106 protein-coding genes (2 of these 106 cut by a window edge) are annotated in these 110,789 nt (G+C 69.0%); 60 read left to right on the forward strand and 46 right to left on the reverse strand.

Going from position 1 to position 110,789, the window contains the following annotated elements; all coding sequences use genetic code 11:
- On the reverse strand, positions 1 to 1,079 hold the 5' portion of the coding sequence (locus AC07PZ_RS05340) for a S41 family peptidase (protein ID WP_495294003.1). 517 nt of this gene lie to the left of the window's left edge; the window shows 1,079 of its 1,596 coding nt (coding positions 1–1,079); it begins with the start codon at positions 1,077 to 1,079; its stop codon lies off the left edge, out of view.
- Between the two features lie 37 nt (positions 1,080 to 1,116).
- Positions 1,117 to 3,441, reverse strand: coding sequence for an ATP-binding protein (locus tag AC07PZ_RS05345; RefSeq protein ID WP_495294004.1), 2,325 nt, complete (start codon positions 3,439 to 3,441; stop codon positions 1,117 to 1,119).
- A gap of 129 nt (positions 3,442 to 3,570) precedes the next feature.
- Here AC07PZ_RS05345 and AC07PZ_RS05350 point away from each other — a divergent pair, with 129 nt between their 5' ends.
- The 3 genes from AC07PZ_RS05350 to AC07PZ_RS05360 all read left to right on the forward strand — a co-directional run bounded on the left by AC07PZ_RS05350 (position 3,571) and on the right by AC07PZ_RS05360 (position 7,059).
- Positions 3,571 to 4,770, forward strand: a complete 1,200-nt coding sequence (locus AC07PZ_RS05350; protein ID WP_495294005.1) for a threonine ammonia-lyase — start codon at positions 3,571 to 3,573, stop codon at positions 4,768 to 4,770.
- Positions 4,771 to 4,848: 78 nt separating this feature from the next.
- Positions 4,849 to 5,001: a hypothetical protein gene (locus AC07PZ_RS05355; RefSeq protein WP_495294006.1), complete on the forward strand. Its 153-nt coding sequence runs from the start codon at positions 4,849 to 4,851 to the stop codon at positions 4,999 to 5,001.
- 189 nt (positions 5,002 to 5,190) lie between these two features.
- Positions 5,191 to 7,059 carry a phosphoenolpyruvate carboxykinase (GTP) gene (locus AC07PZ_RS05360; RefSeq protein ID WP_495294007.1) on the forward strand — a complete coding sequence of 623 codons (1,869 nt, stop codon included), beginning with the start codon at positions 5,191 to 5,193 and terminating at the stop codon, positions 7,057 to 7,059.
- Between the two features lie 88 nt (positions 7,060 to 7,147).
- Here AC07PZ_RS05360 and AC07PZ_RS05365 read toward each other — a convergent pair whose 3' ends face one another.
- Positions 7,148 to 7,666, reverse strand: a complete 519-nt coding sequence (locus AC07PZ_RS05365; RefSeq protein ID WP_495294008.1) for a hypothetical protein — start codon at positions 7,664 to 7,666, stop codon at positions 7,148 to 7,150.
- A gap of 106 nt (positions 7,667 to 7,772) precedes the next feature.
- Here AC07PZ_RS05365 and AC07PZ_RS05370 point away from each other — a divergent pair, with 106 nt between their 5' ends.
- Positions 7,773 to 8,756, forward strand: coding sequence for a LysR family transcriptional regulator (locus AC07PZ_RS05370; RefSeq protein ID WP_495294009.1), 984 nt, complete (start codon positions 7,773 to 7,775; stop codon positions 8,754 to 8,756).
- 13 nt (positions 8,757 to 8,769) lie between these two features.
- On the opposite strand, the gene AC07PZ_RS05375 is transcribed toward AC07PZ_RS05370, so the two are convergent.
- Entirely contained in the window at positions 8,770 to 8,943 is a 174-nt protein-coding gene (locus AC07PZ_RS05375) for a hypothetical protein (protein ID WP_495294010.1), read from the reverse strand.
- Positions 8,944 to 9,118: 175 nt separating this feature from the next.
- On the opposite strand from AC07PZ_RS05375, the gene AC07PZ_RS05380 reads away from it, so the two are divergent.
- Positions 9,119 to 9,988, forward strand: coding sequence for a metallophosphoesterase (locus tag AC07PZ_RS05380; RefSeq protein WP_495294011.1), 870 nt, complete (start codon positions 9,119 to 9,121; stop codon positions 9,986 to 9,988).
- Between the two features lie 7 nt (positions 9,989 to 9,995).
- Here AC07PZ_RS05380 and AC07PZ_RS05385 read toward each other — a convergent pair whose 3' ends face one another.
- On the reverse strand, positions 9,996 to 10,961 hold the full coding sequence (locus AC07PZ_RS05385) for a LysR family transcriptional regulator (protein WP_495294012.1): 966 nt from the start codon (positions 10,959 to 10,961) through the stop codon (positions 9,996 to 9,998).
- 133 nt (positions 10,962 to 11,094) lie between these two features.
- Here AC07PZ_RS05385 and AC07PZ_RS05390 point away from each other — a divergent pair, with 133 nt between their 5' ends.
- Both AC07PZ_RS05390 and AC07PZ_RS05395 read left to right on the forward strand, forming a co-directional pair.
- A complete protein-coding gene (locus AC07PZ_RS05390) occupies positions 11,095 to 12,336 on the forward strand; it encodes a M20 aminoacylase family protein (RefSeq protein ID WP_495294013.1) in 1,242 nt (413 codons plus the stop codon).
- Positions 12,337 to 12,362: 26 nt separating this feature from the next.
- On the forward strand, positions 12,363 to 13,370 hold the full coding sequence (locus tag AC07PZ_RS05395; protein WP_495294014.1) for a Bug family tripartite tricarboxylate transporter substrate binding protein: 1,008 nt from the start codon (positions 12,363 to 12,365) through the stop codon (positions 13,368 to 13,370).
- Between the two features lie 50 nt (positions 13,371 to 13,420).
- Here AC07PZ_RS05395 and AC07PZ_RS05400 read toward each other — a convergent pair whose 3' ends face one another.
- A complete protein-coding gene (locus AC07PZ_RS05400; RefSeq protein WP_495294015.1) occupies positions 13,421 to 14,041 on the reverse strand; it encodes a TetR/AcrR family transcriptional regulator in 621 nt (206 codons plus the stop codon).
- 269 nt (positions 14,042 to 14,310) lie between these two features.
- Here AC07PZ_RS05400 and AC07PZ_RS05405 point away from each other — a divergent pair, with 269 nt between their 5' ends.
- Positions 14,311 to 15,213, forward strand: coding sequence for an SDR family oxidoreductase (locus AC07PZ_RS05405; protein WP_495294016.1), 903 nt, complete (start codon positions 14,311 to 14,313; stop codon positions 15,211 to 15,213).
- A gap of 36 nt (positions 15,214 to 15,249) precedes the next feature.
- Here AC07PZ_RS05405 and AC07PZ_RS05410 read toward each other — a convergent pair whose 3' ends face one another.
- Genes AC07PZ_RS05410 through AC07PZ_RS05425 form a run of 4 tightly spaced genes read right to left on the reverse strand, consistent with a single transcriptional unit; the run spans position 15,250 to position 20,666 of the window.
- On the reverse strand, positions 15,250 to 17,334 hold the full coding sequence (locus AC07PZ_RS05410) for a molybdopterin-containing oxidoreductase family protein (protein ID WP_495294017.1): 2,085 nt from the start codon (positions 17,332 to 17,334) through the stop codon (positions 15,250 to 15,252).
- Positions 17,331 to 18,566, reverse strand: a complete 1,236-nt coding sequence (locus tag AC07PZ_RS05415) for a Zn-dependent hydrolase (protein WP_495294018.1) — start codon at positions 18,564 to 18,566, stop codon at positions 17,331 to 17,333. The genes AC07PZ_RS05410 and AC07PZ_RS05415 overlap by 4 nt, the downstream gene beginning before the upstream one ends.
- A gap of 1 nt (position 18,567) precedes the next feature.
- Positions 18,568 to 19,614 (reverse strand): fatty acid desaturase, encoded by a 1,047-nt coding sequence (locus tag AC07PZ_RS05420; RefSeq protein ID WP_495294019.1) that lies wholly within the window; start codon positions 19,612 to 19,614, stop codon positions 18,568 to 18,570.
- Positions 19,611 to 20,666, reverse strand: coding sequence for an alpha/beta fold hydrolase (locus tag AC07PZ_RS05425; protein WP_495294020.1), 1,056 nt, complete (start codon positions 20,664 to 20,666; stop codon positions 19,611 to 19,613). Before AC07PZ_RS05425 ends, AC07PZ_RS05420 begins: the two co-directional genes overlap by 4 nt.
- Before the next feature lie 146 nt (positions 20,667 to 20,812).
- Here AC07PZ_RS05425 and AC07PZ_RS05430 point away from each other — a divergent pair, with 146 nt between their 5' ends.
- Both AC07PZ_RS05430 and AC07PZ_RS05435 read left to right on the forward strand, forming a co-directional pair.
- A complete protein-coding gene (locus tag AC07PZ_RS05430; RefSeq protein ID WP_495294021.1) occupies positions 20,813 to 21,490 on the forward strand; it encodes a TetR/AcrR family transcriptional regulator in 678 nt (225 codons plus the stop codon).
- A gap of 9 nt (positions 21,491 to 21,499) precedes the next feature.
- Positions 21,500 to 22,729 (forward strand): nucleoside recognition domain-containing protein, encoded by a 1,230-nt coding sequence (locus tag AC07PZ_RS05435; protein WP_495294022.1) that lies wholly within the window; start codon positions 21,500 to 21,502, stop codon positions 22,727 to 22,729.
- Positions 22,730 to 22,769: 40 nt separating this feature from the next.
- Here the strand turns inward: AC07PZ_RS05435 and AC07PZ_RS05440 are convergent, their stop codons facing one another.
- Positions 22,770 to 24,548, reverse strand: a complete 1,779-nt coding sequence (locus AC07PZ_RS05440; RefSeq protein ID WP_495294023.1) for a hypothetical protein — start codon at positions 24,546 to 24,548, stop codon at positions 22,770 to 22,772.
- 200 nt (positions 24,549 to 24,748) lie between these two features.
- Here AC07PZ_RS05440 and AC07PZ_RS05445 point away from each other — a divergent pair, with 200 nt between their 5' ends.
- On the forward strand, positions 24,749 to 25,258 hold the full coding sequence (locus tag AC07PZ_RS05445) for a flavin reductase family protein (protein WP_495294024.1): 510 nt from the start codon (positions 24,749 to 24,751) through the stop codon (positions 25,256 to 25,258).
- 63 nt (positions 25,259 to 25,321) lie between these two features.
- Here AC07PZ_RS05445 and AC07PZ_RS05450 read toward each other — a convergent pair whose 3' ends face one another.
- The 5 genes from AC07PZ_RS05450 to AC07PZ_RS05470 all read right to left on the reverse strand — a co-directional run bounded on the left by AC07PZ_RS05450 (position 25,322) and on the right by AC07PZ_RS05470 (position 30,080).
- Positions 25,322 to 26,239: an isopenicillin N synthase family dioxygenase gene (locus AC07PZ_RS05450; RefSeq protein ID WP_495294025.1), complete on the reverse strand. Its 918-nt coding sequence runs from the start codon at positions 26,237 to 26,239 to the stop codon at positions 25,322 to 25,324.
- A 53-nt stretch (positions 26,240 to 26,292) separates the two neighbouring features.
- Positions 26,293 to 27,150 carry an ABC transporter permease gene (locus AC07PZ_RS05455; RefSeq protein ID WP_495294026.1) on the reverse strand — a complete coding sequence of 286 codons (858 nt, stop codon included), beginning with the start codon at positions 27,148 to 27,150 and terminating at the stop codon, positions 26,293 to 26,295.
- Positions 27,151 to 27,161: 11 nt separating this feature from the next.
- The gene (locus AC07PZ_RS05460; protein WP_495294027.1) at positions 27,162 to 27,908 is read right to left on the reverse strand and encodes an ABC transporter ATP-binding protein; all 747 of its coding nucleotides are present in this window, start codon (positions 27,906 to 27,908) and stop codon (positions 27,162 to 27,164) included.
- A 22-nt stretch (positions 27,909 to 27,930) separates the two neighbouring features.
- Entirely contained in the window at positions 27,931 to 28,899 is a 969-nt protein-coding gene (locus tag AC07PZ_RS05465) for an ABC transporter substrate-binding protein (protein ID WP_495294028.1), read from the reverse strand.
- Between the two features lie 65 nt (positions 28,900 to 28,964).
- A complete protein-coding gene (locus tag AC07PZ_RS05470; RefSeq protein ID WP_495294029.1) occupies positions 28,965 to 30,080 on the reverse strand; it encodes an aryl-sulfate sulfotransferase in 1,116 nt (371 codons plus the stop codon).
- A gap of 120 nt (positions 30,081 to 30,200) precedes the next feature.
- Between AC07PZ_RS05470 and AC07PZ_RS05475 the strand changes: the two genes are divergently transcribed.
- From AC07PZ_RS05475 to AC07PZ_RS05500, 6 genes are all read left to right on the forward strand, one after another.
- Positions 30,201 to 31,154 (forward strand): LysR family transcriptional regulator, encoded by a 954-nt coding sequence (locus AC07PZ_RS05475; RefSeq protein ID WP_495294030.1) that lies wholly within the window; start codon positions 30,201 to 30,203, stop codon positions 31,152 to 31,154.
- 54 nt (positions 31,155 to 31,208) lie between these two features.
- A complete protein-coding gene (locus AC07PZ_RS05480; protein ID WP_495294031.1) occupies positions 31,209 to 32,537 on the forward strand; it encodes a sigma-70 family RNA polymerase sigma factor in 1,329 nt (442 codons plus the stop codon).
- Positions 32,538 to 32,655: 118 nt separating this feature from the next.
- On the forward strand, positions 32,656 to 35,040 hold the full coding sequence (gene fhuE / locus AC07PZ_RS05485) for a ferric-rhodotorulic acid/ferric-coprogen receptor FhuE (RefSeq protein ID WP_495294032.1): 2,385 nt from the start codon (positions 32,656 to 32,658) through the stop codon (positions 35,038 to 35,040).
- 83 nt (positions 35,041 to 35,123) lie between these two features.
- Positions 35,124 to 36,029 carry a DMT family transporter gene (locus tag AC07PZ_RS05490; RefSeq protein ID WP_495294033.1) on the forward strand — a complete coding sequence of 302 codons (906 nt, stop codon included), beginning with the start codon at positions 35,124 to 35,126 and terminating at the stop codon, positions 36,027 to 36,029.
- A gap of 120 nt (positions 36,030 to 36,149) precedes the next feature.
- A complete protein-coding gene (locus tag AC07PZ_RS05495; protein WP_495294034.1) occupies positions 36,150 to 37,253 on the forward strand; it encodes an ATP-binding protein in 1,104 nt (367 codons plus the stop codon).
- A 19-nt stretch (positions 37,254 to 37,272) separates the two neighbouring features.
- Positions 37,273 to 38,223, forward strand: coding sequence for a glutaminase (locus tag AC07PZ_RS05500; RefSeq protein ID WP_495294035.1), 951 nt, complete (start codon positions 37,273 to 37,275; stop codon positions 38,221 to 38,223).
- Between the two features lie 15 nt (positions 38,224 to 38,238).
- Here the strand turns inward: AC07PZ_RS05500 and AC07PZ_RS05505 are convergent, their stop codons facing one another.
- From AC07PZ_RS05505 to AC07PZ_RS05520, 4 genes are all read right to left on the reverse strand, one after another.
- Positions 38,239 to 39,585 (reverse strand): MFS transporter, encoded by a 1,347-nt coding sequence (locus AC07PZ_RS05505; RefSeq protein ID WP_495294036.1) that lies wholly within the window; start codon positions 39,583 to 39,585, stop codon positions 38,239 to 38,241.
- 36 nt (positions 39,586 to 39,621) lie between these two features.
- On the reverse strand, positions 39,622 to 40,695 hold the full coding sequence (locus AC07PZ_RS05510; RefSeq protein WP_495294037.1) for an MBL fold metallo-hydrolase: 1,074 nt from the start codon (positions 40,693 to 40,695) through the stop codon (positions 39,622 to 39,624).
- A gap of 52 nt (positions 40,696 to 40,747) precedes the next feature.
- The gene (locus tag AC07PZ_RS05515) at positions 40,748 to 41,539 is read right to left on the reverse strand and encodes an SDR family NAD(P)-dependent oxidoreductase (protein WP_495294547.1); all 792 of its coding nucleotides are present in this window, start codon (positions 41,537 to 41,539) and stop codon (positions 40,748 to 40,750) included.
- Between the two features lie 68 nt (positions 41,540 to 41,607).
- Positions 41,608 to 42,123 (reverse strand): ester cyclase, encoded by a 516-nt coding sequence (locus tag AC07PZ_RS05520; RefSeq protein ID WP_495294038.1) that lies wholly within the window; start codon positions 42,121 to 42,123, stop codon positions 41,608 to 41,610.
- A gap of 134 nt (positions 42,124 to 42,257) precedes the next feature.
- Between AC07PZ_RS05520 and AC07PZ_RS05525 the strand changes: the two genes are divergently transcribed.
- Positions 42,258 to 42,974 carry a Crp/Fnr family transcriptional regulator gene (locus AC07PZ_RS05525; protein WP_495294039.1) on the forward strand — a complete coding sequence of 239 codons (717 nt, stop codon included), beginning with the start codon at positions 42,258 to 42,260 and terminating at the stop codon, positions 42,972 to 42,974.
- An 18-nt stretch (positions 42,975 to 42,992) separates the two neighbouring features.
- Here AC07PZ_RS05525 and AC07PZ_RS05530 read toward each other — a convergent pair whose 3' ends face one another.
- The 3 genes from AC07PZ_RS05530 to AC07PZ_RS05540 are packed head-to-tail and all read right to left on the reverse strand — an operon-like array spanning position 42,993 to position 46,220.
- On the reverse strand, positions 42,993 to 43,562 hold the full coding sequence (locus tag AC07PZ_RS05530) for a DUF2867 domain-containing protein (RefSeq protein ID WP_495294040.1): 570 nt from the start codon (positions 43,560 to 43,562) through the stop codon (positions 42,993 to 42,995).
- A gap of 10 nt (positions 43,563 to 43,572) precedes the next feature.
- Entirely contained in the window at positions 43,573 to 45,849 is a 2,277-nt protein-coding gene (locus AC07PZ_RS05535; protein ID WP_495294041.1) for a putative bifunctional diguanylate cyclase/phosphodiesterase, read from the reverse strand.
- Positions 45,792 to 46,220, reverse strand: a complete 429-nt coding sequence (locus tag AC07PZ_RS05540) for a hypothetical protein (protein WP_495294042.1) — start codon at positions 46,218 to 46,220, stop codon at positions 45,792 to 45,794. The genes AC07PZ_RS05535 and AC07PZ_RS05540 overlap by 58 nt, the downstream gene beginning before the upstream one ends.
- A 182-nt stretch (positions 46,221 to 46,402) precedes the next feature.
- Between AC07PZ_RS05540 and AC07PZ_RS05545 the strand changes: the two genes are divergently transcribed.
- Complete coding sequence (locus AC07PZ_RS05545; RefSeq protein ID WP_495294043.1) at positions 46,403 to 47,857, forward strand: aminotransferase-like domain-containing protein; 1,455 nt, start codon at positions 46,403 to 46,405, stop codon at positions 47,855 to 47,857.
- A gap of 67 nt (positions 47,858 to 47,924) precedes the next feature.
- On the opposite strand, the gene AC07PZ_RS05550 is transcribed toward AC07PZ_RS05545, so the two are convergent.
- On the reverse strand, positions 47,925 to 48,677 hold the full coding sequence (locus AC07PZ_RS05550) for a sensor histidine kinase (RefSeq protein WP_495294044.1): 753 nt from the start codon (positions 48,675 to 48,677) through the stop codon (positions 47,925 to 47,927).
- Positions 48,678 to 48,938: 261 nt separating this feature from the next.
- Here AC07PZ_RS05550 and AC07PZ_RS05555 point away from each other — a divergent pair, with 261 nt between their 5' ends.
- The 8 genes from AC07PZ_RS05555 to AC07PZ_RS05590 all read left to right on the forward strand — a co-directional run bounded on the left by AC07PZ_RS05555 (position 48,939) and on the right by AC07PZ_RS05590 (position 57,363).
- A complete protein-coding gene (locus tag AC07PZ_RS05555) occupies positions 48,939 to 49,712 on the forward strand; it encodes an enoyl-CoA hydratase/isomerase family protein (protein ID WP_495294045.1) in 774 nt (257 codons plus the stop codon).
- Positions 49,713 to 49,760: 48 nt separating this feature from the next.
- Positions 49,761 to 50,396 carry a TetR/AcrR family transcriptional regulator gene (locus AC07PZ_RS05560; RefSeq protein ID WP_495294046.1) on the forward strand — a complete coding sequence of 212 codons (636 nt, stop codon included), beginning with the start codon at positions 49,761 to 49,763 and terminating at the stop codon, positions 50,394 to 50,396.
- 157 nt (positions 50,397 to 50,553) lie between these two features.
- Positions 50,554 to 51,519 carry a Bug family tripartite tricarboxylate transporter substrate binding protein gene (locus AC07PZ_RS05565; RefSeq protein ID WP_495294047.1) on the forward strand — a complete coding sequence of 322 codons (966 nt, stop codon included), beginning with the start codon at positions 50,554 to 50,556 and terminating at the stop codon, positions 51,517 to 51,519.
- A 10-nt stretch (positions 51,520 to 51,529) separates the two neighbouring features.
- The gene (locus AC07PZ_RS05570; protein WP_495294048.1) at positions 51,530 to 52,312 is read left to right on the forward strand and encodes an SDR family NAD(P)-dependent oxidoreductase; all 783 of its coding nucleotides are present in this window, start codon (positions 51,530 to 51,532) and stop codon (positions 52,310 to 52,312) included.
- Positions 52,313 to 52,358: 46 nt separating this feature from the next.
- Entirely contained in the window at positions 52,359 to 53,549 is a 1,191-nt protein-coding gene (locus AC07PZ_RS05575; RefSeq protein WP_495294049.1) for an acyl-CoA dehydrogenase family protein, read from the forward strand.
- Between the two features lie 4 nt (positions 53,550 to 53,553).
- On the forward strand, positions 53,554 to 54,654 hold the full coding sequence (locus tag AC07PZ_RS05580; protein WP_495294050.1) for an acyl-CoA dehydrogenase family protein: 1,101 nt from the start codon (positions 53,554 to 53,556) through the stop codon (positions 54,652 to 54,654).
- A 14-nt stretch (positions 54,655 to 54,668) separates the two neighbouring features.
- Entirely contained in the window at positions 54,669 to 56,795 is a 2,127-nt protein-coding gene (locus AC07PZ_RS05585) for an acetate--CoA ligase family protein (RefSeq protein WP_495294051.1), read from the forward strand.
- Positions 56,785 to 57,363, forward strand: a complete 579-nt coding sequence (locus tag AC07PZ_RS05590; RefSeq protein ID WP_495294052.1) for a nuclear transport factor 2 family protein — start codon at positions 56,785 to 56,787, stop codon at positions 57,361 to 57,363. The genes AC07PZ_RS05585 and AC07PZ_RS05590 overlap by 11 nt, the downstream gene beginning before the upstream one ends.
- A 170-nt stretch (positions 57,364 to 57,533) precedes the next feature.
- Here the strand turns inward: AC07PZ_RS05590 and AC07PZ_RS05595 are convergent, their stop codons facing one another.
- Complete coding sequence (locus tag AC07PZ_RS05595; protein WP_495294053.1) at positions 57,534 to 58,364, reverse strand: SDR family NAD(P)-dependent oxidoreductase; 831 nt, start codon at positions 58,362 to 58,364, stop codon at positions 57,534 to 57,536.
- A 174-nt stretch (positions 58,365 to 58,538) separates the two neighbouring features.
- Here AC07PZ_RS05595 and AC07PZ_RS05600 point away from each other — a divergent pair, with 174 nt between their 5' ends.
- Positions 58,539 to 59,303: an IclR family transcriptional regulator gene (locus AC07PZ_RS05600; protein WP_495294054.1), complete on the forward strand. Its 765-nt coding sequence runs from the start codon at positions 58,539 to 58,541 to the stop codon at positions 59,301 to 59,303.
- Positions 59,304 to 59,310: 7 nt separating this feature from the next.
- Here the strand turns inward: AC07PZ_RS05600 and AC07PZ_RS05605 are convergent, their stop codons facing one another.
- From AC07PZ_RS05605 to AC07PZ_RS05655, 11 genes are all read right to left on the reverse strand, one after another.
- Positions 59,311 to 60,099 carry an SDR family NAD(P)-dependent oxidoreductase gene (locus AC07PZ_RS05605; RefSeq protein ID WP_495294055.1) on the reverse strand — a complete coding sequence of 263 codons (789 nt, stop codon included), beginning with the start codon at positions 60,097 to 60,099 and terminating at the stop codon, positions 59,311 to 59,313.
- 11 nt (positions 60,100 to 60,110) lie between these two features.
- Entirely contained in the window at positions 60,111 to 61,070 is a 960-nt protein-coding gene (locus AC07PZ_RS05610; RefSeq protein WP_495294056.1) for a branched-chain amino acid ABC transporter permease, read from the reverse strand.
- Between the two features lie 9 nt (positions 61,071 to 61,079).
- Complete coding sequence (locus AC07PZ_RS05615; RefSeq protein ID WP_495294057.1) at positions 61,080 to 61,961, reverse strand: branched-chain amino acid ABC transporter permease; 882 nt, start codon at positions 61,959 to 61,961, stop codon at positions 61,080 to 61,082.
- A 33-nt stretch (positions 61,962 to 61,994) separates the two neighbouring features.
- Positions 61,995 to 62,708 (reverse strand): ABC transporter ATP-binding protein, encoded by a 714-nt coding sequence (locus AC07PZ_RS05620; protein WP_495294058.1) that lies wholly within the window; start codon positions 62,706 to 62,708, stop codon positions 61,995 to 61,997.
- The gene (locus AC07PZ_RS05625) at positions 62,701 to 63,453 is read right to left on the reverse strand and encodes an ABC transporter ATP-binding protein (RefSeq protein ID WP_495294059.1); all 753 of its coding nucleotides are present in this window, start codon (positions 63,451 to 63,453) and stop codon (positions 62,701 to 62,703) included. Before AC07PZ_RS05625 ends, AC07PZ_RS05620 begins: the two co-directional genes overlap by 8 nt.
- Positions 63,454 to 63,472: 19 nt before the next feature.
- A complete protein-coding gene (locus tag AC07PZ_RS05630; protein ID WP_495294060.1) occupies positions 63,473 to 64,225 on the reverse strand; it encodes an SDR family NAD(P)-dependent oxidoreductase in 753 nt (250 codons plus the stop codon).
- The gene (locus AC07PZ_RS05635; protein ID WP_495294061.1) at positions 64,222 to 65,133 is read right to left on the reverse strand and encodes an SMP-30/gluconolactonase/LRE family protein; all 912 of its coding nucleotides are present in this window, start codon (positions 65,131 to 65,133) and stop codon (positions 64,222 to 64,224) included. The genes AC07PZ_RS05630 and AC07PZ_RS05635 overlap by 4 nt, the downstream gene beginning before the upstream one ends.
- An 89-nt stretch (positions 65,134 to 65,222) precedes the next feature.
- Positions 65,223 to 66,440, reverse strand: a complete 1,218-nt coding sequence (locus tag AC07PZ_RS05640) for an oxidoreductase (protein WP_495294062.1) — start codon at positions 66,438 to 66,440, stop codon at positions 65,223 to 65,225.
- A 2-nt stretch (positions 66,441 to 66,442) separates the two neighbouring features.
- A complete protein-coding gene (locus AC07PZ_RS05645; RefSeq protein WP_495294063.1) occupies positions 66,443 to 67,666 on the reverse strand; it encodes an ABC transporter substrate-binding protein in 1,224 nt (407 codons plus the stop codon).
- 70 nt (positions 67,667 to 67,736) lie between these two features.
- A complete protein-coding gene (locus tag AC07PZ_RS05650; protein WP_495294064.1) occupies positions 67,737 to 69,389 on the reverse strand; it encodes a long-chain-fatty-acid--CoA ligase in 1,653 nt (550 codons plus the stop codon).
- A gap of 190 nt (positions 69,390 to 69,579) precedes the next feature.
- A complete protein-coding gene (locus AC07PZ_RS05655) occupies positions 69,580 to 70,470 on the reverse strand; it encodes a LysR family transcriptional regulator (RefSeq protein WP_495294065.1) in 891 nt (296 codons plus the stop codon).
- Positions 70,471 to 70,588: 118 nt separating this feature from the next.
- Here AC07PZ_RS05655 and AC07PZ_RS05660 point away from each other — a divergent pair, with 118 nt between their 5' ends.
- The 3 genes from AC07PZ_RS05660 to AC07PZ_RS05670 are packed head-to-tail and all read left to right on the forward strand — an operon-like array spanning position 70,589 to position 71,881.
- Entirely contained in the window at positions 70,589 to 70,867 is a 279-nt protein-coding gene (locus AC07PZ_RS05660; RefSeq protein ID WP_495294066.1) for a DUF1127 domain-containing protein, read from the forward strand.
- Positions 70,864 to 71,337, forward strand: a complete 474-nt coding sequence (locus AC07PZ_RS05665; RefSeq protein WP_495294067.1) for a CopD family protein — start codon at positions 70,864 to 70,866, stop codon at positions 71,335 to 71,337. The genes AC07PZ_RS05660 and AC07PZ_RS05665 overlap by 4 nt, the downstream gene beginning before the upstream one ends.
- A 55-nt stretch (positions 71,338 to 71,392) precedes the next feature.
- Positions 71,393 to 71,881 (forward strand): hypothetical protein, encoded by a 489-nt coding sequence (locus tag AC07PZ_RS05670; protein WP_495294068.1) that lies wholly within the window; start codon positions 71,393 to 71,395, stop codon positions 71,879 to 71,881.
- A gap of 42 nt (positions 71,882 to 71,923) precedes the next feature.
- Here the strand turns inward: AC07PZ_RS05670 and treF are convergent, their stop codons facing one another.
- The 3 genes from treF to AC07PZ_RS05685 form a co-directional block, all read right to left on the reverse strand.
- Positions 71,924 to 73,612, reverse strand: coding sequence for an alpha,alpha-trehalase TreF (treF, locus tag AC07PZ_RS05675; protein WP_495294069.1), 1,689 nt, complete (start codon positions 73,610 to 73,612; stop codon positions 71,924 to 71,926).
- Between the two features lie 8 nt (positions 73,613 to 73,620).
- Entirely contained in the window at positions 73,621 to 74,865 is a 1,245-nt protein-coding gene (locus tag AC07PZ_RS05680) for a CaiB/BaiF CoA transferase family protein (protein ID WP_495294070.1), read from the reverse strand.
- Between the two features lie 123 nt (positions 74,866 to 74,988).
- On the reverse strand, positions 74,989 to 76,188 hold the full coding sequence (locus tag AC07PZ_RS05685) for an acyl-CoA dehydrogenase (RefSeq protein WP_495294071.1): 1,200 nt from the start codon (positions 76,186 to 76,188) through the stop codon (positions 74,989 to 74,991).
- Positions 76,189 to 76,376: 188 nt separating this feature from the next.
- Between AC07PZ_RS05685 and AC07PZ_RS05690 the strand changes: the two genes are divergently transcribed.
- Complete coding sequence (locus AC07PZ_RS05690) at positions 76,377 to 77,282, forward strand: LysR family transcriptional regulator (RefSeq protein ID WP_495294072.1); 906 nt, start codon at positions 76,377 to 76,379, stop codon at positions 77,280 to 77,282.
- Here the strand turns inward: AC07PZ_RS05690 and AC07PZ_RS05695 are convergent.
- Together AC07PZ_RS05695 and AC07PZ_RS05700 are read right to left on the reverse strand one after the other, a co-directional pair.
- The gene (locus AC07PZ_RS05695; protein WP_495294073.1) at positions 77,261 to 77,482 is read right to left on the reverse strand and encodes a hypothetical protein; all 222 of its coding nucleotides are present in this window, start codon (positions 77,480 to 77,482) and stop codon (positions 77,261 to 77,263) included. The two genes, AC07PZ_RS05690 and AC07PZ_RS05695, sit on opposite strands and share 22 nt — an antisense overlap.
- A gap of 167 nt (positions 77,483 to 77,649) precedes the next feature.
- Positions 77,650 to 79,380, reverse strand: a complete 1,731-nt coding sequence (locus tag AC07PZ_RS05700) for a peptidoglycan D,D-transpeptidase FtsI family protein (RefSeq protein WP_495294074.1) — start codon at positions 79,378 to 79,380, stop codon at positions 77,650 to 77,652.
- Between the two features lie 151 nt (positions 79,381 to 79,531).
- Here AC07PZ_RS05700 and AC07PZ_RS05705 point away from each other — a divergent pair, with 151 nt between their 5' ends.
- Positions 79,532 to 79,933: a phage holin family protein gene (locus AC07PZ_RS05705; RefSeq protein WP_495294075.1), complete on the forward strand. Its 402-nt coding sequence runs from the start codon at positions 79,532 to 79,534 to the stop codon at positions 79,931 to 79,933.
- Between the two features lie 46 nt (positions 79,934 to 79,979).
- Positions 79,980 to 80,918 (forward strand): 2-hydroxyacid dehydrogenase, encoded by a 939-nt coding sequence (locus tag AC07PZ_RS05710; RefSeq protein WP_495294076.1) that lies wholly within the window; start codon positions 79,980 to 79,982, stop codon positions 80,916 to 80,918.
- 49 nt (positions 80,919 to 80,967) lie between these two features.
- Here AC07PZ_RS05710 and AC07PZ_RS05715 read toward each other — a convergent pair whose 3' ends face one another.
- Together AC07PZ_RS05715 and AC07PZ_RS05720 are read right to left on the reverse strand one after the other, a co-directional pair.
- Positions 80,968 to 83,019, reverse strand: coding sequence for a M13 family metallopeptidase (locus AC07PZ_RS05715; protein ID WP_495294077.1), 2,052 nt, complete (start codon positions 83,017 to 83,019; stop codon positions 80,968 to 80,970).
- A gap of 155 nt (positions 83,020 to 83,174) precedes the next feature.
- Complete coding sequence (locus AC07PZ_RS05720) at positions 83,175 to 83,630, reverse strand: Lrp/AsnC family transcriptional regulator (RefSeq protein ID WP_495294548.1); 456 nt, start codon at positions 83,628 to 83,630, stop codon at positions 83,175 to 83,177.
- A gap of 138 nt (positions 83,631 to 83,768) precedes the next feature.
- Between AC07PZ_RS05720 and metC the strand changes: the two genes are divergently transcribed.
- The 11 genes from metC to AC07PZ_RS05775 all read left to right on the forward strand — a co-directional run bounded on the left by metC (position 83,769) and on the right by AC07PZ_RS05775 (position 94,716).
- Positions 83,769 to 84,980, forward strand: a complete 1,212-nt coding sequence (metC, locus tag AC07PZ_RS05725) for a cystathionine beta-lyase (RefSeq protein ID WP_495294078.1) — start codon at positions 83,769 to 83,771, stop codon at positions 84,978 to 84,980.
- A gap of 157 nt (positions 84,981 to 85,137) precedes the next feature.
- Positions 85,138 to 86,733 (forward strand): ABC transporter substrate-binding protein, encoded by a 1,596-nt coding sequence (locus AC07PZ_RS05730; protein ID WP_495294079.1) that lies wholly within the window; start codon positions 85,138 to 85,140, stop codon positions 86,731 to 86,733.
- Positions 86,734 to 86,739: 6 nt separating this feature from the next.
- Positions 86,740 to 87,729: an ABC transporter permease gene (locus tag AC07PZ_RS05735; protein WP_495294080.1), complete on the forward strand. Its 990-nt coding sequence runs from the start codon at positions 86,740 to 86,742 to the stop codon at positions 87,727 to 87,729.
- Positions 87,729 to 88,625, forward strand: coding sequence for an ABC transporter permease (locus AC07PZ_RS05740; protein WP_495294081.1), 897 nt, complete (start codon positions 87,729 to 87,731; stop codon positions 88,623 to 88,625). The genes AC07PZ_RS05735 and AC07PZ_RS05740 overlap by 1 nt, the downstream gene beginning before the upstream one ends.
- A complete protein-coding gene (locus tag AC07PZ_RS05745) occupies positions 88,625 to 89,596 on the forward strand; it encodes an ABC transporter ATP-binding protein (protein ID WP_495294082.1) in 972 nt (323 codons plus the stop codon). The genes AC07PZ_RS05740 and AC07PZ_RS05745 overlap by 1 nt, the downstream gene beginning before the upstream one ends.
- Entirely contained in the window at positions 89,593 to 90,549 is a 957-nt protein-coding gene (locus tag AC07PZ_RS05750; protein WP_495294083.1) for an ABC transporter ATP-binding protein, read from the forward strand. Before AC07PZ_RS05745 ends, AC07PZ_RS05750 begins: the two co-directional genes overlap by 4 nt.
- Positions 90,546 to 91,355, forward strand: a complete 810-nt coding sequence (locus AC07PZ_RS05755; protein WP_495294084.1) for an SDR family NAD(P)-dependent oxidoreductase — start codon at positions 90,546 to 90,548, stop codon at positions 91,353 to 91,355. The genes AC07PZ_RS05750 and AC07PZ_RS05755 overlap by 4 nt, the downstream gene beginning before the upstream one ends.
- Positions 91,352 to 92,830: an NAD(P)-binding domain-containing protein gene (locus AC07PZ_RS05760; protein WP_495294085.1), complete on the forward strand. Its 1,479-nt coding sequence runs from the start codon at positions 91,352 to 91,354 to the stop codon at positions 92,828 to 92,830. The genes AC07PZ_RS05755 and AC07PZ_RS05760 overlap by 4 nt, the downstream gene beginning before the upstream one ends.
- Before the next feature lie 43 nt (positions 92,831 to 92,873).
- Positions 92,874 to 93,380 carry a CMD domain protein gene (locus AC07PZ_RS05765; protein ID WP_495294086.1) on the forward strand — a complete coding sequence of 169 codons (507 nt, stop codon included), beginning with the start codon at positions 92,874 to 92,876 and terminating at the stop codon, positions 93,378 to 93,380.
- Entirely contained in the window at positions 93,377 to 93,946 is a 570-nt protein-coding gene (locus AC07PZ_RS05770; RefSeq protein ID WP_495294087.1) for a peroxidase-related enzyme, read from the forward strand. Before AC07PZ_RS05765 ends, AC07PZ_RS05770 begins: the two co-directional genes overlap by 4 nt.
- Positions 93,947 to 93,981: 35 nt before the next feature.
- Positions 93,982 to 94,716 (forward strand): SDR family oxidoreductase, encoded by a 735-nt coding sequence (locus AC07PZ_RS05775; protein WP_495294088.1) that lies wholly within the window; start codon positions 93,982 to 93,984, stop codon positions 94,714 to 94,716.
- Here AC07PZ_RS05775 and AC07PZ_RS05780 read toward each other — a convergent pair.
- The 3 genes from AC07PZ_RS05780 to AC07PZ_RS05790 form a co-directional block, all read right to left on the reverse strand.
- The gene (locus tag AC07PZ_RS05780) at positions 94,690 to 95,187 is read right to left on the reverse strand and encodes a hemerythrin domain-containing protein (protein WP_495294089.1); all 498 of its coding nucleotides are present in this window, start codon (positions 95,185 to 95,187) and stop codon (positions 94,690 to 94,692) included. The two genes, AC07PZ_RS05775 and AC07PZ_RS05780, sit on opposite strands and share 27 nt — an antisense overlap.
- A gap of 44 nt (positions 95,188 to 95,231) precedes the next feature.
- On the reverse strand, positions 95,232 to 97,241 hold the full coding sequence (locus AC07PZ_RS05785; protein WP_495294090.1) for an acetoacetate--CoA ligase: 2,010 nt from the start codon (positions 97,239 to 97,241) through the stop codon (positions 95,232 to 95,234).
- A gap of 102 nt (positions 97,242 to 97,343) precedes the next feature.
- The gene (locus AC07PZ_RS05790) at positions 97,344 to 98,654 is read right to left on the reverse strand and encodes an AsmA family protein (RefSeq protein ID WP_495294091.1); all 1,311 of its coding nucleotides are present in this window, start codon (positions 98,652 to 98,654) and stop codon (positions 97,344 to 97,346) included.
- A gap of 114 nt (positions 98,655 to 98,768) precedes the next feature.
- On the opposite strand from AC07PZ_RS05790, the gene AC07PZ_RS05795 reads away from it, so the two are divergent.
- The 15 genes from AC07PZ_RS05795 to AC07PZ_RS05865 form a co-directional block, all read left to right on the forward strand.
- On the forward strand, positions 98,769 to 99,194 hold the full coding sequence (locus tag AC07PZ_RS05795; protein WP_495294092.1) for a hotdog fold thioesterase: 426 nt from the start codon (positions 98,769 to 98,771) through the stop codon (positions 99,192 to 99,194).
- A gap of 132 nt (positions 99,195 to 99,326) precedes the next feature.
- On the forward strand, positions 99,327 to 100,070 hold the full coding sequence (gene minC / locus AC07PZ_RS05800) for a septum site-determining protein MinC (RefSeq protein WP_495294093.1): 744 nt from the start codon (positions 99,327 to 99,329) through the stop codon (positions 100,068 to 100,070).
- Between the two features lie 71 nt (positions 100,071 to 100,141).
- Entirely contained in the window at positions 100,142 to 100,957 is an 816-nt protein-coding gene (gene minD, locus AC07PZ_RS05805) for a septum site-determining protein MinD (protein ID WP_495294094.1), read from the forward strand.
- Positions 100,958 to 100,959: 2 nt separating this feature from the next.
- Positions 100,960 to 101,235: a cell division topological specificity factor MinE gene (minE, locus tag AC07PZ_RS05810; RefSeq protein ID WP_495294095.1), complete on the forward strand. Its 276-nt coding sequence runs from the start codon at positions 100,960 to 100,962 to the stop codon at positions 101,233 to 101,235.
- Between the two features lie 294 nt (positions 101,236 to 101,529).
- Complete coding sequence (rutA, locus tag AC07PZ_RS05815) at positions 101,530 to 102,642, forward strand: pyrimidine utilization protein A (protein ID WP_495294096.1); 1,113 nt, start codon at positions 101,530 to 101,532, stop codon at positions 102,640 to 102,642.
- A gap of 50 nt (positions 102,643 to 102,692) precedes the next feature.
- Positions 102,693 to 103,493, forward strand: coding sequence for a pyrimidine utilization protein B (gene rutB / locus AC07PZ_RS05820; protein ID WP_495294097.1), 801 nt, complete (start codon positions 102,693 to 102,695; stop codon positions 103,491 to 103,493).
- Positions 103,494 to 103,548: 55 nt separating this feature from the next.
- Complete coding sequence (gene rutC, locus AC07PZ_RS05825) at positions 103,549 to 103,935, forward strand: pyrimidine utilization protein C (protein WP_495294098.1); 387 nt, start codon at positions 103,549 to 103,551, stop codon at positions 103,933 to 103,935.
- A 216-nt stretch (positions 103,936 to 104,151) separates the two neighbouring features.
- On the forward strand, positions 104,152 to 104,949 hold the full coding sequence (rutD, locus tag AC07PZ_RS05830; RefSeq protein ID WP_495294099.1) for a pyrimidine utilization protein D: 798 nt from the start codon (positions 104,152 to 104,154) through the stop codon (positions 104,947 to 104,949).
- A 19-nt stretch (positions 104,950 to 104,968) separates the two neighbouring features.
- Positions 104,969 to 105,559 carry a malonic semialdehyde reductase gene (locus tag AC07PZ_RS05835; RefSeq protein ID WP_495294100.1) on the forward strand — a complete coding sequence of 197 codons (591 nt, stop codon included), beginning with the start codon at positions 104,969 to 104,971 and terminating at the stop codon, positions 105,557 to 105,559.
- Positions 105,560 to 105,609: 50 nt separating this feature from the next.
- A complete protein-coding gene (gene rutF / locus AC07PZ_RS05840) occupies positions 105,610 to 106,149 on the forward strand; it encodes an NADH-dependent FMN reductase RutF (RefSeq protein ID WP_495294101.1) in 540 nt (179 codons plus the stop codon).
- 30 nt (positions 106,150 to 106,179) lie between these two features.
- Entirely contained in the window at positions 106,180 to 106,398 is a 219-nt protein-coding gene (locus AC07PZ_RS05845; RefSeq protein ID WP_495294549.1) for a SlyX family protein, read from the forward strand.
- Positions 106,399 to 106,581: 183 nt separating this feature from the next.
- Positions 106,582 to 107,160, forward strand: a complete 579-nt coding sequence (locus tag AC07PZ_RS05850; protein WP_495294102.1) for a biliverdin-producing heme oxygenase — start codon at positions 106,582 to 106,584, stop codon at positions 107,158 to 107,160.
- Positions 107,157 to 109,391 carry an ATP-binding protein gene (locus AC07PZ_RS05855; RefSeq protein WP_495294103.1) on the forward strand — a complete coding sequence of 745 codons (2,235 nt, stop codon included), beginning with the start codon at positions 107,157 to 107,159 and terminating at the stop codon, positions 109,389 to 109,391. The genes AC07PZ_RS05850 and AC07PZ_RS05855 overlap by 4 nt, the downstream gene beginning before the upstream one ends.
- A gap of 139 nt (positions 109,392 to 109,530) precedes the next feature.
- Positions 109,531 to 110,238 (forward strand): hypothetical protein, encoded by a 708-nt coding sequence (locus AC07PZ_RS05860; protein ID WP_495294104.1) that lies wholly within the window; start codon positions 109,531 to 109,533, stop codon positions 110,236 to 110,238.
- Positions 110,177 to 110,789 carry the 5' portion of a Fic family protein gene (locus AC07PZ_RS05865; protein ID WP_495294105.1) on the forward strand. It continues 146 nt past the right edge of the window, so the window shows 613 of its 759 coding nt (coding positions 1–613); its start codon is at positions 110,177 to 110,179; its stop codon lies off the right edge, out of view. The genes AC07PZ_RS05860 and AC07PZ_RS05865 overlap by 62 nt, the downstream gene beginning before the upstream one ends.

Raw genomic sequence — 110,789 nt, forward strand, 5'->3', positions numbered from 1 at the left:
GGCAGGTTGGCCTGCGCCGCCGTGAAGCCGAACGGGTTCTTGCTGTTCGACCGGATGCGCTCGAAAGTCTTGTTCTGCGTGGCGGCGGTGGGCGCGATCATGTAGGCCAGCTGGCTTGCGATGCCGAGCTTGCCGCCGCCGTTGTAGCGCATGTCCAGCACCAGGTCGGTGACGCCATCGGTCTTGAACTGGTTGATGGCGGCGATCAACTCGGCTTCGGCCTTGTCGACATGGTCGTTGAACTGCAGGTAGCCGACGCGTCCGCTTCCGGTGTCGATGCTGCGCACGTTCTGCACCGGCGTGCGCGATACGCTGGCCGACGTCAGCGACACGGTGCTCTCGCTGCCGTCGACGGCGCGCAGGCGGAAGGTGTGGGCCTGGCCGTTGCCGGTCGGTGCGAGCCCCGCGTTCAGCGTGTCGACCTGCGCCTGGGTATTGGAATTGACGACGTCCACGCCGTCGATTTCCAGCACCGTTGCGCCGCGTGAAATGCCGGCTGCGGCGGCCGGCGAACCCGGTTCCGTGTAGGCGACGCGCAGGTTGCGCGGCCGCGTGCGGGCGACGAAGGCGAACTCGATGCCATAGCCCGACTCGACGCTTTGCGAGATGGCCTGGTAGCGCGCGGTGTCGTAGGTGAAGTGAAACCGGTCCTTCGGCTGGCCGCTGGGCGTGGTGGCCGGCGTCTTCAGCACATTGAAGAAGGCCTGGGGCGTCGCGTAGCTGGCGGCCAGCAGCGTGGTCGGGACTTCGTCGAACCACAGGTAGGTTTCGTCGATCCAGGCGCGCACCCAGTTCTTCTCGTCGTCCAGCGTGCCCTGCCGATCGGTGGAAGTCGTGGTGGCCTGGCGCGGCGTGGCGCAGGCGCCGGCATAGCGGGCGGAACCGGTCGACGGCACCTGGTCCACCGGCGTGTCGATCGGTATGGCGGTGCCTGGATTGACCGTTTCAGCCGGCGCCGTGCCGCCCGAGGTCGACGTGGAACCGCCGCCTCCGCCACCACCGCAGCCCGCCAGGCAGATGGCCGCCGCTGCCGCCGCGGCCGTTGGCCAGGTCCCGAGCCCAAGTGTCCATGTCGTCATCCATCGCGCCTTGTGAGAGAAGACCGGAAGACCCGTGCTACTGCACGAAACCCATGCCGCGCGATTCGCGCACTTCGGGCTTGATGCGGTGCTCGGCTTCGAGCTGGTCCAGGAACTCGGTCGCGGTGAATTCCGCGGCCAGGATGTCGGTCTGCCGCTTGACCGCGGCGAAATCGCCAGGGCACAACTGGTCGAACCGCATCAGGCGCGCGCGCAGTTCGCCGGTCATGAGCGCGGCATCGCCGGCCAGCGCCTCGGTCACGAACATGCGCTCGCGCTGCACCGCGGTCAGCGGCATGAACTTGATCTTGAAGGTGAAGCGGCGCAGCGCGGCCTGGTCGAGCCGGTCGAGCAGGTTGGTGGTGCAGACGAACACGCCGTTGAAGCGCTCCATGCCCTGCAGCATCTCGTTGACTTCGGTGACCTCGTAGGTGCGCTGCGCACCGCGCCGGTCCTGCAGGAAGCTGTCGGCTTCGTCGAGCAGCAGCACCGCCTTTTCGGCCTCCGCCTCGCGGAACATGGCGGCCATGTTCTGTTCGGTCTCGCCGACGTACTTGCTCATCAGGTCGCTCGCCTGCTTGACGATCAGCGGACGGCCGATGGCCTTCGCCAGGTGTTCGGCCAGCGCGGTCTTGCCGGTGCCGGGCGCGCCGTAGAAGCACAGCGTGCCGTGGCCGCGCGCCTTGATCGCCTCGACGATGCGCGGGATCTCGAAGCGCGTCTCGACGTTGAGCATGTCGAGGTCGTAGGTAGTGACGCTGCGGCGCTCGCCGGCTTCCTTGCCGAGCGTGCCCAGCGCCAGGTCGGCGTTGCGCAGCTGCCGCTCGATCAGGCTCTCGACCGACACGCCCTCGGTCTGCGCGAGACCGGCAAAGCGCACCGCGGTGCGGATCTGCGCGGGCGTCAATCCCTTGCGTTCGGCCAGCCGGGCGCTGAAGGCATCGGACACGGCCACGCCCTCGAGCGTCTTGCGCACCAGTTGCTCGCGCGCACCGGGCGGTGGCGACTTGAGCTCGAGGTGATAGGCGAAACGGCGCCGGAAGGCCGGATCGATCTGTTCGATGCGGTTGGTGACCCACAGCGTGGGCACCGGGTTCGATTCGAGGATCTGGTTGACCCAGGCCTTGCCGCTCACGCTGCCGCTCGCGGGTGCGGGCACCTGTTCGGCGCGCGCCATGAACTGGGCCGCCTCGGTGCTGATCGGCGGGAACACGTCTTCCACTTCGTCGAACAGCAGCGCGGCCTGCGCACTGCCCTTGAGAAACACCTGCGCGATCTGCAGCGAGCGGTAGCGGTCGCGGCCCGACAGCGAATTGCCGTCGCGGTCCGCGTATTCGACTTCGAACAGTTCGAGCCCGGCGGCCTGGGCCACGACCTTGGCCAGTTCGGTCTTGCCGGTGCCGGGCGGGCCGTACAGCAGCACATTGACGCCCGCTTCCTTGCGCGCGACCGCTGCGCGCAGCAGCGTCACCAGCATCTGTGTGTCGTCCGCCGCGAAGGAGAAGTCGTCGACCGTGAGCGCGCTCTTGGCGGACGGCCGCGTGAACACGGCCATCAACTCGTTCTGGTCGCGGTACTCGCGCATCAGCACGGGCGGCAGCTTCTCGCTGACCTTCATCAGGTCCGCCAGGTCGGTGATGTTGTGTTCGGAAATCAGGTTCTCGACCAGCCCGATGCGCTCCAGCCGCGAGCCGGCGCGCAACGCCTCGCCCACCTCGCTGGCGCTCACGCCGGCGACTTCGGCGATCGCGGCATAGGCCTCGGGCGCGTTGTTGACCTTGAACTCGACCAGCAGCGAGCGCAGGTCGCGCTGGTAGCGCGCCAGCGTGCCGTAAAGAAGCAACGCACGTTCGGCCTTGTTCAGCTGCAGCAGGCCCGCGAGCGCGTCGATGTTCTTCTCGACCAGGGTCGACTGCTTGCGCAGCGCCAGCGTGAGCCAGTCGCGCGTGACCGACAGCACCGACAGCAGGTCCTTCGGCTGGTCCTTGGCGTATTCGTCGAGATAGAAGAACAGCGTGCCTTCTTCATAAGGGCCGCGCCAGACGCCATGGCGCTCGAGCAGCGTGCGGCCGTCCAGCGCCTCGATGCCCTTCCAGACCTCGTTGCCCAGGCAGCGCCGGCCGAGGAATTCGCGCAGCCGCTGCAGCACGGGCGCCGGCCAGACCAGATGGCGTCCCGTGAGCGACAGCAGGCCGTTGAGATCGCGCCGCACGTTGAAGCGCGGCCCTTGCTTGGCGGCCAGCGTGAGCACGAAGTGCGAACACATCAGCTCCAGCACCGGCGCTTCCTTGAGGCCGGGCGACGGCAATGCCTGGCCGCGCACGGCGACAGCCACCACATCGGCACCGGAACGCTTGACCATCGGACGATCTCCAGCTAAAGGGACGAAATTCCGCCACGACCATAACGCAGAGTTTTGTGTTGGGGAAGACACCCCCGGGGTAAAAAGACGGTTGTTGCAAATCCGCTCACTTCACTCGGAATTACCGCCATGGTCGCCATCGAAGACATCCAGCGTGCGGCGACTCGGCTCCAGGGCCAGTTGCTGGCGACGCCCTGCGTCGAATCCCGGACGCTGTCCGACATCGTCGGCGCCCAGGTCTTCCTGAAGTTCGAGAACCTCCAGTTCACTGCCTCATTCAAGGAACGAGGAGCCTGCAACAAGCTGGTCGACCTGGCGGCGGGCGGGACGAAGGGCGTGATCGCGATGTCGGCCGGCAACCACGCCCAGGGCGTGGCGTACCACGCGCAGCGCCTCGGCCTGCGGGCACTGATCGTGATGCCGCGCTTCACGCCCGGCGTGAAGATCGAGCGCACGCGCGGTTTCGGCGCCGAAGTGGTGCTGCACGGCGACACGCTCGAGGCCGCGCGCGCCCACGCCTACGAGCTGGCCGAACGCGAGGGCCTGACCTTCGTCCATCCCTACGACGACGAAGCCATCATCGCCGGCCAGGGCACGGTCGCGCTGGAGATGCTCGACGCCGTGCCCGACCTCGACGTGCTGGTCGTGTCGGTCGGCGGCGGCGGACTGATCGCCGGCATGGCGGTCGCGGCTCGCGCGCGCCGGCCCGACATCCGCATCGTCGGCGTGCAGACCACGCGCTTTCCGGCGATGGTCAACGCGGTTCAGGGCACGCAGCACCCGCAGGGCACGAGCACGATCGCCGAAGGCATCGCGGTCGGCACGCCAGGGGTGATCACGCAGGAGATCATCGGCCGGCTCGTCGACGAGCTGCTGCTGGTCGACGAGGGCGACATCGAGCAGTCCGTCCTGATGCTGCTGGAGATCGAGAAGACGCTGGTCGAAGGCGCCGGCGCGGCCGGGCTGGCTGCGCTGTTGCGCCACCCGGCCCATTTCCGCGGCAAGAAAGTCGGCCTGGTGCTGTCGGGCGGCAACATCGATCCGCTGCTGCTGGCGGCGATCATCGAACGCGGCATGGTGCGCGCGGGCCGGCTCGCCCGCCTGCGCGTGAGCGCGCGCGACGTGCCCGGCATGCTCGCCCGGATCACGGCGACCGTCGCCGAAGCGGGCGCTAACATCGACGAGGTGCACCACCAGCGCGCCTTCACGATGCTCGCCGCGCAGAACGTCGACATCGAGCTGGTGCTGCAGACACGCGGCCGGGCCCATCTGGCGGACGTGCTCGCGGCGCTGAGGCTTGCCGGTTTCGAGGCCGAGGAACAACATTGACCCCCTGCGGGAACCCTGATGGTGCGGATCTGCACCGTCGATAAAATGTCACGCAACTTGCCAACTTGAGGTATTTCGATGTCCACGCCCACGCCAGTACAACCCGGTCACGATGCCATCGTCGAAAAGGATGCCGTCGAGTCGATCGTTCCCCTGATGCCGATCGTGCTGCCGATCGTCGGCGGCGTGCTCATGCTGCTGCTGGCATCGATCGCCGTCTTCCTGGCCTGAGGCGCGGCGCTGCAACGGCGGCCCGGCGCCCTCGCGCCGTGCGCTGCCTGGCGAGGTCCGCGCACAGAGCGCCTCGCGGGACTGTCGCCATGTCGGACGCCCCAAGGTCGGAAGACGTTTTCTCCAACCCTGCTCTCAGTGGCCGAGCGGTGTTCGAAAAGACGATTTTTCAACTCCAGGAACCATCCCATGAACGCACCCACCACGAAGGGCATCGCCATTGAGGCGCCCTCCTATGTCAAGAATGCCCGGCTGATCGCCTGGGTGTCCGACATGGCCGCACTGTGCAAACCCGACAGCGTCTACTGGTGCGACGGCAGCACCGAAGAGTACGACCGCCTCTGCCAGCAACTGGTCGACGCCGGCACCTTCAAGAAGCTGAACCCGGCCAAACGCCCCAATTCCTTCCTGGCCAACTCCGACCCGGTCGACGTGGCACGCGTGGAAGACCGCACCTACATCTGCTCGGCGAACAAGGAAGACGCCGGCCCGACGAACAACTGGATGGAACCGGCCGAGATGCGCGCCACGCTCCAGCCGCTGTTCGACGGCTGCATGAAGGGCCGCACCATGTACGTGGTGCCGTTCTCGATGGGTCCGCTGGGTTCGCCGATCGCCCACATCGGCATCGAGCTGTCCGACAGCCCGTACGTCGCGGTCAACATGAAGATCATGACGCGCATGGGCAAGGCGGTTTATGACGTGATCGGCACCGACGGCGAGTTCGTGCCCTGCGTCCACACCGTCGGCGCGCCGCTCGAGGCTGGCCAGAAGGACGTCGCCTGGCCCTGCAACAAGACCAAGTACATCGTCCATTACCCGGAAACCCGCGAGATCTGGAGCTACGGCTCGGGCTACGGCGGCAATGCGCTGCTGGGCAAGAAGTGCTTCGCGCTGCGCATCGCCTCGACCATGGGCCGCGACGAAGGCTGGCTGGCCGAGCACATGCTGATCCTGGGCGTGACCAACCCCGAAGGCAAGAAATACCACGTGGCCGCCGCCTTCCCGAGCGCCTGCGGCAAGACCAACTTCTCGATGCTCGTGCCGCCGGCCGGCTTCGACGGCTGGAAGGTCACGACCATCGGCGACGACATCGCCTGGATCAAGCCGCAGGCCGACGGCTCGCTGCGCGCGATCAATCCCGAAGCCGGCTACTTCGGCGTGGCACCGGGCACCAACTACACGACCAACCCCAACTGCATGCGCAGCCTGGACACCGGCGTGATCTTCACCAACGTCGCGCTGACCGATGACGGCGACGTCTGGTGGGAAGGCATGGAGCAGGACGTGGCCGGCAAGGCACTGCCCGCGCACCTGATCGACTGGCAAGGCAAGGACTGGACGCCGGCCATCGCCAAGGAAACCGGCGCCAAGGCTGCACATCCGAACGCCCGCTTCACCGTTGCCGCCACCAACAACCCGGCGCTCGACGAAGCCTGGGACGACCCGAAGGGCGTGAAGATCGACGCCTTCATCTTCGGCGGCCGCCGCTCGACCACCGTGCCGCTGGTGACCGAGGCCCGGGACTGGATCGAGGGCGTCTACATGGCTGCGACCATGGGCTCCGAAACCACCGCAGCCGCCACCGGCCAGGCCGGCGTGGTGCGCCGCGATCCGTTCGCCATGCTGCCGTTCATGGGCTACAACATGAGCGATTACTTCCAGCACTGGATCGACCTGGGCAAGAAGCTCGAGGCCTCGGGCGCCGAGCTGCCGAAGATCTACACCACCAACTGGTTCCGCAAGGGCGCCGACGGCAAGTTCGTCTGGCCCGGCTACGGCGAAAACATGCGCGTGCTGAAGTGGATGATCGACCGCCTCGAAGGCAAGGCCTCGGGCAGCGACCACGTCTTCGGCGTGAGCCCGCGCTACGAGGAACTCAACTGGACCGGCCTGGACTTCAGCGCCGCGCAGTTCGACACCGTGACCAGCATCGACAAGGCTGCGTGGCAGGCCGAACTGAAGCTGCACACCGAACTGTTCCAGCAGCTTGCGCACCATCTGCCCGCCGAACTGCCGGCGACCAAGGCCGCGATCGAAGAACGCCTGGCCGCCTGAGTACGGCAGCCGCGCAGCAACGAAAAAACCGCCCGAGGGCGGTTTTTTCATGGGCTCCGCAAGAAGCGCGGAGCGGGGAAGCGGCAGATCAATAGTACTTGCCGAGGTTCACGCGGCGCATCGCTTCGTAGAGCGTCGGCACGGCGCCGTCGGCGGTACCGCGTGCGGCTGCTGCCGGGGAGGCGACGCCGTCAACGGCTTCCTGACGGCTCGCGGCAGCTTGCAGTTCTTGCATGATGCGCGTGTCGTACTTGGCGTAGGCCAGGAAACGTTCGTCGGCCTGGGCAGCGGCGCGGCGACGTGCATAGGCGCCCCAGCCGGCGATGGCGCTGGCAGCGACGCTGCGCGCGACACCGGAGAACAGCGCGATCGCGAGGAAAGCCACGACCCAGAGGGTGGCCCACAGGGCAAGCAGGCTGCCTTCGTTGGCAACCAGGCGATCGGCCACCAGCAGAGCGGCGGAGATCACGGCGGCGAGCAGCAGGGCTGCCAGGCCGCGGGTACCGTCGACGCGGCGGCTGGCGGCGGTGAATTGGGAGATCGCAGCTTCGGCGCGGGCGACGCCGGGATGTGCGACAGGTTGCTCAACGTGTACGAAGCTGGTCATGATGTGTTCCCTGGTGGGTTGCTGGCCGTAGCCGATGACCGAATATTAGGGGTTACCCTAGTGTTTTCCCACTTTATCTTGCTGATGGATATCATTCATCAGACTTATGGACGTCAATTTCCGCACGCTGGACCTGAACCTGCTGCGCGTCTTCGATGAGGTGATGGCGGAGCGCAACCTGACGCGCGCCGCCCGTAACCTGTCGATCACGCAGCCGGCGGTCAGCAACGCACTGCGGCGATTGCGCGACGTGCTCGGCGACGAGCTGGTGCGCCGCTCGGGCGCCGGCGTCGACCCGACGCCCCGCGCGCTGGCACTGTGGCCGACGGTGCGCGAGGCGCTGCAGCAGCTGCAGCACACGCTCGCGCCGAATGAATTCGACGCCACCGTGGCCGACACCACCTTCGTGCTGGCCATGGCCGACGCCACCGCGGCGGAGCTGATTCCGGGACTGGTGCAGATCGCCGAGGCCGAGGCGCCCGGCATCTCGATCCGCGTGGTGCCGCTGACCACGCGCGACCCGCGCGCGCTGCTCGAGGCCGAAGAGGCCGACATGGCGATCGGCTACTTTCCGGCGGTCATCGCCAGCCTGACGGCACGCGGGCAGTCGGGCGTCGCGGTGCCTTTCGAGACGCAACGCCTGTACGTCGGCCAGTACGTCTGCGTGATGCGGCGCGACCATCCGCTGGCCGAACAGCCGCTGACGCTCGATGCCTACTGCTCGGCGCGCCATCTGCTGGTGAGCTTTTCGGGGCGTCCCTATGGCTTCATCGACCAGACGCTCAGTGCGCTCGGGCGCGAACGGCGCATCGTGGTCACCGTGAACCAGTTCTTCACGGCCGGGCGGGTGGTCGCCAATTCGGAATTGCTGACGGTGCTGCCGCGGCATTTCGTGCGCGTGACCGGCATCGACTCGCAACTGGTGCTGCGCGACCTGCCCTTCGATCAGCCCCTGGTGCACGTGGATGCCGTCTGGCACCGGCGCGCCCAGCACGGGCATGCGCACGAATGGCTGCGGGCGGCGCTGGTGCGCTCGGCGGCCGCGGCCTTCGCGCGTTCGTTGCGCGAGCAAACGGTGCCCGCGCTCTAGCAGCGAAGGTCTTTCAGCGAACGACGCGCAGCCAGGCGCTGGCGGCAACGCGCAATTCCTGTGCGTCGTGGGCGTCATGGCCGGCGCGGACGTCGGCGCTTTCCATCAGCAGCGAAGCCGGGCTGTCGGGCGTCGTGTCGGCAGCGGAAGAGAAGAAGCGGGTCAGTTGGGCAAGAAGGTTGAACATGGTCTTGCGCGGCCTTTCCGCGCTGGAGGAGGTGATGACTGAAGATTAAGGGTTATCCCCTATCTTTCAACGCGATCTTTATGTGCGATGCACATAACCTCATCCTGCTGACCGCACCCCGCTTTGCCTTCCAGGAGCCATCGGCGGCCGATGGCACGCGGCTAGACTTTCCCGCATGAAGCTTCAATTGATGTCGGACCTGCACCTCGAAACGCAACCGGATTTCGTTGCGCAGCCCGCACCGGGCGCCGACGTGCTGGTGCTGGCGGGCGACATCGGCTCCTACCAGCAGGGCTCGCGGCTGGTGGGCGACGACTTCGGCCTGTCGCAGTTCGCGCCACGCGGCGGCCCATGGAAGCACGTGCTCTTCGTGCCGGGCAACCATGAATACGACAAGCTGCCCTTCGAGGACACGCATGCGCGGCTGCGCACCCAGTGCGAGCGGCTCGGCATCACCTGGCTGGAGCGCGAGACGGTCGTGATCGACGGCGTGCGCTTCGTCGGCACCACGTTGTGGAGCGACTTCGACGCGCTCGCGCGCCAGGCCACCGACGCGGCGCCGGAAAGCAAGCGCCTCGCCGAATTGCTGAAGCAGCGCGACAAGGCCTTCCGCGCGGCGAATTTCTACCTGCGCAAGAACTCGACGCTGCGCGACGGCGAACATGTGCTGGCCGACGGCATCCGTGCGCTGGCGCTGGAATGCCAGCAATGGCTGCGCGAGGCGTTGCAAGTACCGTTCAGCGGTCCCACCGTAGCCATCACTCACTTCGCGCCCAGTTTGCGCAGTGCCGACCCGCGCTACGGGCTGACGCCGGGCACGGCCGGCTTCTGCAACGACCTCGACGATCTGCTGCCGCATGCGGTGCTGTGGCTGCACGGCCATCTGCATTGCCCGAACGACTATGTCGTGAGCGGAACGCCGGACGCGGGTGGTCAGGAGCCATGGCGCTGCCGCGTGCTGGCCAATCCGCTGGGCTACGCGCAGAAGGACGAGCAGGTCGGCTTTGCACCGCAATGCTGCGTGCGCGTGCCCGGCACCGACTGACGTCCGCTCACGGCGCCGACGCCTGCACGTCCAGCGAATAGAAGACACGCCGCAACTCCGGGTCGTCCGACGCCGCGCTGGCGTGCACCGCCGCCATGAAATGCGCGAGAAAGCGCTGGGCCGCGGGCGACGGCGTCTCGTGGCTGCGCCGGATCACGCCGACCGTGCGCGGCGCGAAGCGCTCGCGCAGCTGCAGCGCCACCATGCGCCCGCGCAGCGCCGCAGTCTCCACCAGCGGCCAGGGGCAGAAGGTCAGCATGTCGGTCTGCTGTACCAGCGTGACCATCAGCGAGGCCGACTGCGCGAGATGGATGCGGTGGTGCGGCACCGCGGCGCCATGCTGGCCGAACAACTGTTCCATCAGCTCCTTCTCGCCGTCGGGCGCGAAATTGAGCAACCAGTCCTCATCGAGCAGCGCATGGATGCTGGTTGCATCCGCCCGCGGATGGCCGGCGCGCGCCATCACGGTGGCTTCGTAGGTGAAGATCGGCGCGGCCTGCAGACCGGTGAGCTCGTCCGGCGCGGCGATGCGGCCGATCATCAGGTCGAGGCTGCCTTCGCGCAGCTTCGGGTAGGCCAGGGCCGAAAAGCCGTCGAAGAACTCGAGCTGCACGTGCGGCATCTCGGCGCGGAACGGCGCGAGCGAGCGCGCCAGCAGCGTCTGCGCCACCCACGGCGTGATGCCGATCGACAGCCGCTGCGGCGCGCCGGCGCCGCGGTGCCGTGCGAGCTCCTGCTCGGCCTGCTGCAACTGATCGAGGATGCGCTGCGCATGCTGGAGCAGGTCGCGCCCGGCCTCGGTCAGGCCGATGCCGCCGGTGTGGCGGGTGAAGAGCGCGAGCCGGCAGTCGGCCTCCAGCTCGCGCATGCCTTGCGTCACGGCCGCCTGCGTCACGCCGAGTCCGCGCGCGGCGGCCCGGATGCTGCCATGCGCGGCCACTGCGACGAGGTAGCGGATCTGGTGCAGCTTCATGGCGCCCGATTATCCGAGCCGGGTATCGCCCGCAAGACAGGCGCTGCTGTGCGGCCCGAGGCGCCGCCTGTCTGCCGCAGCGCGGCGCCGCTTCCTAGACTCGCGGCCACAACCACAGCAGCAAGACAAGCCCATGACCAGCACCATCGAACGCGACACCCAGACCACCGGCGCCGCCAGCGCAGACCCGGTGCTGCCCGGCATCCGCGCGATCGAAAAGGACATGGTGGCGCTGCGCCATCACCTGCACGCGCACCCGGAACTCGCCTTCGAGGAATTCGCCACCAGCGACCTGGTCGCACAACGGCTGGCCGACTGGGGCTATGCGGTCGACCGCGGCCTGGGCGGCACCGGCGTGGTCGGCACGCTCAAGCTCGGCAACGGCCCGCGCGTGCTCGGACTGCGCGCCGACATGGACGCGCTGCCCATCCACGAGGCCAGCGGCGTGCCCTATGCCAGCACCTTCCCCGGCAAGATGCACGCCTGCGGCCATGACGGCCACACCGCGATCCTGCTGGCCGCGGCGCGCCATCTGGCGACCGAGCGCAGCTTCGACGGCACGCTGCACCTGATCTTCCAGCCGGCCGAGGAAGGCCTGGGCGGCGGCCGCAAGATGATCGAGGACGGCCTGTTCGACCGCTTCCCGTGCGACGCGATCTTCGCGCTGCACAACATGCCCGGCTTCCCGACCGGCCAGTTCGGCTTCAAGGGCGGCTCCTTCATGGCGTCGTCCGACACGGTGCTGATCACCGTGCAGGGCCGCGGCGGCCACGGCTCGGCGCCGCACCTGTCGGCCGACCCGGTGGTGGCGTCCGCGCACATCGTGCTGGCGCTGCAGACCATCGTGTCGCGCAACGTCGATCCGCGCGACATGGCCGTGATCTCGGTCGGAGCGATCCACGCGGGCGACGCGCCCAACGTGATCCCCGACAAGGTCGAGCTGCGCCTTTCGGTGCGCGCCTACCGTCCCGAAGTGCGGGCCATGCTGCGCGAGCGCATCACCGAACTGGTGGCGGCGCAGGCCGCGACGCTGGGCGTGCGCGCCGACATCGACTACCGCTGGCGCTATCCGGCGCTGGTCAACGACGTGGCCTGCACCGACTTCGCCCGCCAGGTCGCCGTCGACTGGCTGGGCGAGGACGGCGTGATCGCCGACCTGCAGCCGCTGACCGGCAGCGAGGACTTCTCCTTCATGCTGGAAAAGTGCCCCGGCAGCTATCTCATCATCGGCAACGGGGTCGGCGACACCCATGGCAGCGGCGGCTGCATGGTGCACAACCCCGGCTACGACTTCAACGACGCATGCCTGCCGCTGGCCTCGACCTACTGGGTCAAGCTGGCGCAGCGCTTCCTGGCGCCCGGGCGCGCCAGCTGAGTTTCTTCACCTCCCCTCGCCTCACCATGTCCTGCCCCACGCCGTCTTCCCGCTCCTCCCGCCGCGCCATCTCGCGCCGCCGTGCCATCGCCGCCACGGTGCTGGCACTCGCCGCGCCCTGGGCCGCAGCGCAGAGCGACTATCCGACCAAACCGATCCGCTTCGTGGTCGGCTACCCGCCGGGCGGTTCGGTGGACATGGCGGCGCGCGTGGTGGCCGACGCGCTGGGCGCGAAGCTGCAGACGCCGGTGGTGGTCGACAACCAGGGCGGCGCGGCCGGTGCGATCGCCGCGCAGCGCGTGGTCAACAGCGCGCCGGACGGCTACACGCTGCTGGTCGGCTCCAGCAACGAGATGGCAGCCACAGGCCTGGTGAACCGCGCCCAGAAATACGATCCGCAGAAGGACCTGACGCCGATCGGCCTGATCGCCACGGCGCCGGTGCTGCTGGTGGCGGGCCCGAAGGCCGGCGTCAGGACGCTCGGCGAATTCATCGACACGGCCAAGCGCAACCCGGGCAAGTTCAGCTACGGCAGTTCGGGCGTCGGCTCGACCTTGCACTTCGCTGGCGAACTGATCAAGCAGCGCGCCGGCATCTTCATGACGCACATCCCGTACCGCGGCGTGGCGCCGCTGACCAGCGACCTGGCCGGCGGCAACATCGAGCTGGCGATCATCTCGCCGACCGCCGCGCTGCCCTTCATCCAGAGCGGTCGGCTCTACCCGCTGGGCGTGAGCAGCGCCAAGCGCATCGCGCTGCTGCCCAACGTGCCGGCGTTGGCCGAGCATCCGGCGCTCAAGGACTACGTGCTGACCGGCTGGTTCGCGCTGGCTGGCCCGAAGAACATGCCGCCCGAGATCACGCAGAAGCTCGGCCTGGCGCTGCAGGCCGTGCTTCAGCAGCCGGACGTGCGCCGGCGCATCGAGGAGTCGGGTTCGGTCATCGCGACCGGCAAGGAAGACCTGGGCCGGCTGATCCGCGACGACATGGCGCAGTACGCCAAGCTGGTCGACTTTGCCCATGTGAAGGACTGACCACCAGCGGCCCGGCAGAGCCGGTTCCGCGCTTCTGGAACCGACGAACCTCAGCGGGCGGCGAGGCCTTCGAAGCAGCTGATGAGCACGAAGTCGACGATCTGCGCGTCGCTGTACAGGCCGCCGGCCTTGAGGAATTCCACCACCGGATCGCAGGCGCGGGCGAACAGCGTGTAGAGCACGACGACGGGCGGCAGCTTGCTGCTCATCGTGCCATCGGTCTGCGCAGCCTGGATCCAGCCGCCGAGCGTGTCGCTGACCTCCATCAGGCGATCGAGATAGGCCCGGTTGTTCATCAATGCCGCGCGCAGCGTGGAGTTCTGGTGCGGCAGCGAAGGCATCTCGCCCTGCAGCTGGACTTCCATCGTCCAGCGGACCACGGCGCGCAGCTTGGCGAGCGGCGGGTCGGTCGGCGGCAGCGACGCCAGCATGTCTTGCGTGCGCTGCATGATGCGCACCATCGCGGCGGCGGCCAGGTCTTCCTTGCTCGGAAAATGCTTGTAGAGGCTGGCCTTGGCGATGCCGACCGACGCGGCAACTTCATCCACGGTCATCGACTCGAAGCCTTTTTCGGCAAGCAGCCGGTTCACCGTCTGGACGATCGCCTCCTCGCGCGCCATATGCATCTGCGCCTTGAAGGAGACTTTTTTCGGGGGCGCTACGGTGTTCATCCGCCGATTCTAGTCCGCCTCGTCTTCAAACAACCATTGCGATCAAATTAAGACCAACTGGTCGCAATAAACACTGGTTCGTTTAAATTTCCATGGTCGCTACGGCATGCGAAAGGCCGGCGACCGCGCCATTTCGCCTGGCCCGCTTGCGCGCCGACCGACCACATCGACTGCCATTGCCCTACAGGCCGTTCCGCCCCGGCGCCACACCCTGCCATGCAGCGCCGGCCCGAAATGGCGGGCATTCGATTCCCAAGGAGAGCAGACACATGGCAAGCCATCTCAGGCCCCTCGACCAACAGATCATCGTGCTGACCGGTGCGTCCAGCGGCATCGGGCTGTGCACGGCGCAGCTCGCAGCCGAACGCGGCGCGCGGCTGGTGCTGGTGGCACGCAGCGGCGACGTCCTCGAACAACTTGTCGCCGAGATCGCCGCGAACGGCGGCACGGCGATCGCCGCGGTGGCCGACGTGGCCGACCGCGCGCAGATGGACGAGGTCGCACGCATCGCGATCACCGAATTCGGCCGCATCGACACGTGGATCAACAACGCCGGTGTTTCCGTCTATGGCCGGCTCGACCAGGTCAGCGAGGAAGACAACCGCAAGGTCTTCGACACCAACTTCTGGGGCATCGTGAACGGTTCCCTGGCTGCATTGCCCTACCTGAAGCTGGAAGGCGGCGCGCTGATCAATCTCGGCAGCGAGGTGTCGGATGCCGTGGTGCCGCTGCAGGGCATGTACTCGGCGTCCAAACATGCGGTGAAAGGCTTCACCGATGCGCTGCGGGTGGAGGTCGAGGATGTGGCGCGCAACCCGGTCACGGTCACGCTGATCCAGCCGACCGCCGTCAACACGCCCTTCCCGAACAACGCACGCAACTACCTCGAGAACGAGCCCAAGCTGCCCGATCCGATGATCGATCCGCAGCAGGTCGCCGAGACCATCCTGAAGGCGGCGACCGAAGGCGGCCGCGACCTGAAGGTCGGCGCGATGTCCAGCTTCAACACCGCGATCGCGAAGATCGTTCCGTGGCTCGGCGATCGCATGGCCGCCAAACAGGCCGACCGCCAGCAGACGCAGGAAAAGCCGCGCCGGCCGCAAGGCACGCTGTATGAGCCCGGCCATTCGGGCCGCATCCACGGCCGGCTGGACACGCCCGCCAGCGCCTGACGGCCTGAACGACCGGACCTGGCGGTCTCGCGCCGTTCAGCCGGCCCGTTCGATCTCGACCGCCGTGTCGTAGTACGTCGCGCCACGGCCGATGTCGGTCAGGCCATCCGACGTCACGGCGTTGGCGTTCTCGCCGTCGGCCGACTTCTTCAGCCACCAGATCGACGGCGCGACCACCACGCCGCTGCGCGACTTGTCGCCGACGCGTGCATCGGCTTCGAAGGCACCGCGTGCGTTGAAGACGCGCACCCGATCGCCGTCGGCGATGCCGCGCGCCGCCGCGTCGGCCGCATGGATGTCGACCCACGGCGCGCCGACGTCGCGCACCAGCGATTCGACGGCCGAGAAGCTCGAATTCAGGTAATGCCGCGCCGGCGGCGTGAGCAGCATCAGCGGAAAGCGTTGCGCGAGTGCGGGGTCGCCCAGCGCCGATTCGCGCGGTGGGATGAACTCCGGCACCGCGCTCCAGCCCTGGGCGGCAGCGCTCGCGCTTTCGAACTCGCAGCGGCCGGACGGCGTCGGGAAATTGCCGTTGGCGAAGGGCGCGTAGTGCAGCGGCACGTCGATCCGCTGCCAGCCGTCGCGCCGCAGGACGTCGAAGTCGAGCGAGGCGTTGACCGCGGCCGTGGGGATGTGCGCCTCGGCCGCGATCTCCTCATCGCTCTGACGGAAGCAGGGCTCGTCGAAGCCCATGCGCGCCGCCAGCCGGCGGAACAGCTCGGCGTTGGAAACGGCCTCGCCGAGCGGTGCGATCGCCTGCTCGTTGAGCATCGTGTACAGCGTGCCGTAAGGCCGGTGCACGTCGAACTGCTCGAGCTGCGTGGTGGCCGGCAGCACGATGTCGGCGTAGTCGCAGGTGTCGGTCAGGAAGATCTCGTGCACGACCGTGAACAGGTCGGGCCGCAGCAAGCCGCGGCGCAGCAGACCGTTGTTCGGCGCCACCGCCACCGGGTTGGAGGCATAGACGAACAGCGCCTTCAGCGGCGGGTCGTTCAGCTCGGTCAGCGCCTGCGCGATCTGCGCCATGTTGACGGTGCGCGGCGGCGGGTCGGGCAGCAGGTGGCGCCCGTCGAGCGCCGCCAGGTCGACCGCATGCGCGCCGGCGTTGTCGAGCAGCACGCCGCCCGCGGCATGGCGCCAGGCGCCGGTGAGTGCGGGCAGGCAGGCGATGGCGCGCACCGCGTTGCCGCCGCCCGCGTGGCGCTGCATGCCGAAGTTCATGCGGATCGCCGACAGCGGCTCGCTGCCGTAGTCCTTCGCCAGCTGGCAGATGTCGTCCACCGCCAGGCCGGTGATGCCGGCGACCACCTCCGGCGTGAAGTCCGCGGCACGTGCCGCGAGCGCGTCGAAGCCCAGCGTGTGGCGGTCGATGTAGTCGCGGTCGATCAGGCCGTCGCGGATCAGCAGGTGCATCAGGCCGAAGGCCAGCGCGCCGTCGGTGCCGGGCAGCGGCGCCAGGTGCCAGTCGGACTTCTCGGCCGACTGCGAGCGGTACGGGTCGATCGCGATCACCTTGGCGCCCTTGCGGCGCGCCTCGGCGATGCGGGTCCACAAGTGCAGGTTCGACGTGATCGGATTGGTGCCCCAGAGGATGATCAGCCGTGCATCCGCGAAGTGCGTGATGTCGGTGCCGATCTGCGCGCCGACCACGGTGTTGTAGCCCGTGCGACCGGCCGTGGCGCAGAGCACGCGCTCGGGCAGCGACGCGCCCAGCCGGTGGAAGAAGCGCCGCGGCATGCCGAAGTTGTGGACCAGCCCCAGCGTGCCCGAATAGGCATACGGCAGGATGGCTTGCGGGTCGTCGGCGGCGATCGCCTTGAAGCGCTCTGCGATGGTGTCGAGCGCCTCGTCCCAGCCGATGCGCTCCCAGCGGCCCTGCCCCGGTCCCTTGGCGCCGACCCTTCGCATCGGGTACAGCACGCGATCGGGGCTATAGGTGCGCTCCAGGTAGCGCGAAACCTTGGTGCACAGCACGCCCTGCGTGGTCGGATGTGCCGGGTCGCCGCGCACCTTGGTGGCCACGCCGTCCTTCACGGTGATCAGCATCGCGCAGGTGTCGGGGCAGTCGTGCGGACAGGTGCCGTGGACGACACGCTCGCCGGTGGCTGGCAAGGCTGTCATGCGGCCGCCAGCAGCATCGCGTCGAGCAGCACGTTGCAGCCCGCGGTCAGGTGCTCGGGCTTGGCGTCCTCGATCTCGTTGTGCGAGATGCCGTCCTTGCAGGGCACGAAGATCATGCCGACCGGCAACTGGCTGGCGACGTAGACCGCGTCGTGGCCCGCGCCGCTGACCACGTCCATGCAGCTGTAGCCGCGCGCCGCGGCGCCCTGCCGCACGCCGTCCACCATCGGGAACGCCGTAGGCGCGAAGTACACGACCTGCTGGATGTCGACGGTCGTGCCGGTGCGTGCCGCCACCTCCGCGCAGGCCGCGCGGATCTGCGCGTCCATGCTGGACAGCGAGGCGTCGTCGATGTTGCGCAGGTCGACCGTGAACTTCACGCGGCCCGGGATCACGTTGCGCGAGGCCGGGAACACGTCGACCACGCCGACCGTGCCGCGCCCGTGCGGCGCATGGCGCAGCGCGATCGCCACCGTCTCCTGCATCAGGCCGGCCGCCGCCTGCAGCGCGTCGCGGCGCAGCGCCATCGGCGTCGGGCCGGCATGCGCTTCCTGGCCGGTGACGGTCACGTCGTACCAGCGCTGGCCGAGCGCGCCGGTGACGGCACCGATCACCACGTCGGCGTCCTCCAGCACCGGGCCCTGTTCGATGTGCGCCTCGAAGTACGCGGCGAAGCGCGGTGCGCCGGCCGACACGGCGGCCGGCTCCGCGCCCGCGTAGCCGATGGCCTCGAGCGCGCCGCCGACGCTGATGCCGTCGCGGTCGGTCGCCGCCAGCGCGGACTCGAGCGTGAAGGCGCCGGCATAGACGCCCGAACCCATCATCACCGGGACGAAGCGCGAGCCCTCCTCGTTGGTCCAGATCGCCATCTCGAGCGGCAGGCGGGTCTGCACGCCGTGGTCGTTCAGCGTGCGGAACACCTCCAGCACCGCGAGCACGCCGTAGTTGCCGTCGAACTTGCCGCCGGTCGGCTGGGTGTCGATGTGGCTGCCGGACGCGACCGCGGGCAGGCTGTCGTCCAGGCCCGGACGGCGCGCGAAGATGTTGCCGATCCGGTCGACGCGGATGCTGCAGCCGGCCTCGCGTGCCCAGCGGATCACCAGTTCGCGGCCCTGCCGGTCGAGATCGGTCAGTGCGAGCCGGCAGACGCCGCCCGCGGGTGTCGCGCCGATGCCGGCCAGTTCCATCAGGCTGGCCCAGAGGCGGTCGCCGTCGATCGAGAGTGCGCTCATGTCATTTGCTTTCGGTGAGGAGGTCGGTGCCCTCGGCGCGGCGCACGGCCAGGGCGTTCAGATGGCGGAGCACGGCCGCGGTCGATGCCGGGTAGCCGTTCTCGGTGTTCGTGATGTGGTCCGCCAGCAGCGCGTTGAGCTGCGGCAGCGCATGGAAGGGCACGGCCGGATAGGCGTGGTGCTCCACATGGAAGGGCATGTTCCATGCGAAGAAGCGCACGAAGGCGTTGGTGTAGGTGGTGCGCGTGTTCTCGAGCATGTCCGGCGTGTGGGCGCAGCCGGTGTGCTCCGACAGCAGGTACGGCCGCAGGAACCACTGGCCGACGGCCAGCGGCAGCAGCCAGAGCCACAGCGCGGCGAGCGAGCCGGTCGCGATCGACAGCGCGGCCACGGCGGCGTAGCCGAGCAGGTAGCAGCGTGCCTCGCGCACCACCAGCGCGCGCCTGGCTTCGGGCACCCAGGGCGCGCGCACGACGCCGCGCACGCCGTGCATGAAGAGCATGCGGGCACGCCCGATCCAGGTCGGCACACCCGACCAATACCAGACGAGCCCGGCCCGCGTGGCCGGCAGCGGCATGGCGAGCTCCGGATCGCGCGCCGGGTCCTGCGTGAAGCGGTGATGGTCCCAGTGGAACAGCCGGTAGTACTCGTAGGGCAGCCCGATCGCGAAGCCGGCCAGGTGGCCCATCGCGTAGTTCCAGAAACGCGTGCGGAACGGCGTCTGGTGCGCGGTCTCGTGCAGCGCGTTGAACAGGAAGGCGATGAAGTAGCCGAGCAGCGGCACCAGCGCCAGCGCCCACGGGCTTCCGCGGAGCTGCCACAGCGCCCATGCGGCGATGCCGATCGCGCCGAGATGTCCGAGGGCGCGCCGTGCGGCGGGCCCGTTGCTGCGCACCGACAGCGGCATCAGGTCCTTCGCCTTGAGCCGGAACGCGGCGGGCTTGTCGGTGGCGCGCGGCGCACGCGGGGCGGTTGCGTCGACGACATCGGCGGCCTCGGCGACATCGGACGAGGCCGGTCGCGTGGCGTGTTGCGGAAGCGTCGTCATGCGGCGAGCAAGGCCTTCACATGGTGGTCGATGAAGGCCCGGTCCTCCGGTTGCCGGTCCGACGGATTGCCCGCACGGTGGCCCCAGACCGAAGGAATCGGATGCAGTTCGGCGTTCTGCAGATGCTGCATCTCGAGCCGGTTGTCGTCGACCTGGAAGTAGAGGTCGTGGTCGCCCGGCATCAGCAGCGTGCGCGCGCGGATCGCGGCCAGCGCCCTGGGCAGGTCGCCGCCGTACAGCGCGTTGGCGCTGATGTCGCCGTGCTCCCAGGTCCAGAGCTGCGCGAGCAGATCGACCGGATCGCGCCGCGCGAAGTTGCTTTCCCAGTACGTGACGAGGTAGTCCTCGAGCGACGACGCACCCAGGCTGCGCCACAGCTCCTCGCGGTAGAAGGTCTGCGACATCGCCCAGCCGGCGTAGATGCGGCCCATGGCGCGCAGCCCGCGCACCGGCCGCTCGGTGAAGAGCCCGTCGCGGTAGGCCGCATCGGCCGTCAGCGCGTGGCGCACGCCGTCGAGGAACACCCGGTTGTGCGGCGCACAGCGCGCCGAGCCGCAGACCACCGCGATGCGCTCGACCGCGTCCGGGAACAGCGCGGCCCAGTGGTAGGCCTGCATGGCGCCCATCGACCAGCCATAGACCAGCGCCACGCGGTCGATGCCCCAGAGCTCGGCCAGCATGCGGCGCTGGACCTGCACCGCGTCGGCATAGGTCACGTCGGGGTAGCGCGTACCGACGTCGGGCCAGGGCGTGTTCGACGGCGAACTCGACAGCCCGTTGCCGAACAGGTTCGGGATCACGATGAAGTACTTCGACGGGTCGAGTGCACCACCTTCGCACACCATCGACTGCGTGTCGTGGTGCTGCGCCGAGTAGGAGGTCGGATAGACGATCACGTTCGAACGCGCCGCGTTCAGCGTGCCGAAGGTCTTGTAGACGATCGACATGTTGCGGAAGGTGCGGCCCGACTGCAGCACGACGCTGCCGGCGTGGAAGACGCCCGTGCCGGCCTCGGGCAGGGCGTTGTCGGCGGGAACGGTCGTCGTGGACATCGTGTGGGCGATCGGTATTTTTAAACTATACGTGTCGTACAGTAATTGAAAATGCCGCACGCAACAAGCGTGCCATTGCGTAGTTTCACGTCCCGGTTTTCGCCGCAGGCTTCGGCGATGATCGGTCACTCTTCCAGCATGCCGCCATGACACGCCCGCTCGCCACACCCGTCCGACTCGTTCCCCAGGTTTCCAAGGCCACGGCCGTTGCAACCGCGGCGCCGGCCGATGGTGCCGCACGCCGCCGCGGCCGTCCTCGCTCCGAGACCGCCAGCACGGCGGTGCTGGACGCCGCCTACCGGCTGAGCGCCACGGTCGGGCTGCGCGGCGCCACGATCCAGGCGATCGCCGCCGAATCCGGCGTGTCGAAGATGACGATCTACAAGTGGTGGCCCAGCCGGCTGGAGCTGCTGATCGACGCGTTCCTGCGCCAGACGACGATGGTGCTGCCGCTGTCCGAAACCGATCCGCCGGCCCAGGCGATCCATGCGCACGCGCAGCGTTATGTGGCGGCGCTGCAGGGCGATCTCGGCCGCGTGCAGCTGGCGGTGCTGGCCGAATGCATGGCCGAGCACGGCAACACCGAACTCTTCGTGGCGCATTACCTCAGCATCCGCCGCAAGCTCGGCATCGGCGTGATCCGCCGCGGCCAGCGCGACGGCAGCATCCGGGCCAGCCGCCCGCCCGAAGCGCTCTACGACCAGATCTACGGCACGATCTTCTACCGGCTGCAGTTCGGCTTCAAGGGGCTGAACAAGGCCTTCGTGAAGGCGCTGGTGGACGCCACGCTGGCCACCGACGCCGATGCGCCGGCCGGTGCCTGAGGCCACGCCATGCTCAACGGACTCTGGCTCGGCTTCTTCCTGGTGGCGGCGCTCGCGGCGCTGGGCCGCTGGCTGGTCGGCGGCGACGCCGGCGTGTTCGCAGCGATGGTCGACAGCCTGTTCGCCATGGCGAAGCTCGGCGTCGAGGTGATGGTGCTGTTGTTCGGCACGCTGACGCTGTGGCTCGGCTTCCTGCGCATCGCCGAGGCGGCCGGGCTGGTGGCCTGGCTCGCACGGCTGCTCGGGCCGCTGTTCAGCCGGCTGATGCCGGGCGTGCCCGCGGGCCATCCGGCGCTCGGGCTCATCACGATGAACTTCGCGGCCAACGCGCTGGGGCTGGACAACGCAGCCACGCCGATCGGCCTGAAGGCGATGCGCGAATTGCAGACGCTCAACACCGAGCCGGCGCGCGCCACCGATGCGCAGATCCTGTTCTTGGTGCTCAACGCGTCGTCGCTCACGCTGCTGCCGGTGACGATCTTCATGTACCGCGCGCAGCAGGGCGCGGCCGATCCGACGCTGATGTTCCTGCCGATCCTGCTGGCCACCAGCGCATCGACGCTCGCCGGACTGCTGTCGGTCGCGCTGATGCAGCGGCTGCGCCTGTGGGACCCGGTCGTGCTGGCCTACCTGCTGCCCGGTGCGCTGGCGCTCGGCGGCTTCATGGCGCTGCTGGCAACGCTCTCGGCCGCCGCGCTGGCGGCACTCTCGTCGCTGCTGGGCAACCTCGTGCTGTTCGGCCTGATCGTCGGCTTCCTCCTGGCCGGCGCGGTGAAGCGCATCCCGGTGTACGACCACTTCGTCGAAGGCGCGAAAGAAGGCTTCGACGTTGCGAAGAACCTGCTTCCCTACCTGATCGCGATGCTGTGCGCGGTCGGCGTGCTGCGGGCCTCGGGCGCGCTCGACGTCGTGCTCGAAGGCATCCGCTGGCTGGCCATGCGCACCGGCTGGGACACGCGCTTCGTCGATGCGCTGCCGACTGCACTGGTGAAGCCCTTCTCGGGCAGCGCGGCGCGCGCGATGCTGATCGAGACCATGAAGAGCCAGGGCGTCGACAGCTTCGCCGCACGGCTGGCCGCCATCATCCAGGGCAGCACCGAGACCACCTTCTATGTGCTCGCGGTGTACTTCGGCGCCGTCGGCATCCGGCGTGCGCGGCACGCGGTCGGCTGCGCGCTGGTGGCCGAGGCGGCCGGCGTCCTGGCATCGATCGGCGTCTGCTACTGGTTCTTCGGCTGAACGTGCCGCAGCCCTCCACGACCATCGACCGCCGAGTTGTTCACGTCGTGGTGGCCAGCCCGGCAACCGCACGCGCGCGCATGAAATCCCGGCGCGCCTCTGCCACCGGCTTGCAATAGTTCGGGTCGGTCGCGTACAGGGTCGCGTAAAGCACGCCGGCCAGCGGTTCGTCCGGTATGAAGCGAAGCAGTGAATAGTGTCTGCGCCGCACCAGATCGTGGAACGACAGGCTGGCGTGGGGGAACTCGGCTTCGTAGTCTCGCGCCATTTTTTTCCAGAGCGGCAATGCCAGCGGATTGACGAGGCGCTCTCCCAACGAATGGCTGGTGCGCCTGCGATAGGTGTCCTCATCGGCGCTGCCGAGCGCGGCGAACATCAGCCCGAGGAGCTTTTCGTCGGGAACATTGCACGCCACGTAGTCGCGCAGGGCCGCCCGCGTCTCACTGACGGTGGAGACGGGCAGATTGGAAGTGGTCGTGAGGGTCAGGCTCGTGGCCGTGGGGCGCGATAGGCATGCGTGGACAGCGTCGGTGAGTCGCTCCTCCGAATGGCGCGAGCCGGCCGCCTTGATCGATGCCGCATATTCCGCGGCTTGCCTCTCCAGTTGGGCCGGGTCCGCCTGTTCGGTCCGGTGGAGCGTCACGGCCGCCTGTCCTCGCCGCGCATCGGATGCCGCACTGAAGCATTCGCGGAGCGCGTCGTACATGGCCTCGGCCGTGCCGGCACTTCCGTTGGATGCACGGCATGCGTCGCATCGTTGGAGCAAGTCCCACAGCAGGGGCTCGAGGGGGCGATCCGGCCGATACGAGCGCCGCAGCCAGTCCCCGAGATTCGTGGCTTGCTCCACCCAATGCGGGCCCGCAGGGGCGCCCTGGAGTTGGCCGCAGGCAATTTCCAGGTTGTCGTGCACGTCGGCTTGCTCGAAACGGGTCAGCGGCAAGACGCTGGACGAGGGTTTGAGCAGATCCTGACGACCCAGGCCCTTGATCGCATCGCCCAGCGCGTCGACCACGTTCTGCAACGGCGCCGCGCCGCCGAAGTAGTCGGCGCAAGCCTGCAGCAACGGCGCCTGTTCATCGGATGCGGTGGATGCGACGAGGCACGCCAGCGCACGGCAATGCAGCTCCTGCTGGGGGCCAGACCGCGCCCCGAGAATGCGTTCGCGGTATGAGTCGAGAAGGAGCGCCAGATCGGGGGCCTGCACCGCCTCCCGGTCGTCGTTCGACGGCGTGGGCATCCGCGAGCCCAGCGTCGAGAGGCACTGCGCCAACATGTCGAGCCCCGGTGCGTCGGCCCACGACATCGAGTCCAGGCACTTCTTCATGCCTGGCTGCCCAAGAGCGTCGGCATATGTCGCCATGGCCGCCAACACGCTGCCGACCCTGGCCTGGCTTGCCGGTTCGATCGGCTCGCCCGCGTCATGCAGCAACTGCGCCAGCTGATTCGCAAGACTGACGAGCACCGCACCGGGCCACGGTTGCGACGCCGTGCCGGCAACGTACGCACGGGGAACGAACCGAAGTGCGGCCATTGCTTCCTGCTGCGCCGCGGAATGGGTGCGCGAGGCTTGCACGGTGGTGATCGGCGGAGGCGAACCGAGCGACGCGCCTGTCGATGAACCCGCAAACTGACCGGGGTTCTGCTGCCATCGATCACCAGAGGAAGTCGGCCCGTAGGTGGTTGCGGACGTCCAGCGTCTTGCGGATTCTTGCGGCGTGGCATCGCTGTCCGTGCCGTCGATGTTTCGGGTCGAGGGAACGGTTCCCGAGGTTGGCGTGACGTCGGGCTTCAACCGCTTCGGGACAGGCGTGATGGACATGCGGATTGGCAGTGGTTAAAAAGGGTCGCCATCCTCGGCGCGGGCGGCACGACCACCACACGTCCATGCGAACGCTCGTCAGCTTGAACGCAGCGGACTGGCTGCAGCTTGATGGGAAACCGGGCCGTCGCCATGGGCACACCCATCGGCCAGAATGGCTGCCGGCCCTCTTTCGTCCTTCATTCCTTCCCGGCTTCACCGTGACTGTCCCTGTCCAGGCGCAAGCGCCTTCCTTTTCGGTCGACGAGTTCCGCCAGGCACTCGGCACCTTCGCCACCGGCGTGACCATCGTGACGGCGCGTGCAGCCGACGGCACGCTGGTCGGGCTCACCGCCAACTCCTTCAATTCGGTGTCGCTCGCGCCGCCACTGGTGCTGTGGAGCCTGTCGCGCAGTGCCGCGTCGATGGCCGCGCTGAGCACCGGCTCGCACTACGCGATCAACATCCTTGCAGCCGACCAGAAGCATCTGGCGGAGCGCTTCGCAAAGAAGGACATCGATCGCTACGCCGACGTGCGCTTCACCGAGGGCACCGGCGGGGCGCCGTTGATCGAAGGTGCGGCGGCGAGCTTCGAGTGCTTCAACCGCAGCCGCTACGACGAAGGCGACCACGTGATCTTCGTGGGCGAGGTGGAGCGCTGCAGCCGTCGCGCGGGAGCCTCGCCGTTGTTGTTCCACGGTGGCCGCTTCTATACCGAGCATCCGCTCTGAGCAGGGCTCGGTTGATCGGAGCGGGGTCGAGGGCGATGGACAGGCTGGTGTTGACTGATCCGACTACGGCTTCGCGGCGTACGTCGCCGCAAAGCGCTGCTGAAGATAGTCGTGTGCCGTGACCGGCGCATGGCGTGGTGACTCGCCGGCAGGCACGCAGGACGCAATCGCGCTGACCAGCGCGTCCGGGTTCGGGTCGATGAACATCGCGATCGAATAGCGCTCCGCCGCCGGCTTGAGCACGCGGTGCGGCGTCGACACATAGATGTCGTTGGTCCAGCGCATCAGGCAGTCGCCGATGTTGCAGATGAAGGCGCCGGGCGTGGCGGGCACGTCGACCCAGCCGCCGTCGCGGCGCCGCACCTGCAGGCCGGCGACGCCGTCGGTCGCGAGCAGCGTGACGTTGCCGTAGTCGGTGTGCGCGCCGGCGCCGATCTGGCCTTCGGGCACGGCCTGCGCCGGTACCGGGTAGTGCAGCAGCCGCAGCGTCGCAAGCGGGCGATCGATCTTGTCGGCGAAGAAGTCCTCGGCCAGGCCGAGGTCCAGTGCAAAGGCCTGGTGCAGCCGCGCGCCGACCGCCAGCACGGCGTTGAAGTAGCCCTGCACCACGTCGCGGAAGCCCGTCAGCGGCGGCCAGACGTTGGCGGGTCGCGTCGCGTCGTCGGTCCAGATCAGGTTGAAGGCCTCCTTGTGGTCGGCGGCCGTCTTCTCGTCGAGCGCCTCCACGCCGAGGCCGACGTAGCCGCGGTTGCTGCCGAGCTTGCCGATCGCCATCTCGCGCTTGGCGGCCACGGGCTCGGCGAACAGCCGCGCGCTCTGCGCGAAGGTCGCATCGATCGACGCCGTCGACACCCCATGGCCGGTGATCACGAAGAAGCCGACGCCGCGGCAGGCGGCGCCGATCCGGGCCGCGACCGCGCGGCGGGCCGCAGCGTCGCCGGTGGCGAGCGGCGCGATGTCGATGAGCGGGATGTCTTGCATGGGTCGAGTCTTCTGTGCTTTGGAGCCGTCGTCAACGCTGCCGGTATGCAAGCTCAATGCCCGATCGCGGACTCGTGCCAGTTCTTCAGCAGCAGCCGGCCGATGCCGCTGACCACCATGAAGAACAGGAAGCCGAGCAGCGTCGCCGCGATGACTTCGGCGAACAGCAGCGACGTGTACATGCGCCCCTGCGCAAACACGATCTGCACGCCCAGCCCGCCCTGCGCATTGCCCGAACCGATGATGAATTCGCCGACGATCGCGCCGATCACCGACAGCCCGGCCGAGATGCGCAGCCCCGCGATGATGTGCGGCAGTGCACCGGGCAGTTGCAGCTTCCAGAAGGACGTGAGCCGGCTCGTGTTGTGCAGCGCGAACAGCTCGGTCAGGTTGCGCGAGGTCGAGCGCAGGCCCAGCAGCGTGTTGTTGACGATCGGGAACAGCGACATGATCAGGCTGATGATCACGACCGACAGATCGTTGTAGCCGAACCAGAGCACGATCAGCGGCGCGATCGCGACCACCGGCACCGTCTGCAGCAGCACCGCATACGGATAGATGCTGCGCTCCAGCAGCTTCGACTGGCTCAGCACCGCCGCGAGGCCGATGCCGCCGACGATGGCCAGCAGATAGCCGAAGGTGGCTTCCTTCAGCGTGGTCAGCGTGGCGATCAGCAGCACGCCCGCGTTCTCGCCGACGGCGGCGGCGACCTCCTGCGGCGACGGCACGAGATAGCCCTTGCCCTTGTAGACGGTGGCGGTCAGCAGGTACCAGCCGGCAATGGCGATCAGCGCGACCAGCACGACGGGCCAGGCGGCCTGGACGAAGCCCCGCACGCGCGACGGCGCGGCCGGCGGTGCGGTGCTCGCGACGGTTGCCGCGTTCGATGAAATGGATGTGGCGTTGGACACGGGCGGTTCCCTCAGGCGGTGACTTTGCGGCGCAGCGCGGCGGTGACTTCGCCGGTGAGTTGCGCGAACTCGGGCGTGGCGCGCAGTTCCGGCGCACGCGGGAAGGCGAAGGGCACGTCGATCACCTCGAGGATGCGCCCGGGCCGCGGCGACATCACGACCACGCGGTCCGACAGGTAGACGGCCTCGTGCACGTTGTGCGTGACCAGCACGCCGGTGAAGCCGGCCTGCTTCCACAGCGCGGAGAGCTCTTCCTGCAGCACGTCGCGCGTGAGTTCGTCGACCGCGGCCAGCGGCTCGTCGAGCAGCAGCAGGTCGGGCCGCAGCGCCAGCGCGCGGGCCAGCGACAGGCGCATGCGCATGCCGCCCGACAACTGGTGCGGATACGACTTCTCGAAGCCCGCCAGGCCGACCAGCTTCAGCGCCTCTGCCGCACGCGGACGGTAGTCCTCGGGCTTGTGGCCTTCGAGCTCCATCAGCAGTTGCGCGTTGCGCTCGACGGTGCGCCAGGGCAGCAGCGCGGCCTCCTGGAAGACGAAGGCGGTCTCGATGTCGGCGGGCCGCCGGCATTCGCCGGTGCTGCTCGCGATGAGCCCGGCGACGATCCGCAACAGCGTCGACTTGCCGCAGCCCGACGGCCCGACGATCGACACGAACTCGCCCGCCCGCAGGTCGAAGTCGACCTGGCCCAGCGCCTGCAGGCCGCTGTCGAAGCGCTTGGACACGCCCTTCAATTGAATCGCCGCACCGTGTGCCATGTCGAATGCTCCGGGAGTGGGATCAGCAGCCGGGGACCAGCGTGCGGTCGTAGGCCTGCTTCTCGTTGAAGTCCTTCGGCAGGAAGGCCACGCTGCGCAACTGGCTGGCGATTTCGCTCCAGCGCGCGTCGCTCATGCAGCCGATCTTGCCGAGGTCGTGCGAGATCAGCTTCTCGATCATCTCCTTGTTGGCCGCGTCGTACACGGCCGGCGAGATCTGCTTGTTCATCTCGAACAGCATCGGCTTCAGGCCCGACGGATTGCGCACGTAGTTGGCCCAGCCCTTCTGCACGGCGGCCACGGTGGCCTTCACCAGCGCCGGGTTCTTCTGGATCATCTCGTCGGTGGTGAACAGCACGTTGTACGGCCGGTAGCCCAGCGACGCCAGCGTGATCGACTGCACGGGGATGCCGGCCTCCTGCATGCGCGCCGGCAGGTAGAGCGAGTAGCCCTGTTGCACCATCTTCGGGTCGTTGCGGAACAGGCTGAGGTCGCCGCTCACCGGAATCTCGCGGGTGCCGGCCAGCTTGTATTGCTTCTTCGTCCATTCCCAGTAGGCATTGCCGATGTTCACGGCGAAGGTGCGGCCCTGCAGGTCGGCGATCGACTTGACGGCCGGGTCGGCGTGGTAGACCAGCGCATAGGGCACGTAGTCGAGGTGCGCGAACACGGCGCGCACCGGTGCGCCGCGCAGGCGCGCCAGCAGCACGTCGTCGGCGTTGCCGATGCCGAACTCGGCCTGGCCGGACGCGACCTGCGGCACGGTCTGGATCTTCGGGCCGCCCTGCAGCACCGAGATCTTGATGCCGGCCTCCTTGCCGAGGTTGTCCTGCTGCGCCTGCCAGTAGCCGGCCTGGTCGGGCTGCGCGAACCAGTTGGTGAGGATGCGCACGGGCTTCAGGTCCTGTGCGGCAGCGGGCAATGCGACGGACAGCGAGGCGGCGGCCAGCGCGATCGCCAGGGCGGTGCGGCGGAAGATCGATGGGGTCATGACGGTTTCAGAAAAGATGAATGAAGATCGGAAGGCGCGAGGGGATCGGTCGGCGGGCACCGGGTTCAGGCCTTGAGCCAGGGCAGTTGCTCGGCGGTGTAGCGGTAGGTCTGGAACACGCTGTTCAGGCGGCCCGGGCCGGTCTTGCGCGCGGCGGCGTCGGGGTATTCGGCGAACCACGGCAGGATGTATTCCCAGACCACCTCGCCCTCGCGGTTGACCTCGAACAGCCGGCCGGTGGCCGACTCGGTGATGTGCACGTTGCCGTTCCACAGCGGCTGCGCATTGCCCATGAAGGCCGTGAAGAAGGCGTTGACCATCTCGTCGGCATAGGCCCACACGACCGCGTTCGTCGCCGGATCGATTTCCAGCACGCGCGAGAAGGCCACGTGCGCACCGGTGCGGAAGTTGCCGTTGTCGAAGGCCAGGATGTTGCCGTTGGCCAGCGCCACCGGCGCATGCTGGTGCGACACCACGCTCGGCGGTATGTGCAGCTTCACGTCGCCGCTCGCCTTGTCGACGCCGATGATGCCGGCCGTGGTGCGCAGGCTCATCAGCACGCGGCCCTGCGCGTCGACATCGAGACCGTTGACCAGCGGCCAGTGGTAGCGGCCGAAGCCGGGATGGATCGGGAAGTCTTCCGGCGCCAGGTGCTCCCAGGCCTTCCATTCCCACACGATCTCGCCGGCACGGTTCACCTCGCGGATCACGTCGCCGTACATGGTCTCGCCGGGGCCGTGCGCGGTGCCGCCGGGCACGCGCTCGGCAAAACCGGCCGGCACCGGCGCGCAGGCCGCGTACAGCAGGTTGCCGTTGGCGAGCCAGCGCGCGTCGTGGTGATGCGCCGGGTCTTCGTAATGCCAGACGACCTCGCCTTCGGGCGTGACTTCGGAGAAGTCGCCGCCATGCCACATCGACCAGGCCGGGTACAGGTCGGGCGAGTGGGCATGGTTGCCGTTGTAGCCCATGTTGCCGTTCGGCAGGATCACCGCGTGGCGGCCGGCGCGCAGCGGCATCTTCCAGTGGTGCACCACCTCGCCGTCCATGCCTACGAGGTAGACGTTGCCGTCCGCGGTCTGCGGGGCGATCAGCGTGTAGCCGCCGGCCGAGGCGGCCGGATCATGGGCGATGAGGCCGACGCCGCGGCGGCGCTGGGTGACTTGGTCAACGGTGGTGGTCAAGGTGTTCTCCTGAGGTGGCCGCAAGCGGCGCATGTCGATGGAGCGGAATTTAGGGCTTTGCAAGCGTCCGGAAAATCTGATTGTTTTGAACGCCGCGTACAAATAAACTGAACACCCACCATGGTTGCCATTTCCCAGTCCTTTCGCTGCTTCGACGAAGTCGCGCGCCGCGGCTCCATCCGCAAGGCGGCCGAGTCGCTGCACCTCACGGCTGCGGCCGTGCATCAGCAGATCCTGAATCTCGAGGAACAGGTCGGCACCCAGCTGTTCGACCGCCTGCCGCGCGGCATGCAGCTGACCACCGCGGGCGAGATCATGGTCGCCGCGGTGCGCCGCAGCCAGCGCGACGTCGACAGCGCGATGGCGCAGGTGGAAGACCTGCGTGCGCTGCGGCGCGGCCACATCAGCCTGGCGGTGTCGCACTCGTCGGCCGAGCAACTGGTGCCCGAGGTCATCGAGACCGCGATGCAGCGCTACCCCGGCGTCACCTACAGCGTGCGTTCGGGCAGCGGCGAGAACATCCTGAAGTGGGTCGCCACCGGCGAGGCCGACATCGGCTTCTGCCTGCGCCGCAAGCCGCCGCCGGGCATCGAGGAGCTGCGGCCCTTCGCGCAGCAGCTCGGCCTGGTCACGCCGCCCGGCCATCCGCTGAACGCGCTCGGCCGCGTGCCGCGCCTGCGCGACTGCCTGGACCATCCGCTGATCCTGATGACGCCCGACACCGAGCTGCGCGCCATGGTCGACCAGATCGACCCGCGCGAGCACCGCAAGGCACGCCCGCTGGTCGAGACCAGCTCGGTCGCGATGGTGCGGCGGCTGGTGGCCAGCGGCACCGGCATCGGCTTTCTCATTCCCGAGAACGTGGCCGACGACGTGGCGCAGGGCCGGCTCGTCTGGACCGCGCTGGCCGATGCGGGCGCGCGTTCCTACAGCTGCCTCTACCAGCGCAGCGGCCAGACCACCACGGTCGCGATGGGCATGTTCCTGCAGTTCCTCGAAGCGGCGCTGACCGCGATCGACAAGCGCTTCAACGGCGAGGGCACGGCGCTGCAGGCCGCCAACTTCGCGACCTGAGGACGCATCCGGGGACGGCGCCGGCCGCCACCAGCCTCATTGAGAACCATTCTCATGAACGGCTATGATCCCGGCGCCATGAACCCGTCCACCCCATCCAATGGCGTTCTCCTCTCCGCCTTCCAGCAGCACTATGCCGAGCTGGTCCGCTACATCGCGCGGCTGACCGGCAACACGGAAGACGCCCGCGGCCTCGCGCACGACACCTGGTTGCGCATCGCCGAGCGCGATGCCGACAAGGACGTGGCACTGGCCGACCCGCGGGCCTACCTGTTCACGATCTCGCACAACGTGGTCATGAACCACCTGCGGCGCGGGAACTGGATGCAGGGCTACCTGGCCGAGTGCGAGCAGGTCGATGTATTCCCGGCACACGCGCCCGACGTGGCGGACGGCACGATGTACCGCCAGGCCGTCGCCCGCGTCGAGGCGGCGCTGGGCAGCCTGGCGCCCCGGGTGCGCGACACCTATCTCGCCCATGGCCTGCATGGCGAAAAGCAGGTCGACATCGCTGCGCGCCTGGGCGTGTCCATCGACACCGTCAAGCGTGATGTCGCCCAGGCCACGCGCTGCATCGAGGGCGCGCTCCACGCCTGGCGGCACACGTCGCCCGCCCTGGCGGAGTCCGCGGGCGCCATCGCCGGCAAGGCCGGCGCCGCGCGGACCGGCCGCCGCAAGTCGCTCGCAGCGCTGCTGGGCATCGTTGCCGTCGGCGTGACGGGCACCGCCGCGTGGCAGCACCTGCAGCGCGAGGCGTTGCGCTTCCAGACGACGCTGGCGACGTTGCGTGGCCGGCGGCTGCAGCGCGATCTGCCCGACGGCTCGGAGGTCACGCTCGATGCCCAGAGTCGCCTCGAGATCGACTACACGGCCGCGCGCCGCGTCACCCGGCTGCGCGAAGGCGCCGCCTTCTTTGCCGTGCAGCGCGACACGGCGCGGCCTTTCGTGGTGCAGGCGCTCGGCGTGGAAGTCACGGTGCTCGGCACGCGCTTCGGCGTCGAGATCGACGGCGGCCGGGGCGTCGTGGTGCAGGTCGAGTCCGGCCTGGTTCGCGTCGATGCCCACGGGCAGCACGCCGAGCTGTCGGCCGGCCAGAGCCTGCGCGTGTTCCATGAAAGGCTCGTGCTGACGAAGGTCGCCAACCCGGCGGCATGGCGCAACGGCGAGCTGGACTTCGACGCCTTGCCGCTGGCCGATGTGCTGGCCCGTCTCGAGCGCTATTCACCCGCGGCCCTGCGCGCGACGCCGGCCGCCGCCGGGCTGCCGGTCGGCGGAACGGTGCGCGTGTCTGACGCGCGCGGCTGGCTGGCGGCGCTGCCGAGCGTGCTGCCCGTGCGCGTGAGCAGGCTGCCGAACGGCGACATCGAGGTCGACAGGCGCTAGCGGGACGCGTCCGCATCACGCCAATCCGCGCGCATCTCGCGCACGGTGTCTGCCCTGTTTTCGCGTCTCGTGGGTCCTACAGGTTGTGAGCTCGAAACAACCAACCAAGGTCCCCGTCATGCAGCAGAACCCACCGGCCCGTCGCACGCGACTGGCACGCGCCGTCGCCTCCCTCGGCTTTGCCCTGTCCATCCAGTCCGCGCTGGCCCAGACCGTCCAGTACGACATTCCCGCGCAGCCGCTCGCGAGCGCGTTGAAGGCGCTGGCCGCCCAGTCCGGGCTGCAGCTCGCGTTCTCGCCCGACCAGCTGCAGGGCAAGCAGGCACGCCGGCTCCAGGGCGCCCGCGATCCACGCAGCGCACTGGACGAGATGCTCCGGGGCACCGGCCTCCAGGGCCGCCTGGAAGGCACGACCTTGACGATCCAGCCCGCAAGCGCGGCGTCGTCCGACGCGACCCTGCCCCAGGTGACCGTGAGCGAACAGGCCGATCGAAGCGGCACCACCGAAGGCACGGGTTCTTACACAACGCGGGTGACGTCCGCCGCGACCGGGCTCGCGCTGTCGCTGAAGGACACGCCGCAGTCGATCAGCGTCGTGACCCAGCAGCGCATGGAAGACCAGCACATGCAGAGCCTGAACGACGTGCTCGCCAACACGACGGGCATCTCGTCGAGCATCAACGACGGCAGCCGCATGACGTACTTCTCGCGCGGCTTCTCGATCTCGAACTACCAGTACGACGGCATCCCGACGAGCGGCACGTCCAACTGGTATGCCGGCGAGACCGAACTCGACGCCGCCCTCTACGACCGCGTGGAGGTCGTCCGCGGCGCGACCGGCCTGCTGACCGGTGCCGGCAACCCGGCGGCGTCCATCAACCTGGTGCGCAAGCATGCGGACAGCAAGGTGTTCACGGGCGAGGTGTCGCTCGGCGCGGGCTCGTGGAGCAACTACCGGGGCTCAGTTGACCTCAGCACGCCGATCACGGCCGACGGCCGGGTACGCGGCCGGATCGTGGCCGCCTACCAGGACACCGACTCCTACGTGAACCTCAGCAACGTGAAGAAGAAGGTGTTCTACGGCGTCGTGGATGCCGACCTGACGCCGTCGACCAAGCTGAGCATCGGCGTGGACTACCAGGACAACGACCCCAAGGGCAGCCCCTGGGGCGGCTTCCCCTTGTGGTTCAGCGACGGCAGCCGCACCGACTGGAGCCGCTCGGCCACGCCCGCGGCCGACTGGACGTACTGGGCGACCCAGACCGAGACCGCCTTCACGACGCTGGAACACCGCTTCGACAACGGCTGGAAGGCCAACCTGGGCCTGACCCACAGCAAGCAGTCGCTCGACACCAAGCTGCTGTTCCTGATCGGCTGGCCCGACCAGGTCACCGGGCTGGGCATGCGGGCCATCGGCAGCATGTACAACGGCTACCGGGAGCAGGACAGCGTCAATGCGCAGGTGAGCGGGCCCATCGAGCTGCTCGGCCGCAAGCACGAGCTCACCTTCGGCCTGCTCGGCAGCGAGCAGAAATACCGCTACGACTACCGCCAGGCGCTCGACCTCGCGCCGGTGACCTACCTCGGCAGCTGGGACGGTTCGTACCCCGAGCCGAACTGGAGTGCGTCCCGCACGCTGGACCAGGGCAAGGTCAGCCAGCGCGGCTACTACGGTGCGGCGCGCTTCTCGCTCGGCGACGACCTGAACCTGATCGTCGGCGGCCGCTACGGCACCTGGCGCGACCGGAACGTCGACTACCTGCGCGAAGACGAGAAGTTCATTCCCTATGCGGGCCTGACCTTCGACATCGGCAAGAACACGACGGCCTATGCCAGCTACACCGGCATCTTCAATCCACAGGACGCACGCGACCGCTCCGGCAACTACCTCGACCCGATCATCGGCAAGAACTACGAGCTCGGCATCAAGAACAGCCTGTACGACGGCAAGCTCAACACCTCGGTCGCGGTGTTCCGGATCCAGCAGGACAACCTCGCCCAGGCCGACGGCGACTTCCTGACGCCCGGCGGCCTGGACCAGGCCTATTACGGTGCCAAGGGCGTCGAGAGCACGGGCTTCGAGATCGACGTGTCCGGCGAGATCCAGGCCGGCTGGAACCTGTCCGGCGGCTTCACGCACTACACCGCCAAGGACGCGTTCGACGTCACGGTCAACACCAACCAGCCGCGCACGCTGCTCCGGCTATTCACGACCTACCGCCTGCCCGGCAGCTGGAACGCCCTGACGCTGGGCGGCGGCGTGAACTGGCAGAGCATGAACTACACGATCGCGAACGGCCCCAACGGCCAGGAGCGCGTACAGCAGGGCGCCTATGCGCTGGTCAACCTGATGGCGCGCTACCAGTTCAACCCGCGCCTGTCGCTGCAGGTCAACCTGAACAACGCCTTCGACAAGAAGTACTACAGCCAGATCGGCTACTACAGCCACGGCGCATGGGGCGCGCCGCGGAACGTGATGGCGACGATGAACTACAAGTTCTAGCCACGCGCCAGGCCTTGCCGGCCGTCGCGGGAAGGTCGACGGTTGGGCATCGGAGAATGTCGGCATCCATCCGCCAGAGACACATGACCGACCGCAAGACCCACCTCGACCCCCGCGCGACCGCACTGCTCGTCGCCTGCTGCGCCTTCTGGGGCCTGCAGCAGATCCTGATCAAGAGCACGGTGACCGAAGTCCCGCCGATGTGGCAGGCCACGCTGCGCATGACCGGTGCCGTCGCGCTGCTGTGGCTGTGGTGCGCGGCGCGCGGCGTGAAGCTGTTCGAGCGCGACGGCACATTGCCGGGCGGCCTGCTGGTCGGGCTGCTGTTCGCCGGTGAATTCATCTGCATCTACATCGGGCTGCAGCACACGTCGGCCTCGCGGCTCACGGTGTTCCTCTATGCCGCGCCCTTCTGGGTCGCGGTGCTGCTGCCGCGCTGGGTGCCGGCCGAACGCCTGCGCGGCATGCAGTGGGTCGGGCTCGCACTGGCCTTCGCGGGTGTCGTACTGGCCTTCAGCGAGAGCTTCGGCCATGCCAGCTCGGAACAGCTCTTCGGCGACGTGCTGGGCGTCGCCGGCGGCCTCATGTGGGCGCTGACCACGCTGTCGATCCGCGCCACGCGGCTGGCCACCGCCAGCGCCGAGAAGACGCTGTTCTACCAACTGGCCGTGACGGCGGTGCTGTGCCCGATCCTCTCGGTGCTGCGCGGCGAGCACTGGGGCTTCGGCTACTCGAGCGGCGCCTGGACCTCGATCGCGGCGCAGACGCTGGTCGGCGCGTTCGCCAGCTACCTCGCCTGGATGTGGCTGCTGCGGCACTACCCCGCCACGCGCATCTCGTCCTTCACCTTTCTCACGCCGCTGTTCGCGCTGGTATTCGGCGTCGTGCTGCTGAAGGAACCGCTCACGCCGCAGTTGCTGCTGGCGCTCGGCGGCGTGGCGCTGGGCATCGTGCTGGTGAACCGGCGGGTGGCGAAGCCGGGGGTTTGAAATTACCTCTCTGCAAATGCAAGAAAATTTCTTCAATTTGCAGAGGCTACCTAGAATACGTGGATGGTTCCTCGCGACATTGCGCCTCTCGCCAGCCGTCTGGCTCGGCAGTATCCCGTCTTGACACTCACCGGCCCGCGCCAGAGCGGCAAGACCACGCTGTGCCGCGCGTTGTTCGCAGGCAAGCCCTACGTCACGCTGGAAGACCCGGACACGCGCCGCTTCGCCGAAGAAGACCCGCGCGGATTCTTGAAGGGTCTCGAGGGCGGCGCGATCATCGACGAGATCCAACGTGCACCGCAGTTGCCGTCCTATCTGCAGGCCCTGGTAGATGCGGATGCCACGCCTGGCCGCTTCATCCTCACCGGCAGTCAGCAGTTCGAACTGATGTCTCAGGTCAGCCAGTCGCTGGCGGGCCGGACGGCCGTGCTGCGTCTGCTGCCGTTCTCGTTGGCCGAAGTGGCGCAGGTTCACCCGATCCAATCGCTCCCGCAGACACTGCTAACCGGCTTCTATCCGCGCATCCACGACAGGGACCTGGACCCGTCGCAGGCCCTCAGCGACTATTTCGCAACCTACGTGGAGCGCGATCTGCGTCAGTTGGCGGCGGTTCATGACCTGCAGCGCTTCGAGCGCTTCGTTCGACTTTGCGCGGGCCGCGTGGGGCAACTCGTCAACCTCACCAGTCTGGGCAACGATGCCGGCGTTTCGCACGCGACCGCACGAGCCTGGCTCGATCTGCTGCAAACAAGCTATATCGTGCACGTGCTTCCGCCATGGTTTACCAACACGTCGAAGCGGCTGGTCAAGAGCCCCAAGCTGTACTTTCACGATGTCGGGCTGGCCTGCTGGCTGCTGGGCCTGCGCACCGCAGAACAGGTTGCGCGTGATCCGCTACTTGGCAGTCTCTTTGAGAACCTGGTCACCATCGAGGCATTGAAGACGCGTTTCAACCGCGGCGAATCGGCAGAGATGTACTTCTACCGGGATGCATCGGGCAATGAGATCGATCTCCTGATTCCGGTCGGCCGTCAGTTTCGTGCGGTGGAGATCAAGGCGGGTGCCACAGTCAACCCCGATTACTTCCGCGGGCTGCGGAGCTTCTCCGCCGCATTTCCGGATGCGCTCGAAGGCGGCAGCGTGGTCTACGGTGGAGACACCGACCAGGCCCGCAGCGACTGGCCCGTCATCGGCTGGCAGCGACTGCAGAGCCCTCCGGCATGAGCAACGGCACGGGCACCCGATGAACTTCCAACACGTCCTCGACGAGATCGTCGCCACGCTGCGTCCGCAGTTGGGCGCCGCCGGCACCGTGGCCAGCTACATCCCCGCGCTGGCGCGCGTGCCGGCCGAGCGCTTCGGCATCGCGCTGCGCACCTGCGAGGGCGCCGAAGCCTGCGCGGGCGATGCGGCCGTGCCCTTCTCGATCCAGAGCATCTCGAAGCTCTTCACGCTGACCGTCGCCATGCGCAGCATGGGCGACGACCTGTGGCAACGCATCGGCCGCGAGCCGTCGGGCAACCCCTTCAACTCGCTCGTGCAACTGGAGAGCGAACAGGGCAAGCCGCGCAACCCGTTCATCAATGCCGGCGCCATCGCAGTGGCCGACCGGCTGCTGAGCCTTGCCGGACCTGGCGCAGAACCTGGCGCAGGACCTGGCGGCAAGGCCAAGGCCGATCTGCTGGCCCTGATGTCCGACCTCGCGGGCGAGCCGATCGGCTACGACGACGAGGTCGCCGCGTCCGAGGCGGCGACGGGCTTCCGCAACGTCGCGCTCGCCAACTTCATGAAGAGCTTCGGCAAGCTCGACAACGACGTCGCGGCCGTGCTCGACATGTACTTCCACCAGTGCGCGCTGCGCATGAGCGCGGTGCAGCTGGCGCGTGCCGCGTCCTTCCTGTGCCGCGACGGCGAGCATCCGACCGAGGGGCGCCAGGAGGTGACGACGGCGCGGCAGGCGCGCCGCATCAACGCGTTGATGCTGACCTGCGGCACCTACGACGCGGCCGGCGACGTCGCCTTCTCGATCGGCCTGCCCTGCAAGAGCGGCGTGGGCGGCGGCATCGTGGCGGTGGTGCCCGACAAGCTCACGCTGTGCGTCTGGTCGCCACCGCTCGACGCCACCGGCAACTCGCTGCTGGGCCTGAAGGCGCTGGAGCTGTTCGTGGCGAAGACCGGGCTGTCGGTGTTCTGAGCCTGCCGCGCCACCTCAGGCCCTGGTCTTGCCCAGCGCACTCGCCGGCAGGGCGACCAGCATCAGCAACGCCGACAGCACCAGCGCGCCGCTGAGCACATACAGGCTCGCGGTGAAGCCGCCAGTCGCCGACTTCAGTGCGCCGACCAGCATCGGCGCCACCAGGCCGGCACAGCCGCCGATGGTGCTGATGAGTGCGATGCCCGCCGCCGCCGCACGCTTCGACATGAAGATCCCCGGCACCGACCAGAGGATGGTGAATGCGGCGGACACGCCCATCGACGTCAGCGCAAGACACAGCACGGCAGCCACCGGGCTCTGCATGAACAACGTGGTCGCGGCCAGCCCGGCCGCACCGACCATGGCGCTCAACGCGAAATGCCAGCGCCGCTCCTGGCGGCGGTCGGAGCGGCGGCCGATGACGATGTTGGCCGCGATACCGGCCACCGCGGGAATCACGGAATAGAAGCCGATCTCCATCACGCTCAGGCCCATCGACTTGAGGATGGTCGGCTGCCAGAACGACATCGCGTAGATGCCGAGGATGATCAGGAAGGACATGAAGCCGATCAGCCAGACGCGGCCGTCGCGCATGGCGGCGCCGAAGGTATGGCGCTCCGCGGCGCCGTGCACCGCCTGGTCGTCGGCCAGCAGCCGCGCCACGCGCTGTTGTTCGGCGGGCCGCAGCCATGGCGCCTGCGCGGGGCCGTTCGGCAGCCAGCGGAACACGGCCACGCCGAGCAGCACGCTCGGCAGGCCTTCGAGCAGGAACAGCCATTGCCAGCCGCGCAGCGCCAGCACGCCGTCGAGGTAGGTCATCGTGAGCCCGGCCACCGGCCCGGCCACGATCGGCGCTGCACCGAAGGCCATGAAGAACAGCGCCGTGGCCTGGGCGCGCCGGTTCGACGGGAACCAGAGCGTCAGGTAGAACAGCACGCCCGGCGCGAAGCCGGCCTCGAACACGCCGAGCAGGAAGCGCAGCACGTAGAACTGGGTCGGCGTGGTCACGAACATCATGGCGGCCGACGCCAGGCCCCACAGGCCCATGATGCGCAGCAGCGTGGCGCGCACGCCGATGCGCGCGAGCATCAGGTTGCTCGGTATCTCGAAGATCGCATAGCCGACGAAGAAGATGCCCGCGCCCAGGCCGAACATCGCGTCACCGAAGCCGAGCAGGTCCTTCATCTGCAGCTGCGCATAGCCGACGTTGGTCCGGTCCAGGTAGTTCAGCACGTAGCAGGCGCACAGCAGCGGCATCAGGCGCCAGGTGATCCTGCGGAAGAGCGCATCGTCCTCGCGGGCGAGGGAGCCGGACGCGGCGGATGACGCGGTCCGCGCCGGGTCGAGGGTGGCGGTGTTCATGGGTGTGTCTCCTTCGTTGTTCTGAGCGGGCGCGCTTCAGCGCTGCACCGGCGTGCCGAAACGCGTCTCGCCCCACAGGTGGCTGGTCGGCGCACCGGGGAACAGCCAATGCGGCGTGCACTCGCTCGACGGCACGACGTTGCTGAAGCCGTGCGCGGCCGAGGTGCCGGCCAGCGTCTTCTCCAGCACCATCGACAGGTACTGGTCGTTGCTGCCTTCCTGCGTGTTGCCGTTCAGGATGACCTCCGCGCCGGTCGCCTTGGCATAGCGACGGATGCCGTTGTGGCGCGACTGCGCGGGCGACCAGCTGTCCGCGGACACGCCGTTCTCGCTGCTCACCCGCAGCCCGTCGGGCGTGCGGTAGACGAGCGAATGGTTGCCCTCGGTATGGCCGGGCGTGTGCACCAGCGCGATGCCGGGGCCGAGCCGCACGCTGCCGTCGAACGCCACGATGCGCGCGTCCGCCACGCCGTCGAGGCCGTGCGGGCAGTACCACTCGGCCTGCAGCGGCAGCAGCCCGCGCACGCTCGCCAGTTCCTGTCGATGCACCAGCAGCTTCGCGCGCGGCAACAGCCCCGGCATGCCGCCGATGCCGAGCCAGCGGCGCACGTCCTGCGTGTGCAGATGGTCGTAGGTGATGTAGTCGACCTGCTCGGGCGCGATGCCGGCGGCGGCCAGTGCCTGCGGCACGGTCGCGTAGATGGGCGCGATGGTGCTGTGCAGGAACTTCGGCGTCTGCTCGCCGAGCCGCTTGAAATACGGCGTCTCGTTGCCGGCTTCGAAGTCGGCGGGCGTGAACAGCAGCGTGCGCAGCTGGCCGTCGAAGTCGTCGTACTGGACCAGCGTGGTGCGCGCCAGCAAGTGCACCATGTGCGGCTTCAGCAACTGCTGCGAGTACACGCCGGTGAAAGCGAACCACGCCGGGTACGGAATGCGCAGCAGGTTGAAGCTGCGCGCATGGTGCACCGGCGCGGCGTCCAGCATCTCCGCGCGAAAGGCTTCGGCCGCATGCCGCACCGCGCGCAGCCGGTCCTGCGGCATCGGTGCCTGGCGCGCGCCGTCGAAGGCCGTGACCGGCACGAGGCCGGTCGGCTCTGGATCTCTGGTCATGGGCGGATCTCCTTGGGTGGAAGCAGAAAGCGATGAACGGAAAGCGGCCGGCTCAATACACGGAGCGGCCGCCCGAGATGTCGAACACGGCGCCGGTGCTGAACGAGCAGTCGCCACCGGCCAGCCAGGCGGCCATGGCGGCCACCTCGTCGACCTCGACGAAGCGCCCCATCGGCACGCGTGCCAGCAGCGCCTGGTTCAGTTGCGCGCGATGCTCGGCCGGCACGCCGGCGAACACCGCGGTGTCGGCGGCCGAAGGCGTGATGCAGTTCACCAGCACGCCCTGCGCCGCCAGCTCCTTGCCCAGCGACTTGGTGAGCGCGATGAGCCCGGCCTTCGACGCCGAGTACGCGGCGTTCAGGCCGTTGCCCTCCTTGCCCGCGACCGACGCGATGTTGACGATGCGGCCACGCCGTTGCGCATCGGCGGGCGGCATCGGCCGCGCCAGCATGTGCGGCACCACGGCGCGGCAGCACAGCCAGGCACCGGTGAGGTTGATGTCGAGCACCTGCCGCCACTGGGCCGGCGTGTGCGTCCAGGCGTTCACCGTCGGCCCGAGCACGCCCGCGTTGTTGACCAGCACGTCGATCGCGCCGAAGGCCCGCAGCGACTGTCCGACGGCGGCGTCCACCTGCGCCTCGTCGCGCACATCGACCACCGCCGTGCTGACGGGGCCGCGCGGACCCAGCGCGTCCAGCGCCTGCGCCAGCGCGTCGGGTTCGACGTCCCACAGCGCGACGCTGGCGCCCTCGGCCAGGTAGCGGCGCGCGATGGCCAGCCCGATGCCGCGTGCGCCGCCGGTGACGATCGCGTGGCGTCCGTGCAGCGTGCCCACGGCGGTCACTGCGGTCACTGCGGAGCCTTCGGCTAAGCCTCCGGTGCGAGCTTGCCTGGGACGGTCCGGCGCGACGCTCATGCCGCCGCCGTCTGCGGCGCGGTGCGCTCGACCGCCGCCGGCGCCGCCCCCAGCAGGCCGGCAAGCACGCCCTGCACCGCCTGCGCCGGCACGCCTGCGAGCAGTTGCCGCAGCATGGTGAGCGAGTCGAAGTACACGCGCTCGCAGACCAGCTGTTCGCCATCGAAGATGAACAGCGCGATCATCCGGCAGCGGAACGCGTTGCCGGTCGGCGGCAGGCCCTTCAGCGGCCCGCGATGGGTGCCCAGCAGCCAAAACTCGACGATCACCGAATCGTCCGCATGGCGCAGCTGGATGATCTCGTGGCGCTGGTCCGGGAAGGCGCGGCGCGTGTCGATGTAGTACTGGCGCACGTCGGCGATGCCGTCGTGCACTTCGCCGCTCGGGATCAGCTCGTAGTGCGGATGCGGAAAGGTGCCGAGCACGGCATCGAAATCCTGCCGCGTCTCGTCGGCGAAATGGTCGAGCACGAGGCGCTCGCGTCGGGCTTGCAGGTCGATCTTGGCTTCCATCGGGGTGTGCTCCATGTGACAGCGAAACATCGGGTTGCTGCGAATGCGGCGACCCGGTTCGGCTGCGTACTATCGGCACCCCCACGCAGCAAGACTGTCCGGTGTTGGCACTCGCAGCTCCTGACAAACCCGCGATGCCAAGCACGCCCTCCCGTTCCCACGCCGCCGCGCAGCAGACCGCGCCGAGCCCGGTGCATGCCAGCGACATGCGGCTCGCCGAGACCATCCAGCAGCGCCTGCTGTCGGTCGCGCACCGGCGTGTCCTGGCACGCGGCGAGTCGCTGTTCCACAAGGGTTCGGCACCCGACGCGCTGTTCGGCGTGGTCGACGGTTCGCTGCGCGTCAGCGTGGTCGCGCCCGGCGGGCGCGAGGCCGTGATCGCCATGCTCGAACCCGGCCACTGGTTCGGCGAGGTGTCGCTGCTGGTCGGCCGCGAGCGCGTCTACGACACCTGCGCGGTCGACACCACCGAGATGGCCGTGGTGTCGGCCGAGGACTTCCATCGGCTGGTCGCGGCCGAGCCCGAGGTCCACATGGCGTTCACGCGGCTCGTCTGCCTCCGGCTGCGCCAGGCGCTGGCATGGATCGACGACGTGATCCTGATGCCGCTGCCGGTGCGGCTCGCCCACCAGCTGCTCACCATCGACGCGCGGCCGGCGGCGCGCGGCGCCGACAACGTGCTGCTGGGCGTGTCGCAGGAAGACCTGTCCTTCATGCTCGGCGTGTCGCGCCAGAGCGTGAACCGCCTGCTCAAGCTGTGGGAGGAAGACGGCACGCTGCGGGTGCGCTACCGCAGCATCGAGCTGCTGGACCGCGCGCAGCTGGCGCGGCACGCGGCCGCCGCGCACTGAGCCGACGGGCCGCTGCGCTCAGCGCGCAGCGGGCGGCATCGGCCAGCCGGCGCGTGCGGCGCGCTCGAGTCCGGAACGCACCACGAGCCGATGGAAGGGCTCGATCAGGCGGATGTAGCTGCGGCCCACGAGGTTGTGGCAATGCACCACCGTGACCGCCACGACCTCGCGTGCGCCATCGGCCGCGGCGGGCGGCAGGAACACCGACACGCGGAAGTCGAGATGGCTGTCGTCCTCGCCGAGCACGGCCTCTTCGGGATGCGTCTCGTAGATGCGGAACAGGCCGACGCGCGGCACGCCGGGTTCGACCTGGCTGCGCAGCGATTCGGCGGTCTTGATGCCGAAGCCGGCCACCAGCCGGTCGCGCAGCCACATCAGCTGGTCGACCCACGGCGCGGGGTGCTCCAGCATGCAGCGCGCCAGCTGCTCGGCGTCGCCGGTGACACCGGGCGGCAGCCCGATCGCATAGGCGTCGGCGAGGTAGGCGCCGGGGTACAGCGGCGCGACACGCACGTTGCCGGGCGGCGCGACGCGGCGGGCGCGCAGGGTATCGATGGGCGGGGTTCGGGCGGGCGCGGGGTTGCTCATGCCCCGAGTGTCAATGAAGCGTCGCCATCGCGGTCGCCCAGCCGTGCCGCACGCCGCGCGCCAGCTCGGCCGGGGGCATGGCACGCGCGAACAGGTAGCCCTGGAAGTGCGAGCAGCCGTTGGCCTGCAGCATGGCGCGTTGCGCCTCGTTCTCGACGCCTTCCGCCAACACCTCGAAGCCGAAGTTATCGGCCAGCGCCACGATCGCGCGCACGATCGCCAGGCTGCCGCCGTCGAGCGGCAAGCCGCGCACGAAACCCTGGTCGATCTTGAGTTGGTCGATCGGCAGGCGCTGCAGGTACGACATCGACGAATAGCCGGTGCCGAAGTCGTCCAGCGCAAAGCGCACGCCGTGCTTCTTCAGCGTCACCATGTGCAGGATCGCGAGCGACATGTCGTTGACCAGTGCGGTCTCGGTGAGCTCGAGCTTCAGCCGATGCGGGTCGGCGCCCGCCTGCTCGATGGTCTTCAGCACCTCGGTCGCGAAGTCGGGCTGGGACAGCTGGAAGGCGCTGATGTTCACCGAGATCGCCAGCGACCCGAGTACGGCATCTTCCGACCACTGTGCGAGCTGCCTGCAGGCGTCGCCAAGGACCTGGGTATCGAGTTCGACCATCAGGTCCGCGCGCTCCGCCACCGGGATGAACTCGGCTGGCGGCAGCAGGCCGCGCAACGGATGCTGCCAGCGCACCAGCGCCTCCATGCCGACGGTGGTGCCGCGCGCATCCATCTGGGGCTGGTAGTGCACGACGAATTCGCCATGCCGCAGCCCGTGGCGGATCTCCGCTTCGAGCGCCAGCCGCGCGGCCGTGGCGCTCTCGATGACCGGGTCGTAGATGCGCACGCAGTTCTTGCCGCTGGCCTTCGCCGCATACAGCGCGAGGTCGGCGCGCCGCATCGGATTGTCCTTTTCGTTGAGATCGCGAAACAGCGAAATGCCGACGCTCGCGGTGCCGGTATGGGTGTCGGTGTCGACCACGTGGGGCAGGCTCAACGCGACCAGCACCTTCTGCGCGATGCGCGCGGCATCGGCCGCGGCGTCGGTTTCCAGAACCGCCAGGCCTTCGAGCAGGATCACGAAGTCGTCGCCGCCGAGCCGCGCCACCGTGGCGTTGGGCGGCACCAGTTCGACAAGCCGTTGCGCGACCTGTTGCAGCACGCGGTCGCCGATCGGGTTGCCGTGGACGTCGTTGATGGTTCGGAAGTCGTCCAGGTCGATCATCAGCAATGCGGCGAAGCGCTGCTGGTCGGCACTCTCGCGCCGCGCATAGGTGAGGCGGCCGAGCAGGAAGCTGCGGTTGGGCAGATGGGTCAACGGGTCGTAGAGCGCGAGCGTGCGGATCTGCTCCTCGGCGGCCCGCCGCTCGGAGATGTCGCGCGTGACCAGCACCACGCTCGGTCGTCCGCCGATCGGCGCGTCCATCTTCTGCGCGCGGCCCTCGAAGCTGCGCAGCCGGCCGTCCGTCTGCATGGTGTACTCGAGCGTCTGCGGCAAGCTGCTGTTGAGCGCGCGCCCCACGAAGGCGAGCAGCAGGTCCGCGTAGTGCAGCGGCAGCACGTCATGCATGCGCCGGCCGAGCATGTCCGTGAGTCCGGCGTAGAGCGGGTTGTGCTGCGGCGACACGATCTCGAGATAGCGGCCTTCCCAGTCGAGGACGACCAAGGTGTCGGGTATCGCCTCCGCGATGGCACGCATGCGCGCGTCGCTCTGCGAGAGCGCGCGAATGGTGCCGATGCGGCGGCCGCCGTCCTGCAGCAGCAGGCCCAGCAGCGCGCCGACTGCTGGCATCACCAGCAGCACGACGCCGTCGAAGCGGTCGATGGTCAGCCCGCTCAGCGACTGCCAGCCGCGAAACACGAACAGGCCGATCGCGTAGATCGCGAACCCGAAGACAAGGAACTGCCAGAGCCCCATGCGAAGCCAGCCGCGCCGCACCGCATGCCGGTACGCCAAGCCGAGGCCCGCGGCCATCACGAGATTGAAGACGCCGGCCGGCATACCCTGCCCGCCGAGCCACAGCCGAAACAGCGCCGACACGACCAGCGCGCTGCCGGCCACCAGCGGTCCGCCGAACAGCGCCGCCATGCCGACGACCGCGAGGCGCGCATCGATTAGCACGCCGGGCTCCAGCTCGACGGCAGAGAGCATGCCCACCGCGCAGATGAGCCCGAACAGCAGGCCGGAGCTGAGCTGCGCCGGAACGTCGCGTTCCTTCCAGTAGCTGGCACTCAGTGTCTGGACCCAGCAGAGGGCCAGCATGACGGCAGCGCTTTCGATGAGATCCATGAGCATGGATCAGTTTGAGCGCCACCGCCGGCGGCGGCCGTGGGCCGACGCGACGCGGCGCGGTCAGGGAATGAGCCGAGCCGCGTCTTCAACGACCGCAGCGCCCGCACGATCCAGCCCGGCTGCCGGTAGCTCAGCACCTCGGCGTGCTCCAGCGCGACGACGTCGATCCAGCCCGCCTGTTCGAGCCGGTGCGCCTGGCCTTCGCCCAGCGGGATGTCGGCGCCGTACAGGCCGGGCGCGATCCATGCCGACACCTCGCGCAGCACGACGCGGCCGTGCAGCACCTGGACGGAGGTGCGGGCATCGGCGGCCACGCGCCAGGTCTGGCCGGACTGCAGCTGGATGCGGATGAGGGCTTCGTGCGTCATGGTGGGCTCCTTGCCAACGAGGTCTGTGAGGGTGACTCGATGATCGGCAAGGCCGCTGTTCCGCAACAGGCACAGCGCGGGCTCATGCAGCCGGAACAGTCGCGGTCGCGAGACGTCTGTTATGGTCCCATTCGCTTCAACTGCATCTGTTTTGCACGCTCGCGATCGGCCACGATCGCGCCATGGACATGCCGACGACGCCTGCCACGCCACCGCTGTACCGCCGCCTCGCCACGCACTACCGCGGCGCGATCGAGGCCGGGTCGCTGCGGCCCGGCGAGCGCATGCCCTCGCTGCGCAACCTGATGCGGTTGCACGACATCAGCCTGTCGACCGCACTGCAGCTGTGCCGCGTGCTCGAGACCGACGGCTGGGCCGAGGCGCGCGACCGATCCGGCTATTTCGTGCGCCGTCCGCAGCGCGCACGCATCGTGCCGATGGACGAGCCGCCGGCCGGCCAGCGCCCCGACCCGGCGCAGTTCGTCGGCATCCATACCCGCGTGTCGGACTTCGTCACGCGGCGCCGGCAGGCCAAGATCGGCGGCCACCTCGACCTGTCGATCGCGCGCGCCGCACCCGAGATGTACCCGGCGGAAGAACTGCGCATGGCGATCACGCGCGCGCTGCGCCATCACCCCGAGGTGCTGTCGGGCGTGCCCCCGCTGCAGGGCGAGCCGCACTTCCGCGCGGTGCTGGCCAAGCGCGCGCTCGCGGCCGGCATGACGCTGTCGCCCGACGAGGTGCTGGTGACCAACGGCTGCATCGAGGCGCTCAACCTCGCGCTGCGCGCGGTGGCCCAGCCCGGCGACACCATCGCGGTCGAATCGCCGACTTTCTACGGCCTGCTGCAGGTGCTCGAAAGCCTCGGCCTGCGCGCGCTGGAGATACCGACCAGCCCGCAGACCGGCGTGTCGATCGAGGCGCTGGAGCTCGCACTCGACACCTATGCCGACATCAAGGCGCTGGTGGTGGTGCCGCATCTGCAGAACCCGCTGGGCAGCGTGATGCCGGCCTCGCACAAGGAGCGGCTGGTGCAGCTGTGCGAGACACGCGGGCTGCCGCTGATCGAGGACGACACCTACACCGAGCTGGTCGACGCCGATGCACTGCCGCGCGCGCTCAAGTCCTGGGACCGCACGGGCAACGTGATCCATTGCGCGTCGCTGCACAAGATCCTCGCGCCCGGGCTGCGGCTCGGCTGGATGACGGCCGGACGCTGGCAGGCGCGCGTGGAGATGCTCAAGTACGCGCAGACCCGCAACAACGAGGCGCTGGCGCAGCTCGGCGCCGGCCACTTCATGGCGACCGGTGCCTACGACCGGCACCTGCGGCGGCTACGCGGCTTTCTTGCGGTGCAGCGCGAGCGCACGGCCGAGGCCATCGCCAGCCACTTCCCGGCGCAGACGCGGCTGAACCTGCCACCCGGCGGCCTGCAGCTGTGGGTCGAGATGCCGAACCGGCGCTCGTCCGCGGACGTGTTCGACACCGCGCTGCGCGAGGGCATCCTGGTTGCGCCGGGCACGCTGTTCTCGAACGCATCGCGTGTCGACCATTACCTGCGCATCAATTGCGGCTGGCCGTTTGCGGACGGCGTCGACCGCGCGCTGCAGCGGCTCGGGCAGATCGTGGCGGGCTGACGGCGACCGGCGTCGCCGAGGACCTTGCGCTTTACCCGTCCCGTCCGCCTTGTTTGCCTCGCTCCCGTCAGACGACCGCGTCGCGCCGGAAGCTCACGGTGAACGTCGTGCCCGACGCGTCCGAGCGCGCCTGCACCTCGCCACCGTGCGCGAGCGCGATCTGCCGCACGATGAACAGGCCGAGCCCGACGGTGCGCCCGCTCGGCGTGGTGCTGCGGGCCATGGCCGGCTCGAAGAGCCCGTGCATCCGCTCCGGCGCGATCGGCGGGCCTTCGTTGTGCACGGCGACGCAGAAGGCGTCGGGCTCGACGATCGACGCCACGATCACCGGCCGTCCGGGTGCGCCGTAGGCCACCGCGTTGGCGACGAGGTTGCCGACCAGTTGCACCAGCCGGCCCGCGTCCGCGTGGCAGACGCCTTCGCCGAGCCGGTCGTGCTCGAACAGCGCGTCGGCGTGCGTGCGGGAGAGCGATTCGACGCACTCCGCCACCAGCGTGTGCAGCGACACCGGCGCGGGCGCCACGACCAGCCCGTGGCCGAAGCGCACCAGCGCCAGGTCGAGCAGATCGGCCACCAGCCGCTGGGCGCGCCCGTTGGCGCTGGCGATGTGCGACAGCACCCGGCGCTCGCGCGGGTCGAGCTCGCCGCGTGCCAGCAGTTGCGTGCCCATCTCGATGGTCGACAGCGGGTTGCGCAGGTCGTGGCTCACCAGGCCGATCATCTGGTCGGCGAAGCAGGCGGCATCGGAGACTGCGGATGACGCAGATAACGCGGATGAGGCGGATGACGCGCGCGGCTCGTGTTCGTGGGGCACACCCATGGCAAATACTCCAGACGGCAACGCGCTAGAGGAACCGATCCACGCCCGCGTCGCAAGCCGGAAGACCGAGCGCCGGCCGGTAGGACGATGCGTCGCACGGCCGACGCCCGCGATGTCCCACCTGCGACAGATCCCTCCGAAGCCGGTGCAAGCCCGACTTGTCAAAGCCATCGATCTGCGACACATTAAACTTACCGTGCGACAGGTAACTAATCGCTGATCGACTGTCCGGCACGGATGTTGTCATCCAAGGAGACCTTTATGGACTACAAGACCCTGCTGCTCGACGTGCAGGACCGCATTGCCGTCGTGACGCTCAACCGCCCGCCGGTGAACGCCCAGAACGCCGAACTGCGCAGTGAGATCACCCAGGTGTTCGACGAGCTGTCGGACCGCGACGACGTGTCCGTGATCGTGCTGACGGGCAGCGGCAAGGTGTTTTCGGCCGGCGCCGACATCCGCGAGCGGCCCAACCTCGGCACCACGCCCGGCGCCTACGGCCGCCACAACCGGCTGGTGCGCGAATCCTTCTATGCGGTGGTCGAGTGTTCCAAGCCGATCATCGCGGCCATCAACGGCCCGGCGATGGGCGCGGGCTTCGGGCTGGTCATGGCGGCCGATATCTGGGTCGCCTCGGAAGACTCGTACGTGTCGATGCCGGAGATCAACGTCGGCCTGGCCGGCGGCGTGACCTTCCTGCAGGAAGTGTTCGGCCGCTCGCGCGCGCGCCGCATGTTCTACACGGGCATGAAGGTCAGCGGCCAGGAGCTGTACCGCCTCGGCCTGGTCGAGGCCTGCCTGCCTGCCGCCGAACTGATGCCCTACGCCATGGAACTCGCGAAGGAGATCGCGTCCAAGAGCCCGATCGCGCTGCGCCTGGCCAAGGAAGCCGCGCGCATGACGCAGGTGATGCCCTCGCGCGACGCCTACCGCTACGAGCAGGGCAACACGGTCGCGCTCTCGAAGACAGAGGACGCCAAGGAGGCCCAGCGGGCCTTTCTGGAGAAGCGGGCGCCGGTCTACACTGGCCGCTGACGGCGCAGCAGCGCCCCAGCCATACGAAGACAAAGAGGACCCACGCCGATGGCCAACCCACCCACAGTCGCCGAAACGTCGGAGCCGGAACGCGGCTCCCGACGCAAGTCCGACGTGCGCCAGGAACAGCTCACCGAGATCGCGTGCCGCCTGTTTGCCAAGTACGGTTTCGAGGGCACCTCGCTGCGCGACATCGCCGAGGAAGCGCAGATCACCAAGGCGGCGCTGTACTACCACTTCCCCAACAAGGAAGCGCTGTACGAGCGCATCGTGCTGGAGTCGATGCAGGCGCTGGTGGATTCGGTGCGCAGCGCCATGGCGCAGGCCAAGTCGCCGCTGGAGCGCATCCGCCTGTTCATGCAGGCCTCGGCCGACCGGCTCGACCAGTACCGCGACTCCTGGATCGCCGGCTCCAATGCGTTCTGGTCAGGCAGCGAGAACAGCCCGCGTGCGGGCGCCGTCAACCTGCGCGACGAATATGAGCATCTGCTGCGCGATGCCATCGCCGAGGCCGTCAAGGCCGGCGAGGTGCGCCCGGTCGACCAGGCGATGGCCGGCCGCATGCTGCTGTCGATGCTCAACCACATCTCGCGCTGGCATTCGGTCAACGGCCGGCTGACCACCCGCGAGGTGATCGACCAGTACCTCGACATGGCCTTCAACGGCCTTCGCACCACGCGCTGACGGGCGACGGCCGCCGTCCGCCCTCGCGGACCGCTGCGGCCCGACACCGTCCCCCGCCCGCCCGACCGCGGGCGCAGAAACCACCGACACGGCCTGACAGGGTTAACCCGCTCTGTAACTTACCGGCCGTTAGGTAAACTTTTTGCAGAGGTCGACGATGCGTGTCATTCACAGAATCCTTGTTGCACTGGGCTGCTGCTGCTTTTCATGGGCCGGCGCCGACACCTTTCCCGACAAGCCGGTCACCATCGTCGTGCCCTACGCCGCCGGCGGGCTGACCGACAACCTGGCGCGGCTGGTCGCGCCGGCCCTGTCGGCGCGCTGGGGCCAGCCGGTGGTCATCGACAACCGCAACGGCGGCGGCACGTCGATCGGCACCGCCGTCGTGGCGCGCGCGCCGGGCGACGGCTACACGCTGCTGCTGACCGCCTTCGGCTACATCGGCAATCCGCTGCTGATGAAGAAGCTGCCCTACGACCCGAAGGCGCTGGTGCCCGTCACGATCATGGCCGACGCGCCGAGCGTGCTCTTCGTGTCGCCCAAGCTGCCGGTGTCGACCGTGCCCGAGCTGGTCAGCTACGCCCGGGCGCATCCGAAGGAAGTGGTGTTCGCCTCGTCCGGCAACGGGTCGAGCCCGCACATCGCCGCCGAGCTGCTGGCCTCGCTGGGCGGCTTCGAGATCGTGCATGCGCCCTACCGCGGCAACGGCCCGGCGCTCAACGACCTGCTGGGCGGCCAGGTGCAGGCGATGTTCGATTCGATCGCGTCGATGTCGTACGTGCGCGCCGGCAAGCTCAAGGCGATCGGCGTGGCGAGCGATGCACCGATCGCACGGGAACCCGAGCTGGTGCCGATCGCGCGAGCCGGCGTGCCGCAGCTCGCCAACTTCGCGGCCGGCGGCTGGTTCGGCTTCTTCCTGCCGAGCAAGACACCACCCGCGCTGCAGCAGCGCATCTATGCCGACCTGCGCGCCGTGCTCGAACAGCCCGCGGTGCGCGACGCGATCGACCGCGCCGGCGTCGAGCCGCGCCTGATGACGCAACCGGAGTTCGCCACCTACCTGAAGGCCGAGCACGACCGCTGGGCACCGGTGATCCGCGAACGCCACATCCAGCTGGACTGAAGGAGACGCGATGACGAACCCGCTTCCAACGACGCCAGCGGCTGGCCTGCCCGATCTTCCCGACCTGAGAAAGCCACGCCTGCAGGGCCGCCGCATCCTCGTCACCGGCGCCGCCTCGGGCATCGGCCAGGCGATCGCCACGCTGTTCGCGGCCGAAGGCGCGCGCGTCGCCTGGTGCGACCGGCAAGCGCTGGCGGCCACCCCCGCGCACGACGGCATCGCGCTCGCGATGGACGTGGCCGACGAAGCCTCGGTGCACGACGGCGTGGCCACCGCTGCCGAGCGCTTCGGCGGGCTCGACGGCGTGGTGAACGCCGCGGGCATCGCCAACACCGACCTGCTGGCCGAGCTGAAGCCGGCCGACTGGCGCCGCGTGCTCGACGTGAACCTGACCGGCACCTTCCTGGTCTGCAGCGCCTGCGAGCCGCACCTGCGCGCAGCGGGCGACGCGACCATCGTCAACCTCGCATCGGGCCAGGGCCTGCAGCCCTTCAAGCGGCGCGGCGCCTATGCGGCGTCGAAGGCCGGCGTGATCTCGCTGGGCAAGACGCTGGCGCTCGAATGGGCGCCGATCCGCGTCAACACCGTGTGCCCCGGCGCGGTCGACACGCCGATGGTGCGCGCGGGCTACAGCGACGAGGTGCTGCGCGAGCAGGTCGCACCGCGCTATGCACTGCAACGCATCGGCCAGCCGATCGAAATCGCGCATGCCGCGCTGTACCTCAGTTCCCGTGAATCGTCCTTCGTGACCGGCATCGTGCTGGCCGTGGATGGCGGCCGCAGCTTCCATTGAGACATCGAGACGAGAAGGCCCGCTCTTCCTCTTCGCACACCGAACCATGACCCAAGCAACCTTGACCGACGCCGATCCCTATGCCGATTTCCGTGCCGAGCTGCGGCAGTTCGCCGAGCAGCAATGCCCGGAAGAACTCAAGCAGTTCGTGCGCAGCAACCAGAAGATCACCCGCAACGAATACCGCATCTGGCAGGAGAAGCTCTTCGCCCGCGGTTGGGCCGCGCCGAACTGGCCCGTGTCGCAGGGCGGCACCGGCTGGGACCTGCAGCAGCGCTACCTGTTCGAGGAGATCACCGCGCAGGCCGACTGCCCGCCGCAGTACCACCACGGGCTCGGCCACATCGGGCCGGTGATCCTGCACTTCGGCACGCCCGAGCAGAAGGCCCGCTTCCTGCCACGCATCCTCGACGGCAGCGAGTGGTGGTGCCAGGGCTATTCGGAACCCGGCGCGGGCTCCGACCTGGCGTCGCTCAAGACCTCGGCCGTGCGCGATGGCGACCACTACGTGATCAACGGCCAGAAGATCTGGACCTCGCACGCGCAGGAGGCCGACATGATGTACACGCTGGTGCGCACCTCCACCGAAGGCCGCAAGCAAGCCGGCATCTCGCTGCTGCTGGTGCCGATGAACACGCCCGGCATCGAGGTCCGCCCGATCCCGACGATCGACCACTGGCACCACGTCAACGAGGTGTTTCTGAACGACGTGCGCGTGCCTTGCGAGAACCTGGTCGGCGAGGAAGGCGGTGGCTGGAAGTGCGCCAAGTTCCTGCTCGACCGCGAGCGCCTGTCGCCCGCCACGGTGCCGCGCCTCGCGCGCCTGGCCGAGCAGGTCGAGCAGTTGCTGGCCGAGCGCCGCGGCAACGGCCCGGCGCTGCCGAGCCACCACGTGCTGCAGGAGCGGCTCTACCTGGTGCAGGCCGGCGTGAAGGGCGCCCGCGAAATGCTGCTGAGCGCCATCCAGGAAGAGATGCAGGGCACGCTGGCCGCGTCCAAGTCGTCCGCGCTCAAGCTGTTCTGCTCCGAGCTGTCGCAGCAGATCATCGGCATCGCACTCGACATCGCCGGCGACGCGCATGCGGCGCGGCTGGTCGAGGGCCTCGGCGCGACCGGCGGCATCGAACTCCAGCGCGAGCTGGTCCACACCTATCTTTTCTACCGTTCGCGCACCATCGCGGGCGGTACCAGCGAAGTTCAGAAGAACGTGATCGCGCGCGACCTTTTCGGAGCCTGACCCCATGCCATTCCATGCCGAGCCGATGTTCCCCGGCGACCTCTTCGACACCACGGCACGCGTGGCCGCCGACGCACCCGCGAGCCCTGGCTTCAGCGCCGCCCAGCCCAGCGCGACCTGGGACCAGTTCCTCGAACTGGGCTGGCAGGCGGTGCTGATCGCCGAAGCCCACGGCGGCGCCGGCGCGTCGCTCGGCGACGTGGCCGCCATCGCCGAAGCCGCCGGCCGCCATGCGCTGCCGGCGCCGCTGGTGGCGCGCTGCGCGGTGGTGCCCACTTTGCTGGCCGGCATCGCCGGGCAGCCTTCGGCCGCGGCGCTGCTCAACGACATCGCGATGGGCAAGGCCTCGGTCAGCCCGGTGCTCGACCTGGCCGCCGGCGTGCTCGGCGCCCGCAGCCAGGGCAGCCATGTCGTGCTCGACGGCACGCTGCGCGGCATCGACCTGTCGGAGCCCGCCACGCACCTGCTCTTCGTCGCGCCGCTCGACGGCGCGCCCGCGCTGTTCCTCGCGCCCCGCGCCGCCCTGTCGGGCAGCGTGCGCGACTACCTCGGCATCGACGGCCGCCAGACCACCGACATCGCGCTGAGCGCACTCGAACTGCCGGCGGCCAGCGTGCTGCTGCGCGGCGACGGCGTGCAACCGCTGGTCGACCATGCGCAGGCCGTCGGCGCGCTGCTGTGCTGCGCGCAGATGATCGGCGCCATCGGCGCGATGATCGAGCAGACCATCGACTACCTCGGCATGCGCCAGCAGTTCGGCGTGGCGCTGGCCACCTTCCAGGCGCTGCGCCACAAGGTCGTCGAGATGTACGTCGCCTACGAGAACGCGCGCGGCATGGTGCGCCAGCAGCTGGTGACGCTCGACGGCGCAGCCGCCGGCACGCTGTCCGCCGCCACGCTGCGCGACGTGGCGCTGGTCAAGTTCTACCTGTCGGTCACCGGCCGCACCGCGGCCGAATCGGCCATCCAGCTGCACGGCGGCATCGGCATGTCGCGCGAACTGCCTGCGGCACGGCTGGCGATGCACACGCTGGCCTGCAGCCAGCAATGGGGCGACCGCTTCACCCTGCTCGACCGCCTGGCGGCCGAGCCCGCACTGCACTGAGGAGACCTGCACCGATGCACCCGCTTGACTGCCTGTTCAACCCCACCTCGGTCGCGCTGATCGGCGCCTCGTCCGACCCCGAGCGCATCGGCGGACGGCCGCTGCGCTTCATGCTCGAAGGCGGCTTCGAGGCACCCATCTATCCGGTCAACAAGAGCGGCGCCACCATCCAGGGCCTGCCCGCGTTCGCGAGCGTGCTCGACATTCCGCATCCGGTCGACCAGGCCGTGATCGCGGTGCCGGTGGCCGGCGTCGAAGCGGCCGTGCGCGACTGCATCCGCAAGGGCATGAAGGCGATCCAGGTGCTGACCGCCGGCTTCGCCGAGATCGATGCCGCCGGCCGCGCGCTGCAGGACCGGCTGGTGCAGATGTGCCGCGAATCCGGCGTGCGCATGCTCGGCCCGAACTCGCTCGGGCTGCTCAACGTGCCGACGCGTTTCTTCTCGACCTTCTCGACCGCGCTCAACGGCCTGAAGCCGGTGCCGGGCCCGATCTCGCTGGCCACCCAGAGCGGCGCCTTCGGCTCGGCCGCCTACGGCATGGCCTCGCTGCGCGGGCTGGGCTTTGGCAAGATCATCGCGACCGGCAACGAGGCCGACGTCGACGTGGCCGAATGCATCGACTACCTGGCTGGCGACCCGGACACGCGCGTGATCTGCGCCGCGCTGGAGTCCTGCCGCGACGGCGACCGCCTGCGCAGCGCGCTGCTCAAGGCCGCAGCGGCCGGCAAGCCGGTGCTGGTCATGAAGGTCGGCCGCACCGAGGTCGGCGCCGCTGCCGCGTCCACCCACACCGGCTCGCTGGCCGGCAACGACGCGGTCTACGACACCGTGTTCGCCGAGTGCGGCGCGTGGCGCCCCGAATCGATCGAAGAGATGCTCGACATCGCCTACCTGCTGTCGGTGGCCGGCGAACTGCCGCGCAACGCCGACGTCGGCGTGGTCACCGGCTCGGGCGGCATCGGCGTGCTGATGGCCGACGAGGCCGGCGACCGCGGCCTCGCGCTGAAGCCGCTGCCCGAGGCCGCGCGCCGCGCCGCGCTCGACCTGCTGCCCTTCGCGGTGGCGAGCAATCCGCTGGACATGACGGCGCAGGTCACGTCGGTGCCGAGCGGCGTGTCGCGCACGGTGGGCGTGATGCTGGACCACGCCGGCTACGGCACCGTGTTCGCCTACCTCGCGCACGTCGGCCTGTCGCCCGAACGCTTCGCGAGCACGCAGGCCGAGCTGATCGCGGTGCGCGAGCAGCATCCGGACCGCCTGCTGGTGCTGGTGATGCTGTCGCGGCCCGAGGTCAACCAGGCGCTCGAACGGCATCGTATTCCGGTGTTCGAAGACCCGTCGCGCGCGGTGCGTGCGGTGGCCGCGCTGGCCCACATCCGCGCGCGCCAGGCCGCGCTCTATGCGCCCGCCACGAAGACCGCCGCCGCCGCGCCGCTGGCCGACGTGGCGACCGAGGACGGCGCCAAGCGCGCGCTCGCGCAGGCCGGCCTGCCGGTGCTGCCCGAGCAGCTGTGCCGCAGCGCCGCCGAAGCGGTTGCAGCGGCTGCGGCGATGGGCTTTCCGGTGGTCGCGAAGATCGTCTCGCCCGACATCCCGCACAAGACCGAAGTCGGCGGCGTGATGCTCAAGCTCGGCGATGCCGCCGCGGTCGAAGGCGCTTACGGCGAGCTCATGGCACGTGCCCGCAGCGCACGGCCCGACGCACGGCTCGACGGCGTGCTGATCGCGCCGATGCTGCAAGGGGGCGTCGAGGTGATCCTCGGCATCCACCGCGACCCGACCTTCGGGCCGATGGTGATGTACGGCTCGGGTGGCACCGCGGTCGAGCTGTTCAAGGACGTGGCCTTCGCGTCGGCACCGCTCACCCCGGCGCGCGCGACCGCGCTGATCGAGCGCGTCAAGGCGACGCGGCTGCTGCGCCAGTGGCGCGGCGGTCCGCAGTACGACGAGCAGGCGCTGGCCGACGCGCTGTGCCGGCTGTCGGACTTCGCCATCGCGCATGCCGACGTGCTGGAGAGCGTCGACATCAATCCGCTGGTGGTGCGCACGCAGGGCGCGGCCTGCCTCGATGCGGTGATCGTGCTGCGCGATGCGGCCGGGGTGGCCGGAGCGACAGGAGCGACGTCCCATGGCCACTGACACCACCAACGCGCAACGCCTGGCGGCGCTCGAGGCCCGTGTCGACGCGCTGGCCGCACGCGAGGCGATCCGCGAATGCCTCTTCAGCTACTGCCGCGGCATCGACCGCTGCGACGAGACCGCACTGCGCGCCGCGTACTGGCCCGACGCGACCGACCGCCACGGCCCCTACACCGGCAGCGCGAGCGGTTTCATCGACTGGGCGCTGGCGAAGCTCAAGGGCGGCGACGGGCGGTTGATTCACATGCTGGGCAACATCTCGATCGAACTGCGCGGCGACGTGGCCGCGGTCGAGAGCTACTTCCAGGCCTTCCAGACCGACACCGATGCGCAGGGACAGGCGCGCGAGACCTTCCTGTGCGGCCGCTACATCGATCGCTTCGAGCGGCGCGATGGCGAATGGCGCGTGGCTGCGCGCACGGTGACCTACGACTGGCTGCGCGAGGCCGCCGCGCCCGCGGGGACGGAAGCGGAACGCTTCGGGATCCGGCAGCCGGTGGGGGGGCGGCGGCCGGATGATCCTTGGTATGGGGTGCTGGCGGGTGTGGAGGCGGGCACGGCGGCCTGACGCTCCGTGCGAGGCTACCCTCAAAAACTCTCATCCACATGAAAGCCGGCTTTAATACGCCGGCTTCAAATTAAAGATCTCTTTAATAGCCGACGCAGCCTCTCCAAAACGGTCACCGTTGGGACCAGCATCAGGCCGTGCAGCACGACGTCGCTGTCACTCACCCACCCTCACCCCGCCCCGCGCCCCCACCCCGCCATCTGCAGCGACCCCATCAACCCGTTCCCCAGCCCGCCGTCCACCAGCAGCTCGGTGCCGCTGACATAAGCCGCATCCGGCCCCAGCAGAAACGCCGCCGCATTCGCCATGTCCTCGGCCGTGGCCAGCCGGCGCAGCGGCACGCGCTGTTCGCGCTGCGCCCGCGCCGACGGGTCCGAATACGCCGCTGCCGTGCCGGGCGTCAGCGTGAGTCCGGGCGACAGCGCGTTCACGCGGATGCCGTCCGGCCCCCACTCGTTGGCGAGCTGCTTCACCAGCATCAACGCGGCCGCCTTGCTCGGGCTGTAGGCGCCGAGCGGCGACGTGGCGTGCGTGCCCGAGATCGATGCCGTCAGCAGGAAGGCGCCGCGCGATGCACGCAACGCGCCGTGCGCCGCACGAGCGAGCAGCCAGGGCGCGCGCACGTTGACCGCGAAGATGCGGTCCCACGCGTCGATGTCGTAGTCGAGCAGCAGCCCGGGAATCGCGAAGCCCGCGTTGCTCACGACCGCATCGATCCCGCCGGCCATCGCCAGCGCCGCGGCCACCAGCGTGTCGGGCACGGCGGGATCGCAGAGGTCGCCGGCCCATGCCTGCGCCTGTCCGCCGAGCGCGCGGACCTCGTCCACCAGGCTGTCGAGTTCGTCCGCATGCTGGTCGACCAGCAGCAGCCGCGCGCCACCGTGCGCCGATGCGTCGCGCGCCAGCCGCAGCGCGATGGCGCGGCCGATGCCGCGCGCGGCGCCCGTCACGATGCAGCGTGTCGGCACGCCGGGGCGGTCGCGGGATGCGTTGTGTTCCATGTCCTGTCTCCGTTCGTCTGATGAATGAGTGAATGAATCAACGAGCCCTCGCCTGCGCAAGGCGGGTCAAGGGACGAGTCGCCTTGTCGCCCGCATGTCAGCGCCCGGGTTCTCCACCTGGAAAAACGCGGATGTGATGACTACGATCACATCCGTGATTCACGAGAGACAACCATGACCCAGGCCACCGTGAAATCGGCCGCCCGCGTGCTGCAGGTTCTGGAGTACTTCGAGCAGGTGCGCGAGCCGCTGTCGCTCAAGCGCATCAGCGATGCGCTGGGCTATCCGCAGTCGAGCACCACCGTGCTGCTGAAGAACCTGATCACGCTCGGCTACCTCAACTACAACCGGGCCGAGCGCGTCTACTTCCCGACGCCGCGCGTGGCCTCGCTGGGCGAATGGGTCACGCCCGCGCTGTTCGGCCAGGGCCGCATGCTGGAAGTGCTGCGCGACCTGCACAGCGCGACCGGCGAGACCGCGTCCATCGTGATGCTCAACGACATCTACGTGCAGTACATCCGCGTGATCCAGTCGGTTCATCCGCTGCGCTTCCACACCGACGAAGGCAGCATGCGTCCGCTCACGCAGTCGGCCATCGGCTGGCTGCTGCTGAGCGACCGCTCGCCAGCCGAGATCGACAACCTGGTGCGGCGCGCCAACATCGCAACGCCGCGCAAGGAAGACCGCGTGCCGCTGGACGTGATCGCGCCGCAGGTGGCCGACGCGCGCATCCGCCAGTCGCTCTACACCGAGAACGTGCCGCTGCCCGGCGGCGCGACCATCGGCGTGGTGCTGCCATGCCGCGTGCAGGGCCGCATCGCGGTGATGGGCCTGGGCGGCACCATCGACCGCATGCGACCGCACCGTGCGCGCTACACGGCGCTGATGAAGCGGCTCGCGCAGCAGCTCGAAGGCGACGAGTCCGCGCACGCGCATTGACGTTCGATCAGACGGCCAGCGTGCCGCCGTCCACCGGCAGCGTCACGCCGTTCACGAAGCTCGCCAGGTCCGAGGCCAGGAACACCGCCGGTCCGGCCAGCTCGTGCGGCTGGCCCAGCCTGCCCGCGGGCAGGCGCTGCATGAAGCCGGCAAGCCGCTCGGGATTGGCGCGCGTGACGTCGGTCATCGGCGTCTCGATCACGCCCGGCGCGAGCGCGTTGACGCGGATGCCGTCCGGCGCGAGATCGAGCGCCAGCGACTGCGTGAGCATCTTCACCGCGCCCTTCGACGCCGAATAGCCGAGCGACCCGCCCTGCGCGATGAAGGCCGCGCCCGAGGCGATGTTGACGATGCAGCCGCGCGTCCGCCGCAGCGCCGGCAGCCATGCGTGCACCGTGTTGAATGCGCCGAACAGGTTGACGTCGAAGGTGCGGTGGATGTTGGCCTGCGCGCGCGGGCTGTCGATGCCCTCGCGGATGATCACGCCCGCGTTGTTGACCAGCGTGTCGATGTCGCCGGCCGTGTCCGCCACGGCCGCGGCGAGCGCGACGCAGGCTTCGGCATCGGCCACGTCGAGTGCGTACGCCCAGCCTTCGACACCCGCGGCGCGCACGGCCTCCAGCGTGCCGGCGCAGGCTTCGCTGCGCAGGTCGGTGACGATCACGCGCGCACCGGCTTGCGCATAGGCGATGGCAATCGCCCGGCCGATGCCGCTGGCGGCGCCGGTCACGAGCGCGAGGCGGCCGGCCAGCAGGCCGGGCGTGGGCGGCAGGGCCGCGGGCAACGCGGAAGCCATGGCCCGCGTGCTCAGGTCGATGCCGCCGCGCGCCGTTGCCGACGCGTGGCGAGGTGGGCGTAGAACTGGCCGACGAGCCCCTTGCGGAACAGCATCACGACCACGACGAACACGACGCCCTGGATGATCAGCACCCATTCGGCGAAGGACGCGAGGTAGTTCTCCATCGTCACGATGACGATCGAGCCGATCACCGGGCCGAGCAGCGTGTGCATGCCGCCGACGATGCAGATCAGCAGCGCCTCGCCCGAGGTCGTCCACTGCACGTCGGTCAGCGACGCCAGCTGGAACACCAGCACCTTGAGCGAGCCCGCCAGGCCCGCCAGCGCGGCCGACAGCACGAAGGCGACCAGCTTATAGCGGTTGACGCGGTAGCCGAGCGACTGCGCACGCGGCTCGTTGTCGCGGATGGCGCGCAGGATCTGGCCGAAGGGCGAATGCACCACGCGGTGGATCACCCAGAAGCCGAAGCCGATCATCACGGCGACGAAGTAGTACAGCGTGTTCGCATCGGCTAGCGACAGCAGCCCCAGCACCTGCGGGCGCGGGATGTTCTGGATGCCGTCCTCGCCGCCGGTGAAGGGCATGCGCAGCGCGATGAAGTACACGAGCTGCGCGAAGGCCAGCGTGATCATCGAGAAGTAGATGCCCGAGCGCCGGATGGCGAGCAGGCCGGTGACCAGGCCGACGGCGGCGGCCGTGATCACGCCCGCCAGGATGCCGGTGGCACCGTCCCAGCCCCACACCTTGACCGCATGCGCGGTGACGTAGCCCGCCGCGCCGTAGAACATCGCGTGGCCGAAGGACAGCAGGCCGACGTAGCCGACCAGCAGGTTCACGGATGCCGCGAGCAGCGCGAAGCACATCAGCTTCATCAGGAACATCGGGTACACGACGAAAGGTGCGATCGCGGTGAGCGCGATGGCGACGGCCAGCAGGATGGCCCGGGTGCGTCGATCGAAATAGTCCATGGGGCTTTCCTAGGCGGCGCGGCCGAACAGTCCGTGCGGGCGGACGGCCAGCACGAGGATCATCACGACGAAGATGACGACGCCCGCACCGTCGGGGTAGATGAGCTTGGTCAGGCCTTCGATGGCACCGAGGCCGAAGCCGGTGATGATCGAGCCGAGGATCGAGCCCATGCCACCGATCACCACCACCGCGAACACCACGATGATCAGGTTCGAGCCCATCAGCGGACTCACCTGGTAGATCGGCGCGGCCATCACGCCGCTCAGGCCGGCCAGCCCGACGCCCAGGCCGTAGGTCAGCATCAGCATGCGCGGCACGTTGATGCCGAAGGTGCGCACCAGCGGCGCGTTCTCGTTGGCAGCGCGCAGGTAGGCGCCGAGCTTGGTCTTCTCGATGAAGAACCAGGTGCCCAGGCACACGGCGAGCGCCGCCACGATGACCCACACGCGGTACATCGGCAGGAAGGTCACGCCGACGTCGAGGCCGCCCGACAGCGGGTTCGGGTACGGCTGGCCGCTCACGCCGAACTGCAGGCGGAAGGCGCCTTCCATCAGCAGCGCGACGCCGAAGGTCAGCAGCAGCGCATAGACGTGGTCCAGCGCATAGAGCCGCCGCAGCATCAGCCGCTCGAACACGATGCCGAACGTGGCGACCACCAGCGGCGCGATGACCAGCGCCGGCCAGTAGCCGATGCCGAAGTACTCCAGCAGGCCCCAGGCGACGAAGGCGCCGAGCATGTACTGCGCGCCGTGGGCGAAGTTCACCACGTGCAGCAGCCCGAAGATGATCGACAGCCCGAGGCTCATGAGCGCGTAGAAGGCGCCGTTGATCAGGCCGACCATCAGTTGCCCGATCAGTGCGGCCCAGGGGATTCCGAATAACCCGTCCATCGTGGTGTGTGTCCTGCGTTGAATGCGTGGCGCTCAGAGTCCCAGCAGGGACTCGATCCGGGCGCGTTGGTCGTCGAGTTCGTCGCGGCGGAAATGCGCCGCGACCTGGCCTTCCTCGATCACGTAGAAGCGGTCGGCCAGGCGCGAGGCGAAGCGGAAGTCCTGCTCCACCATCAGCACCGTGAAGCCGCGCTCGCGCAGCACGCCGATGGTCTGGCCGATGCGCTCGACGATCACCGGCGCGAGCCCTTCGGTCGGCTCGTCGAGCAGCAGCAGCTTGGCGCCGGTGCGCAGGATGCGCGCGATCGCCAGCATCTGCTGCTCGCCGCCCGACAGCCGCGTGCCGGGGCTGTGGCGCCGCTGCAGCAGGTTGGGGAACAGCGTGTAGATCTCGTCGACGCTGAGCCCGCCGGGCTGCAGCACCGGCGGCAGCATCAGGTTCTCTTCGGTCGTGAGGCTTGCGAAGATGCCGCGCTCCTCCGGGCAATAGGCCATGCCGAGCCGCGCGATGGCTTCCGGCGGCAGGCCGGTGGTCGACGTGCCGTTGATGCGGATCTCGCCCTCGCGGCGCGCCAGCAGGCCCATCAGCGCACGCAGCGTGGTGGTCTTGCCCGCACCGTTGCGCCCGAGCAGGCAGACCACCTCGCCCTCGCGCACTTCGAGGTCGATCTTCTGCAGCGCCAGCGTCTCGCCGTACCAGGCGCGCAGGCCCTGGATGCGCAGCATCGGCGTCGTCGACTCAGTCATGCGCACCTCCGACATAGGCTTCGATCACGCGCGCGTCCTTCGACACCTCGTCGTAGCTGCCTTCGGCCAGCACCTGGCCGGCCTGCAGCACCGTGACGCGGTCGCACAGCTGCGCGATGACCTTCATGTTGTGTTCCACCATCAGCACCGTGCGGCCCTTGGCCGCGTCGCGGATCAGCTCGACCACCGGGCCGATGTCCTCGTGGCCGAGGCCGGCCATGGGCTCGTCGAGCAGGATCATCTCGGGGTCCATCGCGATCGTGGTCGCGAGTTCCAGCGCGCGCTTGCGGCCATAGGGCAGCTCGCCGGCCAGCGTGTCGCGCCAGCGCGTGAGTCCGACGCGCTCCAGCAGTTCCAGCGCACGCGCGTCGAGGCTCTTCAGCACGCTCGCGTGGCGCCAGAACGCGAAGCTGCCGCCCGCCTTCTTCTGCAACGCGACGCGCACGTTTTCCAGCGCCGTCATCTGGCCGAACACGGCGGAGATCTGGAACGAGCGGATCAGCCCCGCCATCGCGACCGATGCCGGGTCGCTGCGCGAGATGTCGCGGCCGTTGAAGATGACCTGGCCGGCGCTCGGCCGCAGGAAGGTGGTGAGCAGGTTGAAGCAGGTCGTCTTGCCGGCGCCGTTCGGGCCGATCAGCGCGTGCACCGAATGCCGGCGCACGCGCAGGTCGACGTTCTTCACGGCGTAGAAACCGCCGAACTGGCGGCTCAGCTGGCGTGCCTCGAGGATGATCTCGTCCATGCGAAAGGGCCGGTCGTGGTCAGAGGAAGGCGTGGGTCACGCCGCCGTCGACCAGCAGCGACTCGCCGGTGATGAAGCTGCTCTCCGGCGAGGCCAGGAAGACCGCCGCGCGGGCGATGTCCTCCACCGTGCCGAGGCGCTTCATCGGCGTCTTCGCGATCCGGATCTTGGCCTTCTCGGCATCGACGTTGATCTTCACGCCTTCGGTCAGGATCGAGCCCGGGCAGATCGAGTTGACACGGATGCCGCGCGGGCCGAGGTCGACCGCGGCCGAACGGCTCAGCCCCAGCACGCCGGCCTTCACGCCGCAATACAGCATGCCTTCGGGCAGGCCGAGGAACGCGGCCGACGATGCGATGTTGACGATGCTGCCGCCCTCCTCCATGGCCTCGGCGCCGACCTGGATGCCCCAGACCACCGAGTTGAAGCCGGTGCCGACCATGCGCTCCAGCATCTCCGGCGTGATGGCCGCGACCGGGCCGTAGCGCACCCAGATGGCGTTGTTGACCAGCACGTCGAAGCGGCCGTACTTCTGCTTGAGCGCGCCGACCGCATCGGTGAAGCTCGCGCGCTGCGCGACGTCGCCGCCGAAGGCCATCGCACGGCCACCGGCCACCTCGATCGCGGCAGCGGCTTCCTGCGCCTTCTCGACCTGGCGGTCGAGCACGCCGACCGCCGCGCCTTCGGCCGCGAAGGCCTCCACGATGGCCCGGCCGATGCCTTGTGCACCGCCGGTCACCAATGCCACCTGTCCTTCGAGTCGTCGCGTCATGGATGCACCTTGTCCTTGTCTGTTGGAATGGCCCGGTCGTCGAAGCGGGACTCTGCGAGCCCCTTCACGCCGGTGCCGTGGATGGCAAACACCGCGCCCGCATCCGGATGGTCGGAGCGCAGCAGGTTGCCGCTGTTGCTGATCGATGTGAGATAGATCGTGTCGAGCTCCGGCCCGCCGAAGCAGGGGCAGGTCACATAGGTCACGGGCAGCTGGATGCTGCGTTCGAGCCGGCCATCGGGCGTGAAGCGCGCGAGCTGGCCGGCCTGCACCAGCGCGACCCACAGATGGCCTTCGCTGTCGACCGTGGCGCCGTCGGGCGCGGAGCCATATTCACGCGTGTCGATCAGCACCTCGCTCGCGCCGGTGGCACCGGTCGCGGGGTCGTACGGATAGCGGCGGATCTGGTGCGTGTGGCTGTCGGCGAAATAGAGCCAGCGGCCGTCGGGGCTGAAGCAGGTGGCGTTGGCCAGCATGATCCCGCGGTCGAGCGTGGCGACGCTGCGGTCGCCGGCGAGCTGGTAAAGCGCGCCTTCGGGTTCGGCGCGGCCCAGCGTCATCGAACCGACCACGAAGCGTCCACCGCGGTCGCAGCGGCCGTCGTTCAGCCGCATGCGCTCGGCGCCGTGCGTGACGCCAGCGCCCAGCGGCACGAGCGCACCGCTGTCCACGTCGAGCAGATGGAAGTCATGTTCCAGCGCCAGCAGCAGCCGGCCGCTCTCGCACAGCGCGATCGAGCCGATGTGCGCGGGCGCCTGCCATTGCGCCTTCGCGCCGGTCGCGGGCGTGTAGCGATGCACCAGCGCGCCGCGGCCGTCGATCCAGTACAGCGACTGGCTGCGCACGTCCCAGAGCGGGCATTCGCCGAGCAGGTCGCGCTGCGGCGTGAGGATGTCGATCTGCTGCATGTCAGTGCCGTCCGGCCGCCCGAAGGCACTGACGCGCCCCCTCGGGGGGCAGCGATACGCGAAGCGATGAGCGTGGGGGTCTTGGCATGTCAGGTTTCCTTCGCCGCCGATGCGCGGGCCGCAGCCGCGGCGCGCACCGGGTCGGCCAATGGCGCGCGCTTGGCCAGCCAGGAGCGGTAGGCCCGCGGCCACAGCGCATGCGACGGGTCGTGCTGCAGCTGCTGCTCGGCGTGCACTGCCCAGTTGGGATTGAAGAGGGCCTCGCGGCCCAGCGCGACAAGGTCGGCGGCGCCGCGCGCCACCAGGTCCTGCGCCGCATGCGCATCGAGGATGAAGCCGACCGCCATGATCGCGATGCCGGTGCGGCGGCGGATCTCGGCCGCATCGTCGGCGCGGAAGTCGAGCCCGCGCGGCACGCGCGCGCCGTTCGCCGGATAGCTGGAGATGCCGGCCGCCGACGAACAATCGAGCACGTCGACGCCCGCATCGCGCAACGCGCCGACGAAGCCGACCATCGCGTCCATCGGCAGCGTGCCGTCGTCCAGGTCGGCCAGCGAGATGCGCCAGGCGAGCGGCCGTTCGGCCGGCCAGGCGGCACGCACGGCGCGCGCGACCTCGAGCGCGAAGCGCTGGCGGTTGGCGGCGCTGCCGCCATAGCCGTCGGTGCGCCGGTTGGATTCGGGCGAGAGGAACTGATGGATCAGGTAGCCGTGCGCGCCATGGATCTCCAGCATCTCGAAGCCGGCATCGGCGGCGCGCCGTGCGGCAGCGGCCCAGGCCGCGACCAGCGCATGGATCTCGTCTTCGCTCAGCGCCGACGGCGTGGGCCAGCCCGCGTCGACCGGCAGCGCGCTCGGCCCGACCACCGGCCAGGGGCCTTCGCCGCGCGCCGCATCGGCGTCGTTCAGCGGGCCGTGGCCTTGCCACCAGGTCTGCAGCGCGCCCTTGCGGCCCGTGTGGCCGAGCTGGATCGCCGGCACCGCGCCCTGGCCGCGCAGCAGGTCGGCGACACGCCGCAGCGGTGCCACCTGCGCGTCGTCCCACAGGCCGATGTCGCCGTGCGTGTTGCGCCCGCGCGGCTCGACCGCGGTCGACTCGACGAACACGATGCCCGCACCGCCGAGCGCGAAGCGCCCGAGATGCACCAGGTGCCAGTCGTTCGCCAGGCCGCCTTCGATCGCCGCGTACTGCTGCATCGGCGAGATCGCCACGCGGTTGCGCGCCGTCATGCCGCGCAGGCGCACGGGCTCGAACAGCACGCGCCGCGGCGCGAGGCAACCTTCGGCGACGGGCACGGACGCAGACACGCTCACTTGGCCTTGATGTAGTCGCAGGCGCTCTCGCTCAGCGGACGCCAGGTCTGCTCGGGCGGGATCTCGGCGCGCACGGTGTAGTAGTCGTTCGGTGCCTTCGACTCCGACGGCTTCTTGACCTGCACCGCATAGACCGTGCGCAGCGCCTGGCCGTCCTCGCGCACCTTCACGTCCTTCGAGAAGAAGTCGTTGATCGGCATCTCCTTCATCTTGGCGGCGACGGTCGCGCCGTCGTCGGTGCCGGCCGCCTTCACGGCGTTCAGGTAGTGCATGGCCGCGCTGTAGGCGCCGGCATGGATGTAGGTCGGCACGACGCCCTTGTTGCGGGCCATGAAGCGCTTCGACCATTCGCGCGACGGCTCGTCGCGGTCCCAGTAGAAAGGCACCGTCAACTGCAGGCCCTGCGCCACGTCGAGGCCCATCGCAGCGACGCTGTTGATGGTCATGCCGAACACCGACACCACCTGGCCGCCGCGCGTGATCTTGTATTCGGCCGCCTGCTTCAGCGCGTTCGACAGGTCGAGGCCGGCGTTCAGGATCACGATGGCCTGTGCCCCGCTGGACTGCGCCTGCAGCAGGTACGACGAGAAGTCCGTCGCGCCCAGCGGATGCTTGACGGAGCCGACCACCTTGCCGCCCGCGGCATTGATGAACTTGGTCGCGTCGTCCTGGTAGGCCTGGCCGAAGGCGTAGTCGACGGTGATGAAGTAGAAGCTCTTCACGCCCTGCTTCATCAGGCTCTGCACGCCGGCGCGCGGCAGCGCATAGGTGTCGGTGAGGAACTGGAAGTTCATCGGCGAGCAGGACTTGTTGGTCAGCTCGGCGCTCACGGTGCCGGCGATCAGGTAGGGCTTCTTGCGCTCCTTCATCAGGGTCGATACGCCCAGCGCGATCGACGATGCGGAGCCGCCGACGATGGTGTCGACCTTCTCGGTGTCGAGCCACTTGCGCGCGATGTTGAGGCCGACGTCCGGCTTGTTCTGGTCATCGGCGACCATCACCTCGACCGGCTTGCCGAGCACCTTGCCGCCGAAGTCCTCGACGGCCATCTTCACGGCGAGCGACGAGCCGGGGCCGCCGTTGCCGGAGTAAGGGCCGGTCTGGTCGGCCATGACGCCGATGCGCACGACGTCGTCGCTCACCTGGGCGCTCGCCGCGCCGCAGGCGAGAAGAAGGGCCGCGCAGACGGCGACCGGGCTGATCCTGAATGGGCTTTGCATGCGTGTCTCCTGTTGTGGGTGTCGCTGTCACGGAACTCCGCCGCAGCGCCGGCGCGGTGAGGCCGGGGCGTCAGCCCGCGGCGGTGTCGGTCGGCAGCCGGTGCGTGCGGAACTGCTCGCGCAGCCGGGTCTTCAGCAGCTTGCCGGTCGCGGTGTGCGGCAGTTCGTCGACGAAGACCACCTCGTCGGGCATCCACCAGCGCGCGATGCGGTCCTGCATGAAGGCGAGGATCTCTTCGCCGGTGACCTGCACGCCTTCGTTGGGCACGACGATCAGCAGCGGGCGCTCCTGCCACTTGCTGTGGTACGCGCCGATGACGGCGGCTTCCTTGACCTTCGGATGGCCGACCGCGAGGTTCTCGATGTCGATCGACGAGATCCATTCGCCGCCGGACTTGATCACGTCCTTCGAGCGGTCGGTGATCTGCACGTAGCCGTCGGCATCGATCAGCGCGACGTCGCCGGTGGCGAACCAGCCGTCGGCGTCGAGCTCGGCGCCGGGCTGCTGGCCGTAGTACGCCGACACCACCCACGGCCCGCGGACCTTGAGTTCGCCCGGCGTGTGGTCGCCCGCTGGCAGGCGGCGGCCTTCGGCGTCGAACACGGCGATCTCGACGCCGAAGATGGCGCGGCCCTGGCGCGCCTGCACGGCGAAGCGCTCTTCCAGCGCGACGCCTTCATGGCGTGGCAGCAGGTTGCCGATGGTGGCGAGCGGGCTGGTCTCGGTCATGCCCCAGGCCTGGATCACGTAGGCGCCGAACAGGTGCTCGAACTTCTCGATGATGGCGCGCGGCGCGGCCGAGCCGCCGACCACCACGCGCTTCAGGCGCAGCGCGGCGCGCGCTGCGGGGTCGAGCTTCTCGGCGTACTGGAAGAAGCCGAGCCAGACGGTCGGCACGCCCAGCGAGAAGGTGCAGCGCTCGTCGCGCATCAGCTGGAACAGCCGCTCGCCGCCCAGGTCGGGCCCGGGCAGCACGAGCTTGGCGCCACACATCGCCGCCGCGTACGGGATGCCCCAGGCGTTGACGTGGAACATCGGCACCGCGAGCAGCACGCTGTCCTGCGCGCTCAGGCCGAGGCCGTCGGTGGCGCAGGCGGTCCAGCAATGCAGCACGGTCGAGCGATGGCTGTAGAGCACGCCCTTCGGATTGCCGGTGGTGCCGGAGGTGTAGCAGAGCGATGAAGCGGTGTTCTCGTCGAGCGCGGGCCACGCGAAGGCCGGAGCGCCGCCATCGACCAGGTCCTCGTAGCAGAACAGCGGCGCCGGCAGATCGAGCGCCGGCATGCGGTCGCGCGGGCACAGCGCGATGAACGCCTTGGCCGAGGTCAGCTGCGACGCGACCTGCGCGACCAGCGGCGCAAAGCCGAGGTCGAAGCACACGACTTCATCGGCCGCATGGTTGAGGATGTAGGCGATCTGCTCGGGGAACAGCCGCGGATTGACGGTGTGCAGCACCGCGCCCATGCCGGACACGGCGTAGTACAGCTCGAGGTGGCGATGGGTGTTCCAGGCCAGCGTGGCCACGCGCGCACCCGGTGCCACGCCCAGCCCCTGCAGCGCATTCGCGAGCCGCTGCGCGCGGCCGGACACCGTGCCCCAGGTGGTTCGCACGCAGGTGGACATGTCCACGTGCGACACGATTTCCACATCGGCGTGGTGCGTTGCTGCGTGCTCCAGCAACGTGGAGATCAGCAGCGCTTTCGTCTGCATCAGGCCCTGCATGTCGTCCTCTCACGTCTTTCAAAGATCGTCTGGTTTCCGGCCCCTCGCCCCTGTGTCGGGGCTTCGTTTTTTACATGTCGGCCGGTAAGTAAGTTGATGCTAGCAGCTTTGATTGGAGGCAACAACGACGCCGGACCGGGGGGAAACCCGAGGACGGCGGGCAGGCGGATCGGCCGCCGCCGGCGCGTCGTCAGGCCTGGCGGAACTGCATCAGGGTGTCGATCACGCTGGCCGTCGCGCCGTCGAGCGTGCCGCGCGCACGGTGCGCGATGCCGAGCCGGCGGACGAGCCGCGGGCTCGGCGGCAGCAGCCGGACGCGCGCGTCCGGCGCGGGGTCGGCCGCCGCCTGCATCGGCAGCAGCGCGGCGCCATAGCCCGCCGCGACCAGGCTGCGGATGGCGGCGTCGTAGTTGAGCTCGATGCGTGCGCGCGGCGCAAAACCCGCGCGTGCGAACCATTCCATCGTGAGCCGGTACATGTGGGTGGTCGCGTCGTTGAAGATCAGCGGCTGCTCGGCCAGCCACCGGGGCGTGGCGCGTTTCGGCGTGTCCCAGCGCGCGGGCACGAAGACCATCATCGGTTGGGTGCGCCAGGCGGTGACGACCAGATCGCGCATCGGCGGCTGCGGCATCGCGACCAGGCCGATGTCGAGCGTGCCGAGCGCCAGCCGCGACATCGCCTCGGCCGAGCCGAGGATGCAGACCTCGACGTCGATGCCCGGATGCGAGGCCTGCAGCGCCTCGAGCACCTGCGGCAGCAGGTCGATCACGACGCCGGTGGACGTGCCGACGCGCACGCGGCCCAGCCGGCCTTCGCTCTGGCGCCGGACGGCGTCGATCGCCTCGTCGGCATCGCGCAGCAGCCGGCGTGCGCGCTCGACCAGCGCCGCACCGGCCGCGGTCGGTGTCACGCTGCGGCTGCCGCGCACCACCAGCGTGGTGCCGAGCCGCGACTCGAGTTCGCTCACGTGCAGGCTCACCGTGGGCTGCGCCAGGTGCAGCGCCTGCGCAGCGGCCGAGAAGGTGCCGAGGTCGGCGATGGACACCAGCGTGCGCAGCTGGTCGAGGTTGAGATGGCGCATGGGCGGAAGTGTCACTGAAATCCCGACATCAGGAATGCTGATGGGAAGCCTCAGAAATCTCAACTTCCACGATGGATTGCATCGTCCGAAGATGGCGCTCCCTCGACCGGAGTCCACCATGTCCTTCTTCTCCCGCTTCTCGTTCTCCACCGCCGGCACGTTGCGCGGTGCGCTGCGTCGCATGGCCGCACGCCTGGTGGCGGCGCGCCATCACGCACACCAGCGCTTCGAGATCCGCGGCATGAGCGACCACGAACTCAAGGACCTGGGACTCGGCCGCAGCGAAGTGCAGGAGTGGTTGCGACGACCCGCGCCGAGCGCCCGCCGTGGCACTGAGGGCACCGGCGCGCAGCGCGTGCGGCGCCCGCCCGGCGCGGTGGTCTACGCTCGGGCATGACCACAAACCCCACGCTCCTCGTTTTCCTTCTCTTCCTGCACGTGCTGGCCGTCGCCTTCTGGGTCGGCGGCATGGCGGTGATGCACCTCGCGGTGCGGCCGGCGGCCGTCGCCACGTTGCCGCCGCCGCAGCGCCTGCCCTTCATGGCGGCGGCGCTGTCGCGCTTCTTCACGGGCGTGTCGATCGCGGTTGCGGTGGCGTTGCTCAGCGGTCTCGCGCTGATCGGCCTGAGCGGCGGCTTCGCGCACGTGCACTGGCGCGTGCACGGCATGTTCACGATCGGGCTGCTGATGATGGCGCTGTTCCTGCACATCCGCTTCGCGCCGTTTCGCCGGCTGCAGCGCGCCGTGGCCCAGGCGGCCTGGCCGCTTGCCGCGGCGCAGCTGAACACGATCCGCCGGCTGGTCGGCGTGAACCTGGTGCTCGGCGTCCTGGTGTTCGCGCTGGCGATCCTCGGCCGCGCGTTCTGATGCGCCGAAGCTGCCGCGCATGCCCTAAGCTTGCCGGTTTGCCGCAAGAACCGAGATGACCGACGAGAGCCAGGACAGCGAGTCCACCCCGGTCCAGGAAGCCCGCCTCTGGCGCGACGACACCTGGACTGCCCGCGTGATCAAGAACGAGGAAGACGACGGCTGGGCCGTGTCGATGACGCGCCACGGCGAAGCCGAGCCCGCACTGGTCGGGCCCTGGACCATGGGCCGCGACAAGAAGAACCCGAAGCCGCTCGACACGCCGGCCTTCCACACGCTGGTGAAGACCGCCAACGAGGTGCTGCGCCGCCACGAGCAGCAGCTCCATGCGCAGCTCAACAAGAACCTGAACGTCGACACCGACGCAGGCCGCGTGCGCGTGTCGCTGTCCATCGTGCCCGACGAGGACCAGCCCTATGCAACCCTGAGTGCGCACGACGCGCTGGGCGAGCTGCTGGGCACAGTGCGCGTGGCGCCGACCTTCAAGCTGAGCCAGGCCAGCGCCACGGCCTGGATCGACGGCGGCTTCGAGAAGCCGCGCTGAAGCTGCCGGGCCCGCCGACGGCGCCGAACGCGCTGCGCGGGCTCAGCGGTGCTGCGGCACGGCCGCATGCGCCACGCAGCCGTGCGCGCTGTGGCCGGGCTCGGCATCGAGCAGCGCACGCGTGACGCCGTTGGTCCAGCCGAAGCCGTCCTGCAGCGGGTATTCGCCGCCGCTGCCGCCAGCCGAGTGCGCGTCGTCGGCACGCCGCAGCGCGTACTTCTCGACCAGCTTGCCCTCGCGTTCATAGACCGCCGCCACGGTGGCGAGCCAGCGCCGCGAGATCGTCTGCGCCAGCGCGACCTGGCCGTAGTCATCGAAGCCGCGGATCGCCATCCACTGCAGCGCGGCCCATCCGTTGGGCACGTCCCATTGCTGGTCGCTGGTGCATTCGGTGGTCGACAGCCCGCCTGGCGCCAGCAGCCGTTGCGACACGGTCGCGGCCAGCGCCTCGGCCTGCGCGGGTTCGGCCAGGCCGGCGAACAGCGGCGCGACACAGGCCGCGGTCAAGCCGCTGCGTCGCACGTCGCGCTGCCAGTCGAAGTCGAAGTACGCGCCTTGCGCGGCATCCCAGAGCCGTTCGTTCAGCGCGGTCCGGCGCGCCAGCGCCAGGGCCTCGAAGCGGCTGGCACCGTCGCCGTCGCCGGTCTCGGCGCAAAGCGCGGCGATCGTCGTCTCCAGCTTGTAGAGAAAGGCGTTGAGGTCGACCGGCACGATGTCGGTGGTGCAGATGGTGGCCAGCGAATCCGATGCGCCGGATTCGGCAGCCGACCCGGGCGCCGCGCACGCCACCGGCTCGGCCAGCCAGCGCGTGCTGAAGTCCCAGCCCGACTCGGCTGCGGCGCGCAGATGCCGGTAGACCTCGGCCGCGTCGCGGCCCGAGGCGCGCGCCGTCTCGACGTCCTCGCGCCAGGCTTCCTCGCGCGGCGCGGCGCGCTCGTCCCAGTAGCGGTTGAGCAGGCGACCGTCCGCGAGCCGCACCACGCGCCGGTCGGCCTGGCCGGCGGACAGCGCGTCGGCGCCGCGCATCCACCAGGCATGCTCCTTCTGCAGCTGCGGCAGGAAGCCGGCCGCGCGCGCATGGCCGAGCGTCTGCGCGAGCCCGACCATGAAGGCGAACAGCGGTGGCTGCGAGCGGCCGAGGTAGTAGGTGCGCGTGCCGTTGGGCACATGGCCGTAGCTGTCGATCAGATGCGCGAAGTTGCCCAGCATGTCGCGCAGCAGGACGTGCTCGCCGCTGGCCGCCAGGCCCAGCATCGTGAAGTAGGAGTCCCAGTAGTAGAGCTCGCGAAAACGCCCGCCGGGCACCACGTAGGGATGCGGCAGCTGCAGCAGCGAGCCGCGCGGCGGATGGCCGAGCGGCTGGCGCGTCAGCACCGGCCAGAGCTCGTCGATGTGCGTGCGCAGCGGCTGGCCGGGCGTCGACACGTAGTCGCTCGCCCGCGGCTGCAGCACGTCGAAATGCGCATGCACGAAGGCGGCGAGATCGAAGCCCGGCGCGGCGTGCCCGGCGCGGTAGGCCGCCAGGATGTCGGCCGGCGCGCCGCGCGGCGCGCAATCGACGAAGGTCTTGCTGTCGGGAAAGACGCGCGCCGACTGCACCGCGACGAAGAGCTCGGCGTAGCGGTCGGCCGGCGTCAGCGCGTCGGGCGCGGGCGCAGCCGATGCGCGGCGCGCACGATCGGCCGGCGCTCCGGCGCCCGACGGGCCGTGCGCCGGATGCGCGGAGGGCACAGAGGCCGTCAGAGCACCCCTGCCGCGCGCAATGCCGCGATCTGCGTGGCGTCCACGCCCCACTCGGCCAGCACCTCGTCGGTGTGTTGACCGAGCGCCGGCGGCGCACGGCGCAGCACCGGCGGCGTGGCCGACAGACGCAGCGGGCTCGCCACGCCGGTGATCGCGGCGATGCCGTCGCCCGCATCGCGCGGCAGCGTCACCGCCAGCCCGCGCGCCTTGACCTGTTCGTCGTCGAAGGCCTGGGCGATGTTGTTGATTGGACCGCAGGGCACCGCCTTGTCCTCGAGCAGCGCGATCCAGTCGGCGGTGCTGCGCGTGCGGGTCACCTCCTGCATCTGCGGGATCAGCACGCCGCGGTGCTTGACGCGCAGCGAGTTGGTCGCGAAGCGCTCGTCGGCCGCCCATTCGGCATGGCCGGCCGCCTCGCAGAAACGCGCGAACTGGCCGTTGTTGCCGATGGCCAGCAGCATCGCGCCGTCGGCCGTCTGGAAGTCCTGGTACGGCGCGAGGCTCGGATGGCTGTTGCCCTGGCGCTGCGGCACGCTGCCGGTATTGAGGAAGGCGCTCGCCTGGTTCGCGAGGATCGCCATGCCGACGTCGAGCAGCGCCATGTCGATGTGCTGGCCAACGCCGGTGCGGTGCCGCACCTCGATGGCAGCGAGGATCGCGGTGCTCGCGTAGACGCCGGTGAACAGGTCGGTCAGCGCCACGCCGACGCGCAGCGGGCCGCCGCCGGCATCTTCGTCGGGACGGCCGGTGATGCTCATCATCCCGCTGGTGGCCTGGATCATCAGGTCGTAGCCGGCGCGCTGCGCATGCGGTCCGTCATGGCCGAAGCCGGTCACGCTGCAGTAGATGAGCCGCGGGTTCGCCGCCTTGAGGCTCGCGTAGTCGAGCCCGTACTGCGCGAGTCCGCCGGTCTTGAAGTTCTCCACCACCACGTCGCTCTGCGCGGCCATGCGCTGCAGCAGCGCCTGGCCTTCGGGCGTGGCCATGTCGATCGTGACCGAGCGCTTGTTGCGGTTGCAGGCGGTGAAATAGGTCGACTGGCTGGTGTCGTTGCCGTCCGCGTCCTTGAGGAAGGGCGGGCCCCAGCCGCGCGTGTCGTCGCCCAGGCCGGGGCGCTCGATCTTCACGACGTCGGCGCCCAGGTCGGCGAGGATCTGCGTGCACCACGGTCCCGCGAGCACACGGGACAGGTCGAGCACCTTGAGGCCGGCAAGCGCGCCGGCCGTTTCATTTGTCGTCATCGGTGTGTCCAATGTGCACTTTCCCCTCGTGAGACACCGCGGAACCGGCTCCGCCGGTCCGCCGGTGTCGCCCCCTTGAGGGGGGAGTCGAGCTACACGAAGTGAGCGAGGGACGGGGGTGGGTCAATTCGCGAAGGCTGCGATGCCCGTAATCGCGCGGCCCAGGATCAGCGCATGGATGTCGTGCGTGCCTTCGTAGGTGTTCACGACTTCCAGGTTCACCAGGTGGCGCGCCACGCCGAACTCGTCGCTGATGCCGTTGCCACCCATCATGTCGCGCGCCATGCGGGCGATGTCGAGCGACTTGCCGCAGTTGTTGCGCTTCATGATCGAGGTGATCTCGACTGCGGCGATGCCTTCGTCCTTCATGCGGCCCAGGCGCAGGCTGCCTTGCAGGCCCAGCGTGATCTCGGTCTGCATGTCGGCCAGCTTCTTCTGGATCAGTTGATTGGCGGCCAACGGGCGGCCGAACTGCTTGCGGTCCAGCACGTACTGGCGGGCACGGTGCCAGCAATCTTCCGCGGCACCGATGGCGCCCCACGAGATGCCGTAGCGCGCGCTGTTGAGGCAGGTGAACGGACCCTTCAGGCCCTGCACTTCGGGGAAGGCGTTTTCTTCGGGGCAGAACACGCCGTCCATCACGATCTCGCCGGTGATGCTGGCGCGCAGGCCGACCTTGCCGTGGATCGCCGGTGCCGACAGGCCCTTCATGCCCTTCTCGAGCACGAAGCCGCGGATCGGGCCGACCGCGCCGGACTCGCTGACTTCCTTGGCCCAGACCACGAACACGTCGGCGATCGGCGAGTTGCTGATCCACATCTTGTTGCCGCGCAATTCGTAGCCGCCGGGCACCTTCTTCGCGCGCGTCGCCATGCTGCCGGGGTCCGAACCGTGGTCGGGTTCGGTCAGGCCGAAGCAGCCGATCCATTCGCCGCTGGCGAGCTTGGGCAGGTACTTCTGCTTCTGGCCTTCGGAGCCGAATTCGAAGATCGGCACCATCACGAGCGAGCTCTGCACGCTGGCCATCGAGCGGTAGCCCGAGTCGACGCGTTCCACCTCGCGGGCGATCAGACCGTAGGCCACGTAGTTGAGGCCCGGGCCGCCGTACTGCTCGGGGATCGTCGGGCCCAGCAGGCCCAGCGCGCCCATCTCGCGGAAGATCGCCGGATCGGTCACGCCGCTGCGGAAGCCCTCGGTCACGCGCGGCGCCAGACGTTCCTGGCAGTAGGCATTGGCCGCGTCGCGGATCATGCGTTCTTCGTCGGTCAGTTGCTGGTCGAGAAGAAAGGGGTCATCCCAGTGGAATTGGGCTTTGGCGGCCATGGCGAGATCTCCGGATCGGTGGTGTGTCTGAAAGAGCAGGAGATGGTAAGCCGCGCGCGCAGCCCGTGCAAACGACGATTCGACACCCAGATATGCGTTCAGCGCACGTCACAGCACAATGGCGGCGCGTCCCGCCAGCCAGCTCAGGGCGAGACGGGTTGAAACCAACTATGTAACCCACGCATACCATGCGAAGAAAAATTCCGTCGACCCAGGCGCTGGTCTGCTTCGAGGCGGCCGCGCGGCACGAGAGCTACACGCGCGCCGCGCAGGAGCTGTCGCTCACGCAGAGTGCGGTGTCGCGCCAGATCACGGCGCTCGAGGCCTTCCTCGGCATGGCGCTGTTCCGGCGCACGCGCCATGGCGTCGCGCTGACGCCGGCCGGCGCCGACTACGCGCGGCAGATCGCGCGCCAGCTCGACACCATGGAGCGCGACACGCTCGACGCGATGGCGCGCCAGGGCCAGGGCGGCGCGCTGCAGCTGGCGGCGGTGCCGACCTTCGCGACGCGCTGGCTGATCCCTCGGCTGCCGGACTTCGCGGCGCGGCATCCGGACATCACGGTGCACATCGAGACGCGCACCCGGCCTTTTCTCTTCACGGACACGCCCTTCGACGCCGCGCTCTATGCGGGCACGCCGGCCCAGGCGGCGAACTGGGCCGGCACGCGTTCGACCGTGCTGTTTCCCGAGGACGTGGTGCCGGTCTGCAGCCCGGCGCTGATCGCACCGCGCGCGCAGATCGACCCCGCGGCGGTGGCGCAACTGCCGCTGCTGCAGCAGAGCACACGGCCGGACGGCTGGCGCCAATGGTTCGAGGCGCAGGGCGTGGACGCGCCGCATGCGCACAGCGGACCGCGCTACGAGCTGTTCTCGATGACGGCCACCGCGGCCGGCCACGGCCTGGGCTGCGCGCTGATCCCGCGCATGCTGATCGAGGCCGAGCTCGCGCGCGGCGAACTCGTGATCGCCTGCGACCGGCCATTGCGCGGCGAGCGCAGCTACCTGCTCGTCGAACCGGCGCTGCCGGACGAGCGGCCCGCGCTGGCGGTGTTCAGGGAATGGCTGGTGGCTCAGTCGGCCATCACGCCATAGAACAGATGCTCGAGCGGGTTGCGCGACCCCGCGTTGTGCAGGCATTTGTGGCGCGCCAGCCTGGCGATCGAATCACGTGCGTAGGCCTGCGGGCACATGCCGGCCTCCGACGCATAGTGGTAGCCCTCCAGCCGGATCACGGCGATGGCCAGGAGCACCGTCGCCACCAGCAGCACGCCGATCAGGATGTTCTTCAGCATGGATCAGCGCGCGCCCCGGCCCTGGCGCGCGCCTGCAAGCGCCTCTCGGTCGCCGCTGTCGTCTCTTGTCTCGTGGTTTGAATGTCTCATTCCGCACTCCTCTCGTGCGGACCATTCTGCTCAAAGGTTTCCGCGAGGCACATCACACGACCGCGGTATATCGCCCCTCAACGCGTTCCCGGCTTCACCGCCAGGTCCGGCACCACGTTCAGGATGCGCAGCGTCTGCTGCACGATGCGGCTGAACACCGGCGCGGCGACCAGGCCGCCGAAGTACTTGCCGGCGCTGGGCTCGTCGATCATCACGGCCACGATGACGCGCGGCTTGTCGATCGGCGACATGCCGGTGTACCAGGCGCGGTACTTGTTGCTCGCGTAGCCCTTGCCGACCTGCTTGTGCGCGGTGCCGGTCTTGCCGCCGACCGAATAGCCTTCGGTCTGGGCCAGCGGCGCGGTGCCGCCCGGCGCCGCGGCGAGATGCATCATCTGGCGCACTTCCGACGCCACGTCGGCCGAGAACACGCGCACGCCCGCCGGTGCGGCGGCCGTCTTCACCAGGCTCACCGGGATCACTTCGCCGTCGTTGGCGAAGGCGGTGTACGCATGCGCGATCTGGAACAGCGACGCCGACAGGCCGTAGCCATAGGACATGGTGGCCTGCTCGATCGGCCGCCACGACTTCCACGGCCGCAGCCGGCCGCTCGCGGCGCCCGGAAATTCGGTCTGCGGCTTCTGGCCGAAGCCGACCGCGGTGAAGGAGTCCCACATCTCCTCGGCCGACATGCGCTGCGAGATCTTCGTGGCGCCGACGTTGCTCGACTTCTGGATCACGCCCGCCACGGTCAGCACGCCGAAGTTCTCGTCGTCGTGGATGGTCGAGCCGGTCACGTTCACCGAGCCGGGGTTGGTGTCGATGATGGTCGTCGGCTTCACGCGACCGAGCTGCAGCGCGGTGGCGATGGTGATCGGCTTCATGGTCGAGCCGGGCTCGAAGGTGTCGGTCATCGCGCGATTGCGCAGCTGCTCGCCGGTCAGCTTGCGCCGGTCGTTCGGGTCGAAGCTCGGGTAGTTCGCCATCGCCAGCAGTTCGCCGGTGTGCGCGTCGACCACCACCGCGCTGCCCGCATGCGCCTTGTTCTCGACGACCGCCTCGCGCACGGTCTGGTAGGCCACGGACTGAACGCGCTCGTCGATGCTCAGCTGGACGTCCTGGCCGTCCACCGGCGGCACCTGATCGCCCGTGTCCTCGATGACGGCGCCGAGCCGGTCCTTGATGACGTGGCGCAGGCCGGCCTTGCCGGCCAGCTTCTTCTCGAAGGCGAGTTCCACGCCTTCCTGTCCGACGTCCTCGACGTTGGTGAAGCCCGCCACGTGCGCCGCGGCCTCGCCTTCGGGGTATTCGCGCTTGTAGGCACGCCGCTGGTAGAAGCCCTTGATGTCGAGCGCGGCCACCTGCTTGGCGATGGCGGCATCGACCTGCCGCTGGATCCAGACGAAGCTCTTGTCCTCGTCGCTCAGCTTGGCATCGAGGTCCTGCGCGGACAGACCCAGCAGCTTCGCGGCCTGCCGCAGCTTGGCCTGCACGGCCGGATCCTCGCGGTCGACGTCCTCGGGCACGGCCCAGATGCTGGGCGCCACCACGTCGGCCGCGATGATCAGGCCGTTGCGGTCGAGGATGCGCCCGCGGTCGGCCGGCAGCTCCAGCGTGCGCAGGTAGCGCACCTCGCCCTGGTGCTGGAAGAAGGGATGGTCGAGCACCTGCACGTCGAAGGCACGGCCGGCGAGCACCAGGAAGCCGAACGCCATGCTCGCGACGATGAACTTGCTGCGCCAGACAGGCGTCCTGCTGGCCAGCAGCGGACTCGATGCGTAGCGGACACTGGGACTGGAACGGCTCATGGAACGTGGACTCTTCGGTAGGGGTGCGCGATCGTAGACCGATGCGGCCACAGTGAAGTTCCGTCGGACATTGACGCCGCACGGGCCGTCGTGCAAACAGCCGCCGCTATCATGCAATTCATCCCCAGCGACCCCCGCGGACGAGTCCCACATGCTCCACAACCTCACGCCTTTCCTCCTGCACTGGGCCATCACCGCCCTCTCTCTCTGGGTGGCCAGCCATCTGTTTCGCGGCCTCAAGTTCGACAGCGCCGGCGCGCTGGTCGTGTCGGCGCTGCTGCTCGGCTTTGCCAACGCCATCGTCAAGCCGCTGCTGATCCTGCTCACGCTGCCGCTGACGCTGCTGACCTTCGGCCTGTTCCTGCTGGTGATCAACGCGCTGATGATGATGCTGGTGTCGGCGCTGGTCCGCGGCTTTCGCATCTCGGGCTTCTGGACGGCCTTCTTCGCGAGCATCTTCATCTCGCTGCTGAGCCTCGCGATCGGCGCACTGGCCGGCGGCAGCGACCCCGCCACGACGATCCGCATGCCCGGCAACGGCATGTGGCTCTGATTGCCGCAGCCGTCCCTCGACTTTCGCAACCACTTTGTCCATCGCCATGTCGCATCGCCTCCTCCAGCTCGGTCCGCTGCTGCCCGCCCTCGAAACCAGCCTGTCGACCCGGTACGACGTGCACGCGCTCTGGAAGGAAAGCGACCCGAAGGCCTTCCTGGCCGCGCATGGCGGCGAGTTCGTCGGCGTCGTCACCTCGGCACGCTATGGCGCCGACAAGGCGCTGATCGACGCGATGCCCGCGCTGAAGGTGATCTCCAGTTTCGGCGTCGGGCTCGACGCCTTCGACCTCGACGCGGCGCGTGCGCGCGGCATCGCGGTCGGCTACACGCCGGACGTTCTGAACGACTGCGTGGCCGACACCGCCTTCGCCCTGCTGATGGACGTGTCGCGCGGCGTGAGTGCGGCCGACCGCTTCGTGCGGCGCGGCGGCTGGCTCACCGGCCAGTTCCCGCTCGCCACCAAGGTGTCGGGCAAGCGGCTCGGCATCCTCGGGCTCGGGCGCATCGGCCGCGCGATCGCGCGCCGCGCCTCGGGCTTCGACATGCAGGTGCGCTATCACAACCGCAACGCGGTGCCCGACGTGGACTACGGCTACGCGCCCACGCTCAAGGAGCTCGCGCAATGGTGCGACTACCTCGTGATCGCGAGCGCGGGCGGCGACGGCACGCGCGGGCTGGTGTCGCGCGAAATCCTCGACGCGCTCGGACCGAAGGGCTTCCTGATCAACATCTCGCGCGGCACCGTGACCGACCAGGACGCGCTGGTCGATGCCCTGGTGAACAAGCGCATCGCCGGCGCCGGGCTCGACGTGTTCACGCACGAACCCCAGGTGCCCGAGGCACTGCTGGCGCTCGACAACGTGGTGCTGCTGCCGCACGTGGCCAGCAACACGAACGAAACGCGCGCCGACATGGGTCAGCGCGTCGAAGACAACCTGGCCGCGTTCTTCGCGGGCCAACCGCTGATCAGCTCGGCACTCTGAAGCGCGTCGCACGAAGCGCGTCGCGGCCCTCCGCGCCCGGACGGCCGGTTCACCACAGCGAGAACCTCTGCGCCGGCGGGACATACAACCGGTCGGTCGGCGCCAGCCCGTACGCCTCGTCGAAGCCCGGCTGGTTGCGCGCGCTTCCGTCGACGCGGAATTCGGCGGGCGCGTGCGGATCGATGTTCAGCCGCCGCCGCGCTTCCCCTTCGCGCACCTTCAGGCGAAAGGCGTTCGCCAGGCCCAGGTAGAAGCGCTGCGCATCGGTGAACCCGTCGAGTTGCTGCCGCACGCCGGGCTGCAGCGTCGCCTGGTAGGCCTGGAACGCGACCGACACGCCCGCGTTGTCCGCGATGTTCTCGCCGAGCGTGAACTCCCCGTTCAGCAAGGCGCCCGGCACGGGGCTGTACTGGCCGTACTGCGCGACCAGCGTCCGGGTCCGCGCCGTGTAGGCGCTGCGTTCGGCCGGCGACCACCATTCCGACAGCGTGCCGTTCTCGTCGAACTTCGAGCCCTGGTCGTCGAAGGCATGGCTCATCTCGTGGCCGATGATGGAACCGATCGCGCCGAAGTTGACCGCGTCGTCGGCCGCCGGATCGAAGAAGGGCTTCTGCAGGATCGCCGCGGGAAAGACGATCTCGTTGGCCATCGGGTTGTAGTACGCATTGACGGTCTGCGGCGACAGCAGCCACTCCTGGCGGTCGACCGGACCACCGAGCTTGCGCAGTTGCCTGTCGTAGTCGAACCGGTGCGCCCGCACGACGTTGCCCCACAGGTCGTCGGCCCGGATCTCGAGTGCGCCATCGTCGCGCCACACGTCGGGGTAGCCGATCTTGACCGCCATGTTGTCGAGCTTGAGCAGCGCGCGCGCCTTGCTCTGCGCGCCGAGCCAGTCCTGGCGTTGGATGCTGGCGCGGAAGGCCTCGCGCAGCCGGTCGACCAGGGCCAGCGTGCGGGCTTTCGACTCGGCCGGAAAGCGCTTCTCGACATAGAGCCTCCCGAGCGCTTCTCCGAGCAGCGGATCCTGCGCCGCCAGTGCGCGCTTCCACCGCGGTTGCAAGGCCTGGGTGCCGGCCAGCGCGGTGCCGTAGAAGGCGAAGTTCTCCCGGACGAAATTGTCCGGAAGAAATGGGGCCGCCGCATGGAGCAGGTGCCACCGGAAGTAGGCCTTCCATGTCGAGAGCGGCGTCTGCGCAAACACGTCATTCAGACCTTGAAGGTAGCTGGGCTGGAAGACGACGATGCTGTCGGCGCTTCGGCTGATGCCGCTCGCGGCGAGGTACATGTCCCACTGAAAACCCGGCAGCAGCGCGGGCAGGCCGGACAGCGCGCGGCGGTTGTAGGTCTTGGCCGGATCGCGGTTGTCGAGCGTGCTCCACTGTTCGCGCGCCAGGGCGGTTTCCAGCGCGACCACCGCCGCGGCCTGCTGCCGCGCATCGTGCTGTCCCGCCAGGGCGAGCATGGCTTGCACATGGGCCTGGTAGCGCGCCAGCAGAGGCGCCAGCGCGGGCTCGAGATAGAACGACCGGTCGGGCAGGCCGAGCCCGCCCTGGTTCAGTCCGGCGGTGTATCGCGTCGCGTTCTTCGCGTCCTGCAGGACGCCGACATAGAAAGGCAACCCGTCCCCGAAGCCCATGCGCATGAAGCGCACCATCCATGCATGAACCTGGTCGGTCCGCATGAGTCCGTCGATCTGTTCCATCTCGATGGCGAGTGGCGAGAGGCCGAGCCGCTCGACCGCAGCGTCGTCCATGAAGCTGCGATGGAAGTCCACGACCCTGCGATGTCCGGCATCGGCATTCGTCGGCAGCTCCGCCTCGACGATCTCCTTGAGTTGCTGCTGGGTCAGGTCCAGCACCTCGTTGAAGGCGCCCCACGAGGTGTTCTCGGCCGGTATTTCCGTCCTGGCGAGCCAGCGCCCGTTGGCGTACTGGAAGAGCCCGTCCTGCGGCCGCACGCTGGTGTCGATGTTCTCCAGTGCGACACCCGAGACGGGCGCGGTGCCGTTGGCGGTGCAGCCGCCCTGGCGATCGGCACAGCCCCCGCAGGACGCCGACAAGGTGGCCGTGGCGAGGGCCATGATGACTTTGAGATTGCTCACTCGTTCTCCGTTCATGAATGCATGCACAAGGCAATGAGTTGATGAACGGGAGACTCTGCCCAGCGGCCCGACGCCGTGGTGCCAGGCACCAGCTTTTTCCAGATTGATGGCCGCTCTTGAGGCCTGGGCCTACAGCCGGCGGACGGCCATCGGCCTCAGTTGCGCGGCGGCACCGCCGTGCTGTACTTGATCCGCTCCATCGCGAAGCTGGAGCTCACGTTCGACAGCTGCACCAGGCGGATGAGCCGCTGGTAGAAGCGGTCGTAGTCGGCGATGTCGCTCACCAGCACGTGCAGCAGGTAGTCGATGTCGCCGCTCAGGCGATAGGCGGCCGTGACCTCGGGCAGCTGCCCGAGTGCAGCCGCAAAACTCTTGAGCCATTCCTGGCTGTGGTCGCGTGCCTGGATGAACACGAAGGCCAGCGTGCCGCGGTCGAGCTTGGCCGGATCGCACAGCGCCACCTCGGCCGTGATGACGCCGGCACTCTTCAGCCGCTGGATGCGCTTCCAGCACGCAGGCCCGCTCAGGTTGACCAGCTGCCCGAGCTCGTTGACCGGGATGGAGCAGTCGCGCTGCAGGGTTTCGAGCAGCACGCGGTCGACCTTGTCCAGATTAATTTCTTTTCCAGTCATGGGGATCGGCAGCTAAAGATTCAAATAAATTTAACTGTGGCTGGACATAAAGTTTTCTTTCATTCAGCACAGAGCGCCACGGCTCATCGCAATATGCATGCCAGTCATCCCCCGTCGATGGACACCGTACTGACGCGTACCGGCCGCCTGTCTTCACGCGACGCGGCGCCCGCCGCGTGCACCTACGTCAACCCGCCGCTGGTCCGGGCATCGACCGTGCTGGCCGGCTCGCTCGGCGAATGGCGCGAGCGCGCAGCACTGCCGCCGCACGACAAGCCGGCCACCAACTACGGGCGCTTCGGCACGCCGACCACGCAGGCCTTCGAGTCGGCCATCGCCGAACTCGAAGGCGCCCATCGCGCGATCTGCTTTCCGTCCGGCCTGGCCGCCTGCACCGTGTCGCTGCTGGCACTCGCGCCGCCGGGCTCGCACGTGCTGATGACCGACAGCGTCTACTGGCCGGTGCGCGAGTTCGCCGAGCAGACGCTCACGCAGCTCGGCTGCACGGTCGAGTTCTTCGCGGAGATCGATGCGGCCGGCATCGCACGGCGCTTTCGTCCGAATACGGCGGTGGTGTATCTCGAGTCGCCCGGTTCGCTGACCTTCGAGGTCTGCGATGTCGACCAGATCAGCGCACGCTGCCGCGCCGCAGGCATCCGCGTGGTGATGGACAACACCTGGGCCACGCCGGTGCTGTTCCGCCCGCTGGAACATGGCGTGGACGTGTCGGTGCAGTCGGCGACCAAGTACATCTGCGGCCATTCCGACTGCATCCTCGGCGTGGCCGCGTGCAACCCGTCCACCTGGCGCGAGGTGGCGACGATGGCCACGCGCTTCGGCCAGACCGCGTCGCCCGACGACCTCTACCAGGGGCTGCGCGGGCTGCGCACGCTGGGCGTGCGGATGCGCCAGCACGGCGCCAGCGCAACCACGCTGGCCCATTGGCTCGCGGCGCGGCCGGAAGTGATGCAGGTCTGCTCGCCGGTGATGGAAAGGCACCCGGGCCATGCCGCATGGAAGCGGCTCTACGACGGCGCATCGGGCGTGTTCTCGTTCGTGCTGCGGCCGATGCCCGAGCCCATGCTCGCGCGCTTCTTCGACGGGCTCGAGGTGTTCGGCATCGGGCTGTCGTGGGGCGGCTTCGAGAGCCTGGTGGTGCCCGTGCCGTCCGGCGACACGCTGGCGATGCAGCTCACCGAAGGCCGCGGTCAGCTGGTGCGCATCGCCGCCGGCCTGGAGGCGGTGGACGATCTGGTCCAAGACTTGCAGAGGGGTTTCGATGCCATGAACGATGCATCTTCCTTCGCCATGGCGGCCCGGGCCGCCTGAGCCGATCGACTGCCAGCCGAACGGCCGCGCATGCCCGCTCTTCCCGTCCTCCCATCTTGACCATCACAGGAACCACCATGCTCCTCCCCTACGCATCGATGCGCGATGTCATGTCGTGCGAAGTCCGCGCCACACCGTCACACGGCGAGGTGTACGCATGACCGATCTGTCGCGCAGAACCCTGATGGTCAGCAGCGGCGCCCTGGCGCTGGGCAGCACGATCGCCGGCCAGGCACTGGCCCAGACGCCGGGCAAGGCGAACACCCTGCGCATCACGCTGCCCGAGCCCGTGATGCTGACCGGTGCATTCAATTCGTCGGGGCAGATCTACCTGCTGTCGGGCAAGATGTTCGACGGCCTCGTGAGCTACGGCTTCGACTTCAAGCCGAAGCCGGAACTGGCGGAATCGTGGTTGCTGAGCGCCGACGGCCTCTCGCTCACCTTCAAGCTGCGCCCCGGCGTGAAGTGGCATGACGGCAAGCCCTTCACCTCGGCCGACCTGGCCTACTCGGCGATGAGCGTCTGGAAGGTCGCGCACCCGCGTGGCCGCTCGACCTATGCCAACCTGGAGAAGGTCGACACGCCCGATCCGCTGACCGCCGTGCTGCGCTTCACCAAGCCGGCGCCCTACGTGATGAACGCGCTCGCGGGCATCGAGTCGCAGATCCTGCCGCGCCACCTGTACGAGGGCAAGGACCTGATGACCAATCCGGCCAACGTCGCGCCCGTCGGCACCGGCCCCTACAAGTTCGTCGAGTGGCAACGCGGCCAGTTCATCACGCTGGAACGCAACCCCGACTACTGGGACAAGACCAAGAAGCCGCTCGAACGCATCGTCGTGCGCATCATTCCCGACCCGGCCGGCCGCTCGGCGGCGTTCGAGTCGGGCGAGGTCGACGTCGGCGGCGCGATGCCGGTCGCGCTGGCCGACGCCAAGCGCCTGGGCAGCCTGCCCGACCTGGAGATCGCCGAGAAGGGCACCGAGGCGCTGGCCACCATGGCGTACATCGAGTTCAACCTGCGCAAGGCGCCGTTCAACGACGTGCGCGTGCGTCGCGCCATCGCACATGCGCTCAACCGCGAGTTCATGCTGAAGAACATCTGGTACGGCTTCGGACGCCCGTCGACCGGCCCGATCTCGGCCGACATGGTGCAGTACTACTCGAAGGACGTGCCGAGCTACAAGTACGACCTCGAGATCGCGAAGAAGCTGCTCGACGAGGCCGGCCTGAAGCCCGGTGCCGACGGCGTGCGCTTCCGCATGACGCACGACCCGCTGCCCGGCGGCGACCACTACCGCAGCACCGGCGACTACTTCCGTGCGGCGATGCAGCGCATCGGCATCGCGGTCGAGGTGCGCAACCAGGACTTCGCGGGCTACTACAAGCGCGTCTACACCGACTACGACTTCGACACGACCAACTTCATCGCCTTCAACCTGACCGACCCGACCATGGGCGTGCAGCGCTTCTACTGGTCGAAGAACATCCAGAAGGGCGTGGTGTTCTCCAACGGGTCGGGCTACGCCAACCCCGAGGTCGACAAGCTGCTCGAAGCCGCGCAGGTCGAGACCGATCCGGCCAAGCGAAAGGCGCAGTTCGCGGAGTTCCAGAAGATCGTGATGACCGACCTGCCGAACATTCCGATCGGCGACATCAACTACTTCACGCTGCTCAACCGCCGCGTGAAGAACCTCATCACCAGCCCCTACGGCGCGCACGACAGCTTCGCTGGCGTCAGCCTCGCGAGCTGAGGACCGATGCGCGGACGACCTCCACCGCTGCTGCGCTTCCTCGGGCGGCGGCTGCTGCACGGGCTCGTGGTGCTGGTGTGCATCGCGGTGCTCGACTTCCTGCTGCTGCACATGGCGCCGGGCGATGCCGCCGAGATCCTCGCCGGCGAATCGGGCGGCAGCGACGCGACCTACGTCGCGCAGCTGCGCGCGCAGTTCGGGCTCGACCAGCCGCTCTACATGCAGCTGGGCCATTACCTGCTGCGGCTCGCGCAGCTCGACCTCGGCTGGTCGGGGCGCAACAGCATGTCGGTGGCGGACCTGCTGATGTCGCGGCTGCCCGCCACGCTGCTGCTGATGGTCGCGGCCATCGGCATGGCGGTGACGGTGGGCGCGGGGCTCGGCATGCTGGCTGCGCGCCGCGTGAACTCGCCAACCGACAACGTCATCGCGGTGTTCTCGCTGATGTCCTATGCGACGCCGCTGTTCTGGCTCGGCCTGATGCTGATCGTGCTGTTCTCGGTCACGCTGCGCTGGCTGCCCACCGGCGGCATGGAGAGCGTCGGCGCCGGCCTGAGCGGCTGGGCGCGCGTGCGCGACGTCGCGGCGCATGCGCTGCTGCCGACCATCACGCTGGGCCTGTTCTACATGGCGGTCTACACGCGGCTGGTTCGCGCATCGGTGCTCGAGGTCAAGGAGATGGACTACGTGCGCATGGCGCGCGCCAAGGGCCTGAGCGCGGCACGCGTGAGCTTTCGCCATGTGTTCCGCAACGCGATGCTGCCGATGGTCACGATGCTCGGCGTGCAGGTCGGCTCGCTGCTCGGCGGCGCCGTGGTGGTCGAGATGGTCTTCAGCTGGCCCGGCCTCGGCCGACTCGCCTTCGACGCGGTGCTGTCGCGCGACCTGAACCTGCTGCTGGGCATCGTGCTCGCCAGCGCGGTGCTGGTGATCCTGATCAACATCGCGGTCGACCTGCTGTACGCACGGCTCGATCCGCGCATCGAGGTGCGCTGATGAAGCCCGCATCCACGCTTGCCGCCGTACCGGCTGCGCACGAGCCCAAGGCGCCGATGCCGCGCTGGCTGCGCTTCGCGCGCGACTTCGCACGCCGGCGCCTCGCCTTCGCCGGCCTGGTGTTCCTGCTGCTCATCGTGGCCGGCGCGCTGCTGGCACCGGCGATCTACCCCGAGGACCCACTGGAGATGGTCGGCCAGCCGCTGACCTGGCCCGGCCACGACGCGGCCACGCCGCTCGGCACCGACACGCTGGGCCGCGATGTGGCCGCCGGCATCGTGCACGGCGCGCGCGTGTCGCTGGCGGTCGGCTTCTCGGCCACCTTCGTGGCGCTGCTCGTGGGCGTCGGCATCGGCGCCACGGCGGGCTATGTCGGCGGGCGCATCGACGACCTGCTGATGCGGCTCACCGAGGTGTTCCAGACCATCCCCAGCTTCGTGCTGCTGATCGTGCTGGTGGTGGTGCTGCAGCCTTCGCTCGGCACCGTGACCTTCGCGATCGCGGCGGTGTCCTGGCCGAGCCTCGCGCGGCTGGTGCGCGCCGAGGTGCTGTCGCTGCGCCGCCGCGAGTTCGTGCAATCGTGCATCACGGTCGGCATGAGCCACCTGCGCATCGTGCTCACGCAGATCCTGCCGAACTGCCTGGCACCGGTCATCGTGACCGCGTCGATCATGATGGCCAGCGCCATCCTCATGGAAGCCGGCCTGTCCTTCCTCGGCCTGGGCGACCCCAACGTCGTGAGCTGGGGCAGCATGATCGGCAACGGCCGGAACTCGCTGCGCACCGCCTGGTACCTGTGCGCGATCCCCGGCGTGGCGATCATCCTCACGGTGCTGTCGATCAACCTCGTCGCCGAAGGACTCAACGACGTGCTCAACCCGAGGCTGCAACGCTGATGGCCGCACTCGACATTCAGGACCTCAACGTCACGCTGACGCGCGACGGCCAGCGCTTTCTCGCGGTGGAAGGCGTCACGCTGTCGGTGGAGCGCGGCCAGACGCTGGCGCTCGTCGGCGAATCGGGCAGCGGCAAGTCGGTGACGGCGCTGGCCATCATGCGGCTGCTGCCGCCGCGCGGTGCCAGCCTCACGGCGCGCGCGCTGACGCTCGACGGCATCGACCTCACGACGCTGCCCGAACGCGAGATGCGCCGCATCCGCGGCAACCGCATCTCGATGGTGTTCCAGGAGCCGATGACCTCGCTCAACCCGGTGCTGACCATCGGCGAGCAGATCGTCGAGGTGCTGCGCGAACACCAGGACCTGACGCACGACCAGGCCTGGGAACGCGCCATCGCGCTGTGCAAGCGGGTGCGCATTCCCGATGCCGAGCGCAAGGTGCGCGACTTCCCGCACCGGCTGTCGGGCGGCATGCGCCAGCGCGTGGTGATCGCGATCGCGCTGGCCTGCCAGCCCGACATCCTGATCGCCGACGAGCCGACGACGGCGCTCGACACCACCATCCAGGCGCAGGTGCTGCGGCTGCTGCGCGAGCTGCAGCGCGAGAGCAATGCGGGCGTGCTGCTGATCACGCACAACCTGGGCGTGGTGGCGCAGGTGGCCGACCGCGTGGCCGTGATGTACGCGGGCCGCACCGTGGAACATGCGGCCGTGCGCGACCTGTTCCGCCGGCCACTGCACCCCTACACCCAGGGCCTGCTGCGCGCGATGCCGGTGGCCGGCGCGACCGGCCGCCTCAACGAGATACCTGGCACGGTGCCGGACCCGCGCTACCGGCCGGCCGGCTGCGCCTTCAACGACCGCTGCCCGCGCGCCGTCGCGGCCTGCCGCGAGGCCCGGCCCGAGATGGTCGAGCTCGCGCCCGGCCATTCGGTCGCGTGCTTCGTGGCACAGGAGGAAGCCGCATGACGCCGCTGTTGAAGGTCGACAACGTGGTCAAGCGCTTCGCGGTGGGCGACCGCACGCTGACCGCGCTCGACGGCATCTCGCTGCAGATCGCGCCGGGCGAATCGGTCGGCCTGGTCGGCGAATCGGGCTGCGGCAAGTCGACGCTGGCGCGCACGATCATCGGGCTGGAGCAGGCCGATGGCGGCTCGATCCAGCTGCAGGGCCAGGAGCTGGTCGGCCTGTCGCACCGCGGCTGGCTGCCGCACCGGCGCGACGTGCAGATGATCTTCCAGGACCCGTTCGCCTCGCTGAACCCGCGGCTCACGATCGGCCGGATCATCGAGGAGCCGCTGCTGGTGCACCGCGTCGGCGACGCCGCGTCGCGCCGCCAGCGCAGTGCCGAGCTGATGGCACGCGTCGGCCTGAAGCCCGAATGGCGCGAGCGCTTTCCGCACGAGTTCTCGGGCGGCCAGCGCCAGCGCATCGGCATTGCACGCGCACTGGCGCTGTCGCCCAAGCTGCTGATCTGCGACGAGCCGGTGTCGGCACTCGACGTGTCGGTGCAGGCGCAGGTGCAGAACCTGCTGGCCGACCTGCGCGAGGAACTCGGGCTGGCCTATCTCTTCATCAGCCACGACCTGGCCGTGGTCGCGCACCTGTGCACGCGGATCTTCGTGATGTACCTGGGCCAGGTGGTCGAGATCGGCGACCGGCGCACGCTGCACGCGGCGCCGCGCCATCCATACACGCAGGCGCTGGTCGCGGCCTCGCCGGTGCCGGACCCGGAGCGGGCGGCCGACTTCGGCAACGAGGTGCAGGGCGACATCCCGAGCCAGCTCGACCTGCCGCCGGGCTGCCGCTTCCATCCGCGCTGCCCGCGCGCCACCGAACGCTGCCGCAGCGAGGCGCCGCTGCTGCGCCAGCTCGACGCCAGCACCTGGGCTTCATGCCACTACGCGGAGGTCGTCCAGTGAACGGCAGGCACGCAGGCAAGGTCGCGCTCGTCACGGGCGCAACCGGCGGACTCGGCTCCGCCATCGCGCGGCAGCTGGCCGCCGAGGGTTGCCGCATTGCCGTCCACTACGGCCACGATGCCGTAAAGGCGGCCGCGGTGGTCGCCGACTGCCTGGCGGCCGGCAGCGAGGCGACCGCGGTCAGCGGCGACCTTTCGGACGATGCCGTCTGCCGGCGCATCGCCGCCGAGGTCGGCGCGGCCTGGGGCCGCATCGACGTGCTGGTCAACAACGCGGCGATCACGCGCTTCATCCCACACGACGACCTGGAGGCGCTCGACTCGGACGTGTTCCGCGAAGTGCTGGACGTGAACCTGATGGGCCCGTTCCAGATGACGCGGGCCGCGGCACCCTGGCTGCGCGCGAACGGCGCAGGCAGCGTGGTCAACATCTCGTCGACCGCCGCGCTGGCCGGCACCGGCAGCTCGATCGCCTATGCGGCGTCGAAGGCGGCGCTGAACAACCTGACGCTGACACTGGCGCGCGCCTTGGCGCCGGCCGTGCGCGTCAACGCGGTGGTGCCGGGCTTCATCGCCAACGACTGGCTGTTGAAGGGCATCGGTGCGGAGCGCTTCGAGGCGCTGGTCGCCGCGCAGACCGCGGCCGCACCGCTGAAGCACGCGGCGACGCCCGACGACGTGGCCGAGGTCGTGGTGTGGGTCGCGCTGTCGGCCCGCCACCTGGCCGGCGAACTCGTGCGCGTCGACGGCGGACATCATCTGGGACCCGGCTCGGTCGTGGTCCCCAGCGAACGGAGGACCTCTTGAACCCCACCACAGCTCTCCCGACCGACAGCCCGGCGACCGCGGCGCTGGAACGGCTCGCGCAGCAGGCGCGCCACGAGCTTGCCCTGTTCGACTACCCGCCGCGCGAATGGGTGCCGCCACGCGAACGCGATGGCCAGCCCGTGCTCGACGTCGTGATCGTCGGCGGCGGCCAGAACGGCGTGGCCGCGGCCTCGGGCCTGCAGCAGGCACGCATCCCCAACGTGCTGGTGCTCGACGAGAACCCCGCGGGCCGCGAAGGCCCGTGGGTGACCTACGCCCGCATGATCACGCTGCGCACCATCAAGACCTTGCCGGGGCCGGCGCTCAAGGTGCCGGCGCTCGCCTTCCAGAGCTGGTACGAGGCGCAGCACGGCGCCGCGGCGTGGGAGGCGCTGGTGCGCATCCCGAAGCAGATGTGGATGGCCTACCTGGGCTGGCTGCGCGAGACGCTGGCGATCCCCACGCGCAGTGGCACCCGGCTGGAACGCATCGAGCCCGACGACGGCCTGCTGCGCCTGACGGTGCGCGGCGCGGACGGCCCGGCGCAGATCCTCACGCGCAAGGTCGTGCTGGCGACCGGCAGCACCGGCGCCGGTGGCCGCAACATCCCGGCCTTCGTCGAGAAGAAGCTGCCGCGCGAGCGCTGGGCGCACAGCGCCGAGCAGATCGACTTCGCGGCGCTCGCAGGCAAGGACGTGGCCGTGCTGGGTGCGGGCGCATCGGCCTTCGACAACGCGGCCACCGCGCTGGAAGCCGGCGCGGCGCGCGTCGACCTCTACATGCGTCGTGCCGCGCTGCCCGAGATGAACAGCGCGCGCTTCATGGAGTTCGAAGGCCTGTACCGGCACTTCGCCGAGATGGACAGCCTGACGCGCTGGCGCTTCATGCGAAAGATCTTCGCCAGCCCGATGCCGCCGCCGCCGGACACCTTCCTGCGCACCACCGCCTTCCCGAACTTCCACATGCACTTCGCGTCGGCCTGGGAGGACGTCGGCCTGCGCGACGACGGGAAGATCGAACTGTTCACGCCCACCGGCACGCACACGGCGGACTTCGTGATCCTTGGCACCGGCTTCGCGGCCAACCTCGCGCGCCGGGCGGAGCTGTCGGCCGTGCTGCCGCACGTGGCGCTGTGGAGCGACCGCTTCCAGCCGCCGGCCGACGAGGCGTCGCCGGCCATCGGCCGCTTCCCGTTCCTGGGTGCCGGCTTCGAATTGACCGAGCGCACGCCGGGCCAGTGCCCGGAGATCGCCAACATCCACATGTTCAACGGCGGCGCGCTGCCCAGCATGGGCCCGATCGGCCTCGGCATCAACGGCATGGCGCACGGCACCGAACGGCTGGTGCGCGGCATCACGCGCGACTTCTACCTGGCGGACGCGGAACGCTTCTGTGCCGAGTTCCTCGCCTACGACGTGCCCGAGGCCAAGCTGGTGCCGGCCACCGTGGCCATACCGTCGCCCTCGCCGACCTGAACCGAACCGCCCGAACCCGACCGCTCCCACTCCACCTGACGCCATGACCTCACCCGACGACGTGATCGACCGATTGATGGGCCTGCAGCCCGGCTCCTTCCTGAGCGAGCTTCGACTGCAGCGCCCCGCCGTGCGCCAGCACAGCCAGGGCAGTTTCGACGCACTGCTCGAACCCGCCGACGCCAGCGCGCTGTCGCGCACCGAGCGCGAGATGGTCGCGCTGCGCGTGGCCACGCTGCATGCCTGCGCGCCGCTGGTGGCACTGCACCGCGAGCGCCTCGCCGCACTCGGCATGGCGACGGCAACCATGGATGCGGCCGCAGCCGGCCCGGCCGGCAACGGGCTCGATGTCCGCACCGCGGCGATGCTGGCCCATGCCGACATGCTCACGCTGGAGCCGATCGCCGCACGCCCCGCACACCTCGAGGCGCTGGCCGCTGCCGGCCTGAGCGCCGCGGCGATCGTCACGCTGTCGCAGCTGATCGCCTTCGTCGCCTACCAGGTGCGCGTGGTGGCCGGCCTGGCGCTGCTGGAAGGGAGCGCCGCATGAACTTCACGCTCGACGTGCAGGACTGGAAGCCCTGGATCGAAGCCGTGCCGCTGGAAGACTGCAGCGAGCAGCAGCTCGCGGTGCTCGACGCCAGCAACCGCAGCGCGCGCCAGTCGCAGTACTACCTGACGCTGGTGCACGACGCGCCTGCGCTGCTGGAGCGCTCGCTGCTCTTCAACGCCGTGATGTACGGCACCAAGGGCCTGTCGCGCGCCGAACGCGAGTTCGCGACGGTGGTGGAGTCGCGCATCAACGGCTGCCCGTACTGCGCGTCGGTGCACGCGCGGTTGTTCGTGCAGCTGGCGAAGGACCTGCCGACGATGCAGGGGCTGCTGGCCGAGGGCCCGGCCGCGCCGATGCCGCCGCGGCTGCGTGCCATTGCCGACTACGCGGCGGCGCTCACCACCACGCCGCCGAGCGCCACGCCGGCCCACATCGCCGCGCTGCGCGAAGTCGGCCTGAGCGACCTGGAGATCGCCGACGCGACGCATGCGGTCGCGATGTTCGCCTGGGCCAACCGCCTGATGCAGACGCTGGGCGAACCCTTCCTGCCGCCGGCCGCCTGAGCGCACCGCCACCGCCTTCCACTCCGGAGAAATCCATGTCCTTTCCCCCTTCCCTCGGCTACCGCACCGCGCTCGTCACGGGTGCCTCCAGCGGCATCGGCGCCTCGACGGTCGAGGCGCTCACCGCGGCCGGCCTCACGGTGCATGCGGTGGCGCGCCGCGGCGACCGCCTGCAGGAGCTCGCGGCACGCACCGGCTGCGTGCCGCACGTGCTCGACATCACCGACCGCCAGGCCTGCGCCGCTGCGCTGGACGGCCTGGAGATCGACATCCTGGTGAACAACGCGGGCGGCTCGCACCAGAGCCCGATCCAGGACTATCCGCCGGACGAGATCGACCGCATCCTCGACCTGAACCTGCGCGCCGTGATGCACCTCAACCGGCTGCTGCTGCCCGGCATGCTGGCGCGCGACCGCGGCCACATCGTGGTGATCGGCTCGATGGCCGGCCATTACCCGATGCGCGGCTCGGCGCTCTATTCGGCGGCCAAGGCCGCGGTGTCGCATGCCTTCGACGTGATGCGGCTCGACACGCTCGGCAGCCGCGTGCGCTGGACTGAAGTGGCGCCCGGGCGCGTCGCGACCGAGGCCTTCATGAACTCGATCGGCCCGGAGCGCGCGAAGGAATTCCTGAGCAAGGAAACGCTGCAGCCCGAGGACCTGGCGGCGTCGGTCTGCCATGCGCTGATGGCACCGCCGCACGTCAACGTGAGCCGGATCGAGATCTACCCGGTCAAGCAGGCCTCAGGCGGCTTCCTGTACGCGGACTGAGCTGTCGCAGGCCGCCGAGCCGCAGCCCGTCAACGGCTGCGCCGGCAGCGCTTGCGGCATGCGCAGGTCGCCGGTCACGGGGTCGAAGCCGACGCCGCGCATGTGCAGCGCGAGCGCGGCATCCATGGTCTGCGCATGGTGCACGAACCACGGCGCGAGTTCGCGCGCCATCTCGCGCACGAGCGCCGTGCGGCCGCTGCGGCCCGCGTCCAGGCCCTCGCGCATCGCCTGCAGGACCACGCGATGCTGCAGGGCATGGCAGTTGGTGGACGCGAAGCCGGTGCGCCGCATCCAGTCGTCCTCGCGGCCGAAATGATCGGTCGTGTGGTCGATCAGCGTGCGCCATTCGGCCAGCAGGCGGGTGTCGTCGGCGTGTTCCACGCGTGCGAGCAGGTCGACGAATTCGCGATGGGTGTCGTCCATCAGCGGCAGGTCGAGCGACAGTGCGTCCGACCATTCCAGCACAGCCATGCGGATCTCCTTGAGTGAAGACCGCAGGCTATCGGGGCATCGCCTCAGGCAGCTTGACTTGCCTCAAGGGTACGTTGGCGTGCCAGCGCCACGAACCAGTCGAGGCTGCCCGGGTTGGCCATCGCCTCGCGGTTGACCACGCGCTCGATCGGTTGCCCGAGCAGCAGCTTCTTGATCGGCAGCTCCTGCTTCTTGCCCGACAGCGTGCGTGGAATCTCGGCCACCGCAAAGATGTCGTCGGGCAGGAAGCGCGGCGACAGCGAGGTCTTGATGGCCGCGTTGAGCTTGGCGCGCATCGCGTCGTCCAGCGCCACGCCGGGGCGCAGCACGACGAACAGCGGCATGTAGCTGTCGCGGCCCAGGTATTCGAGGTCGACCACCATCGAGTCGATCACTTCCGGCAGTGCCTCGACCGCGCTGTAGATCTCGCTGGTGCCCATGCGCAGGCCCTGGCGGTTGATGGTCGCGTCGCTGCGGCCGTAGATCACGCAGCCGCCGTCGCGGCCGATGCGCAGCCAGTCGCCATGGCGCCAGATGCCGGGGTAGGTGTCGAAGTAGCTCGACAGGTAGCGCGCGTTGTTCTCGTCGCCCCAGAGGTAGAGTGGCATCGACGGGATCGGCTTCACGCAGACCAGCTCGCCGACCTCGCCGATCACGGGCTGGCCCTGCTCGTTCCAGGCCTCGACCGCGGCGCCGAGCTGCCGGCACTGCATCTGGCCGGGCACCTCGGGCAGCTCGCGGTTGCCGCCGACGAAGGCGCCGCAGAAGTCGGTGCCGCCGGAGATGTTGCACCACCAGACGTCGGGCGCACCGGCGGTCGCCAGTTGCGCCGAACCCCAGCGCTGGACGTCCTCGGCCAGCGGCGAACCCGTGCTGCCCAGTGCGCGCACGCGCGACAGGTCGCCGCAGTCGGCCAGCGCCAGGCCGGCCTTCATGCAGTTCGCGAAATAGGCGGCGCCGGCGCCGAAGAAGGTGACGCCATGGCGCGCGACGAAGCGCCACAGCACGCCCCAGTCCGGCCGCTCCTTGCTGCCGGCCGGGTGGCCGTCGTACAGCACGATGGTCGCGCCGAAGGCCAGGCCGGCGAGCTGCGAGTTCCACATCACCCAGCCGGTCGAGCTGTACCAGTGGTAGCGCTCGCCGAAGTTGTTGGCGCCGTAGCTCGCGCCGACGTCGTTGTGCAGGCCGCAGGCGTACATGTTGACGATCACGCCGCCCTGGCCATGCACGATCGGCTTGGGCAGGCCGGTGGTGCCGCTCGAATAGAGGATCCACATCGGGTGGTCGAAGGGCAGCCATTCGGGCGTGAAGGCGGCGGTCCCGGCGTCGTCGCGACCGGTGGCTTCGGCCCAGCCGAGTTCGGCCGGCACCGTCGCGCTGGCGAAGGGCGTGCCGATCAGCAGCAGCTTCTGCACGCTCGGCAGCGCGGCGCGCAGTTCGTTGACGACGGCGCTGCGGTCGAGCGCCTTGCCGCCGTAATGCACGCCATCGACCGCGATCAGCACCTTGGGCTCGATCTGGCGAAAGCGGTCGGCCACGGCGGCCGTGCCCATGTCGGGGGCGCAGACGCTCCAGACCGCGCCCAGGCTCGAGCAGGCCAGGAAGGCGACGATGGTCTCCGGCACGTTCGGCAGGTAGGCCGCGACGCGGTCGCCGCGCTGCACGCCGAGGCCGCGCAGCGCCAGTGCGACCGAAGCGACCTGGCGGCGCAGCTCGGGCCATGAAAGTTCGCGCACCTCGCCGCGTTCGTTGTCGCTCACGATCGCGGGCATGCCGGCCGCGTGGGCCGCATCGGCATGGCGCAGCACTTCGTGCGCGTAGTTCACCTGGGCGCCCGGGAACCAGACCGCGCCCGGCATGCGGCCGTCGGCCAGCACGGCCGTGTGCGACGTGGGCGAATGCATGCGGGCATAGTCCCAGATGCTCTGCCAGAAGGTGTCGAGCTCGGTGACGGACCAGCGCCACAGCGCGTCGTACGAATCGAAGGCGATGCCGTGCCGCTCGCGCAGCCAGTCTTGATAGAGGCGGATCTGGGGGACGTTGGGGGCTGTCATGGCGGCAAGCTTAGGACGCGGACCGGCCGGTTGTCAGCGGGAATGTCCCGACCATGTCCCCTGCGGGACCGATGCAGGCGCCCCCGGCGGCGCGGCTGGCTGTCAGGGCCGCGGCCGCTTCGGCGCGGCGCGCCTGGCGCCTTCCTTGTCGGTGAACAGCCGCTCGATCTGCTGGCCGATGCGCGCGCCGATCGCGGTGCCCACGCCCGGCAGCACCGCCGTGCCGACGGCCGCGCCGGTCAGCGCGCCACCGGTCAGCGAAAGCTCCGGCTCGGCCAGCGTGCCGCCGAGTTTCAAAGGCACGCCGACCACGCCGTCGACGATGTCGACCGCCGCGTCGCCCGACAGCCGGCGGTTGAAGATGTGCGCGTCGCCGCTCGCCGTCAGCACGCCGGAGCGCGCCTTGAGGTTCGTGTAGTCGAGCCGCGTGCCGTCGTCGGTGTTCTGCGTGTCGAGCGTGCCGGTGAGCTGATCGAGCGGCGTCTGCCCGCCGCGGCTGGTGCCGGCCGTGCTGATCGCCTTCTGCAGGTCGAAGCGGGTCAGCCTGGCCGGCCGCACCGTGAACTGCGTGCGGCTGTGCAGATGGCCCCAGAGCTGGCCGATCTTGTCGGCCTCGGCGCGCAGCTCGGTCTGGCCGAACACCTTGCCGGCGACCGGCGTGCGGCGACCGAACGCCTGCACCAGCAACTCGATGTCGATGTTCTTCGGCTCCAGCTGTGCGGTGAGCAGCAGCTTGCCGTCCGCAGCCGTCTGCAGCTGGGTGCTGCCGTTCCAGGTGCCGCCGCCGACGTCGACGAAGGTGCGCCAGCGGTCGGCTTCGCCTTCCCGCTCGAGCCGCAGCCGGGCCGGCGGCGTCACGGCGTTGCGGTTGATCTCGGCCGTGCGCGGGCGCCATTGCGGGTCGAACACGATGTCGCCGTCATAGGCGAGCTGGATGTCGCGCCGGTCGCTCCAGGTCAGGTCGTCGAAGCGCAGGCGGCCCAACGGAATCTCGGCCAGTCGCCAGCGGCCCTGGCCGTCCTTGGCGGTGGTGGTCATTTCCTCGAAGCGGCCACGGAAGGCCCGCACCGACTCGCGCGGCGCGAGCACGCCGTCGACCTCGAGCGCGTCGGCCTGGATGCGGCGCGACAGCAGCGGCAGCAGCCTGGGCAGCAGCACCAGCCGCCGCACGGTGATCGGCTCGTCCTGCACGGTCGCGATGTCGTCGATCTCGATGCGCGGCAGCGGCGCCAGTTGCCAATGCACGCGCCCGACCTTCAGGCCGACGCCCAGGCGCTGCTCGAAGGTCTGCTCGATGCGCGTCGCCAGCTGTGCGTCGCTCGGGATCAGCCACCAGCCGACGCCTGCCGCGATGACGACGAGCGCCACCAGGCCTGCGCCGATCCGGATCACCCATCGTTGTGGAGATGTCATAGAGGTTTCGAGCTTAGCGGCCGGCGACGGCCGGGATGTCGGCGAGCGCGCCGCTCGCCTGCCCCCATGGCACGCGCCTCGCTATAGTTTTGCCATTCTTTCCCCGGAGTTTCCATGGCCATCTGGCAAAAGCCCATCTCGCTCGACCTGATTGCCGCGCACAGCGCGGACACGGCGGTCGAACGTCTTGGCATCGAATTCGTCGAGATCGGCGACGATTTCCTGCGCGCCCGCGTCCCGGTCGACAAGCGCACCGTCCAGCCTTTCGGCCTGCTGCACGGCGGCGTCTCGGTGACGCTGGCCGAGACGCTCGGCTCGATGGGCGCCTATTACAGTTCGCCCGAAGACCACCAGGCGGTCGGCCTGGACATCAACGCCAACCACCTGCGTTCCGCCACGCAGGGCTGGGTCACCGGCACGGCGCGCCCGGTCCACCGTGGCCGCACCACCCAGGTCTGGCAGATCGACATGTGCAACGACGCCGGCGACATGACCTGCGTGTCGCGCATCACGATGGCGATCCTTCTTCCGCGCAAGTAAGCACTGACGGGCCTGCCGAAGCGCACCGCGGCGGCACATTTTGTGTGACAGTGCGTTGCAGGCGCGGCCGGCCGCACGGGAGAGTGCATGGCCGACCGTTAGACTCCCACGCTTTTCGCACGATCCTTTTCCATGGCCGATGCTTCTGCGCGCTCCAAGGTGGTTTTCGAGTTCAAGAGCGCCACGCTGCCGCTGATCGCGGTCATCCTCAGGACCACCGATCTCGGCGTGCTGGCGGCGGCGCTCGACGTCCATCTCGCCGATTCGCCCGACTTCTTCGAGCAGGAGCCGATGGTGATCGACCTGTCGCTGCTGCAGGACGACGCCGCAGCGGCCGACATCGACTTCCCGGCGCTGCGCAGCCTGCTGGCGCGCCACCAGACCCAGCCGATCGCCGTGCGCGGCGGCAGCGACGCGCAGCACCAGGCCGCGCGCGCCGCCGGGCTCGCCCTGGCGCCGATGCCCTCGGCGCCCGCACCGAGCCCCCGGCCGCTGCCGGCCAGCCCGGCGCCGCAGGTCGTGCGCGAAGTGCCGGTGCCGGCCAACGGCACGCTGCTGATCGACAAGCCGCTGCGCTCCGGCCAGCAGGTCTATGCGCGCGGCGGCGACGTGATCGTGACGGCGGTCGTGAGCTTCGGCGCCGAAGTGATCGCCGACGGCAACGTGCACGTGTACGCACCGCTGCGCGGCAAGGCGATCGCCGGGGCGCGCGGCAACACCGAGGCGCGGATCTTCACCACCTGCATGGAAGCGCAGTTGGTGGCGATCGCCGGGATCTACCGCACCTCGGAAGTCGACCTGCCCTCGACGCTTGCCGGGAAATCGGTGCAGATCCGCCTGGACGGCCAGAAACTCGTGATGGATGCGATTGCATGATGTGCCCTCGGGGCAAATGCAGAGCATTGCAGACCAATAACTGAACAACGTACAACGAAGAAGGAATGGCCATGGCCAAAATTGTGGTGGTGACCTCGGGCAAGGGCGGCGTCGGCAAGACGACGACCAGCGCCAGCTTCGCGTCGGGCCTCGCGCTGGCGGGCAAGAAGACAGCCGTGATCGACTTCGACGTCGGCCTGCGCAACCTCGACCTGATCATGGGCTGCGAACGCCGCGTGGTGTACGACCTGATCAACGTGATCCAGGGCGAAGCCAACCTGAACCAGGCGCTGATCAAGGACAAGCAGTGCGACAACCTGTTCGTGCTGGCAGCCTCGCAGACGCGCGACAAGGAAGCGCTGACGCAGGACGGCGTCGAGAAGGTGCTGAAGGATCTGGCCGCGATGGACTTCGACTACATCGTCTGCGACTCGCCGGCCGGCATCGAGACCGGCGCGATGATGGCGATGCACTTCGCGGACGAGGCGCTCATCGTGACCAACCCCGAAGTCTCGTCGGTACGCGACTCCGACCGCATCCTGGGCATGCTGGGCAGCAAGACGCACCGCGCCAAGTCCGGCGGCGAGCCGATCAAGGAGCACCTGCTGATCACCCGCTACAACCCGAGCCGGGTCGCGGGCGGCCAGATGCTGTCGCTGGAGGACATCCAGGACATCCTGCGCATTCCGCTGATCGGCGTGATCCCGGAATCGGAAACCGTGCTGCACGCATCCAACCAGGGCGTGCCGGCGATCCACGACAAGGGCACCGACGTGTCCGAGGCCTACACCGACGTGGTCGCCCGCTTCCTGGGCGAAACGCGGCCGATGCGTTTCGTGGACGCCGAGAAGCCCGGCTTCTTCAAGCGCATCTTCGGGAGCAAGTAGCCATGTCCTTCCTTTCCTTTCTCCTGGGCGAAAAGAAGAACACGGCAAGCGTTGCAAAGGAGCGTCTGCAGATCATCCTGGCGCACGAGCGCTCCGCCCTGAGCGGCAAGAAGCGGCCGGACTACCTGCCCGACCTGCAGCGCGAGCTGCTGGCCGTGATTTCCAAGTACGTGTCGATCAATCCGAACGACATCAAGGTCAACCTGGAGCGCCAGGACGACCTCGAGGTGCTGGAAGTGAAGATCGAGCTGCCCGAACCTTCGGCGCCGCCGAGCTGAGGCGCGCCGACCCGGCCGATATCGAGACAGCCCGCCCGCCCGCATCGGCCGGCGGGCTTTTTCTCGTTCGACGCCCGTGCGCACCATTTGCACGCGGCGCATGCACCAGCGCGCGACCGCGCCGATGGTCCAGATGTTCCGAATTGGACCATTTGGTCCAACAATTGCCGCTCCCTTGATACAACTCATTGATATCAAAGAATATTTTCTTCTGGCACGCTAGATGCTAAAGCTGAGGCAGCGTCGGCCCGCAGGGGTTTCGGCACCTTTTCCACCCAGACCCAGGTGAGCCTCATGAACGTCGGCATCTTCATCCCCATCGGCAACAACGGCTGGTTGCTGTCGGAGAACGCACCGCAGTACAAGCCCAGCTTCGCGCTCAACAAGGAGATCGCACTGAAGGCCGAGCACTACGGCGTGGACTTCGTGCTCTCCATGATCAAGCTGCGCGGCTTCGGTGGCAAGACCGAGTTCTGGGACCACAACCTCGAGTCCTTCACCCTGATGGCCGGCCTGGCCGCCGTCACGACCAAGATCAAGCTCTTCGCGACCGCGGCGTCGCTGGTGATGCCACCCGCCATCGTGGCCCGCATGGCGTCGACCATCGACTCGATCTCGAACGGCCGCTTCGGCGTGAACCTGGTCACGGGCTGGCAGCGGCCGGAATATTCGCAGATGGGCATGTGGCCCGGCGACCAGTTCTTCGGCACCCGCTACGAATACCTGTCGGAGTACGTGCAGGTGCTGCGCGAGCTGTGGACGACCGGCAAGTCCGACCTGAAGGGCAAGCACTTCCAGATGGAGGACTGCCGCCTGAGCCCGCGGCCGCAGGCCGACATGAAGGTCATCTGCGCCGGATCGAGCGATGCGGGCATGGACTTCTCGGCGAAGTACGCCGACTACAACTTCTGCTTCGGCAAGGGCGTGAACACGCCCAAGGCCTTCGCGCCGTCCGCCGAAAAGCTGATCGAGGCCACCGGGAAGACCGGCCGCCACGTCACGACCTACGTGCTGGTGATGGTGATCGCCGACGAGACCGACGAGGCCGCGCGCGCCAAGTGGGAACACTACAAGGCCGGCGCCGACCAGGAAGCGATCGCCTGGCTGGGCGGCCAGGCCGCCGCGGACACCAGGTCGGGCACCGACACCAACGTGCGCCAGATGGCCGACCCGACATCGGCCGTGAACATCAACATGGGCACGCTGGTCGGCTCCTACGCCCACGTCGCGCGCATGCTCGACGAAATGGCCGAGGTGCCCGGCACCGAAGGCGTGCTGCTGACCTTCGACGACTTCGTGAAGGGCATCGAGGCCTTCGGCGAGCACATCCAGCCGCTCATGAAGAGCCGCACCGGTGCCGACACGCCGGTGCCGTCGCAGGTGCAGGCCGAAGCCCTGGCCGCCTGAACCCTTTGCCATTCGCCATCCGACCGTCTGAACGCCAACCGGTACCGATCATGACCACGCCCAAGAACACGACCATCACCTCCACCACCCCCGTCGGCGTGCCCACGCCGGCCGGCGCGCCGGCCCCGCTGGTGCTGCCGGCGCGACCCGAACCGGTCGCGCTGCAGGCCGCGCAGACCGCGCTGATCGTGGTCGACATGCAGAACGCCTATGCCTCGATCGGCGGCTACGTCGACTCGGCCGGCTTCGACATCTCGGGTGCGCAGGGCACCATCTCGGCGATCGGTCGCGCCATCGCCGCGGCGCGTGCCTCGGGCATCCTGGTGGTGTTCCTGCAGAACGGCTGGGACGCCGGCTACGTCGAAGCGGGCGGCCCCGGCTCGCCCAACTGGTACAAGTCGAACGCGCTCAAGACGATGCGCAAGAAGCCCGAGCTGCAGGGCAAGTTCCTCGCCAAGGGCGGCTGGGACTACGAACTCATCGACGAGATGAAGCCGCAGGCCGGCGACATCGTGATCCCGAAGACGCGCTACAGCGGCTTCTTCAACAGCACGCTCGACAGCACGCTGCGCACCCGTGGCATCCGCAACCTGGTGTTCACCGGCATCGCCACCAACGTGTGCGTGGAATCGACGCTGCGCGACGCCTTCCACCTCGAATACTTCGCCGTGATGCTGGAAGACGCGACGCACGAACTCGGCGGCGCGGCGATCCAGAAAGCGGCGGTCTACAACGTCGAGACCTTCTTCGGCTGGGTGTCGAACGTCGACGCCTTCGTGCAAACGGTGGCGCCGTCGCTCGCCGTCGTGGCCGCACCCGCTGCCGCCACGGCCGAAGCCACCGCGGCCTGAATTCCTTCGCCCTTCCTTCCCGCCGACCGATCCATTTCCATTCACGAGGACGCACATGCCCAAGCAAGCCATCATCCCGCCCGGAACCACCACCCCGATCGCGCCCTTCGTGCCCGGCACCATGGCCGACGGCGTGGTCTACGTGTCGGGCACGCTGCCCTTCGACAAGGACAACAACGTGGTCCACGTCGGCGACGCGACCGCGCAGACGCGCCACGTGCTGGAGATCATCAAGAGCGTGATCACCACGGCCGGCGGCACGATGGACGACGTGACCTTCAACATGATCATGATCAAGGACTGGGCCGACTACGCGAAGGTCAACGCGGTCTACGCCGAATATTTCCCGGGCGTGAAGCCGGCGCGCTACTGCATCCAGTGCGGTCTGGTGAAGCCCGAGGCGCTCGTCGAAATCGCCTCCATCGCCCACCTCGCGAAATAGGCTCTCCCCCAGGCTTCGCGCACTGCGTGTCGCTTTCGCCAACCCCCTTCCGGGGGCAACACCAGCGGCCCGGCAAAGCCGGTTCCGCGGTGAGGACTTGACTCTCCCCCAGGCTTCGCGCACTGCGTGTCGCTTTGCCAACCCCCTTCCGGGGGCAACACCAGCGGCCCGGCAAAGCCGGTTCCGCGGTGTTCCCTGTCCAAACTTGAATCTTTCATGACGACGCTCCATCACGAAGTCCACGGCCAGGCGAAGGCCGGTGCGCCGACGCTGCTGCTGTCCTCGGGCCTCGGCGGCTCGGCGAATTTCTGGAAGCCGCAGATCCCGGCACTGGTGGCCGCGGGCTGGCGCGTGGTCGCGTACGACCAGCGCGGCACCGGCCGCAGCCCCGAGGCGCTGCAGGCCGGCTACACGGTCGCCGACATGGCGCGCGACGTGGTCGAGGTGCTCGACGCGACCGACACCGCGCGGTGCGTGCTGATCGGCCATGCGCTGGGCGGCCTGGTGGGGCTGCAGCTGGCGCTCGACGCGCCGGCGCGCGTGGCCGGGCTGGTGCTGGTCAATGCCTGGTCGAAGCCCAATCCGCATTCGGCACGCTGCTTCGACGCGCGGCTCGCGCTGCTGGGCGCGGTCGGCCCGCGCGCATATGTCGAGGCGCAGCCGATCTTCCTGTACCCGGCGGACTGGTGCGCCGCGCACGCCGACGAGGTGCAGGCCGAGGTCGACCACGCCTTCGCGCACTTCCCCGGCGAAGCCAACATGCGCGCGCGCATCGGCGCGCTGCGCGCCTTCGACGTCGACGCGCAGCTCGGCCGGATCGCCGTGCCGACGCTGGTCGCGGCGGCCGAGGACGACGTGCTGGTGCCCTGGACGATGTCCCGCCGCCTGGCCGAGGAATTGCCAGCCGCGATACTCGACCATGTTCCGCATGGCGGCCACGCGCACAGCGTCACGGATGCGGACACCTTCAACGCCACCCTGCTCGCCTTCCTCGCCAAGATGGGCAACCCCTGAAAAACCGCTGAGAAATCGCATGACGCACACGCTCGACGCCGCCGCCCTGGCAACCCTCTTCACCGAAGCCCGCAGCCACAACGGCTGGACCGCGGAGCCGGTCTCGGACGCACTGCTCCAGCAGGTCTACGACCTCGTCAAGATGGGCCCGACCTCGGCCAACTGCTCGCCCGCGCGCTTCGTGTTCGTGCGCACGCCCGAGGGCAAGGAACGCCTGAAGCCGGCGCTGTCGGCCGGCAACCTCGAGAAGACCATGAGCGCGCCCGTGACGGCGATCGTCGCCTGGGACACGGCTTTCTACGACAAGCTGCCCGAGCTGTTCCCGCATGCCGACGCCCGCAGCTGGTTCACCGGCAGCGCCGAAGTCGCGCATGAAACCGCCTTCCGCAACGGCACGCTGCAGGCGGCCTACCTGATCCTCGCCGCCCGCTCGCTGGGGCTGGACGCCGGCCCGATGTCGGGCTTCGACAAGGCCCTGGTCAACGCCGAGTTCTTCGCCGGAACCACCTGGACCGCCAACTTCCTCATCAACCTCGGCCACGGCGACGCCTCGAAGGTCTTCGGCCGCCTGCCGCGCCTGGCCTTCGACGACGCCTGCCAGCTCGCCTGAGCGGCACGCCCGGCGCGCACCGGCTGCGCGCCTTTCCGGAGCATCGATCCATGTTGAACGCCCTCGCCCCTGCCGACGTGCCCGTCGACACCCCGGTCGCGGCACCGCCCAAGGCCGACTACCGAAACGCGATGTCGCGGCTCGGCGCGGCCGTCAACATCATCACGACCGACGGCCCGGCGGGCCGCGCGGGCTTCACGGCCTCGGCCGTGTGCAGCGTGACGGACGAGCCGCCGACGCTGCTGGTCTGCCTGAACCGCAGCGCATCGGTGTACCCGGCGTTCCAGGCAAACGGCGTGCTCTGCGTCAACGTGCTGGCGGCAGGCCAGCAGGCGCTGTCGGGCGTGTTCGGCGGCAAGACGCCGATGGACGAACGCTTTGCCAACGGCCGCTGGGAAACCGGCCCGACCGGCTCGCCGATGCTGGTCGGCGCGTCCGCGTCCTTCGACTGCCGCGTGGTGCGCAGCGTGAGCGTCGGCACGCACGACGTGCTGTTCTGCGAAGTGACGGCCGTCGAGACCGCGCACGAGGCGCACGGGCTGATCTATTTCGACCGGCGCTATCACGACATCCTGGCCGCGGCCGATTGAAGGCCGTGGGTGACGGTGTCCAATAGCGCCATGGACAACCCGCACGACATCGACCGCCGCCTGAACGACCTGGAGATCAAGACGAGCTACACCGAAGACCTGCTCGACCAGCTCAACATGACGATCTACCGCCAGCAGCAGCAGATCGACAGCCTGGTCCAGCAGGTGCTGCAGCTGCGCCAGCAAGTGCCGGACGGCGGACCGGGCGGCCCGCGCAGCCTGCGCGACGAGCTGCCGCCGCACTATTGAATCGCCCGGTGCGGGACGTCACCGGGGCCACGCCGCAACGCCGGCCGATCGCCCGTGTGCATGCAGGACTGTGTCTTTTGCCGCGATTCGCCAAGCGATGCTGACCTATGATCCTGCCCTTCATTCCCCTCTGAATCAGCCCCCCGGATGGTGTCGCCTGCCGCCGTTCCCTTGAAAGCGCCCATGGACCCCATCGACGCCCGCTCGGCGCTGCGCGAAGCGACTGCGCCGCTGCACGCCGAGGTCGACACCACACTGCCGCTCGCGCGGCCCGCGCCCACGCTCGCCGACTACCGCGCGCATCTGCAACTGCTGAGCGACTGGACCGACCACCTGCGTGCGCTGCCGGTCGACGCGCGCCGGCTCGACACCCAGGCCGCCGCGCTCGCGGTGGATCTCGCCGAATGCGATCGCCTGCTGGGCGCTCCGCCGTCGCAGCCGTCGACGACCGCCCGCGTCGACGTGACGGCGCAGTCGCCGGCCGATCCGGACGCCTTCGGCTGGGGCGTGGCCTACGTGATCGAAGGCTCCCAACTGGGCGGCCAGGTGCTCTACCGCCGCCTGGCCGAGCCGCTGGCGCCGCATCCGCTGGCCTACCTGCACGGCGCAGGCCGCGACACCGGCGCGCGCTGGAAAGGCTTCCTCGCCGAACTCCAGCAGCAACTCGCGACGCCGGAGCGCGTCCGGGCCGCATGCGACGGTGCGGTGCAGGCCTTCGGGCTGCTGCTGGCCTGCCGCCGCGCGGCGGAGCCGAACGCGTGAGCGCCCAGCAGACGCGCCCCGAAGTCACGCTGGAGAACTGCGCCAGCGAGCCGATCCACATTCCCGGCCTGGTGCAATCCCACGGCGCCTTGCTCGCCTTCGACCTCCAGGGCACGGCGACGCACGTCAGCGCGAACGCGCGCACGCTGCTGGGCGACACCACGCCGGCGCCGGGCGAAGCGCTGGTCCCCGCACACTTCGAGGCCACGCCGGACGTGCACGAACTGCTGCAGGAAGCCCTGTCCGCCGATCCGGCGGGCGACGACGGCCAGGCCGGCAGCACGGAAGTGCGCCTGAACGGCCAGCTGTTCGACCTGATCGTGCACCGCTCGGGCGGCATGGCGATCGCCGAGTTCGAGCTGCGTCCGGCCACCCACGACGAGGTGACGGGATTCGCGCTGAAGGCGCACCGCGCCATGGACAAGCTCAAGCGGCAGACCTCGATCGACGCGCTGCTCGCGCTGGCGGTCGGTGCGGTGCGCCAGCTGACCGGCTTCGACCGCGTGATGGCCTACCGCTTCCGCCACGACGACAGCGGCGAGGTCGCGGCCGAAGACAGGGTGCCCGAACTGGAGCCCTTCGTCGGCCGGCGCTACCCGGCCAGCGACATTCCCGCGCAGGCGCGGCGGCTGTACGTGATCAACACGCTGCGGCTGATCGCCGACGTCCGGACCGACCCGGTCGCGGTAACGGCCGCCAGCGCCGCATTGCCGCCGCTCGACATGAGCCACTGCGCGCTGCGCAGCGTGTCGCCGATCCACATCGAGTACCTGCGCAACATGGGCGTGGGTGCGTCGATGAGCATCTCGATCGTCATCAACGGCCGACTCTGGGGCATGCTGGCCTGCCACCACCGCACGCCGCACCAGGTGCCGTACTCGGTGCGCATGGCCTGCGACGTGCTGGCCCAGGTGCTGGCCGCCAATGTGCAGAGCCTGCAGGCGCGCACGAAGGCCCAGCGCGTTGCGGCCGCCGCGGCGCTGCGCAGCCGGCTGATCGAGGCCGTGCTGCATGCCGACGACGCCGTGCCGGTGCTCGACGCCATGGCGGCGTCGCTGGCCGAGGCCTTCGACGCCCAGGCGGTGCTCATCGCGCAGGAAGCCAAGCTGCACGTGCACGGCGACCTCGCGCGTGACACCGGCGCGGCCATCGTGCAATGGCTGGCGCGCCGCCCGAGCGTGGTCGGCGACGCGGCCGACGCACTTCTCGCCACCCACACGCTGGCCGACCTGCCGGTCGACCTGGCCGCGGCCTGTGCGCCCTGGTGCGGCCTGCTCGCGCTGCGCTTCGACGACCATGCATCCGGCTGGCTGGTGCTGCTGCGCAAGGAGCAGATCGAGACCATCCACTGGGGCGGCAAGCCCGACAAGGAATACGCGAGCGGCCCGCTCGGCCCGCGCCTCACGCCGCGCGGCTCCTTCGACGTGTGGAAGGAAATCGTGCGCGGCACCAGCGAGCCCTGGACCGCCGACCAGCGCGAACTCGCGCAACAGCTGCGCGACGAGCTGGTGCGCGCCGGCGCGGCGCGCGTGGCCGAGATGACGCGCGCCCGCACCCAGTTGCTGGCCATCCTGGGCCACGACCTGCGCGACCCGCTGCAATCGATCGCCATGGCCGCCAAGGTGCTGGAGCGCAGCACGGGCGACGCGAGCACGCGCATCGGCCAGCGCATCCAGTCGTCCAGCAGCCGGATGGCACGGTTGATCGGCCAGGTGCTGGACGCGTCGCGGCTGCAGAACGGCGACGGGCTGCAGCTGCAGCCGGTGCCGATCGATCTGGCCCGTGTGCTCGAGGACGTGATCGACGAGGCGCGCACCGCCTACCCGGGCGTGACCGTCGCGCAGACAACGCCGCCGACGCTGCCGATGCAGGCCGACCCGGACCGCATGGCGCAGCTTTTCGCGAACCTGATCAGCAATGCGCGGCACCATGGCACGCCCGGCGAGCCGGTGTCGGTGGCGCTGTCGCAGGACAGCGGCGACGTGCAGTTCGAGGTGCGCAACAGCGCGCCGCCGATCGCCGCCGACCTGGTGCCGAACCTGTTCAGCGCCTTCAAGCGCCAGGCCGAGCCCAACGTGCGCAACAAGAGCGGACTGGGGCTGGGCCTGCACATCGCGCAGGCGATCGTGCGCGGGCACGGCGGCACGATCGCCTACCGTCATGAAGCCGGGCAGGTCGTGTTCACGGCGCGCTTCCCGGTGCGATGCATGTCAACCGCCTCGGTCGGATAAAGCCGCAATCGCGGCCCAGCCAAGCGGCCGGCGTCCAGGCACCGAGAACTGGCGTAACCCATTGACTCTCAAGCAAATTCTCCGCACATTAAGATGCAGCTGGTCTGTACGGGCTGCGGCTTCGAATTCGGATGAAGGCATGAAACTGGAAAGCAAATTACTGCTGTCGCTGAGTAAGCGCGCGGACCACGTTGTGCTTCGACGCGAGCTTGCACAACTTGGAAGCAAGAGCCAGCTCACCGAGGCCATCAAACGTCTGATCGCTAACGGCCGACTGATTCGTCTGAGCCCAGGCATATACGCCAAGACCATCTGCAATTCGCAAGGTGGCTGCGAGTTGGCCGCCCCGCCCGATTTACTCGCTCGCGAGATCTTCGCCAAAACAGGCCGCATGCCCAGCATTTCGCCTATCGAGTCCATGGAAGGGCGCAGCCTGACATGGCTTGAGACGGAGCCTGCCAATAAGCAGCCAGCTGCGCGCGCCGCGATCCAAACCACTCGGCATCGGCGCAAACGCCATGCCGCGCTGCCCAAACTACCCAAGGACGTTGCTCACCTGCCAGTTCAAGGTGTGGGAGCGTTCGTGGCAGATTTGGCGCAGGCTTACGGTGTGACCTACGCACGCACGCGACTTGACGATTTTGCCGAGGCCATCACGCGTCTGGCTGGGGACGACGGGCGACTGGATGTCACAGGCAAGCTCCTCGCCACGCTGCGCAGGAAATCCGTCATCGACGGCCGGCAGCTTGCCCGCCTGATGACCAACCACATGAGAGAGCAGCAGGATGCCGTTCGATCCGTTCGGGGACTTCCACAAAGCCGGCTACCTGAGAAACATCGAGGTTGAAAAGGACCTCAGCCTTGTAAAGGTTCAGGAGAAAGTCTTCTTTGAGGCTCATCTCGAAGAAGCAATGGATTTTCTGCGTCGCATTCGGGGACCCATCTCTTACGCGCACTTTCGCAAAGTGCACGAGATTCTCTTCGTCGAGTTCTATCCTTGGGCAGGACAGGATCGCCAACAGCTCGGCGTGGCTGCGCAAGTCAGCAAGAGTGGCTTGGTCGACTTCGAGAAGGCGTCGCTCATTGCCAAAGCGGTCCAGTGGGGACTCAACATGGGGAACGACGCCCACAAGATTCGTCGAAAGCCTGGTGCAGTCATGGGTGCCTTTGCCTGGGCGCACCCTTTTCTCGACGGCAATGGGCGCACCATGATGCTGGTGCACACCGAGTTGTGCCGTCGCGCCGAGTTTCTGATCGATTGGCCAGCAACAAACAAGGTGGCCTATCTGGATGCACTTTCCCGCGAGTTGAAGGACACGAGCGGCATGCATCTGGATAACTATCTCGTTTCATTCCTGCGACCGGCGACCAGGTCGGATGACCTGGTCAGGCAACTGC

It is taken from the genome of Variovorax sp. GW821-FHT10B04 (genome assembly GCF_059415645.1).

Bases quoted from the DNA above. Each gene is read 5' to 3' on its own strand.
- AC07PZ_RS05650 (WP_495294064.1), bottom strand. From the start codon at position 69,389: ATGCAGGGCCTGATGCAGACGAAAGCGCTGCTGATCTCCACGTTGCTG.
- AC07PZ_RS05660 (WP_495294066.1), top strand. From the start codon at position 70,589: ATGTCCTTCTTCTCCCGCTTCTCGTTCTCCACCGCCGGCACGTTGCGC.
- AC07PZ_RS05540 (WP_495294042.1), bottom strand. From the start codon at position 46,220: ATGACGCACGAAGCCCTCATCCGCATCCAGCTGCAGTCCGGCCAGACC.
- rutD (WP_495294099.1), top strand. From the start codon at position 104,152: ATGACGACGCTCCATCACGAAGTCCACGGCCAGGCGAAGGCCGGTGCG.
- minC (WP_495294093.1), top strand. From the start codon at position 99,327: ATGGCCGATGCTTCTGCGCGCTCCAAGGTGGTTTTCGAGTTCAAGAGC.
- AC07PZ_RS05785 (WP_495294090.1), bottom strand. From the start codon at position 97,241: ATGACAGCCCCCAACGTCCCCCAGATCCGCCTCTATCAAGACTGGCTG.
- AC07PZ_RS05555 (WP_495294045.1), top strand. From the start codon at position 48,939: ATGGACTACAAGACCCTGCTGCTCGACGTGCAGGACCGCATTGCCGTC.
- AC07PZ_RS05560 (WP_495294046.1), top strand. From the start codon at position 49,761: ATGGCCAACCCACCCACAGTCGCCGAAACGTCGGAGCCGGAACGCGGC.
- AC07PZ_RS05765 (WP_495294086.1), top strand. From the start codon at position 92,874: ATGACCTCACCCGACGACGTGATCGACCGATTGATGGGCCTGCAGCCC.
- AC07PZ_RS05615 (WP_495294057.1), bottom strand. From the start codon at position 61,961: ATGGACGGGTTATTCGGAATCCCCTGGGCCGCACTGATCGGGCAACTG.
- AC07PZ_RS05605 (WP_495294055.1), bottom strand. From the start codon at position 60,099: ATGGCTTCCGCGTTGCCCGCGGCCCTGCCGCCCACGCCCGGCCTGCTG.
- AC07PZ_RS05520 (WP_495294038.1), bottom strand. From the start codon at position 42,123: ATGGAAGCCAAGATCGACCTGCAAGCCCGACGCGAGCGCCTCGTGCTC.
- AC07PZ_RS05420 (WP_495294019.1), bottom strand. From the start codon at position 19,614: ATGACGACGCTTCCGCAACACGCCACGCGACCGGCCTCGTCCGATGTC.
- AC07PZ_RS05535 (WP_495294041.1), bottom strand. From the start codon at position 45,849: ATGGATCTCATCGAAAGCGCTGCCGTCATGCTGGCCCTCTGCTGGGTC.
- rutB (WP_495294097.1), top strand. From the start codon at position 102,693: ATGACCACGCCCAAGAACACGACCATCACCTCCACCACCCCCGTCGGC.
- AC07PZ_RS05475 (WP_495294030.1), top strand. From the start codon at position 30,201: ATGGTTGCCATTTCCCAGTCCTTTCGCTGCTTCGACGAAGTCGCGCGC.
- AC07PZ_RS05570 (WP_495294048.1), top strand. From the start codon at position 51,530: ATGACGAACCCGCTTCCAACGACGCCAGCGGCTGGCCTGCCCGATCTT.
- fhuE (WP_495294032.1), top strand. From the start codon at position 32,656: ATGCAGCAGAACCCACCGGCCCGTCGCACGCGACTGGCACGCGCCGTC.
- AC07PZ_RS05635 (WP_495294061.1), bottom strand. From the start codon at position 65,133: ATGCAGCAGATCGACATCCTCACGCCGCAGCGCGACCTGCTCGGCGAA.
- AC07PZ_RS05505 (WP_495294036.1), bottom strand. From the start codon at position 39,585: ATGAACACCGCCACCCTCGACCCGGCGCGGACCGCGTCATCCGCCGCG.
- AC07PZ_RS05730 (WP_495294079.1), top strand. From the start codon at position 85,138: ATGACCGATCTGTCGCGCAGAACCCTGATGGTCAGCAGCGGCGCCCTG.
- AC07PZ_RS05630 (WP_495294060.1), bottom strand. From the start codon at position 64,225: ATGACGCGACGACTCGAAGGACAGGTGGCATTGGTGACCGGCGGTGCA.
- AC07PZ_RS05665 (WP_495294067.1), top strand. From the start codon at position 70,864: ATGACCACAAACCCCACGCTCCTCGTTTTCCTTCTCTTCCTGCACGTG.
- AC07PZ_RS05655 (WP_495294065.1), bottom strand. From the start codon at position 70,470: ATGCGCCATCTCAACCTCGACCAGCTGCGCACGCTGGTGTCCATCGCC.
- AC07PZ_RS05710 (WP_495294076.1), top strand. From the start codon at position 79,980: ATGTCGCATCGCCTCCTCCAGCTCGGTCCGCTGCTGCCCGCCCTCGAA.
- AC07PZ_RS05780 (WP_495294089.1), bottom strand. From the start codon at position 95,187: ATGGCTGTGCTGGAATGGTCGGACGCACTGTCGCTCGACCTGCCGCTG.
- AC07PZ_RS05460 (WP_495294027.1), bottom strand. From the start codon at position 27,908: ATGGCACACGGTGCGGCGATTCAATTGAAGGGCGTGTCCAAGCGCTTC.
- AC07PZ_RS05670 (WP_495294068.1), top strand. From the start codon at position 71,393: ATGACCGACGAGAGCCAGGACAGCGAGTCCACCCCGGTCCAGGAAGCC.
- AC07PZ_RS05860 (WP_495294104.1), top strand. From the start codon at position 109,531: ATGAAACTGGAAAGCAAATTACTGCTGTCGCTGAGTAAGCGCGCGGAC.
- rutA (WP_495294096.1), top strand. From the start codon at position 101,530: ATGAACGTCGGCATCTTCATCCCCATCGGCAACAACGGCTGGTTGCTG.
- AC07PZ_RS05795 (WP_495294092.1), top strand. From the start codon at position 98,769: ATGGCCATCTGGCAAAAGCCCATCTCGCTCGACCTGATTGCCGCGCAC.
- AC07PZ_RS05565 (WP_495294047.1), top strand. From the start codon at position 50,554: ATGCGTGTCATTCACAGAATCCTTGTTGCACTGGGCTGCTGCTGCTTT.
- AC07PZ_RS05380 (WP_495294011.1), top strand. From the start codon at position 9,119: ATGAAGCTTCAATTGATGTCGGACCTGCACCTCGAAACGCAACCGGAT.
- AC07PZ_RS05365 (WP_495294008.1), bottom strand. From the start codon at position 7,666: ATGACCAGCTTCGTACACGTTGAGCAACCTGTCGCACATCCCGGCGTC.
- AC07PZ_RS05600 (WP_495294054.1), top strand. From the start codon at position 58,539: ATGACCCAGGCCACCGTGAAATCGGCCGCCCGCGTGCTGCAGGTTCTG.
- AC07PZ_RS05450 (WP_495294025.1), bottom strand. From the start codon at position 26,239: ATGCAAGACATCCCGCTCATCGACATCGCGCCGCTCGCCACCGGCGAC.
- AC07PZ_RS05745 (WP_495294082.1), top strand. From the start codon at position 88,625: ATGGCCGCACTCGACATTCAGGACCTCAACGTCACGCTGACGCGCGAC.
- AC07PZ_RS05390 (WP_495294013.1), top strand. From the start codon at position 11,095: ATGACCAGCACCATCGAACGCGACACCCAGACCACCGGCGCCGCCAGC.
- AC07PZ_RS05375 (WP_495294010.1), bottom strand. From the start codon at position 8,943: ATGTTCAACCTTCTTGCCCAACTGACCCGCTTCTTCTCTTCCGCTGCC.
- AC07PZ_RS05440 (WP_495294023.1), bottom strand. From the start codon at position 24,548: ATGTCCATCACGCCTGTCCCGAAGCGGTTGAAGCCCGACGTCACGCCA.
- AC07PZ_RS05355 (WP_495294006.1), top strand. From the start codon at position 4,849: ATGTCCACGCCCACGCCAGTACAACCCGGTCACGATGCCATCGTCGAA.
- AC07PZ_RS05360 (WP_495294007.1), top strand. From the start codon at position 5,191: ATGAACGCACCCACCACGAAGGGCATCGCCATTGAGGCGCCCTCCTAT.
- AC07PZ_RS05695 (WP_495294073.1), bottom strand. From the start codon at position 77,482: ATGCTGAAGAACATCCTGATCGGCGTGCTGCTGGTGGCGACGGTGCTC.
- AC07PZ_RS05510 (WP_495294037.1), bottom strand. From the start codon at position 40,695: ATGACCAGAGATCCAGAGCCGACCGGCCTCGTGCCGGTCACGGCCTTC.
- AC07PZ_RS05530 (WP_495294040.1), bottom strand. From the start codon at position 43,562: ATGAGCAACCCCGCGCCCGCCCGAACCCCGCCCATCGATACCCTGCGC.
- AC07PZ_RS05370 (WP_495294009.1), top strand. From the start codon at position 7,773: ATGGACGTCAATTTCCGCACGCTGGACCTGAACCTGCTGCGCGTCTTC.
- metC (WP_495294078.1), top strand. From the start codon at position 83,769: ATGGACACCGTACTGACGCGTACCGGCCGCCTGTCTTCACGCGACGCG.
- AC07PZ_RS05410 (WP_495294017.1), bottom strand. From the start codon at position 17,334: ATGACAGCCTTGCCAGCCACCGGCGAGCGTGTCGTCCACGGCACCTGT.
- AC07PZ_RS05425 (WP_495294020.1), bottom strand. From the start codon at position 20,666: ATGTCCACGACGACCGTTCCCGCCGACAACGCCCTGCCCGAGGCCGGC.
- minD (WP_495294094.1), top strand. From the start codon at position 100,142: ATGGCCAAAATTGTGGTGGTGACCTCGGGCAAGGGCGGCGTCGGCAAG.
- AC07PZ_RS05845 (WP_495294549.1), top strand. From the start codon at position 106,180: ATGGACAACCCGCACGACATCGACCGCCGCCTGAACGACCTGGAGATC.
- AC07PZ_RS05580 (WP_495294050.1), top strand. From the start codon at position 53,554: ATGCCATTCCATGCCGAGCCGATGTTCCCCGGCGACCTCTTCGACACC.
- AC07PZ_RS05850 (WP_495294102.1), top strand. From the start codon at position 106,582: ATGGACCCCATCGACGCCCGCTCGGCGCTGCGCGAAGCGACTGCGCCG.
- AC07PZ_RS05430 (WP_495294021.1), top strand. From the start codon at position 20,813: ATGACACGCCCGCTCGCCACACCCGTCCGACTCGTTCCCCAGGTTTCC.
- AC07PZ_RS05545 (WP_495294043.1), top strand. From the start codon at position 46,403: ATGGACATGCCGACGACGCCTGCCACGCCACCGCTGTACCGCCGCCTC.
- AC07PZ_RS05465 (WP_495294028.1), bottom strand. From the start codon at position 28,899: ATGACCCCATCGATCTTCCGCCGCACCGCCCTGGCGATCGCGCTGGCC.
- AC07PZ_RS05685 (WP_495294071.1), bottom strand. From the start codon at position 76,188: ATGGCCGCCAAAGCCCAATTCCACTGGGATGACCCCTTTCTTCTCGAC.
- AC07PZ_RS05500 (WP_495294035.1), top strand. From the start codon at position 37,273: ATGAACTTCCAACACGTCCTCGACGAGATCGTCGCCACGCTGCGTCCG.
- AC07PZ_RS05480 (WP_495294031.1), top strand. From the start codon at position 31,209: ATGAACGGCTATGATCCCGGCGCCATGAACCCGTCCACCCCATCCAAT.
- AC07PZ_RS05775 (WP_495294088.1), top strand. From the start codon at position 93,982: ATGTCCTTTCCCCCTTCCCTCGGCTACCGCACCGCGCTCGTCACGGGT.
- AC07PZ_RS05585 (WP_495294051.1), top strand. From the start codon at position 54,669: ATGCACCCGCTTGACTGCCTGTTCAACCCCACCTCGGTCGCGCTGATC.
- AC07PZ_RS05620 (WP_495294058.1), bottom strand. From the start codon at position 62,708: ATGACTGAGTCGACGACGCCGATGCTGCGCATCCAGGGCCTGCGCGCC.
- AC07PZ_RS05385 (WP_495294012.1), bottom strand. From the start codon at position 10,961: ATGAAGCTGCACCAGATCCGCTACCTCGTCGCAGTGGCCGCGCATGGC.
- AC07PZ_RS05345 (WP_495294004.1), bottom strand. From the start codon at position 3,441: ATGGTCAAGCGTTCCGGTGCCGATGTGGTGGCTGTCGCCGTGCGCGGC.
- AC07PZ_RS05595 (WP_495294053.1), bottom strand. From the start codon at position 58,364: ATGGAACACAACGCATCCCGCGACCGCCCCGGCGTGCCGACACGCTGC.
- rutF (WP_495294101.1), top strand. From the start codon at position 105,610: ATGTTGAACGCCCTCGCCCCTGCCGACGTGCCCGTCGACACCCCGGTC.
- AC07PZ_RS05835 (WP_495294100.1), top strand. From the start codon at position 104,969: ATGACGCACACGCTCGACGCCGCCGCCCTGGCAACCCTCTTCACCGAA.
- AC07PZ_RS05735 (WP_495294080.1), top strand. From the start codon at position 86,740: ATGCGCGGACGACCTCCACCGCTGCTGCGCTTCCTCGGGCGGCGGCTG.
- rutC (WP_495294098.1), top strand. From the start codon at position 103,549: ATGCCCAAGCAAGCCATCATCCCGCCCGGAACCACCACCCCGATCGCG.
- AC07PZ_RS05645 (WP_495294063.1), bottom strand. From the start codon at position 67,666: ATGCAAAGCCCATTCAGGATCAGCCCGGTCGCCGTCTGCGCGGCCCTT.
- AC07PZ_RS05705 (WP_495294075.1), top strand. From the start codon at position 79,532: ATGCTCCACAACCTCACGCCTTTCCTCCTGCACTGGGCCATCACCGCC.
- AC07PZ_RS05740 (WP_495294081.1), top strand. From the start codon at position 87,729: ATGAAGCCCGCATCCACGCTTGCCGCCGTACCGGCTGCGCACGAGCCC.
- AC07PZ_RS05405 (WP_495294016.1), top strand. From the start codon at position 14,311: ATGGCAAGCCATCTCAGGCCCCTCGACCAACAGATCATCGTGCTGACC.
- AC07PZ_RS05750 (WP_495294083.1), top strand. From the start codon at position 89,593: ATGACGCCGCTGTTGAAGGTCGACAACGTGGTCAAGCGCTTCGCGGTG.
- AC07PZ_RS05350 (WP_495294005.1), top strand. From the start codon at position 3,571: ATGGTCGCCATCGAAGACATCCAGCGTGCGGCGACTCGGCTCCAGGGC.
- AC07PZ_RS05395 (WP_495294014.1), top strand. From the start codon at position 12,363: ATGTCCTGCCCCACGCCGTCTTCCCGCTCCTCCCGCCGCGCCATCTCG.
- AC07PZ_RS05690 (WP_495294072.1), top strand. From the start codon at position 76,377: ATGCGAAGAAAAATTCCGTCGACCCAGGCGCTGGTCTGCTTCGAGGCG.
- AC07PZ_RS05415 (WP_495294018.1), bottom strand. From the start codon at position 18,566: ATGAGCGCACTCTCGATCGACGGCGACCGCCTCTGGGCCAGCCTGATG.
- minE (WP_495294095.1), top strand. From the start codon at position 100,960: ATGTCCTTCCTTTCCTTTCTCCTGGGCGAAAAGAAGAACACGGCAAGC.
- AC07PZ_RS05400 (WP_495294015.1), bottom strand. From the start codon at position 14,041: ATGAACACCGTAGCGCCCCCGAAAAAAGTCTCCTTCAAGGCGCAGATG.
- AC07PZ_RS05525 (WP_495294039.1), top strand. From the start codon at position 42,258: ATGCCAAGCACGCCCTCCCGTTCCCACGCCGCCGCGCAGCAGACCGCG.
- AC07PZ_RS05625 (WP_495294059.1), bottom strand. From the start codon at position 63,453: ATGGACGAGATCATCCTCGAGGCACGCCAGCTGAGCCGCCAGTTCGGC.
- AC07PZ_RS05610 (WP_495294056.1), bottom strand. From the start codon at position 61,070: ATGGACTATTTCGATCGACGCACCCGGGCCATCCTGCTGGCCGTCGCC.
- AC07PZ_RS05575 (WP_495294049.1), top strand. From the start codon at position 52,359: ATGACCCAAGCAACCTTGACCGACGCCGATCCCTATGCCGATTTCCGT.
- AC07PZ_RS05590 (WP_495294052.1), top strand. From the start codon at position 56,785: ATGGCCACTGACACCACCAACGCGCAACGCCTGGCGGCGCTCGAGGCC.
- AC07PZ_RS05770 (WP_495294087.1), top strand. From the start codon at position 93,377: ATGAACTTCACGCTCGACGTGCAGGACTGGAAGCCCTGGATCGAAGCC.
- AC07PZ_RS05490 (WP_495294033.1), top strand. From the start codon at position 35,124: ATGACCGACCGCAAGACCCACCTCGACCCCCGCGCGACCGCACTGCTC.
- AC07PZ_RS05790 (WP_495294091.1), bottom strand. From the start codon at position 98,654: ATGACATCTCCACAACGATGGGTGATCCGGATCGGCGCAGGCCTGGTG.
- AC07PZ_RS05435 (WP_495294022.1), top strand. From the start codon at position 21,500: ATGCTCAACGGACTCTGGCTCGGCTTCTTCCTGGTGGCGGCGCTCGCG.
- AC07PZ_RS05680 (WP_495294070.1), bottom strand. From the start codon at position 74,865: ATGACGACAAATGAAACGGCCGGCGCGCTTGCCGGCCTCAAGGTGCTC.
- AC07PZ_RS05550 (WP_495294044.1), bottom strand. From the start codon at position 48,677: ATGGGTGTGCCCCACGAACACGAGCCGCGCGCGTCATCCGCCTCATCC.
- AC07PZ_RS05700 (WP_495294074.1), bottom strand. From the start codon at position 79,380: ATGAGCCGTTCCAGTCCCAGTGTCCGCTACGCATCGAGTCCGCTGCTG.